Raw genomic sequence first — 111,575 nt, 5'->3', positions numbered from 1 at the left:
AACCATGCCGTGCGCGGCGGCCGCGTGCCGCGCTGGGCCGGCCCGATCGCCAATCTGCTCTGCCTGACCGCCATCGCCAAGGTCTCACCCGAAGGCCGACTGAAGGTCACCGGCGGCCTGTTCGGCAAGCGCGACATCCCGTGCCGTTACGCCGAGTACGTGGCCAAGCGCGTCGACCGCAGCAAGCGCTACCGCGTCATCATCGGCCACTGCGACGATCTGGCCGCGGGCCAGACGCTGCTCAAGGAATTCACCGCGCGCATCGAGTGCGAACAGGCCTGGTGCGTCGAGACCGGTCCGGCCGTGGGCGCCCATGCCGGCCCCGGGGCTTTGGTGATTTCGTTGCAACCGGTATTCGCGCCATGATCGCGATGTTCGCCGTGGTGCTGTCGGCGTACCTGCTCGGTTCGGTGTCGGGCAGCCTGCTGGTCGGCCGGTTCCGCGGCGTCGACATCCGCACCCAGGGCAGCGGCAACGCCGGCGGCACCAACGCCCTGCGCACGCAGGGTTGGCGTTTCGCACTCGGCGTGGTGCTGGTCGACGTCGGCAAGGGCATGCTCGCGGTCTGGTTGGCGCAGCGCCTGTTCCCGGCCGATGTCGCGGTCGCCTTCGGCGCCCTGTATGCGGCAGTGGTCGGCCACATCTGGCCGGTGTTCCACGAATTCCGCGGCGGCAAAGGCGCGGCCACCTTGGTCGGCGGCCTTATTCTGCTCTGGCCGCAGGCGCTGCTGCCGTTACTCGGCGTCTGGCTGCTGTGCCTGACGCTCACCGGCTATGTCGGCCTGTCCACCATCCTGGCCGCCATCAGTCTGGTGCTCAGCGCATGGTGGTTCGCCATGCCGCCGGTGTATTGGGCGTTCGCCGCGGTCGGTGCCGTATTATTGACCTACAGCCACCGCAGCAACCTGCAGCGCCTGCGCGCCGGTACCGAAAACCAGTTCGAGAAGGCGCGCGTGCTTGGCCGCCTGCTGACCGGACGCCGTGGATAACAGCGCCCTGGTGCAGGCCCTGCTGGACGGGCCGCAGACCGGCGTGGCCTTGGCCGAGCGCTTCGGCGTGACCCGCGCCGCGGTCTGGAAACGCATCGAGCAGCTGCGCGGCCTGGGTTTGGCGATCGAGGCGCGCGAGCAGCAGGGTTACGCCTTGACTATGCCGACGCCGTTGCTGGATGCCGCGCGCATCCGCGATTTGCTGGAACCCGCGATGCAGGCACAGATCGCCGACCTGCATGTCGTGTTCGAAACCGATTCCACCCAGCGTCCGGCCATGGCCCAGCCGGCGCCGGCCCACGGCATCGCCGTTTGGTTGGCCGAAACCCAGCGCGCCGGCCAAGGCCGCCGCGGCAAGGCCTGGGTGTCGCCGCCGTTGGCCAACATCTATTGCAGCGTCAACCGGCGTTTCGCCCTGCCGATGGCGGCGATGGCGGGCTTCCCGTTGGCCTGTGCGGTGATCCTGGCCGATGCGCTACGCGCGCAGGGCATCGACGGCCTCGGCGTGAAATGGCCGAACGACCTCTGGCTGCACGGGCGCAAATGCGCCGGTCTGCTGATCCAGCTGCGCGGCGAGGCGCAAGGCCCGTGCGAGGTCACGCTCGGTTTCGGCATCAACGTCAACATGCCGCCCGCCGCCGGCGCCGGCATCGACCAAGCGTGGACGGCGCTGGCGCAGCATCACGGCACGCTCGACCGCAACCGGCTGTTGGCGGGGCTGCTACCGGCATTGGCGGACGGCTTCGCGCGCTACGAGCGCGACGGTCTGGCCGGCTTCGCCGCGCGCTGGCAGGCGCTGGACGTATTGGCCGGCCAACCGGTGCGCATCCTGGCCGCCGAGGGCGGCATCGACGGCCGCGCGCTGGGCATCGATGCCGACGGCGCCTTGCGCGTCGCGTTGGAGGCCGGCGGCGAACGCCGTTTCCACAGCGGTGAAGTGAGCGTGCGGAGGATCGATGGCTGACATCCTGATCGACAGCGGCAACAGCCGTCTGAAATTGGCCCGGCGCGAACCGGTCGGCTGGCAACGCGTGGCCGCGCTGGATTTCGACGACGCGCACGCGCTCGAGCAGGCGCTGGCGGTGTTGGCCGCGCCGGATGTCGAGCGCGTGTTCCTGGCCTCGGTCAGCAAAGGCTGGCGCGCCGAACGCCTCGACTACCTGCTGTCCGGCTTGCGGGTGCCGGTGCATCCGATCGAAAGCATGGCCGAAATCGGCCGGCTGCGGGTGGCTTACGCGCAGCCGCGTCAGCTTGGCGTCGACCGCTTCCTGGCGCTGTTGGCGGCCAGCGACGACGCGCGCGACTGCCTGTTGCTGTCCTTCGGCTCGGCGCTGACGGTGGACGCCTTGGCCGCCGACGGCCGGCATCTGGGTGGCCTGATCGCGCCCAGTCCGGCGTTCCAATGGCAGGCGATGCGCGACCGGTTCCCCGGCCTGTTCGAGCGCCAGGGTGACGCCGGCCTGCTGGCCGACAATACCGCCGACGCGCTCGCCACCGGCATCCGGCACCAGTTGCTGGGCATGCTGCAGCGGGTGCTGGACGGCGCGTTCGGCGGCGCCGAGGTACCGGTGCTGGTCGGCGGCGGCGATGCCGGAATCTGGCTGCCGCAGTTGCCCGGCCGCGTCGAGGCCGCGCCGGATCTGGTTTTCCTCGGCATGCTGCGCTACATCGAGTTGAACGGCGCATGATCTGGCTGCGGCGTCTTTGCCTGCTGTTGCTGTTCGCCAACGTCGGCGCGTTGGTTTGGCACCTCCGGCACCGCGAACCGTCGGCCGCCGCGCTGTTGCCGGCGACCGAGCCGGGCACGCCGGGCCTGATCCTGCATCAGGAATACCTGCAGCTGGAACGTGGTCAGCGCCGTCTGCAGGCCGATGCCTGTTGGCGGCTCGGCCCGTTCCCCGACGAAGCCGCGATGCGCCGCGCCTGGCAGTCGCTGGAGTATGTCGCGCTCGATCTGCAGACGCGCCGCAGCGAGGCCGTGCGTGGCGCCGGCTACCGGCTGCGGGTGCCGCCGGCGGCCAACCGCGCCGACGCCGAACTGCTGCGCGAAAGCCTGCTCGCAGCCGGCTTCGATACGGCGCGCATCGACGCCGACCACGGCATCGATTTGGGCGTTTTCGCCGACTTGGTCTTGGCCGAGAGCCGCCAGCGCACCGCCCAGCAATTGGGCCTTGAGGTGCTGCTACGCGCCGAGCAGGCGCGCACGGCGCACTGGTGGATCGAGGCCAGCGTACGCAACGCCGCCGGATTCCGCCAGTGGCAGAGCGAGCAGACGCCGCCGGTCCCGGCCGAGCCCTGCGGTTGATCCGCTACGCAAAGCCGGAGCGCTCGCGTACAATGAGCGGACCGAGCCGGCATAGCTCAGTCGGTAGAGCAACCGCCTTGTAAGCGGTAGGTCCCCAGTTCGAATCCGGGTGCCGGCACCATCTTTAGCCAGCGGCTGAACGGCACCCCGCCGTCGGACCCCAATCTGGCGGCTTTGGCCGCAAATTCGCTACACTAGCCTTCTTCCCGTGATGGACCGAGGCATGACACTGGATAGTCCGAAAATCGCCCTGATCGGCGTGCCGACCGACATCGGCGCCGGCCACCGCGGCGCGTCCATGGGCCCCGAGGCCCTGCGCGTCGCCGGCATCGCCGACGCCCTGCGCGCGCGCGGCTTGGACGTGCGCGACTACGGCAACCTGCAGGGGCCGGTGAACCCCTGGCAGCCGCCGACCGGCGGTTACCGGCATCTGCCGGAAGTGGTCGAGTGGAACCGGCTGACCATGGATGCGGTGTACGCCAGCTTGGGCCGCGGCGAACTGCCGGTGGTGCTCGGCGGCGACCACTGCCTGGGAATCGGTTCGATCACCGCGGTGGCGCGCCATTGCCGCGAGACCGGCAAGAAGCTGCGCATCCTCTGGCTCGACGCCCACGCCGACTTCAACACCAGCGAGGTCACGCCCTCCGGCAACGTGCACGGCATGCCGGTGGCCTGCCTGTGCGGCCTGGGTCCGGAGGCGCTGACCACGCTCGGCGGCCCGGCGCCGGCCATCCTGCCGGAGCAGGTGCGGCAGATCGGCATCCGTTCGGTCGACCTCGGCGAGAAACGCCTGGTGCACCAGTACGGCCTTGACATCTACGACATGCGCTACATCGACGAAGTCGGCATGAAGCGCTCGATCGAGGAGGCGTTGGAAGGCGTCGACGCCGACACCCACGTGCACGTCAGCTTCGACGTCGACTTCCTCGACCCGGCCATCGCGCCGGGCGTGGGCACCACCGTGCCCGGCGGCCCGAATTACCGCGAGGCACAGCTGGTGATGGAGATGATCGCCGACACCGGCCTGCTGGCCTCGCTCGACATCGTCGAGCTGAACCCTGCCTTCGACGAACACAACCGCACCGGCGCGCTCGCGGTCGACCTGGTCGAGAGCCTGTTCGGCAAATCCACCCTGATGCGGGCCTGAGCGCCCATTACCCTGGAGAAAACCATGAAGAAGTTCCTGAGCATCGCGTTCCTCGCCGCCCTGGTCCTCGGCCTGTCGGCCTGCAACACCATCCGCGGCATCGGCAAGGACGTGCAGAAGGCCGGTGAAGTGGTCGAGGAAGCCGGCAAGAAGAACTGATTCCGATGGGCAAGCAGCGCGTCCTGACCGGCATCACCACGTCCGGCACCCCGCACCTCGGCAATTACGCCGGGGCCATCCGGCCGGCCATCGCCGCCAGCCGGCAGCCCGGCGTGGAAAGCTTCTATTTCCTGGCCGACTACCATGCCCTGATCAAGGTGCAGGATCCGGCGCGCGTGCAGCGTTCCACCCTGGAAATCGCCGCGGCCTGGCTGGCTTGCGGCCTGGATCCGGACACGGTGTGGTTCTACCGGCAATCCGATGTCCCGGAAATCCCCGAGCTGACCTGGCTTTTGACCTGCGTGGCCGGCAAGGGCATCCTCAACCGCGCGCATGCCTACAAGGCGGCGGTCGACAAGAACGCCGCCGAGGGCAACGACGCCGATGCCGGCGTCAGCGCCGGCCTGTTCATGTATCCGGTGCTGATGGCGGCCGACATCCTGTTGTTCGGCGCGCACACGGTGCCGGTCGGCCGCGACCAGGTGCAGCACATCGAGATGGCGCGCGATTTCGGCGCGCGCTTCAACCACATCTACGGCGGCGAGTACTTCACCCTGCCGGAGGCGGCGGTCGAGGAATCGGTGGCCACCTTGCCGGGCCTGGACGGCCGCAAGATGAGCAAGAGCTACGACAACACCATTGCGCTGTTCGCCGATGCCGCCACGCTGAAGAAGCAGATCATGGGCCTGGTCACCGATTCGCGCGCGCCCGGCGAGCCGAAGGACACCGAGGGCTCGGCCCTGTTCCAGCTCTATCAGGCATTCGCCTCGCCGGCGCAGACCGACGCCCTGCGCGCCGACTTCGCCGCCGGCATCGCCTGGGGCGAGGCCAAGCAGCGCCTGTTCGAGGTCATCGACGCCGAAATCGCGCCGATGCGCGAACGCTACAACGCCCTGATGGCCGACCCGGCGCGCATCGAAGCGGTGCTACAGGCCGGTGCCGTCAAGGCCCGCGCCATCGCCACGCCGCTGCTGCGCCAGCTGCGGCATGCCGTCGGCCTGCGCGACCTGGCCAGCGCAGCTTCATCGCCCGCATCGGCGGTTGCGGAAAAGCCGGCGTTGCCGGTGTTCAAGCAGTACCGCGAGAAGGACGGCAAGTTCTACTTCAAGCTCAGCCACGCCAACGGCGACACGCTGCTGCAGAGCCGGGGTTTCGAGAACCCGCGCGACGCCGGCGCCTTGCTGGCCAAGATCAAGGCCGAAGGCAAAGCGGCCTGGCACGCGCTGCGCGACGTGGCCGAGCTGGCCGAATTGGCGCAGGAGAGCCAGGTGCTCGAGGCGCTCGAGGCGATTTGCCGCGAAGCCGCCGAGGCCGGAGCCGCCTGATGGCCGCCAACCTCGCGCTGATCCTGTTCCTGCCCTGGTTCGCCATCCTGGCGGCCCTGTACTGGTTCTATCCGCGTCACACGCCGGTGACGCCGGCCCGGCGCCGCTACGATCTGGCGGTATTGGTGCTGGCGTTCGCGCTCAGCCTGCTGGCCGGCCGCTACGGCTTCGGCAGCGCCGAGCCCGGTCCGATCTGGAAGCAGGTGCTGGCCACGCTGTACGCCTACAAAAGCTTCCTGGCCGTGATCGCCGTCGCTTGGTGGTATCGCGGCCGCCGTTTCCCCGCGATTCCGGCCGATTCGGACTGAACAACGGAGGGGCATGATGGTTTCCGCCGAACTGCCGCCGATTTCCGATGCCGACGAACGCGCCCGCCTGGACGCGCTCGAGCGCCTGCATATCCTCGACACCATGCCCGAGCAGGCCTATGAGGATCTGGTGCTGCTGGCCAGCACCATCTGCGGCACGCCGATCGCGCTGGTGTCCCTGATCGACCGCGACCGCCAGTGGTTCAAGGCCCATCAGGGCACCGAACTGACCGAGACCGAGCGTTCCATCGCGTTCTGCGGCCATGCCATCCGCCGGCCCGACGAGGTCATGGTGGTGCCCGACGCCCACCGCGATCCGCGCTTCGCCGGCAACCCGCTGGTGGTCGGCGAACCGCATGTGCGCTTCTACGCCGGCGCGCCGCTGGTCACCCGCGACGGCATCGCGCTCGGCACCATCTGCGTGCTGGACGACAAGCCGCACCAGCTGACGCCGCAGCAGACCGCCGCGCTGTCGGCGATCGCGCGCCAGGTCATGCATCTGCTGGAGCTGCGCCAGACCAACGACGAACTCAAGCGGTTGGCCGCCGAGAACGCGCGCATGACCCGGCAGCTGCTGGGCTACCAGCGGGAACTGGAGGAGCAGAACGCGGAGTTGGCCAAGGAAGCCAAGCACGACGCGCTGACCGGCCTGCTCAACCGCAGCGGCCTGAACAAGCTGCGCGAGCTGGCGATGGCGTCGCGTTGGCACCAAGGCCGGATCTTCTCGGTCGCGGTCATCGACCTCGACCATTTCAAACGCATCAACGACACCTACGGCCATGCCGTCGGCGACCAGGTGCTGCAGGTGGTGGCCGAGGAAATCCGCCGTGCCACCCGCGGCGGCGATTACGCCGGGCGCTTCGGCGGCGAGGAGTTCGTGGTGATCATGCCCGATACGCCGACCGCCGGCGCGCGCACGGTGATGGAGCGCCTGCGCAAGGGTCTGGCATCCCGCGCCGGCGAGTTGCCGGATGCGGTCACCGTCTCGATCGGATTGGCCAGCAGCCGGCCGGGCATGGACGACCCGGACACCATCTTCCGCCACGCCGACCAGGCGCTGTATCTGGCCAAGAACAAGGGCCGCGACCGGGTGGACGTGCTGGAGGACTGAGCGCGCGCTCAGCGCGCGCGCTGCAGGTCGTCGATCATCGCCTTCAGGAAGCGCGCGGCCTCGCCGCCGGTGGCAGCACGGTGGTCGAACGTCAGCGAAATCGGCATCATCCGATGCGTCTCCATGCCGCCCAACACCGGCACCACCGCGTGGTACAGGCGGCCGGCGCCGACGATGCACACGCACGGCGGCACCACCACCGGGGTGGCGTATTTGCCGGCGAACACGCCGAAGTTGGAGAACATCAGCGTGTAGCCCGACAGGTCCTCCGGCGGCAGCGTGCGGTTGCGCACGCCGTCGCGCAGGCGGTTGAGTTCGGCGCGCAGCTGCGTGCCATCGCGCGTGTCGCAGTGCTTGAGCGAGGCCACGAACAGGCCGTCGGCGGAATCGATGGCGACGCCGATGTGCACCGCGCTGTGTCGGCGCAGGGTGCCCTCCTTGGCGTTCAGCCAAGCGTTCATCGCCGGCTCGGTCTTGGCCGCCACCGCCAGCGCGCGCAGGGTGCGCACGGTGATGTCCTCGCCCGGCGCCCAGGCGCTCAGGTCGGCGTCGTCCATCAGCGTGGTCGGCACCACTTCCGCGTGCGCGGCGCTCATCGAACGCAGCATGTTGCGGCGTACGCCGCGGATCGGTTCGTCCTTGTCGTCGCCGGCCGGCGGCGGCATGAACGCCGGCGCCGGGGCGGACGGGGCGCGTGCGACGGCCGGAGCCGGTGCCGCAGCTACGGAGACAGGCGCTTGGGCCGAGGGACTGGCAGCCGCGGCTTTAACGTCGGCCAGGGTGATCACGCCGTCGGCGCCGGTGGCGCGCACGCGGGCCAGATCGACTTTCAGCTTCTTGGCCAGCGCGCGCACGGCCGGCATGGCCTTGATGCCGCCGATGGCGACCGCTTGTTCGCTGCGCACGGCATTCGAGCTTTCCATGGCGCCGACTACGGTACCGGCGTCCTCATCGGCCGCTTCCGGTTCGACCGCGGCCGGTGGCGGCGCGGGCGCCGCAGGCGCGGCCGGGGCGCCGTGATGGTGGCCGGTGTCCTGCGCGTCGGCGCGCTGCGGCAGGTTCGGGTCGAGTTCGATCTCGACCAACACCGCGCCGGTCAACACCACGTCGCCGGCTTGGCCGGCCAGCTTCAGCACCTTGCCGGAGAACGGCGAGGGCACGTCGACCACCGCCTTGGCGGTCTCCATCGACACCAGCGGCGCGTCCAGGCGCACCACGTCGCCGACGGCGACATGCCATTCGACGATTTCGGCGTCCGGCAGGCCTTCGCCCAGGTCGGGCAGATGGAAGGATTTGATCTCACTCATGGCTCAGCTCGCGGCAAGGGTGCGTTTGGCGGCGGCGACGATCTTGTCGACGCTCGGCAGGTATTTCATTTCCAGGCGGAACAGCGGGATGTGCGTGTCGTAGCCGGTGACGCGCTCGACCGGCGCGACCAAGTCGTACATCGCCTTCTCGGCCAGCTGCGCGGCGATCTCGGCGCCGAAACCGGCGGTGCGCGGCGCCTCGTGCACGATCACGCAGCGGCCGGTCTTCTTCACCGATTCGTGGATGGTGTCGAAATCCAGCGGCTTGACCGTGGCGACGTCGATCACCTCGGCGCTGATGCCGTCCTTGGCCAGGGCGTCGGCGGCCTCCAGCGCTTCCTTCACCTGCGAGCCCCAGGTCACCAGGGTCACGTCGGAGCCGTCGCGCAGCACGAAGCAGACGTCCAGCGGCAGGGCTTCGCCGTCGTCGACCACCTCTTCCTTGTACTGCCGGTAGATGCGCTTGGGTTCGAAGAAGATCACCGGGTCGGGGTCGCGGATGGCGGCCAGCAGCAGACCGTAGGCGCGCTGCGGCGAACTCGGCATCACCACCCGCAGGCCTGGCACGTTGGTGAAGATGGCCTCGTTGGCTTCGCTGTGGTGTTCCGGCGCGCGGATGCCGCCGCCCCAGGGCACGCGCAGCACCATCGGGCAGCTCATGCGGCCGCGGGTGCGGTGGCGCAGGCGCGCGGCGTGGCAGATCACGTGGTCGACCATCGGATACATGAAGCCGTCGAACTGCGCTTCGGCGATCGGCTTCATGCCCTGCGCGGCCAGGCCGACGGTCAGGCCGGCGATGGTGGTCTCGTCCAGCGGGGTGTCGAGCACGCGGCCGGCGCCGAATTCCTGGATCAGGCCGGAGGTGGCGCGGAACACGCCGCCGTTGACGCCGACGTCTTCGCCGAGCACGACCACCGATGGGTCGCGGCGCATTTCCGAGGCCATCGCCAGGGTCAGGGCTTCAATCAGGGTGATCGCGGCCATCAGCGGTTCTCCCAGGCCAGGGCCTGCTCGCGCTGTTCGGCCACGTCGTGCGGCAGTTCGGCGTACAGGGAATCGAACATCGCCGCCACCGGCTGCACCGGCGTGGCCAGATAGGCGTCCACTTCGGCGTCGGCCCAGGCGTTGGATTCGGCGATCCAGGCCGCTTCCTCGTCTTCGCTCCACCAGCCCTGCGCCAGCAGGTAGGCCTTCAGGCGTTTGACCGGTTCGCGCTGCCAGGCGGCTTTCACCTGCTCGTCGTCGCGGTAGCGGCGGGCGTCGTCGGCGGTGGTGTGGTCGGACAGCCGGTAGGTGATCAGCTCCAGCACGCTGCCGCCGTGGCCGTGGCGCGCGCGGTTGACCGCATGCTCGACCGCGGCCTTGACCGCGATGATGTCGTTGCCGTCGACCTGCAGGCATTCCAGGCCGCCGGCCAGGCCTTTCTGGGCCAGCGTTTTCGCGCCGGTCTGCGCCTGGCGCGGCACCGAGATGGCCCACTGGTTGTTGATGATGCACAGCACGAACGGCAGGCCGTAGGCGCCGGCCGAGTTGATCGCGGCGTAGGTGTCGGTCTTCGAGGAACCGCCGTCGCCGACGCAGGCCAGCGCCACGCGGTCTTCGCCGCGCAGCTTGAACGCCAGCGCCGAACCGGCCGCGTGCAGGCATTGGGTGGCGATCGGCACGCACCAGGCGAAGTCGTGCGCCGGGCCGGAGAAGTCGTTGCCGCGTTCGTCGCCGCCCCAGTACAGCAGCACCTCGCGCGGCTTCACGCCGCGCGCGAACTGCGCGCCGTACTCGCGGTAGCTGGGCGCGAACACGTCGTCCAGGCGCAGGCTGGTGCCGATGCCGATGTGCGCGGCCTCGTGGCCGAGGCAGGAGGCGTAGGTGCCGAGCTTGCCGGTGCGCTGCAGGGCGACGGCCTTGGCGTCGAAGCAGCGGACCTTGAGCATTTCCTTGTACAGGCCGACCAGCTGCGCGCGGTCGCGCGCGAACGCCGGCAGCTCGGGATTGACCAGGCCGCCGTCGGCGTCCATGTACTGCAGGTAATCGATTTCGAAACGAACCACGGACTCCATCCGGCTCTCCCGTTGTCTGGACCAAGCATACGCCAAAACGGCACTAGTGTAGCCGATAAGTTACACTGGCGCGGTTAAGAAACCGTGAGCCGCGCCATGTCCGAAACGCCCAACCAACGCCCGCTGGAAGCCGGCATCACGGTCGATTTCCGCGACCGTCTGAGCTACGGCGGCTACCTGTGCCTGGACCGGGTGCTGGACGCGCAGAAGCCGCTGTCCGAGCCGCCGGTGCACGACGAGATGCTGTTCATCATCCAGCACCAGACCTCGGAGCTGTGGATGAAGCTGATCATCCATGAGCTGCGCGCGGCGCTGGCGCATCTGCGCGCCGACGACCTGGGGCCGTGCCAGAAGATGCTGGCGCGGGTCAAGCACATCCAGCGCCAACTGACCGAGCAGTGGTCGGTGCTGGAAACGCTGACCCCGAGCGACTACATGCGCTTCCGCAACGTGCTCGGCGCCTCGTCCGGCTTCCAGTCGCACCAGTACCGCGAGATCGAATTCCTGCTCGGCAACAAGAACGCCCACTACGTGAAGGTGTTCGATTACGATCCGGCACTGCACCGGCACCTTACCGACACCTTGAACGCGCCGAGCCTGTACGACGAATTCCTGCGCCATCTGGCGCGCCGCGGCCACGCTGTGCCGGCCGCCTGCCTGAACCGCGATTGGTCGCGGCCCTATGAGAGCCAGGAGGCGGTGACGGCGGTATTCGAACGCATCTACGAGGACACCGCCGGGCACTGGGACGCCTACCATTTCTGCGAGCAGTTGGTCGACATTGAGGTCAACTTCCAGCTTTGGCGCTTCCGCCATCTGAAGACGGTGGAGCGCATCATCGGCTACAAGCCCGGCACCGGCGGTTCGTCCGGCGTGGCCTTCCTGAAAAAGGCGCTGGAGCTCAGCTTTTTCCCGGAACTGTTCGCCGTCCGCACCCGCATCGGCTGATCCGGGTCTTTGCCATCAAGCACTTACGCCGGCCGGCCGGCCATCACCCGCAAGCGGCCGGTTTTGATTATGATTAGCGTTCGTGTATCAAAACATAACACCCAAGGGAGAGAGTCCGCATGAGCGGAGCAACCGATAACAAAGACGGCTTCCTGCCGCCGCCGGCCGGCGAGATCCTCGGCCACCCGAAAGCGCTGTGGAACCTGTTTGGCGCCGAGTTCTGGGAACGCTTCATGTACTACGGCATGCGCGCCATGCTGGCGGTGCACGTGGCGGCCGCGTTCTTCGCGCACCTCGGCGACGGCGCCCGCGCCCAGGCCAGCCTGACCTTCGGCGGCTACACCTCGATGGTGTACATGACCGGCATTGCCGGCGGCTTCGTGGCCGACCGCATCCTCGGCTACCAGCGCTCGATCATGCTCGGCGGCGCCCTGATGGCGGTCGGCATGTTCATGCTGATGGCGCCCGACCTGACCACCTTCCTGCTCGGTCTGGCGGTGATCGTGGTCGGCAACGGCCTGTTCAAGCCGAACATCTCGACCATGGTCGGCAAGCTGTACGCGCCGGGCGACGCCCGCCGCGACTCCGGCTTCACCATCTTCTACATGGGCATCAACGCCGGCGCGCTGATCGCGCCGATCATCTGCGCCTCGATCATCGGCAGCCAATACGGCTACCGCTGGGGCTTCTTCGCCGCCGGCATCGGCATGATCCTCGGCCTGATGGTGTTCCAGGGCCTGAAGCACTGGCTGGGCCACGTCGGCACCTCGCCGGAAGGCAAGCAGGGCTGGGGCCCGGTGCTGCAGGTGCTGGTCGCCGCCGCCGTGCTGGTGGTGCCGGTGTTCTTCCTGCTCAGCCAGAGCGAAGTGCTCGGCGGCCTGCTGATCGCCATGATGCTGGGCCTGGTCGCCTATTTCATCTACAGCGGCGTCACCAGCGGCGACAAGGTGCAGCTGCACCGCTACATCGCCATGCTGATCCTGTTCTGCGCCAACATCCTGTTCTGGGCCCTGTTCGAGCAGGCCGGTTCCTCGCTGAACTTCCTGGCCCAGGATTTCGTCAAGATGCCGGACGTCTCCATCTTCGGCTGGACCCCGACCTTCGAGGTGTTCCAGTCGGTCAATCCGGTGTTCATCATCGTGCTGGCGCCGCTGTTCGCCTCGCTGTGGCCCGCGCTGGACGGCAAGGCGCTGAACCCGTCGATCCCGCGCAAGTTCGCCTACGGCCTGGCAGGCGCCGCCATCGGCTTCTATGTGCTGGTGTTCGCCATCCAGAACTTCGTGGACGCCGGCGGCAAGATCAGCTGGATGTGGCTGACCCTGACCTACCTGATCCACACCATGGGCGAGCTGTGCCTGTCGCCGATCGGCCTGGCGATGGTGACCAAGCTGGCGCGTCCGCAGGAGACCGGCCTGGCCATGGGCGGCTGGTTCCTGTCGATCGCGATGGCCAACTACGTGGCCGGCCGCATCGCCGCGATCGCCTCCGGCGGCAGCGGCCATGGCGAAGCCGCCAGCTCGCTGGTGCAGTACGCCGATACCTTCAACCAGCTGTTCATCATCGGCATCGTGATCGCCGCGCTGTTCTTCCTGGCCGCGCCGCTGATCAACAAGCTCATGCACGGCGTGAAGTAAGCGCCGGCACCCGCCGCAACCCGCCACGGCCCGGATCACGGGCCGTGGTTTTTTGAGGAGTTCCCCATGGCCGACGCCAAACCCGCCACCGACTTCATCCCGCCGCCGCCCGGCGACAGCCTGGGCCATCCGCGCGCCCTCTGGCAGCTGGTGCACTCCGAGTTCTGGGAGCGCTTCTCCTATTACGGCATGCGCGCGCTGCTGGCGGTGTACGTGGCCGCGCAGTTCTTCGCGCTGCTGCCGGAGGGCGAGGCCAAGGCCCAGGCCGCGCTGACCTACGGCGCCTACACGGCGCTGATCTACGCCACCGGCATCTTCGGCGGATTCATCGCCGACCGTTACATCGGCTACCGGCGCGCCATCGTGATCGGCGGCCTGCTGATGGCAGCCGGCCTGTTCCTGCTGCTGATCAAGGACCTGCAGTGGTTCCTGCTCGGCCTGTCGCTGATCGTGGTCGGCAACGGCCTGTTCAAGCCGAACATCTCGACCATGGTCGGCCGCCTGTACGCGCCCGACGACGTGCGCCGCGATTCCGGCTTCACCATCTTCTACATGGGCATCAACGCCGGCGGCGCGCTGGCGCCGCTGGTCTGCGGCACCCTGATCGGCGCCCGTTTCGGCTACGAGTGGGGCTTCTTCACCGCCGGCATCGGCATGCTGCTGGGCCTGGCCGTGTTCCAGTGGCGCATCGCGCGCATGGGCGAGATCGGCCGACCGCCGGCCGGCGGCGAGGGCATCGCGCGCACGCTGGTGGTGGTGCTCGGCGCCTTGGTGTCGGTGCCGCTGGTGTACCTGCTGCTGAACCAGAAGGCGCTGGTCGGCTGGCTGCTGATCGGCCTGTTCCTGGCGCTGACCGTGTTCTTCATCGCCTCCGGCGTGCGCAGCCGCGACAAAGTGCAGCTGCACCGCTACATCGCCATGCTGCTGCTGTTCCTGGCCAAGATCCTGTTCTGGGGCATGTTCGAGCAGGCCGGCTCCTCGCTCAACTTCTTCGCCAAGGACCACGTCGACGCGCCGTTCGACTTCACCGTGTTCCAGTCCGCCAACCCGGTGTTCATCATCCTGCTGGCGCCGCTGTTCGCCTGGCTGTGGCCGCGGCTGGAAGCGCGCGGCGTCAATCCCTCGATTCCGCGCAAGTTCGGCATCGCGGTGATCCTGGTCGCCATCGGCTTCACCAGCCTGGTGTGGAGCATCGGCAACCTGCAGGACGGCAATGCCCGCATCCCGTGGGAGATGCTGGCGCTGGCCTACATGATCAACACCATGGGCGAGCTGTGCCTGTCGCCGATCGGGCTGTCGATGGTCAGCAAGCTGGCTTCCGCGCGCGACACCGGTCTGGCCATGGGCGCCTGGTTCCTGTGCACCGCCATCGGCAACTTCGTGGCCGGCGCGGTGGCGGCGCAGGCCTCCGGCGGCGCCCTGGGCGGCATCGCCCAGTACGCCAGCACCTACAGCCAGATCGCCATCGCCGGTTTCGCCTTCGGCGCCGCGTTCCTGCTGTTCGCGCCGCTGATCAACAAGCTGATGCACGGCGTGAAGTAAGCGCCGCGCCTTCTACAAAAAAGCGGCCTGCGGGCCGCTTTTTTGTTGCCGTACCGCCTGCGCCGGCCTAGAATCGGAAGCGAATGCGGGTGTCGTTCAATGGCAGGACCTGAGCTTCCCAAGCTCAAGACGTGGGTTCGATTCCCATCACCCGCTCCATTTCCGTGTTATGGCTCCGGATGGTCCGCTCCAGCCGAACCGCGCTCTCCGACATGCCGGCCTCGAGCTCCGCGTCGGTGAGCGTTTCCAAGTCGCGTAGCACGGCCTGGCAATCGGCCGCGGAGCGTGTGCGGAAATCCTCTTCCGCCAACGCCGACTGCATGGCCTGGAAAGCGCTGAACGCCGGCGACAGCGGTGTGGCCAGCGCCGGTTGCGCAGGCGCCATCGCATCCAGGATGCCGTTTATCCGCGCGCCGAAGCCGGCCAACGCGGCGGCGAACGCCGCATCCTGTTCCGGATGTGCTTTGCCGCAGACGGTCAACTCCGTGCGCGGATACTGCAGGGCGATGTCCATCACCAGATCACGCAGGGTCGCGCCGGACGCACTATCGGTTGGCGTGGCGGCAGTCAGCAGCAGGGCAAGCGTAGCGGATTTCATGTAGCACCTATGCGAGATGATGGCTTGAGCAGGCTAGCATGGGAGTCGCGCACGCCGTGTCAAGACGGATTAGCCGCCAACGGCCGCGCAACGCGGACACAGGCAGGCTTTGCCGGCCAGCTCCGGCGGAATCCGGGCCAGCGCCTCCGCGCTGATTCTCACCGTGCGGCACCAACACTCCAGATCGAAACGGCCGCTCTCGGCCGGCGCGCATTCATTGGCGCCGCCGCACAGCGGGCAAATGACGTTCGGCAGCGGCGTTGGCGAGTCAGTCACGCCTGACGGCCGTGGCGCTCGAGCCGGTTCTGGAATTCCGCCACCAACGCGCCGAAATCGGTTTTCAGCGCATGCGCGCTGATGACGATCGGGCTGCCGCACATGCGGGTGTTGGCGCGGCCGAGCATGCGCTTCAGCGCGCCGGCGCGGGCGAGGTATTTCTCCGGGTCGCGCACGCCCACCACCAGCATCCGCTGGCGGTTGAACTCCATCACGCCGACGCCGGTCACTTCCGCCCAAGGCACGAAGCCGGCGGCGGTGGCGCTGGCGTTGTCGGTGAAGCCGTCCGGCCCGAACACCAGCCCCGGCCGGTCGTCGCGCAGTTTTACCAGGCCGAACACCGCGGTGACCGAGAACATCAGCGCGCAAGCGATGCCCAGGCCGTGCATCACCACCGGGTTGTTGTAGCGGCGTTGGCTGGCGATGACCGCGGCGTCGAGTTGCGCCAGCCAGACGCCCAGCGCCACGAACAGTACGGAGCCGGCGACCAGCAAGGCCAGTTTGGTCTTGCTGAGCGGAATGGTTTTTTCGGAATCGGACATGACGTCTCCAAGGCATGGGCCGTGCCGCGATGCGGCGATACCGCCATGGTAGGACGAAATCCGCCGCCGATGGAAGCGTGAAGCCGGATCAGCCGGCCGGTGCGGTCAGTTCACGCTTGGCCCCGGCGAAGGCGTCGAAGATCCGGCGGTGCGCGGCATACGACCACGCGTCGTCGCGTTCGTAATAGCCCGCAACCCACGCTTGCAGATTTTCCAGCATGCTGTCCTGCTCGGCCTTGGATGCGTACTTGTGCGGCTCCCACGGCCGTTGCCGGTTATGCGCCAGGCAGGTTTCCTGTCCGGGATTGAGGAACACCAGCTCGGTGCAGCGGCCGCTGGCCGCCTCCACCAGTTCGCCGTAGCAGCCTTCGATCACCCAGCGGTCGTTGCCGTCCATGAACGCGTGCAACGAAGCCAGCACGGCCTCCGGCGCGCGCGGCACGGCGATTTGGCCCGGCTCCCAGACGATGGCGTCCAGGTCCAGATGGGCGAGGGCATGCGTCTGCGCCAGGCGTTGCGCCAAGGTGCTTTTGCCGGAGCCGGAGTTGCCGAAGAGAAGGGCACGCATTCAATATCCTGTTTGGTTGTCGCCAACCCTGTTGTTGCCGTCAGCCTGCGCTGTTGGGAATGCTTTTCTGTAAGGCATTCAAGCTGTCGGTGCAGATCGCCCGTTGCGAGGCTTCCGGCTTCGCCAGAAGCTTTTGCTTGAAATCGGCGGCCATGTTGGCGTGGTATTGGTCGAAATCCCGGTCTTTGGGTGAGCCGGCTTTGGTGAAATCCCGGCCGCGCGCGATTTCCGCGTGATGCGTTTCCAGCCATTTGGCGGCCACGCCGGCGTAATCGCCCTGGTCGGCCAGCAGCGGCGTACAGACCTCGGTGATGATCGGCAGGCTGATGCTGCGCAGGAAGGCCATCCAATCGTTCAGTTCGGCATCTGTGGGTTTTTCCGGCGAAGCCTGCGCAGCGAAAGCGGACGTCAGTAGGAGGGAGAGGGCGAGTAGACGCATCGGGTTTCCTGGTTTGATGGGTGTGCGCCTATGCGGCGGATGCCCCATTCAAGCGGAAGGCCCTACGCCCGTCAACCGGAATCATTCGGAAACGCCCAGCGCCAACTCCGCCGCTTCCAGCTTGTCGAGGATGGCCAGCAACTGGGTTTGTTCGGCCGGTTCCAATGCCGACAGGATCCGGCGTTCCAGCGCCAGCGCCAGCGGCACCACCTGGTCGAACACCGCGTAGCCCTTGGCGCTGAGCTTCAGGCTGGAGCGCCGTCGGTCGCCGGCATCAACCCGGCGCAGCAGGAACTTCTTGTCCAGCAGGGCGGACACCGCGCGGCTGACCGCGACCTTGTCCATCGCCGTGCGTTCCACCAGCCGGTTGGCGCTGACGCCGGGTTCGTGGCCCAGTACCGCCATCACCCGCCATTCGGTCACCGAGAGGTTGAATCGGGCCGAGTACAGGGCCGAAATGTCCTGGCTGATGCGGTTGGAAAGCACCGACAGACGGTAGGGTAAAAAGCGCTCCAGGCGCAGTTCGGCGTGCGGGTTGGCGGTATGGGGCATGGCGCTTGCAAATGGTTTCAACTGAAACTACTATGGGCGCTTTCCGCAATGCTGTAAAGGAGCCATCCATGAACGCCGCCCTCAACACCGGCATGACCGTGCAGACCTTCGAGAACCCGATGGGCATCAACGGCTTCGAGTTCGTCGAATTCGCCGCCCCGGCCGGCCGTGCCGGCGAGCTGGCCGACTACTTCCGCCGCATGGGCTTCATGCCGGTGCTCAAGCACAAGAGCCGGGACATCACCGTGTTCCGCCAAGGCGGCGTCAACTTCCTGCTGAATGCCGATCCCGATTCCTTCGCCGCCGACTTCGCGGCCGCGCACGGCCCCTGCGCCTGCGGTTTCGCCATCCGCTTCACCCAACCGGTGCAGGACGTGCAGGCCGCCGCCATCGCCCAAGGCGGCAAGGCCGTGGCCCACAAGGAGGCCAGCAAGGCGGTGCCGGTGCCGGTGATCTACGGCATCGGCGACTGCATGCTGTATCTGGTGCCGGACGGCCAGGACGCCTACGCCGCCGAGTTCGAGCCGGTGCCGGGCGCCGAGCCCGATCCGAAGGGCTTCGGCCTGACCTTTATCGACCACCTGACCCACAACCTGTTCCTGGGCAACATGCAGAAGTGGTCGGATTACTACGAGAAGCTGTTCAACTTCCGCGAGATCCGCTACTTCGACATCAAGGGCGTGAAGACCGGCCTGCTGTCGAAGGCCATGACCGCGCCGGACGGCATCGTGCGCATCCCGCTGAACGAGTCCTCGGACGAGAAATCGCAGATCAACGAATACCTGCGCGAATACAAGGGCGAGGGCATCCAGCACATCGCCTGCTTCACCGACGACATCTACGCCACGGTCGAGGCCATGCGCGCCGCCGGCGTCGAGTTCCTCGACACCCCGGACACCTACTTCGACGTGATCGACCTGCGCGTGCCGGATCACGGCGAGGACGTGGAGCGCCTGCGCCGCAACAAGATCCTGATCGACGCCGACGCCGAGACCAAGCAGCGCAAGCTGCTGCAAATCTTCACCCAGAATGCCGTCGGTCCGATCTTCTTCGAGATCATCCAGCGCAAGGGCAACGAGGGCTTCGGCGAAGGCAACTTCCAGGCCCTGTTCGAATCCATCGAGCGCGACCAGATGCGCCGCGGCGTGCTGTAAGGAGCGCCCATGACCCTGGCCTACCAATCCGGTTTCGGCAACGAATTCGCCAGCGAAGCGCTGCCCGGCGCGCTGCCGGTGGGGCGCAACTCGCCGCAGCGCTGCGCTTACGGCCTGTATGCCGAGCAGCTCAGCGGCACCGCGTTCACCGCGCCGCGCCACAGCAACCGGCGTAGCTGGCTGTATCGCATCCGCCCGGGCGCGATGCACGGCCCCTTCGAGCTGTTGCCGGAGACCGCGTTCCACAACCGCTTCGACGAATTGCCGGCCGATCCGAACCAGCTGCGCTGGTCGCCGTTGCCGGCGGCCAAGCCCGGCACCGACTTCCTTGACGGCCTGTTCGCGATGTGCGGCAACGCCGGCGTCGGCGTGCACCGTTACGCCGCCAACGCCGACATGGCCGGCCGCTTCTTCAGCAACAGCGACGCCGAGATGCTGATCGTGCCGCAGGCCGGCCGCCTGCGTCTGCGCACCGAGATGGGCGTGCTGGAGGTCGAGCCGCAGGAAATCGCCGTCATTCCGCGCGGCATCCGCTTCGCGGTCGATCTGCCGGACGGCAGTGCCGCCGGTTACGTGGCCGAGAACTTCGGCGCGCTGCTGCGCCTGCCGGATCTGGGGCCGATCGGTTCCAACGGCCTGGCCAATCCGCGCGATTTCCTGGCGCCGGTGGCGGCCTACGAGGACGTGGAGGGCGATTTCCGCCTGCTCAACAAGTTCCGCGGCCGCCTGTGGCAGGCCGCCATCGGCCATTCGCCGCTGGACGCGGTAGCTTGGCACGGCAATTACACGCCATACAAATACGATCTGCGCCGCTTCAACACCATCGGTTCGATCAGCTACGACCATCCGGACCCGAGCATCTTCTTGGTGCTGTATTCGCCCAGCGATACGCCGGGCACCAGCAACCTGGATTTCGTGATCTTCCCGCCGCGTTGGCTGGTGGCGCAGGACACCTTCCGTCCGCCGTGGTTCCACCGCAACATCGCCAGCGAGTTCATGGGCCTGATCCATGGCGTGTACGACGCCAAGGCCGACGGCTTCGTGCCCGGCGGCGCCTCGCTGCACAACTCGATGACCGGCCACGGCCCGGACGCGGCGACCTTCGACAAGGCCTCCCACGCCGACCTGAGCAAGCCGGACGTGATCACCGGCACCATGGCCTTCATGTTCGAGAGCCGCTCGGTGTTCACCGCCACCGCCCAGGCCTTACAATGCCCCAGCCGCCAACGCGACTACCAGGCCTGCTGGCAGGGCCTGCGCAAACACTTCAACCCGGATAACGCATGAAACTCGCTTCCCTGAAAACCGGCGGCCGCGACGGCACGCTGATCGTGGTCTCCAAAGACCTGCAACGCGCGGTGGCGGTGCCGTCCATCGCGCCGACACTGCAGCGCGCGCTGGAGGACTGGCAGGACGCCGCGCCGCGGCTGAACCGCGTGTATGAGGCCCTGAACCACGGCAATGTGCAGAGCATCGACGCCGAAGACGTGTTCCCGCTCGATATGGCCGCGCTGGCCGCGCCGCTGCCGCGCGCCTACGAGTTCGTCGACGGCTCGGCCTATCTGCCGCACGTGGCGCGGGTGCGCAAGGCCCGCGGCGCCGAGGTGCCCGAAAGCTTCTACACCGATCCGCTGATGTACCAGGCGGTGTCGGCCGGCTTCTATGGCCCGCGCGATCCGGTGCGGGTACCGAGCGAGGAGTTCGGCATCGACCTGGAAGCCGAAGTGGTGATCGTCACCGACGACGTGCCGATGGCGGTCACGCCCGAGCAGGCCGCCGGGCACATCCAGCTGATCGGCCTGGTCAACGACGTCTCGCTGCGCAACCTGATTCCGGCCGAGCTGGCCAAGGGCTTCGGCTTCCTGCAGTCCAAGCCGCGCTCGGCGCTCAGCCCGGTGTTCGTCACGCCCGACGAACTCGGCGCGGCCTGGCAGGACAACAAGGTGCACCTGCCGCTGCTGACCCACATCAACGGCGCATGGTTCGGCGCGCCGGAAGCGGGCGTCGACATGCAGTTCGATTTCGCCCAGCTGGTGGCGCACGCCGCCAAGACCCGTCCGCTGTCGGCCGGCACCCTCGTCGGTTCCGGCACCGTGGCCAACGAAGACACCGCGCTCGGCGCGTCCTGCTTCGCCGAACAGCGCACGGTCGAGACCCTGCGCGACGGCAAGCCGAGCACGCCGTTCATGAAATACGGCGACGTGGTGCGCATCGAGATGCTCGACAAGAACGGCGACAGCGTGTTCGGCGCCATCGAACAGCGCATCGCCGCGTACCCGGGAGACTGACATGGCCGACGGGCTGGTGCTGCACCACTACTGGCGTTCCAGCGCCAGTTACCGCGCGCGCATCGCGCTGAACCTGAAGGGCTTGGCGTACCGCATCGCACCGGTGCACCTGCTCGAGGACGGCGGCCAGCAGCACCACGCCGGCTATCGCGCCATGAACCCGCAGGCGCTGGTGCCGACCCTGGTGCACGCCGGTCAGGCCATCGGCCAGTCGCTGGCCATCATCGAATATCTGGACGAGGTCTTCCCCGGTCCACGCCTGCTGCCGGTCGATCCGCTGCAGCGCGCGGCCGCGCGCTCGCTGGCGCTGTACATGGCCTCCGAAGGCCAGCCGATGATGAACCTGCGCGTGCTGCAATATCTGGAAGCCAAGCACGGCTTCGGCGAAGACGACAAGGCCGGCTGGGTACGGCATTGGCTGACCGTGAACTTCGGCAACCTCGAAGCGCAGCTGGCGGCTTCGCCGTACACCGGCGAGTTCGCCGTCGGCGACGCGCCCGGCCTGGTGGAATGCTGCCTGGTGCCGCACACCTTCGCCGCCGCGCGCTTCAATCTCGACATGACGCCGTATCCCACCGTGATGCGCATCGTCGGCAATTGCCGCGAGCTGCCGGCGTTCGTGGCCGCGCATCCGTTCCGGCAACCGGATACGCCCGCCGAATTCCGGCCGGCGTAAACCGCCCATCGGTATGGCAACGTAGGGGCGGACCTGTGTGTCCGCCCTTATTCATATCCGCCATGAACGAAAAGGGCGAACACAAGGTTCGCCCGTACGGATCGATCATGGGCGGACGCGATCAATGCTGCTGGTACAGGTCGCCGTAGGGGTCGTGCTCGGCGCTGCCGCCTTCGGCCAGACGGATCTTCAGCGCCAGGCCGTCGCGCGAGTCGGCCTTGGCCAGCGCTTCGTCCAGGCTGATCTTGCCCTCCTTGTACAGCTTGAACAGCGACTTGTCGAAGGTGTGGATCTCCTCCTCCAGCGAGGTGTCCATCGCGTCCTTGACCTCGTGGATCTGACCGCGGCGGATCAGGTCGCGGATCATCGGGGTGTTGATCAGCACCTCGGTGGCCGGCATCCGGCGGCCGTCGACGCCGATCACCAGGCGCAGCGAGATGACCGCCTTCAGGTTCAGCGCCAGGTTCATCAGGATGTTCTTGTGCGCCGCTTCCGGGAAGAAGTTGAGGATGCGCTCCAGGGTCTGGTCGGCGTTGTTGGAGTGCAGGGTGGCCAGGCACAGGTGGCCGGTCTCGGCGAAGGTGATCGCCGCCTCCATGGTGGTCGCGTCCAGGATCTCGCCGATCAGGATCACGTCCGGCGCCTCGCGCATGGCGTTCTTCAGGGCATTGTGGAAGGCGTGGGTGTCGAAGCCGACTTCGCGCTGGTTGACGATCGACTTCTTGTGCCAATGCAGGAACTCGATCGGGTCCTCGATGGTCAGGATGTGGCCGGCCTGGGTCTCGTTGCGGTGGCCGATCATCGCCGCCAGCGCGGTCGATTTGCCCGAGCCGGTGGAGCCGACCACCAGCACCAGGCCGCGCGGTTCGTTGATGATCTTCTTCAGCACCTCCGGCAGGCGCAGCTCCTCGATGGTCGGGATGTCGCTTTTGATGGCGCGGATCACCATCGCCACCTCGCCGCGCTGCTTGAAGATGTTGACGCGGAAACGGCCGGCGTCCTTGATCGAGACCGCCATGTTGTATTCCAGTTCGCGCTCGAACACCGCGATCTGCTCTTCCTCCATCAGCGAGTAGGCGATCTTCTTCACCATGCCGGCCGGCAGGCCGTTGGCGCCGAGCGGATACAGCTTGCCCTCGACCTTGATGTTGACCGGCGCGCCGGTGCTGAGGAACAGGTCGGATGCGTTCTTCTCGCGCATCAGTTTCAGGAAGTAGCCGATGTCCATGGTTCCCCTTGTGCGGTGTGTGCCGCCATCGATTTTGTGTACACTGGAATCATCAGGTCGAAAAGACCCGTCTGACATGGATTATAGGATGTCCACACCGTTTTTGCGCTTCCTGCTCGCCGCTTGCCTGGCCGCCGGCACCGCCGCGGCGCAGACCCCGCCGTCACCCGTGCTGGCGCAGGCCGAACAGGCCTTGTCCGCCGCCCGTCAGGCCAACGCCGCCACCTTGGCGCCGGACGCGTTGGCGCGTGCCGAAGCGGCGTGGAGCGCCGCCGAAGCCGCCGGCGCACGCGGCAAGAACAAGGAAGCCGAACGTCAGGCCCTGCGTGCCCGGCGCTTGGCCGAAGCGGCCGCGGCCGAAGCGCGTTACCTCGCGCTGAAAGAGCGCGTGGAAGCCAAGGTCTCGGAAAACGCGGCGTTGCGCCGCGAACTGTTGGTCACCGGCGGAGAGCGGCCATGAAGCGGGCCGTGTGGGCTTTGCTGCTTTTGGCCGGTTCCGTCGCCCAGGCGCAGACGCCGGATTGGGCCACGCAGGTCGCCGAGCTGGATGCGCGTCTGGCGGCGGTCGATGCCGCCGGCAACGCCGCGGACGCCGCGCTCGAGCGTCTGGAAGCGCAACAGACCTTGGCCGCGTTGCCCAAGACCCGCGCGCGCGAACGCCTCGATGCCTATGAGGTCGCGGAGGCCCTGGTGCGCCGCGCCGAGTTCGCGCTGAAGTCGGCGGAGCTGGAAGCACAGCTGTTGGCGCTGGACCGCGAACGCGACGGCATCCTGCTGGAAGCCAGTCGCCGCGACGCCGAACTGGCCCGCAAGGAAGCCGAGCGCATGCGTCTGCTGGCCTTGGCACGCGAGGAAGAAGAGGCCTTGGCCGCCGCCGATGCCGCCATCGAAGACGCCGCGGTGCAGGAAGCGCAGGCGCGCGAATTGGCCGACGCCGAAGCCAAGGACGCGGAACTGGCGCGCTTGGAGGAGGAACTGGCGGCGCAGGCCGCGGCCAAGGGCGATGTGCTGGCCAGCCGCAGCGTCGCCGGCAAACCGGCCTACCGGCTGTCGGCCAGTGCCTTCCAACCCGGCAAGGCCGTGTTGATGCCCGAGGCCAAGCAACTGTTGCAGCAGCTGGCGCGCAAGCTGAAGGCCGGCGGCAAAGCCTGGTCGATCGAAGGCCACACCGACAACCTCGGCAACGAGGACGGCAATCTGGCGTTGTCGTTGCAGCGCGCCGAGGCAGTGCGGGCGGTGCTCCGCGCTGCCGGCATCCCGGCCGGCAAGCTGGGCGTGAAAGGCTGGGGCAGCGCCAAGCCCTTGGCCGCGAATACCGGCAAAAACGGCCGCGCACAAAACCGCCGCATCGAGATCCTGCCCAAATAAGCCGGCCGATCAAGCGCTTGCGGGCGCCGTTCACGCGCATTTAACAGCTAACTGATTGATCGATAAGGGGCGGTTGCTTGGTGTCGGCACTTTGTCGGCGCTTTTTTGGCCCAAGAAAATCAATGGCCTGCGCCGGCACTTGCACCGGCCCGGCGACCGGCGTAGGTTTTATATCCCATGCCCTGCGTTTTTTGCGCGGCATGGGTCCAAGAGGGCCAGCACCATGCGCGACGCGTCATCACCTCGTCCCGATGCAGCAGCCGGAAAGCGCTCCGCAACGCGCGTTGCCGGCCGCGCCGGTGCTGTGCCCAACCCCTGAAACCCCGGCCTCGGCCGGGGTTTTGCTTTTTCGTCAAGGAGGTCTGTGTGTTCGAAGGTCAATCCAAACAGGAAATCGAATCGATGATGGCGGCCGACAGCGCGTTCCGGCAGCTGTATTTCCACCACCAGAAGCTCGACAAGAAAGTCAACGACGCCGAACTCGGCGTGCTTCCGATCGACAGCCTGACCCTGACCCGCATGAAGCGGGAGAAGCTGCAGGCCAAGGACCGCCTGACCCGTATGTTGCGGGAGTCCAAGCACTGAATCCGCGTTGTCCTTGAAGGCGGACACGGGCCGGCCATCCTCGTCGGCCGGCCCGTGTCCGGCTCTTGGCCCAAGACGAAACTGCTAGAATGGCGGCAATCCATCCAACGCCATTTCCCATGACCATCCACGACAGCGTCCTTGAACTCATCGGGCGGACGCCCATGGTCAGGGCCCGGAACCTCGACACCGGCCTCTGCCAGCTCTATCTCAAACTCGAATGCATGAATCCCGGCGGTTCGATCAAGGACCGCATCGGCGTGTCGATGATCGAGGCCGCCGAGCGGGCCGGCCGCATCAAGCCCGGCGATACCCTGGTCGAAGGCACCGCCGGCAACACCGGTATCGGCCTGGCCTTGGTGGCCCAGCAGAAAGGCTACAAGCTGGTGCTGGTGGTGCCGGACAAGATGAGCCGCGAGAAGATCTTCAACCTGCGCGCCATGGGCGCCGAGGTGGTGCTGACCCGCTCGGACGTGGCCAAGGGCCATCCGGACTACTATCAGGACATGGCCGAGCGCATCGCGCGCGAGACCCCGGGCGCGTACTTCATCAACCAGTTCGGCAACCCGGACAACCCGCTGGCGCACGAGACCGGCACCGGCCCGGAAATCTGGGAGCAGATGGGCCACGACATGGACGCCATCGTGTTCGGCTGCGGCAGCTCCGGCACCATGACCGGCCTGTCGCGCTTCTTCGAGCAGGCCGCGCCGCACGTGGAACTGGTGCTGGCCGATCCGGTCGGTTCGATCCTGACCCAGTACATCAACGAAGGCGTGCTCAGCACCAAATCCGGCTCCTGGTTGGTGGAGGGCATCGGCGAGGATTTCCTGCCGCCGATCTCCGATTTCCACCGGGTCAAGAAGGCCTACGCCATCTCCGACAAGGAGAGCTTCCTGGCCGGCCGCGAACTGCTGATCAAGGAGGGCGTGCTCGGCGGTTCCTCGTCCGGCACCCTCCTGGCGGCGGCGCTGAAATACTGCCGTGAACAGACCATGCCCAAGAAGGTGGTGGTGTTCGTCTGCGACACCGGCAACAAATACCTGTCGAAGATGTACAACGACTACTGGATGCTGGACAACGGCTTCCTGGCGCGCGAGGCCAAGGGCGACCTGTTGGACCTGATCCTGCGCCCGTACGCCAAGCGCGACACCGTGGTGGTCGGCCCGAACGACAGCCTGACCGTGGCCTACCAGCGCATGAAGATGTACGACGTCTCGCAGCTGCCGGTGATGGACGACGAGAAGATCGTCGGCATCGTCGACGAATCCGACGTGCTGATGCACGTGCATGCCGACCAGGAGCGCTTCAAGGATCTGGTCTCGACCGCGATGACGCGCGACCTGGAAGTGCTCGATGTCGGCGCGCCGATGGAAGCGCTGCTGCCGGTGTTCGACGCCGGCCGCGTCGCCATCGTGATGGACGGCGGCCGCTTCCTCGGCCTGATCACCCGCATCGATCTGTTGAACTACCTGCGCCGCCGCGTGCAGTGACCTTGAGGAAACACCCATGAGCAACGACAACCACGGCATCGGCACCAAAGCCATCCACGCCGGCCAGGCGCCCGATCCCTCCACCGGCGCGGTGATGGTGCCGATCTACGCGACCTCGACCTACGCCCAAGCCAGCCCGGGCGAACATCAGGGCTTCGAGTATTCGCGCAGCCACAACCCGACCCGCTTCGCTTACGAGCGCTGCGTGGCGGCGCTGGAGTCCGGCACGCACGGCTACGCCTTCGCCTCCGGTCTGGCCGCGACCTCGACCGTGCTGGAGCTGCTGGACAGCGGCAGCCATGTGATCTGCATGGACGACGTGTACGGCGGCACCTATCGCTTGTTCGAGCGCGTGCGCCGGCGCAGCGCCGGCTTGGATTTCAGCTTCGTCGATTTGAACGACCTGGACGCGGTGAAGGCCGCGCTGAAACCGAACACCAAAATGATTTGGTGCGAAACCCCGACCAATCCGCTGCTGAAGCTGGTCGACATCCGCCGCCTGGCCGAATTCGCCAAGGCCCACGGCCTGCTGCTGGCGGTCGACAACACCTTCAGCTCGCCAGTGCTGCAGCGTCCGCTGGAGCTGGGTGCCGATCTGGTGATGCATTCGGCCACCAAATACCTGAACGGCCACTCCGACATCGTCGGCGGCATGGTGGTGGTGAAGGACGCGGCCCTGGCCGAGCAGATGACTTTCCTGCAGAACGCCGTCGGCGGCGTGCAGGGCCCGTTCGACAGCTTCCTGGCCCTGCGCGGCCTGAAGACCCTGCACCTGCGCATGAAAGCGCATTGCGAAAACGCGCAGTTCATCGCCGAGAAGCTGGAAGCGCATCCGGCGGTGGAGAAAGTCGCCTACCCGGGTCTGGCCTCGCATCCGCAGCACGCGCTGGCCAAGGCCCAGATGCACGGCTTCGGCGGCATGGTCAGCGTCTGGCTGAAGGGCGGCTTCCCGGAAGCCAAGCGCTTCATGGAGCGCCTGCAGCTGTTCACCTGCGCCGAATCGCTCGGCGGCGTGGAGAGTCTGGCCAACCATCCGGCGGTGATGACCCACGCCTCGATTCCGGAAGATCGCCGCAATGCCTTGGGCGTGACCGGCAACCTGGTCCGGCTCAGCGTCGGCGTCGAGGACGCCATCGACCTTTGGTCCGATATCCAACAGGCGCTGTCGGCCTGATACTTGCGCCATAGCGAGGATTCCACCATGAAGAACAAGCTCTACGCCAGCGCCAGTGATGCCCTGCGCGACATCGTCCGCGACGGCCAGACCATCGCCGTCGGCGGCTTCGGCCTGTGCGGCATTCCGGAGGCCCTGATCGCCGCGTTGCGCGATTCCGGCAAGACCGGTCTGACCGCGATCTCCAACAACGCCGGCGTCGACGGCTTCGGCCTCGGCATGCTGCTGAACACCCGGCAGATCCGCAAGATGATCTCGTCCTACGTCGGCGAGAACAAGGAGTTCGAGCGCCAGTACCTGTCCGGCGAGCTCGAGCTCGAGTTCAACCCGCAGGGCACGCTGGCCGAGCGCCTGCGCGCCGGCGGCGCCGGCATACCGGCCTTCTTCACCCGCACCGGCTACGGCACCATCGTGGCCGAGGGCAAGGAGACGCGCGAGTTCGACGGCAAGCATTACGTGCTGGAGACCGCCCTGCGCGCCGACGTGTCGCTGGTCAAGGCCTGGAAGGCCGACGCCTCCGGCAACCTGGTGTACCGCAAGACCGCGCGCAACTTCAATCCGGCAGTGGCCATGGCCGGCAAGGTCTGCGTGGTCGAGGTCGAGGAGCTGGTCGAGGTCGGCGCGCTCGATCCGGACGCCATCCATACCCCGGGCATCTACGTCGACCGCATCGTGGTCAACGCCGGCCCGGAAAAACGCATCGAACAACGCACCGTGCGCACGGCATAAGGAGAACGACATGGCTTGGACCCGTGATGACATGGCCAAACGCGCCGCCGCCGAGTTGAGCGACGGCGCCTACGTGAACCTGGGCATCGGCCTGCCGACCCTGGTCGCCAACCACATCCCCGACGGCATGGACGTCTGGCTGCAGAGCGAGAACGGCCTGCTCGGCATCGGCCCGTTCCCGACCGAGGACGAAGTGGACGCCGATTTGATCAACGCCGGCAAGCAGACCGTGACCGCGCGCGCCGGCGCCAGCTACTTCGGCAGCCACGACTCGTTCGCGATGATCCGCGGCGGCCACATCGACCTCGCCATCCTCGGCGCCATGCAGGTGACCGACAAGGGCGACCTGGCCAACTGGATGGTGCCCGGCAAGATGGTGAAGGGCATGGGCGGCGCGATGGACCTGGTGGCCGGCGTGCAGCGCGTGGTGGTGCTGATGGAGCACGCCGCCAAGGACGGCTCGCCGAAGATCCTGCCGGCCTGTACCCTGCCGCTGACCGGCCTGGGCGTGGTCGACCGCATCATCACCGAGCTCGGCGTGTTCGACGTGACCGAGGCCGGCCTGGCGCTGGTCGAGCTGGCGCCGGAGGTGTCGTTCGAGGACGTGCAGGCCAAGACCGGCGTGCCGCTGTTGCGCTGATCCGCGTCCGTCCGCGCAAGAAAAAACCCCGCCGAGGCGGGGTTTTTTCGTTCATGCACAATCGCGTCAGAACTGTTTGCGCAGACGCACCCCGAACGAGCGGGCGTCGTACACGCCGGCGGCCTGGGCCCGGTTGCTGTAGCCGGCGCTGATCTGCACTTGCCAGTCGTCGGCGAAGCGGGAAGTGAAGTCGACGCCGAGGTCGTTCGCGCTCTCCCAGCCGCTGAAGGTCTCGTCGCGCTGCAGGCCGGCGCCGGCGCGCAGGCTGAAGCCGGCGTCCTGGTTCACCGGCAGGTAGGCCGAGGCGGTCAGGGCGAAACGGCGGTAGTTGTCCGGCGCGTAGTAGCCGGTGCCCGGCGCCTCGTCGTACGACAGCCACTGCACTTCGCCGCCGATGTCCAGCCAGGCGCGCGGCGAGCGCAGCACGGCGCGGCGTACCGCCAGCTGCACTTCGCTGCGCGCGTTGCCGTCGCTGATGTCCTGGCGCGAGAACAGCGCGTCGGCGGTCCAGTGCAGGTCGGGCGTGTAGCGCACCTGCGCCAGATAGCGGTCGCGCATCAGGCCGAGCGAGACCGAACGTGGCGAAATGCCGAGCCGGTCGCGATCGGCGCCGAGGCTGAAGCGCCAGTCGTCGTTGACGCGCTGGTCGATGCGCAGCAGGCCGAGGGTGTGGCTTTCCAGGTCGGTGCGCGAGCGGCCGGCCATGGCGGTGATGACGGTGTCCTGCGCCGGCGTGTAGGCCGCGCCCAGCCACAGCTGGTCTTCGTCGATACGGGTGCCGCCGCTGACCGGCTGGTAGCCGCCGCCGATCGGCGCCCGGTAGCTGCCGGTGCTCCAGTCGGCGAGCAGGCGCCAATCCTGCGCCACGTCGATGGCGGCCGACAGGCCGACGCGGTCGGCGCGGATGTCGTCGGAGTCGTCCGACAGGCCCCAGCTCAGACTGATTTCCGACGCGGTCCGCTGGCGCGTGCCGGTGCGCAGGTCGGTGGCGTCGCGGCTGCCGGGCTTCGCGCGCTCGACCGTCTCGACATGCGGCCAGGCGGTATAGGCGCGTGCGGTTTGGCGCAAAGCGATGGCTTGGGTGTAGTTGGCCTGGAAATCGCCGGCGTCGCGCGTCAATCCGTCGGCGTTGAGCGCCAACGCGCGGTCGATGCGTCCGGCCCAGGCCGCGTTGTACGCCAGCAGCGACTTGGCCTCGGCATCGGCGTCCGCCATCGGCGACAGCAGGGCGTCGGCCTCGATGTAGGCGCCGGTCCAGATGTAATAACGCGCGAGGTCTTTCTTGGCCGCGGCGTCGTCCGGGTGCGCGGCCAGGTGTTCGCGCATGATCGAGATGGCGGCGGCGGTGTCGCCGCGGGCGGAGGCCTCGCGGGCCTCCTGGCTGCGGTCCTGGGCGGCGGCCGGCAGGGCCAGAAACGCGCCGAATGCGAGTGCGAGTGCGTTCATTTGCGCCATTTGCGGTTTCCTGTGATCCAGAGGTCGGTAGCGAAGCGGCCGATGGTGACGACGTCCCAGGCCATCAGCGCGTAGCGGATGGGGGTGACCAACAGCGCGTTGAAGAACGCGCGCAGGCGTTCGCCCGGCGACACCGCCACCAGCACCGCGGTCGACAGCGCCAGTTCGGCCAGGATGGTCACCGCCAGCGGTTCCCACATGCGCAGCAGGGTCATGATGATCAGCGCGGTCGGGAAGCCGATCTTCTCCAGCGCCGACATGAAGATGACCCAGCCGATCGGCCGGCCGTTGGCCCGGGTGTAGGCGTCGCCGAACGGCTGCCGGTAGGCTTCCTTGATCTTGCGCACGTCCTCGATGCGCTTGGCTTCGCCGCTGGCCTTGTTGCGCAGGCGGTGCCAGAGGCGCTTGGGCGCCTTGAACGGGCTGCGCATCAGGTCGTCGAAATAGAAGCAGCTCTGCAGGAACGACGAGGACCACAGGTAGGTCTGGCGCGGCAGGCGCTGCACCTGCGGCTCTTCAGAGCGCGCCAGCACATCCTGCAGCTGGATGTTGCGGTAGCCCTGGTGGTTCAGCGCGAAGCCGATGAAGATGTCCTCGGAGTTGGTCAGGTCGTCGCCGAAGATCGGCTCGTAGCGGTCGAACAGGTCCTTGATGTACTTGCGGCGGTAGGCCACCGCGCAGCCGACCGGATTGGTGATGCCGCCGAAGAAGGTCATCTGCCCGACGTACACGAAGCGCTGCAGGAACTTGTACAGGCAGTCGCGGTAGACGTTGGTGAACCACCACCACAGCTGCGCCAGGCTGCGCTTGTCGCGGAACGGGTCGTGATACGGCTTGCCGGCCAGGTAGCGGCGGAACGGCTCGCTGTCGGCCTGGGCGTCGCGGTCGCGCAGGCGCATCGGCAGGATGGTGCCGCAGGCGCTGGCGATGCCGACGCCCTGGTACAGCTCCTGCACGCAGCGTTCGATGTAGTCCGGGCTTTCCAGGAAGGTGTCGCCGTCGAGGATGAACTCGACGTCGGAGTCGAACTCGCGGGCCTGGCGCTTGATGCTGGGCGTCTTGCCGATCGGCGTGGCGCGTTCGATCACCACCAGGTTCATGCCGTTGGCGGCGGCGAAGGCCTTGGCACGCGGCACGGTTTCGTCCTTGCCGCCGTCGTCGATCAGGATGACCTGACGCGGTTTAAGGGTCTGCTGCATCAGTGAGGACAGCGCCAACGTGATGTTGTCTTGTTCCTTGAACGCGGGGATGACCACGTCGACCACGGCGGTGCGCCAGTCCTCGGCCGGCGTGGGCTCGGTCTTGTCCGGGCCGCGGGCCAAGCCGAGCAGGCTGACCAAGGTGTTCGGGCTGATGATGAACCACGGCGCGGTAGCCATAAATCTCCTCCTGGGACGATGCCGCCCGGAGGTGCGTCATGCATCGACGCGGACGCCGCCGCATGCCTTGCGGCATGGCGGTGGCGGTACGGATTCCCCCGAGAATCGTGAACTGTTCTGCACGCACACTATAGCAATTCTGTGACCCGTGTCAAAGTTTATCGGGTCACCTCGGCCGGTTGCGTCGTTCCTTTCCGCTCCGGCGTTCCGGACCGGACCAGGGGCCGCGCTTCTTGCGGCGGTCGTTGCGCTCGAACTTGTCCCAGCCTTTGCGGCCCTTGAGGAAGTCGATGCTGCCTTTCAGGCCGGCGAGCAGGATGATCGGCTTGAACAGGAAGAAATCCAGCAGGGAATAGGCGCCGAGCAGCAGGATGTCGCGCAGCCGGTAGTCGCGGTGCTGGCGGTTGTCGATCAGGATCGCCAGCAGGCTGGGTGCCGAGGTGATCAGCTCGACCGCGACCAGCAGCAACAGCAGCTGCCGGGAATCGATGGCTCCGAGCAGCGCCAACGCCGCCACCGCCACGATCGACAGCAGCTGGACCACCGGCGAAATCGCCTCGAACACCAGGTTGTAGGGCATGGCCACCAGGCCGACCGTGCCGTAGCGCGGGTTCAGCGTCATCCGGCGGTAGGCCCAGACCGTCTCCATCAGCACCCGTTGCCAGCGCGCGCGCTGCTTGACCAGCGCGCCGATGTTGTCCGGTCCTTCGGTCATCGCGATCAGCTTCGGCAACGCCGCGATCTGGTAGCGCCGCCGCAGCCGGCGGAAGTGCTCGTGCACGCGGTAGGTGAACTCGATGTCCTCGCAGGAGAAGCTCGGATCGTAGCCGCCGATCTCCGCGAACAGGTCCTTGCGCCAGATGGCGAAGGCGCCGGGATTGCACATCATCGCCCCGATTTCGCTGAACGCCAGCCGGTTGACCAGGAACGAACGCATCAGGTCGAGGTTCTGCAGCATGCTCAGCCAATGCCGGTCGACCAGCCGGTAGCCGTCGACGCCGACCGACGCTTCGGGCGTGCGGCTGATGCCGAAATAGCTGGTGACGCCGACCACCTCGGACGGGTTCTTCTGCACGATCGACATGCCGTCCAACAGCGCTTCCGGACCGTAGATGGTGTCGCCGTCGACGCAGCACAGGTAGCGGTAATGCGCGAAGTTGATGCCGCAGTTCAGCGCATCGGCCTTGGATTTGCGGTTCTGCTTGCTGACCACGGTCAGCCGCGGGTCGCGGCGGCTGCGGTACAGCGCCACCACCGGTCCGGCCGGTAACGCCGGGTTGACGCGGATGTCGAGCGGCGCCAGGTCGTAGGCCTCGCGCAACAGGGCGATGGTGCCGTCGGTCGAACCGTCGTCGACCAGGATCACCTCGAATTCGGGATAGTTCTGCGCCAACAGCGACTGTACCGCCGGCAGGATGACCTTTTCCTCGTTCAGCGCGGCCGCCACGATGCTGACCGGGATCGACAGCTTCGAGCCCATGACCGTGGCATGGCTTTCCACCGACTGCAGCGCGAAGCGCCGCAATGCGTACAGCACGGCCAGCACCAGCACGAACAGCAGGCTGGCGATGAACAGGCCCTGATAGGCGTAGATCACCGCGCCGAAGCGCATCACGGCGGACTGCACCGCGTACAGCTGGCCGGCGTCAAACATGCGGGACTCCGTCGCCGGCCGGCACGCGCGGCGCGGCGTCCTCGATCGACACCAGGGCTTTCTGCGCCGCCAGCCGCACGGCGTCGTGGCCGTCGGCCAATGCGCCGGCCAGCGCATGCACGGCATCGGCGTTGCGGAAGCCGGACAGGATCCGGATGGCCTGGGTGCGGACGTAGAACACCGGGTCGCTCAACAGGCCGGTGGCCTGCCGCTGCACGTCGGGCGCACCGATTTCCGCCAACGAGGCCAGGGCGGTCTTGCGCACCGCGGCATCCGGGTCCGACAGCAGTCCGGTCAGCACCGCATCGGCTTCCGTTCCGTAGCGGCCCTTGCCGAGCAGGTAGGCGTCCCAATAGCGGTTTCTGCCCGGCCCGCCGCGCAGGCGTGAAATGAGCAGGGCGCCGAGATCGGTCCGGAAGCGCTCGAGTTGGGCGCTGATGCGCGAGGCCGGCAGGACGCCGGCGTCCAGCGCGCGGAGAAGCGCTTCGGCCGCCTCGATGCTGTCGCACAGGCCCAGCATGTCGAGCGCGGCGTAGGCCAGCACCGGGTGGCGCTCGGCCAAGGCCGTTTCCAGCAGGGGCAGCACGTCACGGTGCATCACCCGCGTGAGCGCGTACAAGGCGACGACGCGCGGCCGTCGCCGGCCGGTGGCGGCCTGCATCAGCACCTGCTCGACGCCCTCGCGTTCGATATAGGCGTCGGCGGCCAAGCGTGCCGGCACCGGGTCGGAATCGGCGCGCGCCAGATAGGCGGCCAGATAACGCGTCTTGGCGGCCTGCATGTAGGCGCGCAACGCGACGTGGCCGTCATGGCCGGCGCCGTGCCGACGCCGCAGCGACTGCAGGCCGCTCAGGAAGTGTCCGTAGGTGCCGCGGTAGACGAAATGGTCGATCAGGGTGAACAGCAGCAGCGTGGCCCACAGGCAGAAGGCGCCGATGGCCAGCAGGCCGAGGAGCGCATCGATGTTCACGGACGGTACTGCAGCGAGACCGCCAGCGAATCCTGCCGGAAGCTGTCCGCTTCCGTGCCGCGGCCGAGCTCCACGCGCAGCGTGGTGCGCGCGTTCAGCGCATGGGCGTAGGCCAAGTTGGCGGACCAACCCGAAGAACCGCCGCCGCCGGGAAGGCCGAGGGCGTCGAACAGGTAGTCGCCGCGTGCCAGATAGACGCCGATCCGATGCCGGCCGACGGCTTTCAGCGCGCGCAGCTGGACGATGCGGATGTCATGGTCGAGCGTATCGTTGCGGCCGATCTTGTAGGCCAGGGCGAACTCGTCGTCGCCGTGGTAATACGCCAGCTGCGGCGACCAGATGCCGATGTCGCTGTGGCTGAAGTCCAGGCGGCGGTAGCCCAGGCCGGCGCGCAGATTGGACGCCACGGCACGGTCGGCCTGCACCTCGAGCGTCCGTTCGGGCAGGAAATCGGCATCCGGCGTGATCTGCGCCTGCGCCAACGCGTTCCATTGCCCGAAGCGGCGGTAGACGCCGAGCTGCAGGCTGTCGTCGGATACATCGTCGCGCTGATGCCGCTCCAGCGTGGCGAACACGGCATCGCCCGGCGCGCTAGCGCGTTCGAATGTCACGCCATGGCTGCGCCACTGCGCGTCGCGGCCGTTGATCACGACGTCGGAATGCTCGATGCGCGGCGTCACTTGCCAGTCCGCTTCGGCCATGGCCTGCAGCGGCGACAGGACGAGCGCGGCCAGCAACGCGGCCGATGCCGGCTTAGGCATGTTCGGCCGTCTGCAGCTTGGCGACCAGGTCGATCATCTCGGCCAGCGTGGTCTGCGGATCGAAGCCGATCGCCTCGCGCACGCGGCGGGTGTCCGGCGCGCGGTCGATGGTCTCTTCGAAGCCGGGTCCGTACACTTGCTCGTAGGGCACGAACACGATCTCGGATTCGCTGCCCAATTGCGCCTTGATCTTGTGCGCCAGGTCCAGCACCGAGGTTTCCTCGTTGGAGCCGATGTTGAACACGCGGCCGTAGCATTCGGGGCGCTTGATCAGGCGGCGCAGGGCCCAAGTCACGTCCTTGACGTAGCCGAAGCAGCGCCGGTGGCTGCCGTCGCCGTATACCGGAATCGGCCGGTTGGCCAGGGCGAACTTCACGAAGCGCGGGATCACCATGCCGTAGTTCGGCGACTGGCGCGGACCGACGGTGTTGAACAGACGCACCACCACGATGCGCAGCTTGCGCTCCTGGTGGTAGGCCAGCGCGTGGAATTCGTCCAGCGCCTTGCTGCAGGCGTACGACCAGCGGCCGATATGGGTGCCGCCGAACAGCAGGTCGTCGTCTTCGGAGAACGGCAGCTTCGACGATTTGCCGTAGACCTCGGAGGTCGAGGTGAACAGTACGGTGCGGTCGTACTGTTCGGCCAGGTTGAGCAGGATGTTCATGCCGCGTGCGCCGGTCTCGATGGTCTTGACCGGGCTGTCGATCACGCTCTGCACGCCGACCACCGAGGCCAGGTGGAAGATGTAGTCGCAACGCTTGACCAGGCTTTCCATCAGCGGATAGTTGGTCACCGTGTTGTGGTGGAATTCGAAATCCGGATTGTCCAGATGGTGTGCGATGTTCGCTTTCGAGCCGGTCGACAGGTCGTCGATCACGATGACGCGGTGGCCTTGCGCCAGCAGTTCGTCGCACAGGTGCGAACCGATGAAACCGGCGCCGCCGGTGACCAGATAAGTCTCTTTTTGCTGCATCCGAAATGTCCCCTGAAAAATCCTGTTCAACCGCGGAGGACCGGACGAGTCGCCCGGCGTTCCGCGTGCCGTCACCGAAAGCGTGATGGCTGTCACCAAGACGACAGTATAAAGCGCGCCTTGCTGATTGATAAGGATTGTTCGTTCGATTTCGCAAAAAAAAACGGCCCGTTCGGGCCGTTTCACTGCAGGTTCGCCGACGTTGCGACAGCCTGCGTCAGGAAGTGACGCAATGCGTCACTTCGCGTGGGCGCTTACAGTGCCTTTTCCAGTTCCGGCAGGATCTGGAACAGGTCGCCGACCAGACCGTAATCGGCCACTTCGAAGATCGGCGCTTCGGCGTCCTTGTTGATCGCCACGATGGTGCCGGCGTCCTTGATGCCGGTCAGGTGCTGGATGGCGCCCGAGATGCCGGCCGCGATGTACAGTTCCGGCGCGATGATCTTGCCGGTTTGGCCGACCTGCAGTTCGTTCGGCACATAGCCGGCGTCGACCGCCGCGCGCGAGGCGCCGACCGCGGCACCGAGCTTGTCGGCCAGGGAATACACGATGGCGAAGTTCTCGGCCGAGCCCAGGGCGCGGCCGCCGGACACCACCTTGGCGGCGCTTTGCAGATCGGGGCGGTCGGACTTGCCCTGCTGCAACGACACGAAGCGGGTGTGGGTCGGTAGCGTAGCCGACAGCGAGGCGGTTTCGACAGCGGCGTTGCCGCCGTCGGCGGCGGCCGGCCAGGACGCGGTGCGCACGGTGGCGACCACCGGCTTGTCGGTCGGGGCCTGCACGGTGATCACGGCGTTGCCGGCGTAGATCGGACGCTTGAACACATGGCTGGCTTCGACCGCCATCACGTCCGACACCTGCGCGGTGCCGAGCAGAGCGGCCACGCACGGCATCAGGTCCTTGCCGAAAGTGGTCGACGGGCCGAACACGTGGCTGTAGCCGGCGGCGGCTTCGGCCACCTGCGGCGCCAGCACCTGGGCCACGGCCTGCGCATTCGCGGCGTTATCGGCCACCACGACCTTGCCGACGCCCGCGATACGCGCGGCCTGCGCGGCCACGGCGGCGCCGTCGGCGGACAGCACCAGCACGTCGATGGTTTCCGGAGCCAAGGCGGCGGCGCAGGACACGCAGCGCGCGGTGGCGGCATTGAGTTGGCCGTTCAGGTGTTCGGCGACGATCAGTACGCGGCTCATTACACTAATCCTTTGTTCTTCAGGGCGGCGACCAGTTCGGCCACATCGGCCACCATCACGCCTTTGCTGCGTTTGGCCGGCGGGGCGTAGTGCGTGGTCTGCAGGAAATCGGCGGATTCGACGCCGAGGTCGGCGAAGGCGAGGGTTTCCAGCGGCTTGCTCTTGGCCTTCATGATGTCCGGCAGCTTGATGAAGCGCGGCTCGTTCAGGCGCAGGTCGACGGTGATCACCGCCGGCAGCTGTACCGCCAGGGTCTCCAGGCCGGCGTCCACTTCGCGGGTCACGGTGGCGGTATCGCCTTCGACCGCGACGGCGCTGGCGAAGGTGGCCTGCGGACGGCCCCACAGCGTGGCCAGCATCTGGCCGGTCTGGTTGGCGTCGTCGTCGATGGCCTGCTTGCCCATCAGCACCAGACCCGGCTGCTCCTTCTCGACCAGCTTCAGGAAGGCGCGGGCGGCGGTCAGCGGCTGGATGGCCGATTCGGTGACCACGTGGATGGCGCGGTTGGCGCCCATCGCCAGGCCGTTGCGGATGTGCGCCTGGCAATCGGCCGGGCCCATCGTGACCACCACCACTTCCGTGGCCACGCCCTTGTCGCGCAGGCGCAGCGCTTCTTCCAGCGCGATGTCATCGAACGGGTTGGCCGACAGTTTGACGCCGTCGGTGACGACGCCGGAGCCGTCCGGCTTGACTTGGATGCGCACGTTGTAATCGACCACGCGCTTGTAACCGACCAGGATCTTCATGAAAGGGCCTCGAAAAGGAGCATAAGCGGGAAAATCAGCCCTTTATTCTAGCGCAAAAGCCCTGTTTCAAACATCCGTTCGGCGTGAAGAAAGCGCGGAATCAAAGGCTTAGGCGGCGCTTCAAGGCCGCGACGAAACGCTCGCCGGCACCGTCGGCGGTGTACAGGAACAGCGAAGGTTCGGTCAGTTCCAGCTCCAGCAGGCAGGGCCTGCCGTCTTCGTCGCGCAGCAGGTCGATGCGGGCGTACAGCAACGGCGCGTCCAGTCCGAACAGGCCGGGCAGGGCGTCGACGATGTCGCGCGCCAAGGCGTGCTCGTCTTCCGAGGGCACGCGCGGGGTGATCTGCTCGGGCGCGAACAGGTGGTTGGTCGGGCCTTCGCCCCGGCGCAGCAGCGGGCCTTTGCGGATGGCGTGCGAGTACGCGCCGTCGAAGAACAGCAGCGCGGTCTCGCCGGCCTCGTCGACCCGCGCCAGATACGGCTGCAGCAGCACGCTGCGGTTCTTCAGCTGCAGGCGCTTGATGTGCATCAGCGCGGCGTCGACATCTTCGCGGCCGTAGCGCTGGGCGTCCTTCGAGCCGGCGCCGACCGCCGGCTTGACCACGAACTCGGCGTGCGCGAATTCCTCGAGGAACGCGCGCAGTCCGTCTTCGGCATGCTGTTCGGGCTCGATGAAGCGGCTCGGCACCGTACGGACGCCTTGGGCGGCCAAGCGCTGCAGGTAGTGCTTGTCGGTGTTGCTTTCGATCACTTCCAGCGGATTGACCAAGGTGCTGACCGCCGACACCCGGCGCGCCCAGTCGAGGAATTCCGGCAGCTTGTCGATGTAATCCCACGGCGAACGGATGATCGCGGCGCGGTAGTGCGACCAATCCACGAAGGCGTCGTCCCAGTACACGATGCGGTGCGCCACGCCCGCGGCGTCGAGGGCGGCCGACAGCGGCGCCAGATCTTCATCCAGGGCGTGGGCGGCGGCGACGGAGACGAGGGCGAGCATGGCGTTCCTTTACAGGTTCTGGTAGTTCGGGCCCGAGCCGCCTTCCGGCGTGACCCAGTTGATGATCTGGTACGGGTCCTTGATGTCGCAGGTCTTGCAGTGCACGCAATTGGCGGCGTTGATCTGCAGACGCTTGCCGGCGTCGTCTTGCGCGATCTCGTATACGCCGGCCGGGCAGAAGCGCGTGCATGGGTTGCCGTATTCCTCGGCGCAGCGGGTGATGCAGATGTCGGTATCGGCCACCTGCAGGTGCACCGGCTGGTCTTCGTCGTGTTCGGTGGCGGCGAAGTACACGCCGGCCAGCCGGTCGCGCGGGGCCAGCGTGCGTTCCACGTAATCCGGCGCGGCCGCCGTGATCTCCGACAGTTTCTTCAGGCTCGACCAATCCGGCGTGACCTTCAGCGTCCACGGCGACAGACCGCCGGTGGCCGTTTCCCACGCCGAGTTGAGCAGACCGAACCAGCGGCCTTTCTTGAAGCCGGGCTTGAAATTGCGCACCTTCTTCAGTTCCGCCACCACCTTCGATGCGCGCAGCGTGGCGTCCCAGCCGGCGGCGTCGTTGCCGTTGCCGGCCAGATGCTCGGCGGCCAGCATGCCGGAGCGCAGCGCCTGGTGCACACCCTTGATCTTCGGCACGTTCAGCAGGCCGGCCGAGCAGCCGATCAGCATCGCACCCGGCATCTCCACCTTCGGCAGGCTCTGGTAGCCGCCGGTGACGATGGCGCGCGCGCCGGCCGACAGGATGGTGCCGCCTTCCAGCAGCGGCTTCACCGTCGGATGGTGCTTCCATTGCTGGAAGGCCTCGTACGGCTGGAAGTTCGGATCGCGGTAGTCGAGGCCGGACACGTAACCGAGTGCGATGCGGTTGCCGTCCAGGTGGTACAGGAAGCTGCCGCCGTAGGTCGCGGCGTCGGCCGGCCAGCCCAGGCTGTGCACGATCTTGCCCGGCTGGCTGACGCCGTCGCGCACCTGCCAGAGTTCCTTGATGCCGATCGAGTAGCTCTGCGGGTCGCAGTCGGCATCGAGCTGGAAGCGCTTGATCAGCTGTTTGCTCAGGTGGCCGCGCGCGCCTTCGGCCAGCACGGTGGTCTTGGCCTTGATGTCGATGCCCTGAGTGTAGGTCGGCTTGTGCGAACCGTCCTTGGCCACACCCATGTCGCCGATGCGTACGCCGCAGACCGTGCCGGACTCGTCGTACAGCACTTCCGAGGCCGCGAAGCCCGGATAGATCTCGACGCCGGCCGCCTCGCACTGCGGCGCCAGCCAGGCGCACAACGCGCCGAGCGAGACGATGACGTTGCCGTGGTTGGCCATCTGCGGCGGGGTAATCGGCGATTTGAAGCCGCCGGTCTTGGTCAGGTACCAGAACTCGTCGTCGGTGGCCGGCACGCAGATCGGCGGCGGATTGTCGCGCCAGCCCGGCAGCAGCTCGTCCAGCGGCGCGGTTTCGATCACCGCGCCGGACAGCGAGTGCGCGCCGATGGTCGAGGCCTTCTCGATGACGCAGACGCTGAGCGCCGGATTCTTCTGCTTCAGGCGCAGGGCGAAAGCCAGGCCGGCCGGGCCGCCGCCCACGGTCAATACGTCGTATTCCATCACATCGCGTTCGGACATGGATCACCTCGTGGTTATCGGCTTATTGTCGCGGTTTCACGCGCATTGGGCAATAATCGCCGGATGTTCCGTACCGACTTCCCGAGCTCCCTGCAGGCCTTGCCCGTCGCCGGCGGCGGCCTGTATTACGCCGAGGCGTTCCTGCCGCCGGCCGAGGCCGATGACTGCTTGGCGGCGCTGCGACGCGAGGTGCCTTGGAAGCAGTCGGAAATCCGCCTGTACGGCCGAACGGTGCGCGAACCGCGACTGGGCTGCTGGATGGGCGATGCGGGCGCGGTATACCGCTATTCCGGCACCGTGTTCCGGCCGGAGCCCTGGATCGCGCCGGTGCTTGGCGTGAAGCAGGCGGTGGAGGCGGCCACCGGCCAGGTTTTCAACAGCGTATTGTTGAACCTGTACCGCGACGGCCGCGACGCCATGGGCTGGCACAGCGACGACGAGCCCGAACTCGGCCCCGCGCCGGTGATCGCGTCGGTGAGCCTCGGTGGCGTGCGCCGCTTCCTGCTGCGCGAACGGCGCGCCGGCGCGCGTTCGTCGGGCATCGCGCTGGCGCACGGCAGTCTGTTGGTGATGGCGGGCGATCTGCAACAGCGCTACCGGCATTCGGTGCCGCGCACAGCCAAGCCGGTGGCGGCGCGCGTCAACCTGACCTTCCGGCGGATTCTGGGCTGAGTTCGCGCCGGCTTATTTGGCCTTGCCGTGGCCGTTGGCCAGGCTCCAGCCGACGATTTCGCCGTTGATCCTGACCATGCCCTGCTCGAAGGCCTGTATCACGTCGGGTATGCGCTTGCTGGCGGCCGGCACGTCGGTGCTGAAGGTGCGGATGGCGATCACGCGGTTGCTCGGGTATTGCAGCAGTTTGGCGTGGATGCGGATGCTGGCGGCCGGGATGCGCGCGCCGGGCGCGTACACCGCCTCGAACTCGCGGATGTCCAGCAGCAGCGCGACCTCGGCCGGCACCCCGCTGTTCTGGCGCGATACGGTCTTGATCTTGCCGGAATTCTCGAAACCCTCGACCACTGCGGTCTGCACCAGGTCGGGCAGGGTGTCCGACCAGTTCGCGCCCTTGTACACCTGCAGCACATTCGGCTCCGGACGCACCGCGATGCGGTTGGTGTCCAAAAAGGCGCTGGTGTTGGGGCGGATCACGGTCAGCGCCCAGTCGGCGGACTTCCAGCCGTCATCGGCCACGGTTTCCGGGCGCAGGCTGTAGGTGGCGATCGGGTCGGGTTCCTTGATCAGCGACAGGCAGCCGCCCAAGGCCGCCATCATCAAGGCGGCGCAGAGCAGACGGAAACGGCGGATGGACGCGGCGCTCATGGTTTGAATTCCTCGGTGGCGTTCTTGCCGGTGATCAGGGCGTTCGGTTTCTGCTCGATTTCGGCGCTCAGCCGGCGCAGCTGCTTGAGCAGGGTGCGCAGTTCGGCGATGGCCGGCCCGACCTGGGCCAGGCCCTGCTGCGAGAAGTTGTCGATGGCGTCGCCGTTGGTCTCCATGATGCGGTTGGCGTTCTTGGCCAACGCTTCGTACTGCACCAGGGTTCGGTCGAGCTTGGCGATCAGTTCCGGCAGCTGGTCGGCCAGGCCGGCGTCGAGCTTCTTGGCGATGCTGTCGGTGCTGGCCAGGGTGCTGTCGAGCTTGGCGACCGCGGCGCGGGTGTCGCGGATGGTGGCGGCGATCTCGCCGCGTTCGGCCGCGACCGTGCCGCTGACCTTCTCCAGGTTGTCGAGCGTGCGCGAGATGTTGCGGATGTTGTCGTCGCTGAAGGTCTTGTTGAGCCGCAGCAGCAGGTTGGTGGCGGTGGTGGCGATGTCGTCGGTCGAGCTGAACAGCTTGGACAGCGCCGATTCCTTGGCCACGATGCGCGGCACCGGGTTGATCTCGGTCGGGATCATGTCCGGACTCTTGGCGTTCAGCGAGCGCAGCTGGATCTGGGTGATGCCGGTCAGCCCGACGAAGGCGAGGCGGGCATCGGTGTCGGTCTTGATCGGGGTGTCGGCCTTGATGCGCACGCGCACCAGCACCTTGTTCGGGTCGCGCGGATCGATCTCCAGCCGGCGGACTTCGCCGACGGTGATGCCGTTGAACTGCACGGTGCCGCCGATGCCCAGGCCGGTCACCGCCTCCGAGAACACCACGTCGTACTCGTGCCAGCTGCTGTCGGAGGCGAACTTGGCGGCCCAGAGCGAGAAGCCGGCCAACAGCACCGCCACCACCAGGGTGAACAGCCCGATCAGGACATGGTTGGCGCGGGTTTCCATCAACGGCTCTCCTGGGCGTCGTGCGCCGCGCGTCCGCGCGGCCCCTTGAAGTATTCCTGTATCCAGGGGTGCGCGACCCCGGCGACTTCGTCGACCGGGGCGTTGACCAGCACGGTGCGGTCGGCCAGCACGGCCACGCGGTCGCAGATAGTGTACAGGGTATCCAGATCGTGGGTGATCAGGAACACGGTCAGGCCGAGCGCCTTCTGGATCGACAGGATCAGCCGGTCGAACGCGGCGGCGCCGATCGGATCGAGGCCGGCGGTCGGCTCGTCGAGGAACAGCAGGGCCGGGTCGAGCGCCAGCGCGCGCGCGATGCCGGCGCGCTTGCGCATGCCGCCGGACAGCTCGGCCGGCAGTTTCAGCGCCGCCTCCGGCTCCAGTCCGGCCAGCCGGATCTTCATCATCGCCAGGTCGCGCATCACGCGCTCGGGCAGGGCGCTGTGCTCCTTCATCGGCACCATCACGTTCTCGAGCACGGTCAGCGAGGAGAACAGCGCCGCGTTCTGGAACAGCACGCCGGTGTTGCGTTCGATGAAGCGCCGGCTGTCGGGATCGAAGGACAGCGCATCGCGGCCGAGCACGCGGATGCGGCCGGCCTGCGGCCGCTGCAGGGCCAGGATGCTGCGCATCAGCACCGATTTTCCCGAACCGGAACCGCCGACCACGCCGATGATCTCGCCCGGCCGGACCTCGAGCGCGAGGTTCTCGTGCACGCTGTCGGCGCCGAAGCGGTTGACCAGGCCTTCGACCGAGATGATGGCGTCCGCGGCCGCGCTCACAGATCGAGCTCCATGAAGAACAGCGCGGCGAAGGCGTCGAGCAGGATTACGATCGAGATGGCCTGCACCACGCTCGAGGTGGTGTGCTCGCCGACCGATTGCGCGGTGCCGCGGACCTTGAAGCCTTCCAGGCAGCCGATCAGCCCGATGACCAGCGCGAACAGCGGCGCCTTGCTCAGGCCCAGCCAGAAGTGGCGTGGCGACAGTTCGGTGTTCAGCCGGTCGAAGAACATCTCCGGCGAGATGTGCAGGCTGAAGTGGCAGACCGCCAGGCCGCCGAGCAGGCCGGCCATGGTGGCCAGGAAGGTCAGCAGCGGCATGGTGACGAGCAGCGCCTTCAGCCGCGGCAGCACCAGCAGCTCGATCGGGTCCAGGCCCATGGTGCGGATGGCGTCCAGCTCCTCGCCGCTTTTCATCGAGCCGATCTGCGCGGTGAACGCGCTGGCGGTGCGGCCGGCCAGCAGGATGGCGGTCAGCAGCACGCCGAGCTCGCGGAAGAACGCGACGCCGACCAGTTCGACCACCCACAGTTCGGCGCCGAAATCGGCCAGCACGGTGGCGCCCAGGAACGCCACCACCGCGCCGATCATGAAGCTGAGCAGCATCACCAGCGGTACCGCGTTCAGGCCCACCGCCTGCATGTGGAACACGATCGAGGTGACCCGCCAGTGGCGCGGATTGACCAGGCTTTCCAGCAGGCTCAGCAAGGTCTGGCCGAGGAAGGCGAGGAACACCAGTACGTTGCGGTAGGCGTTGACCACCCAGCGCCCGGTCGCTTCCAATCCGCGCAACCACGCCGCCGGCGGCGCGGGCGGCGACGGCAACGGCGCCATCGACGCGGCGACCGCGTCGATCAAAGTACGGTGTTCGGGTTTGGCGGCCAGCGCCGGGTCCGGCAGGCCGAGCCGTTCGCGCAGTGCGATCAACAGGCGCGCGCCGGTGGCGTCCAGGCGGCTGATGCCGCCGGCATCCAGCGCCGCGGCGGACGGCGCCGCGGCCGACAGCGCCAGCAGGCGGACGGCCTGCTGGAACGTCCAGTCGCCCGTGGCCTGCAGACGCATCGCGTCCTGCGGGTCGGGCAGCAAGTGCGGTTCGGTGCTGGTGAGCCAGATGGCCATCGCGGCGGCGTTCCCGTGTGTGGCGTTTAGTGTATCCCACCGGCGAAAAACACGGGTGCTTGCCCTACAATGGCCGCATAGCACCCGCACAGGCCCCATATGCCGCAGCACGCCATGGATACCGACGCGTTCAAGGACCGGATCAATTTCGTCATCGAGCTGGCGCGCCATCTGCATACCGCCGGCACGTCGGTCAACCGGCTGGAGGGAGCGCTCGAGCGCGTCTCGCAGCGGCTCGGGCTGGAGGTCAGCATCTGGTCGAACCCGACCGGCATCATGATCAGCTTCCGCGACGTGGTGCATGGCGATCCCTACACGCTGACGCGCTTGCTGCGCCTGCGCCCCGGCGATACCCACCTGGGGCGCCTGGCCGACGCCGACCACATCGCCGAGCAGGTGATGGCCGGCACGCTCGACATTCCCGGCGGCCTGGCCCGCCTGCGCGCGATGGACGCTGGGGCGTCCGCCGTCCACAAGCTCGCCGTGGTCGCCTGTTGGGGCGTGGCCTCGGCACTGGTGCTCAGCCTGTTCCCGCGCACCGGCTGGGCCGACTTCGCCGCCGCCGCCATGCTCGGCATACTGGTCGGCGCCTTGGCGCTCTACGGTGAGCGCCGGCCCCGTCTGCACGATGCGGTCGAGGCGATTGCCGCGTTCCTGGCTACCCTGCTGGCCTCGTTCGTGGCCAGCCGGCTGGCGCCGCTGAGCGTGCAGCCGGTGGTCATCTCGGCGCTGATCGTGCTGATGCCCGGCATGATGCTGACCAATGCCATCAACGAGCTGGCCGACCAGCAGCTGGCGTCCGGCAGCGCGCGTTTCGCCGGTGCGATGACTGTGCTGATGAAGCTGACCTTCGGCAGCATCCTGGCTTCGCAGCTGGTGGCGTTGCTGGGTTGGGACTTCCTGCCCAACGCCGGCGCCGCGGCCCTGCCGGCGGGAATGTCCTGGTGGATGCTGTTGCCGGGCGCGTTCGCGCTGGCGGTGCTGTTCAAGGCCAACCGCCGCGACCTGCCGGTGGCGATGGCGGCGGTGCTGTTCGGTTACGGGGTGATGAAGGCCTGCGCGCTGGTGCCGGCGCTGGCCAACGGCGAGATCCCGACCGCGACCTTCCTGGCCGCGTTGGCCGTGACCGCCGTCTCGAACCTGTTCGCCCGCGTGTTCAACCGGCCCGGTGGGCTGATCCGCGTGCCGGGCATCATCCTGCTGGTGCCCGGCAGCCTGGGCTTCCGTACCATCAACATCGCGTTCGCGCAGGACGCCACGGCCAGCATCGACCTGGCGTTCTCGCTGTTCGCCGCGCTCATCGCGCTGGTGGCCGGCATCCTGTTCGGCAACCTGCTGGTGCCGTCGCGCCGCAATCTCTGAGCCGCGGCCTCAGACGCCGAGGCGCGCCAGCAGTTCGGATTCGGTGAGGTTCTCGGAGGCGTCCGCGCTGCGCTGTCGGTATTCCAGCGTGCCGGCCTGCAGGCCGCGGTCGGATACCACCACGCGGTGCGGGATGCCGATCAGCTCGATGTCGCCGAACATGGCGCCCGGGCGCAGACCGCGGTCGTCCAGGCAGACGCTCAGGCCCTTGGCGGAAAGCGCCGCGTACAGGCGTTCGGCGTAGGCGTTCACCGCCGCGTCGTCCTTCGGGTTGATCACGCACACGGCGACCTGCCAAGGCGCCATCGCCGCCGGCCAGCGGATGCCGTTGGCGTCGAAATTCTGTTCGATGGCGGCGGCCACGATGCGGCTGACGCCGATGCCGTAGCAGCCCATGAACATCACCTGCGCCTTGCCGTTGGCGTCGAGCACGGTCGCCTTCATCGCGTCGGCGTATTTCTGGCCGAGCTGGAACACGTGGCCGACCTCGATGCCGCGCGCGATCGACAGCGTGCCCTTGCCGTCCGGCGACGGATCGCCTTCGACCACGTTGCGGATGTCGGCGACCAGCGCCGGTTCCGGCAGGTCGCGACCCCAGTTGACGCCGCGCAGATGGAAGCCGTCGCGGTTGGCGCCGACCACGAAGTCGGCCATCAGTGCCACGGTACGGTCGGTGATGACATGCAGCGGCTTGCGCGTGCCGACCGGGCCGAGGAAGCCCGGTTGCGCGCCCAGGTATTCGGCGATTTCGTCTTCATTGGCCAGCCGGTAGTCGGCCAGGCCCGGCAGCTTGGCCAGCTTGATCTCGTTCACGGCATGGTCGCCGCGCACCAGCGCCAGGGTGAAGCCGTGTTCGGACATCAGCGCCACGGTCTTGACCGTGCGCTCGAGCGGCAGGCCGAGCAGTTCGGCGACGGTTTCGCAGGTGGTCTGGGTCGGCGTGGCGACTTCGGTCATCGGCTCCGCGGCCGGCGCGCGCGCCGGATACAGCGGCAAGGCCTCGGCCATCTCGATGTTGGCGGCGTAATCGGAGCCGTCGCTGAAGGCGATGGCGTCTTCGCCGGAATCGGCCAGCACGTGGAATTCATGCGAGGCGCTGCCGCCGATGGCGCCGGTGTCGGCGTTGACCGCGCGGAAGCGCAGGCCCAGGCGCGTGAACACGCGGGAGTAGGCGTCGTACATGGCCTGGTAGGTGCGCGCCAGGCAGTCCGGCGTCAGGTGGAAGGAGTAGGCGTCCTTCATCAGGAACTCGCGCGCGCGCATCACGCCGAAGCGCGGCCGGATTTCGTCGCGGAACTTGGTCTGGATCTGGTAGAAGTTGAGCGGCAGCTGCTTGTAGCTGCGCAGTTCCTGGCGCGCGAAGTCGGTGATCACCTCTTCGTGGGTCGGGCCGTACACGTAATCGGCCTGCTTGCGGTCCTTGATCTTCAGCAGCTGGCCGCCGAACTTCTCCCAACGCCCGGTTTCCTGCCAGAGCTCCTTGGGTTGGATCGACGGCATCAGCACTTCCAGCGCGCCGGCGCGGTCCATCTCCTCGCGCACCACGGTCTCGACGTTGCGCAGCACGCGCAGGCCGAGCGGCGTCCAGGTGTACAGGCCGGCGCCCAGGCGGCGGATCAGGCCGGCGCGCAGCATCAGCTGGTGGCTGACGATTTCGGCGTCGGCTGGCGTTTCTTTCGTGGTGTTGAGATGGAACTGGGACAGGCGCATGTCGGAAACCGTGGGATTTTCAAGCTTTTATTGTACGGGCTGGGCGGCCGCTTGGCACCGTCTTTTTGGACAGCGGCCGGCGAAACTGGGTAAACTGGCGCCATGGAACCGACCGCCAGCCCGAAAGTCCCGAAAAACCGGCACATCTACCTGTTGCCGAACCTGCTGACCACCTGCGGGATGTTCGCCGGCTTCTACGCCATCCTGGCCGCCGCCAGCGGCCGGTTCGAGGCCGCCGCCGTGGCCATCTTCATCGCCGGCGTGTTCGACGGCATCGACGGCCGGGTCGCCCGGCTGACCGGCACCAGCAGCGAATTCGGCGTGCAGTACGACTCCCTGGCCGACCTGGTCAGCTTCGGCATCGCGCCGTCCCTGGTGATGTACCACTGGGCGCTCGGCAGCATGAAGCTGGACGGCAACCTGCTCGGCAAGGTCGGTTGGGCCGCCGCGTTCCTCTACACCGCCTGCGCCGCGCTGCGGCTGGCGCGCTTCAACACCCAGGTCGGTTCGGTCGACAAACGCTGGTTCATCGGCTTGAACAGCCCGTCCTCGGCCGGCATGATGATGTCCTTTGTATGGGCCATGAACGAGTTCGGCTGGAAAGGCCAGGAGCTGCGCTACTTCGCGCTGGCGCTGACCGTGGCCTGCGCCCTGCTGATGGTCTCGCGCTTCCGTTACACCAGCTTCAAGGGCTCGGGCCAACCCAAGGAGCGCGAGGACAAAGTGCCGTTCGCCTCGGCGTTCGTGGTGATCGTGGTGCTGGTCGCGCTGTTCATCGATCCGCCGCGCGTGCTGCTGGCCATGGCCGGCGCGTATGCCCTGTCCGGCCCGCTGTATTGGCTATGGCTGAAGCTGAAACCCAAAGCCGCCGCGGCCTGAGCATGTTCGACGCCATCGCGCGCCAACGCCTGCAGGCCATGGGCTTCACCCTGTACGTGCCGGCCGTTGCTCCGCCCGCCGTCGTATCGCCGCCTATTGCCCCCGCGCCGATCGCAGTACCGGTCACACCGCCTGCCGCCGCTGCGCCGCCGATTCCGTTCTGGGATAGCGCGCTCGGCCGCAACATCCGCCGGCACGCCGCCGGTGTCGATCTGGCCGCTATCATGTTGCCGTCCGATCCGGTTCGCGCCAAGAAATCGTTGTGGCGCGCCATCCAGGCCCACCGCCGGCCGCGATGAGCGCGCAGGGCAAAGCTAGCGATCCGCAACTGCGGCTGATGAAGCAGGCCGACGTCGATGCGGTCATGGCCGTGGAGCTACGCGCCTATCCGTTCCCGTGGACCGCCGGCATCTTCCGCGACTGCCTGTATGCCGGCCATGAGTGCTGGCTGCTGGAAGGCCAGGGCGGATTGATCGGCTACTTCGTGCTCAGCTGCGCCGCCGGCGAAGGCCATCTGCTGAACATCTGCGTGGCGCCCGAGCATCAAGGCCATGGCCAGGGCCGACGTCTGCTGCGGCAGGTGTTCGAGGTGGCGCGCTGGCACCGTCTGCAGCGTCTGTTTTTGGAAGTGCGGCCCAGCAATCCACATGCCATCGCGCTCTATGAAAGCGAGGGCTTCAACGAAATCGGCCGTCGCCCGAATTATTATCCCGCGCCCAAGGGCCGGGAAGAGGGCATCGTGATGGCCATCGAATTGCAGGATTTCGATTTTTCGCAATAACGCAGGGCGAACACGCGGTTCGCCTCAATATGCATTCCTGCGGATGAAACAGGGCGAACACCAGGTTCGCCCCCACGTCATGCCAATTTCTGCAGTTGCGCGGCCAGCGCGGCCTGCTGCGCCTGCCAGTCGGCCAGGCGTTGGCGTTCCTGTTCCACCACCGCCGCTGGGGCGTTGGCCACGAAGGTGTCACTGGCCAGTTTGCCTCGGCATTTGCCGATTTCGGTTTCGATGCGCTTGAGTTCCTTGGCCAGGCGCGCCTTCTCGGCGTCCAGGTCGATCAGGCCGGCCAGCGGGATGAACACCTGCAGTTCGCCGACCAAGGCCGTGGCCGACGCCGGCGCCTCGCCCTCGAGCCTGTCGATCGAATCCAGGCGCGCCAGGAAGCGCAGGCTGGCGTCGAGCGCGGCCAGGCGCGCGCGGTCCTCGGCGCCGGACGAGCGCCACAGCAGCGGCACCGCCTTGCCGGGCGCGATGCCCATCTGGCTGCGGATCGAACGCAGCGCGGTCACCACCGCTTTCAGCCATTCGATGTTGGCGCAGGCGGCCGCGTCCGGCGTGCCGAAATCGGCGGCCTGCGGATAGGCCTGCAGGCTGATCGAGCCGCCGGACAATCCGAGCTTGGGCGCGACCGCGTGCCAGATCTCTTCGGTGATGAACGGCGTGATCGGGTGCAGAAGGCGCAGCAACGCCTCCAACGCCTGCAGCAGCGTATGACGCATGCTGTCGGCGGCGGCGCGGTCGTCGCCGGCCAGCACCGGCTTGGCGAATTCCACGAACCAGTCGCAGTAGGTGTTCCAGGCGAACTCGTAGAGCGCGGCCGAGGCCAGGTCGAAGCGGTAGTCGGCGAACTGTCGCTCGACTTCGGCGCAGGTGCTCGCCAGTTCCGCCAGCAGCCAGCGCTCGGCTTCCGAGCGCGCCGGGCTGGCGCCCTGCGCCTGGAAGTCCTCGCAGTGCATCAGCACGAAGCGCGCCGCGTTCCACAGCTTGTTGCAGAAGTTCTTGTAGCCTTCGCAGCGGTTCAGGTCGAACTTGATGTCGCGGCCGTGGGTGGCCAGCGAGGCGAAGGTGAAGCGCAGCGCGTCGGTGCCGAAGGCCGGGATGCCGTCGGCGAATTCCTTCTGCGTGGCCTTGCGGATCTTCTCGGCCATCTGCGGCTGCATCAGGCCCTGCGTGCGCTTCTCGGTCAGCGCCTCCAGCGAGATGCCGTCGATGATGTCGATTGGATCGAGGATGTTGCCCTTCGACTTGGACATCTTTTGGCCGTCCTTGTCGCGCACCAGGCCGGTGATGTATACGTCCTTGAACGGTACGCGTTTGGCGTCCGGCCATTCTTTTGGCATGAAGTGGTCGGTCATCATGATCATCCGGGCGACCCAGAAGAAGATGATGTCGAAGCCGGTCACCAGCACCGAGGTCGGCAGACGCTTCTCGAATCCGCGCTCGGCCATGTCTTTCTCGTTCGGCCAGCCGAGCGTGGAGTGCGACCACAGCGCCGAGCTGAACCAGGTTTCCAGCACGTCGCTGTCGCGGGTCAGCGCCACGTCCGCCGCCAGACCGTGCGCTGCGCGCACGGCGGCTTCGCTGCGGCCGACGAAGATGTTGCCGGCGTCGTCGTACCAGGCCGGGATCCGGTGCCCCCACCATAGCTGGCGCGAGATGCACCAGTCCTGGATGTTCTCCATCCAATGCCGGTAGGTGTTGATCCAGTTTTCCGGCACGAAGCGCACTGAACCGTTTTCCACGAGTTCCAGGCCGCGCTTGGCCAGCGTGTCCATCTTCACGAACCACTGGTTGGTCAGGTAGGGTTCGATCACCTGGCCGGTGCGGTCGCCGCGCGGCACCTGCAGCTTGTGCGGCTTCTCTTCGACCAGCAAACCGCCTTCGGTCAGGTCGGCCAGTACCGCCTTGCGCGCCGTCTTCACATCGAGGCCGCGGTATTTCTCCGGCACCGCCTCGTTCAGGCGCGCGTCCGGGGTCAGGATGTTGATCAGCGGCAGATTGTGGCGCTGGCCCACCGCGTAGTCGTTGAAGTCGTGCGCCGGGGTCACCTTCACCACGCCGGTGCCGAATTCGCGGTCCACGTAGTCGTCGGCGATGATCGGGATTTCGCGGCCGGTCAGCGGCAGTTTCACCGTCTTGCCGACCAGATGCGCGTAGCGCTCGTCGTCCGGATGCACCATCACCGCGGTGTCGCCCAGCAGGGTTTCGGGACGGGTGGTGGCCACGGTCAACGCGCCGCTGCCGTCGCCGAGCGGATAGGCGATCGACCACAGGAAGCCGTTCTCCTCTTCGCTCACCACTTCCAGGTCGGAGATCGCGGTCTGCAGCACCGGGTCCCAGTTCACCAGGCGCTGGCCGCGGTAGATCAGGCCTTCGGCATGCAGACGCACGAAGGTCTCGATCACCGCCTCGGACATGCCCTCGTCCATGGTGAAGCGCTGTTGCGTCCAGTCGCCGGAGGTGCCCATGCGCCGCATCTGGCGGGTGATGGTGTCGCCGGACTGCTGTTTCCATTCCCAGACTTTTTCGATGAACTTCTCGCGGCCCAGCGAATCGCGCGACTCGCCCTGGCCGGCCAGCGCCAGGTTGCGGTTGACCACCATCTCGGTGGCGATGCCGGCATGGTCGGTGCCCATCTGCCAGTGCGTGTCGTAGCCGTTCATGCGGTGGTAGCGGATCAGCGCGTCCTGCAGGGTGTGCTGGAAGGCGTGGCCCATGTGCAGGGTACCGGTCACGTTCGGCGGCGGCAGCATGATGGTGTACGCCGGGCCTTTACCCGAGGGCGTGAAGCAGCCGGACTGCTCCCAGTGCGCGTACCATTTGCCTTCGAACTGGCTGGGGTCGAAACTCTTATCCATGACGGGCGGCAAGCAAATGCTTGTTTTTAGTGAGAAATGAGCCTGTTAGGGTAGCAAATCCGCGGGCTTTCCGGAAGCCGGCGCGCCGGCGGCACCGGCAATCAAGCGCTTGCGGGCCGTTCACCCACCGACTGCTATAGTGCCAAGCCTGACCGAACCCCGGATTGCGCATGCCGCTGCGTTTCGACAACCGTTTCATCCGCGCCCTGCCGGGCGATGCCGGCACCGGCCGCGACAGCCGCCAGATCGCCGGCGCGTTGTACGCCCGCGTGCGGCCCGAGCCGCTGGAGGCGCCGTATCCGTTGCTGTGGTCGGCGGAAACCGCAGGCCTGCTGGGCTTGCCGGCCGAGCCCGATCCGGCCTGGTGGCCGGTGCTGGCCGGCAACGCCACCGGCGAGGGTTCCGAGCCGTACGCCACGGTGTACGGCGGGCATCAGTTCGGGCATTGGGCCGGGCAACTCGGCGATGGCCGCGCCATCAACCTAGGCGAAGTCGCCGGTCGCACCCTGCAGCTGAAAGGTGCCGGACGCACGCCGTTCTCGCGCCACGCCGATGGCCGCGCGGTGTTGCGCTCGTCGATCCGCGAGTTCCTGTGCAGCGAGGCCATGCACCACCTCGGCATCCCGACCACGCGCGCCTTGAGCCTGGCCGGTTCGCGTTCCACGGTAATCCGCGACATGTTCTACGACGGCCATCCCGAGCAGGAGCCGTGTGCGGTGGTCTGCCGGGTGTCGGAAAGCTTCCTGCGTTTCGGGCATTTCGAGCTGCCGGCCGCACGCGACGACATCGCTTTGCTCAGGCAACTCACCGACTATGCGCTGACCGCGCATTTCCCGCACATCGATGCCGGCGCGCCGAATGCCGTGGCGCGGCTGTTCGACGCCGTCTGCCAAGGCAGCGCGGCGCTGGTGGCGCGCTGGATGGCGGTCGGCTTCGTGCACGGCGTGCTGAACACCGACAACCTGTCGCTGCTGTCGGAGACCATCGATTACGGCCCGTATGGCTGGCTCGAGGCCTACGACCTGCAATGGACGCCGAACACCACTGACGCCGAAGGTCGCCGCTATTGCTACGGCAACCAGCCGGCCATCGTGCAGTGGAACCTGGCGCGCCTGGCCAACGCCCTGCAGCCGCTGGTCGGCGACGTGACGCCGTTGCAGGACAGCCTGACCGGCTACAACCGTGAATTCCATGCGCACTGGCACCGGCTGTTGGCGGCCAAGCTCGGTTTGCGCGACACGGTGTTGGCCGGCAATCCGCTGTGCTACCGGCAGCTGGTGCATGTGCTGAGCGCGCTGGCGATGGATTTCAGCCTGTTCTTCGACGGCTTGACCCGCATCGCCGCGGCCGGTGGCGATTACGCATCCGCTGCGGCCTGCGATGCCTTGCTGGCCTGCAGCTATCGGGACATGCCGGATGCGGCACCGCTGCGCGATTGGCTGGCTTTGTATCAGGGCCTGGTCGACGAATCGGACTGGCCGGAACGCGCCGTCGCGATGCGCGCCGCCAATCCGGTCTTCGTGCTGCGCAACCATCTGGTGCAGGACGTGATCGAGGCGGTGCAGGCCGGCGACCTGAAGCCCTTGCAGGATATTTTCGCGCGCCTGAAGACGCCGTACGCCGACGCGCCGGATGATACGCGCTGGGTCAGGAAATGCCCGCCGGAATCGATGCGGCGGGCCGGCTGTTCGATGCTGAGTTGCAGTTCCTGATCAGAGCGCGGCGAACGCGTCGCGGCTCAGGTTCTCCGGCTCGCCGTCGGTGCAGTGCACCTCGTCCTCGATGCGCACGCCGCCGTACGGCAGCAGCCGCTCGACCGTGTCCCAATCCACGGCCTTGGCTTCCGGGCGCTGCTTGAGCTTGGCCAGCAGGGTCGGGATGAAATAGATGCCGGGTTCGATGGTGACCACCATGCCCGGTTCCAGCGTGCGCGTCATGCGCAGGAACGGGTGTCCGGCCGGGCGCGGGATGAGCGCGCCGTCCTCGTCGCTGAAGCCGGCCACGTCGTGCACCTGCAGGCCGATCGGGTGGCCCAGGCCGTGCGGGAAGAACACCGAGCTCAGGCCGGTGTCCAGCATCGAGACCGGTTCCATGTCGACGATGCCGAGCGTGCGCAGTACGCCGCCCAGGCGCAGATGGCATTCCAGGTGCAGTTCGCGGTAATCCACACCGGCCTTGACCCGCGCGCATAGCGCGCGCTGCTCGGCGTCGACCGCCGCGATCAGTTCCTCGAACGGTTCGAAGCCGTCGCCGTGGGTACGGGTGATGTCGGCGGCGTAGCCGTTGTGTTCGGCGCCGGCGTCGATCAGCAGCGAGCGGTGCCTGGCCGGGGCGTCGAAGGCCTTGTACTGGTAGTGCAGGGTGGCGCCGTTCTCGTTCAGGGCCACGATGTTGTTGTAGGGCAGATCGAAATCGGTATGGCCGGCGGCGGCCAGATAGGCCGCGTGGATCTGCGCTTCCGAGGCGCCGGCGCGGAACGCGCGTTCGGCGGCGGCGTGGCCGCGCACGGCCTTGACTTGCGCCTGCCGCATCTGCGCCAGTTCGTAACCCGATTTCCAGCCGCGGTGGTAATGCAGATAGGCCAGCAGGGCGGCAGGATTGTTCGGCGCGTAAACACCCAGCGCGGCATCGGCGTCGCCCAAGATGGCGGCGCGCGCCGGCGGCGGCAGGTGGGCGGCCGCCTCGGCCGGATCGTTGATCACGCGGATGTCGAAATGCGCGGTCCATTCGCCTTCCGGCGCGCTCGGCGGCACATGCCAGTAGTCGTCGGGCTGATAGTAGACCAGCACCGGGCGGCTGCCGGGGGTGTAGGCGATCCAGCAATGCGGATGCCGGGTCAGCGGCAGCCACTGCTTGAACAGCGGGTTCGGCTTGAACGGATATGGCATGTCGTCGAGGAACTGCATCTTCTCGATGCCGGACGCGATGATCAGATGCTCGTGGCCGGACTTGGCCAGGGCCCGGTCGACGGTGGCCGTCAGGCGGGAAAGGTGTTCGGAATAGGCGTTCATGGGTCGTGCTCGGATGCGGTTGCAGAGGAGGCGGGCGTCGGCAGCGCGGAATCAGACGTATTCGCTGCCCGGTTCGGCGACCCAGCGGCGCAGGCGCAGCTTGTCGTCGTTGCCGATGTCGATGATACGGAAGCCGATCAGCACCCGGCCGCTGCCGGGCTCGGGACGGCTCCAGAGTTCGTGCAGGCCGGTGTTGAGGATGCCGTCCACGCCGCTTCCGGACGGGAAGTGCAGCTCGCACTGGAACAGCGCGTCGGCGCACAGGGCCGCCGGCGCCACGATCATCAGACCGGACTCGGACAGATCGACGACCGTGCCGAGCGGCTCGCGGGTCATGGTGTCGATCACCGTGATCGGATAGGCGGCCTTGCGCCGCCGCAGGCGCCGATGGTCCTTGTTCATTCGTCTTTGTCTCCGCCGGGCATGAAGGTGCGCAGCGACGCCAGCATGTTCTCGAACGCGCGTTCGAAGATGCTGCGTTTCTGGCCGGGCTGGATGCGGGCGCGTCCTTCGGAAATCGCGATGGCGAGTTCCTCCAGCAGCATCTCGGAGTGCTTCATGCCGCGCTGGGTGACGAACAGGCAATTGTGCGTGATCTTGCTGAGCCAGGTCAGTTTGGCGCGCGTCGGCGTGCTGGAGCCGGGCGTCAGGAATTCGAACCAGGTGCCGACCGGCACGTCCTTCAGCTCTTCGACCAGCGCCATCTGCTGTTCGTCGAGCTGGAACGCCTCCAGGTCGGCGGCCTTGGCGCTGTCGCCGAAGCGGGCCTTGTCGGTGCCGGTGTGCTCCGGTTCGAACGCCTCGTGCGGACCGCGGCGCACCAGGCGCTCGGCGATGCGTGCGGCCTCGTCCTCGTGGTAGCCGACCATGGCCAGGGATTCGCGGATGCGTTGCATCAGTTCCTCGGCGCGGGCCTCGGCCACGCCGCCGGCATCCGGTTCGTTGGCGGCGATGATGTGTTCGGCGATCCGGCGCTGTTCCTGCCAGTTGCTGGAATCCGGACCGTTGCGCAGCTCCGTGAGCGCCATCACGTCGGCCCAGGCTTCGTTCAGCATGGCCTTGGTGTACACCGGAATCTCGTGCGTGGCCATCAGGTCGGCCATGGTGGATTCGGCCCGGGTCCGGGCGACGCGCAGCTTCTCCTTGGCCTTGGCCACCTCGATCTGGCGGCGCTCGACCGCTTCGGCCTTCTTGATCAGGCTCTGCAGCAGGCGGTTGGTCTCTTCGTAGGCCGCCAGCAGCTTCTGGTTGTCGCCGTCGAAGTCCTTGACCGTATTGCTGACGATGCCGGTCAGGTTGCCGTGCAGCGGGTCGTCCTTGTCGGAGCCGTCCAGCCAGTTGATGCCGGCCTCGGCCAGGATGTTGAGCATCTGCCGCGCCGGATGCACGTGATTGCTGAAGAACGATTTGTCGCGCAGCACCACGCGGATCAGCGGCGTCTGCATCATGCCGATCAGCTGCGCGGTCGGCGAGTTCGGGCTGATCTCCTTCATCGCGTCGTCCATCAGCAGGCCGACCAGGTCGATGGCGTCGCTGTCTTCCGGTCCGAGGGTCAGCTCCCGATCGGGCGTCGACTGGTTGCGCAGCTGCGCCAGCAGGTCGCGCTTCAGGTGGCGGATGTCGGCGTGCGCGTTCGGGTGCGCCAAGGCCTGGCGCTGGAATTCGTCGAGGATGCCGCGCAGCTGGTCGGAGTCGGCCGGCACCGTGCGTCCGGCCGCGCCGCTGGCGTCGTTGATGTAGGTGTTGGAGAACGAACTGAGTTTGTTCAACAGCTGCTTGCGCCGCGCCAGCAGATGCTGCAGCTTGCTGAAGCTTTCCTCGACCTCGGCCGGGGCGGCGGCGCCCTGCGCCTTGGCCGGCGCGCCTTCCGGAAACAGCGGATAGACCTTGGCGCTGGCGGCGGTCGGCTCCTTGCCCTCGCCCAGGGCGATCGGCGTCTTCTTGAAGCGCAGCTCGGGATTGCGGAACGGCACGTAGCTCAGGTTCGGCAGCACGCCGTGTTCCGACAGATGCCGGTTGCAGACCTTCATCAACTCGGCGAAATGGCCGAACACGTGGCGGTCGAACAGGTGGTAGATCTGCCGGCTGTCGTTCGGGCCGAGGTCCAGGCATTCGATCGCCTGTTGCAGGCAGCGGCAGAGCGCCTTCGGCCCCAGCGGCATCTGCTCGTTGCCGAACGCCGGCTTGCCGGCCAGCACGCCGATGCGCTGGGCCAACAGGAAGATGTCGAAGCTGTTCTGGGATTCGCAGCGGGCGGAGATGCTCTGCTGGATCTGGTCGATGTCGAAGCTGTCGTCGTCCAGCAGGCGCAGTTCGGCACCGGCGGGCAGGATCTTCGCGGGCGCCGCGCCGTTGCCGGGTCCGGTCTGGCGGATGCCGGCCAATTGGCTTTCCACCGCCGCCAGGAAACGCGGGATGAAGTCGTGCCGGGTGCGTTTGAGGTTGCGCAGCGCCGAGAAGCTGTCGCCGTCGTCGGCGCCGGGGCGGCCGTGCTCGGCGTTCTTGAACAGGATGTCTTCGAGGTCCTTGAGCAGGAACTGCAGCTGGCGTTCGAAGAAATCGGCGCCGACCTTGAGCAGGCCGTCGCACAGCGCGTACACGCGCACCGGCAATCCGGATTGGTTCAAGGTATGCGATGGGGGATGGGGTGCGCTGATGTCCATGCCTGTTCCGGGCGGATTACCCGCTTAGCATAACCCAGGCGTCCCGCAAAACAAGGGGCCGCCGAGGCGGCCCCGTGCCGGTCATGGACTTTGGTGGCGCAGACGGAGCAGGATGCTGCGGCCTGGGGTGTTGTAGCCGTCGAGCAGTTCGTAGTCGCGGTCGAACAGGTTCTCGAGCCGGGCCTCGAGGCGCCACGCCGGCGACAGCGGCCACGCGCCGGTCAGGTCGAGCCGGGCGAAGCCCGGCAGTTGCGTGCCGATGTCCGCGCGCTTGCCGTAGCCGCTCAGTTCCAGGCCGAGATCGCCGCCGCCGGCGAACCGGTAGCCGGCCGCCAGCAGGCCTTTGAGCTTCGGCCGGCGCAACAGCGGCTCGCCGCTGACGCCGTCCACGGCACGTGTCCAAGTGCCCTGCGCGCGCCATTGCCAGACGCCTGCGGCGCCGGCCAGCTCCGCTTCGGTGCCGTTGATGCGCGCCTGCGCGATGTTGATGGCTTGGCTGTCGGTGCCGGCGAAGCTGATCAGATCGCTCACCCGGCTCCGGTAAGCCGACAGCCGCAGCTGGCTGTTGCCGCCGAGCGGGCTTTCGTAACCGATCTCGGTGGTCTGCGCGCGTTCCGGTTGCAGGTCCGGGTTGCCGGCGTACAGGCCGAAGAAGCCGGGGTAATACAGCTCGTTGAAGTTCGGCGCGCGGAACCCCTGGCCCCAGCTGGCGCGCAGGCGGCGTCCGCCGTCCCATTGCCGGGCCCAACCGGCGCTGGCGGTGCGGTGCAGGCCGAATTGCGAGTTGTCGTCCCAGCGCGTGGCCAGCTCGAATTGCTGGCTCTGCCATTGTCCGTTCCAGACCGCGAAGACGCCGCTGTTGCGGCGGCTTTCGCGGAATTCCGGCCCGTCCCAGCCCAGCGAGTAGGCCTGCTCGCGCGCGGCGTTGACACCGAACGCCACCGCGCCGGCGGCGCCGGTGCGTACGGTGTGCGCCCAATCCAGGCTCTCGCGCCGCGAGCCGATGACGTTGCCGTAGGCCGGGGTGTCGAGCTTTTCGTAGCTGCGGCCGATGCGCAGTTCGTGCGTCCAGCGCCCGCCCAACGGGCCGGTCAGGCCGGCGCTTCCGCTGTGGTTGTCGGCCCGGGTGCGGCCTTGGTCGAACTCGGTTTCGCCGCGGGTGGCGATGCCGCTGAACGACAGCGTCTGCTCGCCGAGCAGGGTTTTGCCCTGCAGCGCCACATGCCGGTTGCGGTAGCCGTCGCGGTCCGGGTCATAGCTCCAGACATTGCCCGGATTGGTGGCCGAGAACCCGTCCAAGCGGTCGTAACCGGCGCTGAGGCCGAAGCCGCCGCCCTCGGTGCCGAAGCCGGCGTCGAAGCCGGCGCGGCCGTAGCTGCCGGCGCGGATTTCGCCGTGCGCGCCGTCCGGCGCGCGGGTGAAGATGTGGATCACGCCGGCGATGGCGTCCGAGCCCCAGACCGCCGCGCGCGGTCCGCGCACGATCTCGATGCGCTCGATGGCGGCCAGCGGCAGGTGCGCGAGGTCGAAGATGCCCTGGCTGGCGGAGTTGACGCGCACGCCGTCGACCAGCACCAAGGTGTGGTTGGCGTTGCCGCCGCGCAGGAACAGGGAGTTCTGCGAGCCGCTGCCGCCGGTGCGCACCAGGTCGACGCCGGCCTGCTGCGCCAGCAGGTCGCTGACGTCGGCGGCGCGGCTGGCTTCGATGTCCGCGCGGGTGAGCACGCTGACCGATTGCAGGGCGCGTTCGACCGGCTGTTCGATGCGGCTGCCGGTGACCTGCACGCGGTCCAGCCAGGACGGCGCGTCCTCGGCGGACGCGTGCAAAGAGACGGCCGCCAGGACGGCGGCGGAAAGCAGGGTAATACGGGGTGATGATGACATGTCGGTTTCCAGTGTTGTTGCGCGCACCCGCGCGTGCACCCGGAAAGCAAACGACGAAACCATTGGACGGCCGCGCGCGGCCGACAATAATTTGGCCGCGTCGCCCTCCGCAACGTGCAAAATGACGGCGCCGAGGCGCCGCCGCATACTCCAAGCCGGTCTCCGGACTCGTCAGTGCCGCTGCCGTCCGCCTTCCCAGTTTCCCAGTGGCTATGTGGACGACTTACCTGACTTACCGTTGCGGGGGCAGTGTTGGATTCGCACCAACTTCCCGAACACTCGAAGCATTCACAGTGTATCAAGCCGGCGTGAATCTGGCGAACTTTTTTTCAGGCGAGGAACAATCCCATCACATCATTGGCGAAGCGCATGCCCAGCTCGGTGGGCTTGGCCCAATCGCCCGAGATCTCCAGCCAGCCGCGTTGCACGGCCTCATCCAGTTGCGGTTTGATCGTTTCACGGCCCAGGCCGGTGCGCACTTCGAAATCGGCCAGCGAGAAGCCGTCCACCAGCCGCAACGCATTCAGCATGTAATCGAACGGCCGGTTCTCCGCCGCAACGTACTCGTCGCCGCCGATGCCGGCCGCCGTTCCGGCGGACGCCATGTAGGCCTCCGGATGCTTCGGTTTCCAGCGCCGCAGGATGCGGCCGTCGTGGCCGCTGCTGATCTTGCCGTGCGCGCCGGCGCCGATGCCCAGGTAGTCGCCGTAGGTCCAGTAGTTCAGGTTGTGCCGGCAACGCCGGCCGTCGCGGGCGTAGGCCGACACTTCGTATTGCGCGAAGCCGGCCTCCGCCATGCGCGCGATGCAGGCCTCCTGCATGTCCCAGGCCGAGTCCATGTCCGGAATGCCGGTCGGCGGTTTGGCCGCGAACAGCGTGTTCGGCTCCAGCGTCAGCTGGTAATGCGAAAGGTGCTGCGGTTGCAGCGCGATGGCCTGTTCCACATCGAATAGCGCCATCGCCAGACTCTGGCCGGGCAGGGCGTACATCAGGTCGAGATTGATGTTGTCGAAACCGGCATCCTGCGCGTCTTTTACCGCGCTGCGGGCTTTTTCGGCGTTATGGATGCGGCCCAGGCGCTCGAGGCAGCCGTCGTCGAAGCTCTGCACGCCGAAGCTGAGCCGGTTGACGCCGGCGGCGCGGTAGCTGGCGAAGCGGTCGTGCTCGGCGGTACCGGGATTGCATTCCAAGGTGATTTCGCAATCCGGCGCGAAGCGCAGGCGCGCGTTGGCCATGGCCAGGATCTCGCCGATGGCGGTGCCGGGAAACAGGCTGGGCGTGCCGCCGCCGAAGAACACGCTGGTCACGCTGCGGCCCCAGACCAAGGGCAGGTCCTGCTCCAGGTCGCGGGTCAGCGCGGCCAGATACTCGGCCACCGGCAGTTCGTTCTTTTTGCCGTGCGAGTTGAAGTCGCAGTACGGGCATTTCTTCACGCACCACGGAATATGGATATACAGCGCCAGCGGCGGCGGCATCAGCTCAGGCATGCGTTGCCAGTTTTTCGCGCAGTTGGGCCAGCGCGCGGCCGCGGTGGCTGATGCGGCTTTTGAGTTCGGTCGGCAGCTGCGCGGCGCTGCAGCCGTGTTCGGGGTCGAAGAAGATCGGGTCGTAGCCGAAGCCGCCGTCGCCCTGCGGCGCGGGCAGAATCTCGCCATGCCAGATGCCTTCGGCGATGATCGGCTGCGGATCTTCGGCGTGCTTGAGCAGCACGATGCAGGAATAGAAGCGGGCCGTGCGTACCGGATTTTCCAGGGCCGCCATCTCGGCCAATACTTTCGCGATGTTGCCGGCGGCGTCGCCGTGCACACCGGCGTAATGCGCCGAAATCAGGCCGGGCGCCCCGTCCAGCGCGTCGATGATCAGGCCGGAGTCGTCGGCCAGCGCGGGCAGGCCGGTGTGCCGGCAAGCATTGCGCGCCTTCAGCAACGCGTTTTCCACGAAGGTATGGCCGGTCTCCTCGGCGTCGGCGAAGCCGAATTCGGACTGCGGCACGGCGTCGAAGCCGGTCTCGGCCAGGATCGGCCGCATCTCGGCCAATTTGCCTTTGTTCGAGGTGGCCAGGACCAGACGCACGGAATCAGCCGCCGCGGGCGGCCCGCTGCAGCACCAACAGTTCGCCGATGCCTTTGCCGGCCAGATCCAGCAGGCCGTCCAGATGCGCGCGCGAGAACGGCGCGCCTTCGGCGGTGCCCTGTACCTCGATGAAGCCGCCGTTGCCGTCCATCACCACGTTCATGTCGGTCTCGCATTGCGAGTCCTCGGCGTAGTCCAGATCCAGCACTTCCACGCCTTGGTACACGCCGACCGAGACCGCGGCCACCGCGCCGGTGATTGGGTTTTCCGCCAGCAGGCCCTTGGCCAGGCAGGCGTCGATGGCGTCGCACAGCGCCACATAGGCGCCGGTGATGGCGGCGGTGCGGGTGCCGCCGTCGGCTTGCAGCACGTCGCAGTCCAGGGTGATGGTGCGTTCGCCGAGCTTCCTGCGGTCGACGCAGGTGCGCAGCGCGCGGCCGATCAGGCGCTGAATCTCCAGCGTGCGGCCGCCCTGCTTGCCGCTGCTGGCTTCGCGGTTCATGCGGTCGTGGGTGGAGCGCGGCAGCATGCCGTATTCGGCGGTGATCCAGCCCTCGCCCTTGCCGCGCAGGAAGCCCGGCACCCGGTTCTCCACGCTGGCGGTGCACAGCACTTTGGTGTCGCCGAAGGCGATCAGCACCGACCCTTCGGCGTGCTTGGTGTAGCCGCGTTGGATGCTGATCGGGCGGAGTTGGTCGGCGGCGCGTGCGCTGGGGCGTGTCATGAGGTGCTCGATTTCGCATCAAAAGGCCAAATAGATTACCATTTCCCCATTCTTCCGGCCCCGGACGCACGCATGATCAGCAGCATGACCGCCTATGCCAACGCCGAACGCGCGAGCGCGCTCGGTACGCTCAGCTGCGAGCTGCGCTCGGTCAACCACCGTTATCTCGAGGTCGGCCTGCGCCTGCCCGAGGAATTGCGTGCGTTGGAACCGGCGCTGCGCGAGCAGATCGCCCGCAAGGTGGCGCGCGGCAAGCTCGATCTGGGCTTCCGTTTCCGCCCGGCCGATCAAGGCGCGGCCGGCCTCCGCATCGACGAGGACGCGTTGGCCCGTTACGCGGCGCTGGCCGGCCGCTTCAGTGGCCTGTTCCCGGGCATGACCAGCGATTTCGCCGACATCCTGAAACTGCCGGGCGTGCTGCGCGAGGACGACGCCGGCGACGACGCGTTGCAGGCCGAGGCCAAGCAGCTGTTGGAGACCGTGCTGGCCGAATTCCTGGCCGCGCGCGGCCGCGAAGGCGCCAACCTGGCGCAGGCCATCCGAGAGCGCCTGGACGGTATCGAGGCCATCGTCGCGCAACTGCGCGTCTGGCTGCCGGAGATCCGCACCGTGCTGAAGGCCCGCCTGCAGGCCAAGCTGGCCGATCTGCCGGTGCCGGTCGATCCGGGCCGTCTGGAGCAGGAGTTGGTGCTCAACCTGCAGAAGATCGACGTCGACGAGGAACTCGACCGCTTGGCCAGCCATATCGCCGAGGCGCGCCGCATCCTGGCGCTGCCGGAAGCGGTCGGCCGCCGCCTCGACTTCCTGCTGCAGGAGTTCAACCGCGAAGCCAACACGCTCGGCTCCAAGTCGGTCGATCCCAAGACCAGCCAGGCCTCGGTCGAGCTCAAGGTGCTGATTGAACAGATCCGCGAACAGGTGCAGAATCTCGAATGATGCCCGGCACCCTCTACATCGTCGCGGCGCCGTCCGGCGCCGGCAAGTCCAGCATCGTCAACGCGGTGCTCAAGCGCCTGCCCGACGTGGCGCTGTCGATTTCCTACACCTCGCGCGCGCCGCGCCCGGGCGAACGCCACGCCCAGCATTACCACTTCATCGGCAAGGACGAGTTCGAACGCATGATCGCCGCCGGCGACTTCTTCGAGCATGCCCTGGTGCACGGCGACTACAAGGGCACCGCCCGGCAGTCGGTGCTGCCGCAGCTGGAGCGCGGGCTGGACGTACTGCTGGAGATCGACTGGCAGGGCGCCCGTCAGGTGCGCGCCCAGATTCCCGAGGCCAAGAGCATCTTCATTTTACCGCCGTCCAAGCAGGCGCTCGAAACCCGCATGCGTAACCGCGGCCAGGATAGCGAGGCGGTCATCGCCCAGCGTCTGGCGGCGGCGCGCGAGGAAATGAGCCATTACCACGAGTTCGATTATGTGGTGGTCAACGAGCATTTCGAGCTGGCGGTGCAGGAAGTGGCGGCCATCTTCACCGCCCAACGCCTGGTCGTCGGCCAGCAGCGGATCCGCCATAAGGCCTTGATTGAACAGCTGCTGACGGACTGAACCGGCCGCCATTTGGCTTCCCGCCGGCTTTCCGCTATAATGCCCAGTTCATCTAACGCATTGATTGCCGGAGGTTTCATCACCGGCGAACGGAGACAGCATGGCCCGCATTACCGTTGAAGATTGCCTGGAAGTGGTCGATAACCGTTTCGAACTGGTGCTGATGGCCTCCAAGCGCGCCCGTCAGCTGGCCAAGGGCGAGCCGAGCACCCTGGAAAACGCGCATCTGGAAGCCGAGAAGCCGACCGTGCTGGCCCTGCGCGAAATCGCCGACCGTTCGGTCAACGACGAGATCATCAACGCCGTCGAGCGCGCCCAGCGCGAACGCCGCGAACGCGAAGCCCTGGAATGGGCCGCCGCCGAAGTGGTCGACGACGACCTGGCCAAAGCCGGCGACGAGTGATCCGCCGCTGACCCAGCTTCCCGAAAACGCCGGCCCGCAAGCCGGCGTTTTTTCATGCCGCGCCGCCGCCGGCGCGCTTGTCCGGCCGGCCGGAGTTGCGTAGCATGGAGGCATGAACTCCCCGCTATCGCCGCCGCTCGACCTGGACATGCCTTGCCCGGACCCCTGTCCGGAGCAGGTCGCGGGATTGCTGGCGAAGGCGGGCGCCTACCTGCCGCCCGAAGCGTCGGCCAAGATCCGCCGCGCCTATGAGCTGGGCGCGCTGGCGCACCAGGGCCAGACCCGGAAATCCGGCGAGCCCTACATCACCCATCCGTTGGCGGTGGCCGAGATCCTGGCCGAGCAGCGCATGGACGGTGAGACCCTGTGCGCCGCCATCCTGCACGACGCGCTGGAAGACACCGCATTGCCGCGCGCTTTCATCGCCGACACCTTCGGCGAAAGCGTGGCCGAGATGGTCGAGGGCGTCACCAAACTCGACAAGATCCAGTTCAGCAACCGGCAGGAGGCCGACGCCGAAAGCTTCCGAAAGATGATGCTGGCGATGTCGCGCGACATCCGGGTCATCCTGATCAAGCTCGCCGACCGCCTGCACAACATGCGCACGCTGGATTCCAAGAGCCCGGAATCGCGCCGCCGCATCGCGCGCGAGACGCTCGAGATCTACGCCCCAATCGCCCAGCGCCTGGGCATCAACGTGATCAAGGCCGAGCTGCAGAACCTCGGCTTCAAGGCCCTGTATCCGCTGCGCTACAAGGTCATCGCCAAGCAGTTGGCCAACCAGCCGGTGCTGCGGCGCGAGGCCATGGCCACCATCGAAGCCCGCCTGGCGCAGCGCATCGCGGCCGAGAACATCCCGTTCCGGCTGGTGTCGCGGGTCAAGGGCCCGTGGAGCGTGTACACCAAGATGCGCGACGAGCGCAAACGCTTCAACGAGGTGATGGACGTGTTCGGCTTCCGCATCGTGGTCGGCCGGGTGATGGAGTGCTACCAGGCGCTCGGCGCCGTGCATTCGATGATGAAGCCGCTGGACGGCCGTTTCCGCGACTTCATCGCCATCCCCAAGGCCAACGGCTACCAGAGCCTGCACACCCTGCTGTTCAGCCCGCTCGGTTCGCCGGTCGAGGTGCAGATCCGCACCGAGGACATGGACGTGGTGGCCGAACGCGGCATCGCCGCGCACTGGGTCTACAAGAACCGCGGTTCGGTCGGCAACAACGCGCAGGCGCGGGCCCAGAGCTGGGTCAACGGCCTGATCAACAGCGACGAGTTCGCGCTGCCGTCGGTCGAGTTCCTGGAGAACGTCAAGATCGACCTGTTCCCGGACGAGGTCTACATCTTCACTCCGAAAGGCGAGATCCTGGCGTTGCCGAAGAACGCCACGCCGCTGGATTTCGCCTACGCGGTGCACACCGACGTCGGCAACCACACCGTGGCCGCGCGCGTCGACCGCAAGCTGGTGCCGATCCGCAGCAAACTGCTCAGCGGCCAGACCGTCGAGATCATCACCGCGCCGTCCGCCAACCCCAGCCCGCAGTGGCTGGAGTTCGTGGTCACCTCCAAGGCGCGCACCGCCATCCGCCATTTCCTCAAGCGCATCGAGCACGAGGACGCGGTCAACCTCGGCCACCGCATGCTGGACCGCGCGCTGGAGCTGCTGGAGACCTCGCTCGACAACGTGCCGGCCGACGTGCTGCAGCAGTTCCTGGCCGACAACCGCTACCCGCGCCTGGAGGTGCTGCTGGCCGACATCGCGCTCGGCAACCGCATGCCGGACCAGGTCGCGCGCGCGCTGCTGCCGAACCAGAGCTCGCTGCTCGGCAGCGAGCCGTCGCCGTCGCCGGTGCACCGCGAGCAGATCCGCATCAACGGCAGCGAACGCGGCGTGCTGACCTTCTCGACCTGCTGCTATCCGATTCCGGGCGACGAGATCATGGGCTACCTGACCGCCGGCAAGGGCGTGGTGGTGCACCGCATGGACTGCCCGAACATCGCCGACTACAGCAAGCGCCCGGAGCGTTGGGTGCCGATCGCCTGGGACCGTCGGGTCGAAGGCGACTTCCGGGTCGAGCTGCGCTTCGAAACCGAGAACAAGCCGGGCGCGCTGGCCAAGGTCGCCGCCGCCGTCGCCGAATGCGATTCCAACATCGACTCGGTGAATTACAAGGAGCGCGATGACCGCATTTCGGTCATGGTGTTCTGCATCGAGGTCAAGGACCGCAAGCACCTCGCCGAAATCATCCGCCGCACCCGCCGCCTGGGCGTGGTGCATTCGGTGGAACGCCAATGACCACACAGGAACCCGCCATGTCCCGCACCATCATCCAGACCGACAAAGCCCCGGCCGCCATCGGCCCGTACTCGCAGGCCGTGCGCGTCGGCCAGACCGTCTACCTGTCCGGCCAGATTCCGCTGCTGCCGGATCTGGGCGTGCTGCTGGAAGGCGGCATCGAAGCCCAGACCCATCAGGTGTTCCGCAACCTGACCGCGGTCTGCCAGGCCGCCGGCGGCTCGCTGTCCGACATCGTCCGCATCGGCATCTTCCTGACCGACCTCGGCGATTTCGCCGCGGTCAACGCGGTCATGGCCGAGTACATGCAGCCGCCGTATCCGGCGCGCTCCACCGTGCAGGTCTCGGCTCTGCCGCGCGGTGCGCAGGTCGAGATCGACGCGGTGATGGTGCTGGGCTGACCGCCGGCGGTGAAGCCTGAATTCGGCGAGTCGGCGCGCAAGCCGCTCGACGTCTTGCGCGGCGTCGGCCCGGCCACTGCGGCCAAGCTGCGCGAACGCGGCATCGAAAGCCTGCAGGATCTCTGGCTGCAGCTGCCGACCGGCTTCGAGGACCGCACCCGCATTGCCCGCTTGGACGACCTGCAGCTCGGCCAGAGCGCGCAGGTCGAAGTGCGGGTGGCGGCGGTCGAGCGCGGTTTCCGCTTCCGGCCGATGCTCAAGGTGCTGGTCGAGGACGATTCCCTGCGCCAGCTGTCGTTGCGCTTCTTCCATTACTCCGCCAGTCAGGCCGCGCAGTTCCTGCCCGGCCGCCTGTTGCGCGCCTACGGCCAGGTCCGGCTCGGCGGCACCGGCTACGAGATGGTGCATCCGAGTTACCGTTTCATCGCCGAAGAGAAGGCCGGTATTTGCCGCGACCGGCTGGATCCGGTCTATCCCAACATCGACGGCGTCGGTACCGCCACGCTCGGCAAGCTGGTGCGGCAGGCCTTGCAGCTGTTGCCGCCGGAATCCGAACTCGAGTTGATCCCCGAGGCCTTGTTGGCCGACCTGGACTTGCCCCGGTTCGGCGCGGCGCTGCAGGCCATCCATGCGCCGGATCCCGGTACCACGCTGGCGCAGCTGCAATCCGGCCGGCATCCGGCCATGCGCCGGCTGGCGTTGGAGGAACTGCTGGCGCATCACCTGAGCCTGCGCAAGAAGCGTCTGGCGTTGAAGTCCAAGCCGGCGCGGCCGGTCGATGTGCCGGATTCGGCCTTCGCGCCGTTCCTGGCGCGGCTGCCGTTCGCGCTCACCGGCGCCCAGCGTCGGGTGGTCGAAGACATCCGCGCCGACCTGCGCACCGGCCATCCGATGCTACGCCTGGTGCAGGGCGACGTCGGCAGCGGCAAGACCGCGGTGGCGGCGCTGGCGGCGCTGGCGGTGATCGCCGGCGGCGGCCAGGCGGCGCTGATGGCGCCGACCGAGCTGCTGGCCGAACAGCACGCGCGCACCTTCCGTGACTGGTTCGAGCCGCTCGGCATCGAGGTCGTGTTCCTGGCCGGCAAGCTGACCGCGGCGCAGCGCCGCGAACCGCTCAAGCGCATCGCGGCCGGCGCGCCGATGGTGGTAGGCACGCATGCCTTGATGCAGGACACGGTGGCGTTCAGCAACCTCGAGCTGGTGATGGTGGACGAACAGCACCGCTTCGGCGTCGGCCAGCGCCTGAGCCTGCGCGACAAAGGCGAATCGGAGGAAAGCTCGCCGCACCAGCTGATTTTGACCGCGACGCCGATTCCGCGCACGCTGGCGATGTCGGCCTACGCCGACCTGGACGTGTCGGTGATCGACGAACTGCCGCCCGGACGCACGCCGGTGCAGACCGTGGCCTTGGCCAACAGCCGGCGCGATGAAGTCATCGCCCGCATCCGCGATTACTGCCGGCAGGGGCATCAGGTGTATTGGGTCTGCACCCTCATCGAAGAGTCCGACGAGATCCAGGCGCAGTCGGCGCAGGCCGCATTCGAAACCGTGGCCGCCGGCCTGCCGGGCGTTTCCGTCGCGCTGCTGCACGGCAAGGTGGCGCCGGCCGAGAAAAGCCGCATCATGCGCGCGTTCAAGGACAACGTCGTGCAGGTGCTGGTCGCCACCACGGTGATCGAAGTCGGCGTCGACGTGCCCAACGCCAGCGTGATGGTGATCGAGAACGCCGAACGCCTGGGTCTGGCGCAGCTGCATCAATTGCGCGGCCGGGTCGGGCGGGGCGCCACCGCCTCGCATTGTCTGCTGCTATACCAAGCGCCGCTGTCGGCCATGGCGCGCGAACGCATCGAGGTGATGCGGCAGACCGACGACGGTTTCCTGATCGCCGAAAAGGATCTGGCGCTGCGCGGCCCGGGCGAACTGCTCGGCACCCGGCAGACCGGCGACGTCGGCTACCGCATCGCCGATCTCGGCCGCGACGCCGCACTGCTGCCGGAGGTGCTGCACGTGGCCAACCGCCTGTTGGCGGAGTATCCTGAACGCGCCGATGCCGTCGTCGCCCGTTGGGTCGGCGCCGCCGCCCGTTACGCCCATGCCTGAGAATCCCATGACCGACCGTATTCCCCTGCTCATCGACACCGATCCCGGCGTGGACGACGCCCTGGCGTTGCTGATGGCGTTCCGCAGTCCGAATCACCGCCTGCTCGGCCTGTGCGTCACCGCCGGCAACGTCGGCTTGACGCACACCGTGGCCAACGCCCTGAAACTGTGCGAAGTCGCCGGCATCGAGGTGCCGGTGTATCCGGGTTGCGATCGGCCGCTGGTGTTCCCGGCCGAGGACGCCTCCTATGTGCACGGCCGCGACGGCTTCGGCGATGTCGGTTACCAGCCGGCACGGCGCGCGGCCGAGGCCGAACATGCGGCACTGGCCATCGTGCGCGAGGCCGATGCCCATGCCGGCAATCTGCTGCTGGTGACCCTCGGGCCGCTGACCAACCTAGCCTTGGCCCTGCGCCTGGATCCCGAACTGCCGCGCAAGGTCGGCCGGCTGGTGGTGATGGGCGGCGCGGTCACCGGCAAGGGCAACACCTCGATCGCCGCCGAATTCAACGTCGCCTTCGATCCCGAGGCTGCCGCCGTGGTGTTCGACGGCTTTCCCGACATCGAGGTGGTGGATTGGGAGGCGGTGCTCGGTCACGGCTTCCGCCATGCCGACGTCAACCGCTGGTTGGCGGCTGATACGCCCGAGGCGCGGTTCTATGACGCCATTTCGCGTAAGACCCGGGCGTGGTCGGAGGGCAAGCGCGGCGAATACTGGCACAGCGCCGACGCCTTGGCCATGCTGGCGGCCCTCCATCCCGAGCATGTGCTTGAAAAGGAACGGCATTTCCTGCATGTGGAGACCCAGGGCGTGCATACCCGGGGCGCCACCGTAGTCGATTGGCAGGACCGGACCGGCCGGCCGGCGCAGGCCGATATCCTGCTTCGGGCCGATCAGGCCGCGTTCGAGGCCCGGATCCGGCAGGCCTTGGGCCTGCCGGACTGAACCGGGCGCAACGGGGCTTGCCCCCGCCCGCGGTTACGGGCTATAATTGCCGTCTTTCTTCACGATAATCCAGTGGGTTACACCATGAAAGCCGATATCCATCCGCAATACCGCGACGTCGTGTTCCAGGACGTCACCGCCAATTTCGCCTTCCTGACCCGCTCGACCCTGTCCAGCAAGGAAACCATCAAGTGGGAAGACGGCAACGAATACCCGTTGCTGAAGGTCGAAATCTCGTCCGCTTCGCACCCGTTCTACACCGGCAAGCAGAAGCTGGTCGACACCAGCGGCCGCGTCGACAAGTTCCGCAAGCGCTACGCCAAGTAATCCGGAAAAAACCACCTTCGGGTGGTTTTTTTTCGCCTGCGTTCCGCACGTCCGGGCCATTACGCGGCCTGCGCGCCTGTGCGATAATGAGTGCCGTGATTTTTTCCATTTGCCCCGGCGCATCCGCCATGCCGGGCCCAGAACGAGGAGTCAGCCGTGTCCAATAAATCCTTCACGCTCAACGCCAACGGCAAGTCCGTCGAACTGCCCGTGCTCGCCGGCAGCACCGGCCCGGAATGCCTCGACATCGGCAAGCTGTACAAGGAGACCGGCAGCTTCACCTACGATCCGGGCTTCATGTCGACCGCCAGCTGCCGCAGCGCCATCACCTACATCGACGGCGACGCCGGCGTGCTGCAGTACCGCGGCTACCCGATCGAACAGCTGGCCCAGCATTCCAACTTCACCGAAGTCAGCTACCTGCTGATGAACGGCAATCTGCCGACTCCGGCCGAACTGGCCAAGTTCGAGCACGAAGTGACCCACCACAGCATGATGCACGAGGCGTTCCGCACCTTCCTGTACGGCTTCCGCCACGACGCCCATCCGATGGCGATGATGACCGGCATGCTCGGCTCGCTGGCCGCGTTCTACCACAGCGACCTGAACCTGGACGATCCGGAAGAGCGCCGCATGGCCGCCATCCGCCTGCTGGCCAAGGTGCCGACCATCGCCGCCGCCTGCTACCGCTATTCGATCGGCTGGCCGATCCGTTACCCGAAGAACAACCTCGAATACGTCGAGCGCTTCCTGCACATGATGTTCGAAGTGCCGAGCGAGCCGCTGGCGCTCAAGCCGGTCGCCGCCAAGGCGCTCGACCTGCTGTTCATCCTGCACGCCGACCACGAGCAGAACGCCTCGACCTCGACCGTGCGCCTGGTCGGTTCCACCGGCGCCAACCCCTACGCCTGCGTGGCCGCCGGCGTGGCCGCGCTCTGGGGTCCGGCGCACGGCGGCGCCAACGAAGCCGTGCTGCAGATGCTGGAGGAGATCGGCCGTCCGGAGAACGTCGGCAGCGCCGTGGCCAAGGCCAAGGACAAGGAATCCGGCTTCCGCCTGATGGGCTTCGGCCACCGCGTGTACAAGAACTTCGATCCGCGCGCCAAGATCATCCGCGAGATGTGCCACCAGGTGCTGAACGAGCTGGGCGTCAACGACCCGCTGCTGGAAGTGGCGATGAAGCTGGAAGAGGCCGCGCTGAAGGACGAGTACTTCATCCAGCGTAAGCTGTACCCGAACGTCGACTTCTACTCGGGCATCATCTACAAGGCCCTGGGCATCCCGACCGAGATGTTCACCGTGATGTTCGCCATCGCGCGCACCGCCGGTTGGGTCTCGCACTGGCTGGAACAGCAGAACGACCCGGAAAACAAGATCGGCCGTCCGCGCCAGATCTACACCGGCGCCGTCGACCGCCAGTACGTGCCGGCCGACAAGCGCTGATCGCCTGTCGCCTGCTAAAAGAAAACGCCCCGCAAGGGGCGTTTTCGTTTTCGGGAAAATCCCTGCTCAGAAGATGTCGAAGGCCTGCTCGGGCAGTTCCTCGCCGGTGTTCTCCGGTACCTGCAGCATTTCCAGATCATACTGTTCCTGCTTGAAGTAATCGCCGTCCGGCGATTTGACGATGCCTTCCGGCGGCGTCATGACCTTCAGCGGTACGCCGTCCAGCGCCGTGCGCATGTATTCGATCCAGATCGGCAACGCGGCGCGGCCGCCGTACTCGCCGTAACCCAGGCCCTTGAAGTCGTCCTTGCCGACCCAGACGGTGGTCACCAGGTCGCCGCCGAAGCCGGAGAACCAGGCATCGCGGTGCTCGTTGGTCGAGCCGGTCTTGCCGCCGACGTCGGCGCGGCCGAGCGATCTGGCCTGCACCGCCGTGCCGCGCTTGACCACGTCCAGCATCATGTCGCTGATCAGGAAGGCGTTGCGCGGGTCGATGGTCTGCGGCGCCAGGGCCTGCGCCGGCGGGCCGACGAAGCCCGGGTCGAACGCCGCCTTGCCGGCCGGCGCGCGGGCGCCGCTGCCGTCGTTGCTGAGGTCGAAACCGTCGACCACCACCGCCTTGCTGACGTCGCCGGCCAGCCGCTCCGGGCAGGCGGCGCAGGCGAGTTTGGGATGGGTGTAGGCGATGACGGTGCCGCTGGCGTCGCTGACGCTGCGGATGAAGTGGGGTTCGACCAGATAGCCGCCGTTGGCGAACACGCTGTAGCCGCGCGCGACCGACATCGGCGTCAGCGAGGCGGTGCCGAGCGACATCGACAGGTTCGGCGGCAGGCTGTCCTTGCTGAAGCCGAAGCGGGTGATGTAGTCGCGGGCGAACGCCACCCCGATGCCGTCCAGCAGGCGGACCGAAACCAGGTTGCGCGACTGCACCAGCGCCTCGCGCAGGCGCATCGGGCCCATGAAGCCGCCGCGGTCGTTCTGCGGGCGCCAGACGTTGCCCTTGCGGTCGTTGAACACCACCGGCGCGTCCAGCACCACGCTCGACGGCGAATAGCCGCGCTCGAACGAAGCCGCGTACACGAACGGCTTGAAGCTCGAGCCCGGTTGGCGTTTGGCCGAGGTGGCGCGGTTGAAGTTGGAGGTCGTGTACGAGAAGCCGCCGACCACCGCGCGCAGGGCGCCGTCCTCCGGCTGCATCGACACCAGCGCGGCCTGGGCCCGCGGAATCTGCGCCAGGCGCAGGCCGTCCTTGGATTCCTGCAGGCGCACCACATCGCCGGCGCGGACGGCCGCGGCCAGACGCTTGCCGGTGCCGTCGGCGACGGATGCTCCGCCCTGGATGCGGCGGCCGTCGGCCAACAGGAATTCGGCCCGGCTGTCGGACACCGACAGCGCCAGGGCCGCCGGCAGGCCGTCGATCTGCGGTCGTGCGCGCAACGCGCGGCGCCAAGCCGCCTCGTCGCCGCCGGCCAGTTCGATCCGGCTTTCCGCGCCGCGCCAGCCGTGGCGGCGGTCGTACTGCATCAGGCCGTCGCGCACCGCCCGTTCCGCGGCCAGCTGGTCTTTGCTGTGCACGGTGGTCACCACCTTGTAGCCGCCGTCGATGGCGCGTTGGCCGTAGCGGCGGACCATCTCGATGCGCACCATCTCGGCCAGATACGGGGCGTACAGCTCGGTGGTCTGCCCGTGCGGCGTGGCGGTGTTCGGCTGCGCCTGCGCTTCGCGCATCTGCTCCGGGGTGATGAAGCCTTCCTCCTGCATGCGCTGCAGGATGTAGTTCCGGCGGATCATCGCGCGCGCCGGGTTGCTGATCGGGTTGCCGGTGGAGGGGAATTTCGGGATACCGGCCAGCGCGGCCGATTCGGCCAGGGTCAGCTGGTCCAGCTTCTTGCCGTAGTAGTAGTCGGCCGCCGCCACGATGCCGTAGGACCGGTTGCCGAAGAAGATCTTGTTCAGGTACAGCTCGAGGATCTCGTCCTTGCTGAGCTCGCGTTCCATCTTCAGCGCCAGCAGCATCTCCTTGAACTTGCGGAAATAGCTGTATTCGTTGCTGAGGAAGAAGTTGCGCGCGACCTGCTGGGTGATGGTGCTGCCGCCCGGCACCCGTTCGTCGCGGGTGGTCGCGGTCAGCCAGACCGCGCGCGCGATGCCGCGCCAGTCCAGGCCGATGTGCTTGTAGAAGTGGGCGTCCTCGATGGCGATGACCGCGTTGCGGGTCTGGGCCGGGACGTCTTCGATGCGGACCGGGTAGCGCCGGTTCTCGCCGAACTCGGCGATGAACTTGCCATCGCTGCTGTACACGGTCATCGGCACCTGCCACTCGATGCGTTTGAGCTCGGATACGTCCGGCAGGGTCGGCAGCACGCTGAAGTAGGCCACGGCCACGGCCAGCACCAATCCGGCCGTGCCCAGCACCGCCAAACCGACCAGCCACTTGATTAATCTGAACATCGGATACCGCATCGTCGTTGCCCGCAGGGACCTCATTGTACCTTTTCCGGTGCAGCCGACAGGTTGGCGGCGGCCCCGGACTTTTTCGGGGGTAGGCCAAAAAAACTTGCTAATTGACGGAAAATCGTTATTTAATGTAACGGCATAAGAATGGCCTTTAAGTGCCTAATTGGGGGATACAGTGCAATTATTCGGTGAACAATCAGTGCCGTTGCTCGGGATTGACATCAGTTCCGCCGCCATCAAGGTGCTGCAACTCAGCAAAAGCGCGGGCCGTTACCGCGTCGAGCACTATGCGGTCGAACCGCTGCCGCCGAACGTCGCCAACGACAAAAGCCCCGCCCAGGTCGAGGCCGTGGGCGCCGCCATCAAGCGCGCGGTCGCCCGTTCCGGCAGCAAGAGCAAGTACGCCGCGGTCGCGATCTCCGGCTCGTCGGTGATCACCAAGGTCATCACCGTGCCGGCCACCGATGACGAGCTGGCGATGGAAGAGCAGGTCTACGACGAGGCCTCCAACCACATTCCCTATCAGATGGACGAAGTCAGCCTGGACTTCGAGGTCATCGGACCGGTGCCGAACAGCGATTCGGTGCAGGTGATGATCGCCGCAGCACGCACCGAGAACGTCGAGGCCCGGCAGGCCGAGCTCGAGTTCGCCGGGCTGGAAGCCAAGGTCGTCGACGTCGAGGTGTTCGCGCTCGAGAACGCGTTCAAGCTGATCTTCAACCAACTCGACATCCCCGCCGGCGGCCTGACCGCCGTGGTCGACATCGGCGCCAACCTGACCACCCTGAACGTGATCAAGGACGGCCGCAGCATCTACTCGCGCGAACAGGTGTTCGGCGGCAAGCAGCTGTCCGAGGAGATCATGCGCCGTTACGGGCTGAGCTTCGCCGAAGCCGGCGCCGCCAAGAAGCTCGGCGGCCTGCCGGAAAGCTACGAGTCCGAGGTGCTCGAGCCGTTCAAGGAAGGCGTGGCGCAGCAGATCAGCCGCCTGCTGCAGTTCTTCTACTCCGGCAGCGACTATTCCCGCGTCGACCAGATCGTGCTGGCCGGCGGCACCGCCGCCATCGAGGGCCTCGACACCGTGGTCGAGCAGCATCTGGGCGTCAATACCCTGACCGCCAACCCGATCGCCGCGATGACCGTCAGCCCGAAGGTGCAGGCGCACGCGTTGGCCACCGACGCGCAGTCCCTGCTGATCGCCTGCGGCCTGGCTTTGAGGAGTTTCGACTGATGGCCAAGATCAACCTCCTGCCCTGGCGCGAAGAGCGCCGCAAGGCGCAACAGCGCCAATTCAACGGTCTACTCGGTCTGGCCGCGGTCGCCGGCCTGGCCCTGAGCGCGCTGATCTACCTGTATTACTCCGGTCAGGTCACCGGCCAGAACCAGCGTAACGAGCTGCTGCGCCAGGAAATCGCCGTGGTGGAGACCAAGATCAAGGAGATCGAGGAGCTCGACAAGCGCAAACAGAGCCTGTTGGCCCGCAAGCAGATCATCGAGGAGCTGCAGGGCAAACGCTACGAGATGGTGCACGTGTTCACCGAACTGGCCAAGACCATCGCCGACGGCGCCCAGATCTCCACCATCCGCCAGAGCGGTGCCGACCTGGTGATCCAGGGCCGCGCCCAGTCCAACGCGCGGGTCAGCAGCTACATGCGCAACATCATGGCCTCGCCGGTGATCTCCGATCCCGACCTGACCGTGATCGAGGCCCGCGGCGGCGACCGCGCCCTGCCGTATGAATTCATCCTCAACGCCAAGGTCAAGCAGCCGGCCGCCGAACCCGGACAGGCCGATGCCGGACAAGGAGGCGCACAATGAAGAACATCGACCTGCGCGACATCGACTTCAAGACCGCCGGCTCCTGGCCGATGCAGCTGAAGTACGCGGTCTGCGCCTTCGTCATCGTCATCATCCTGCTGGTCGCCTGGTTCCTGATGATCAAGGACAAGCGCGACGAGATGCTGCGCCTGGAGGGCGAGGAAACCGTCCTGCGCGCCGATTTCGAGAACAAGCAGGCGCGCGCCGCCAATCTGGAACCGCTCAAGCAGCAGCTGGCCCAGATGGAGCTGATCCTGCAGCAGATGCTGCGCCAGCTGCCGAGCAAGAACGAGATGCCGGACCTGATCGTGGACGTGTCGCAGCAGGCCCTGGCCAGCGGCATCACCAACGAACTGTTCCAGCCCGGCCCGGAAACGCCGCGCGAGTTCTACGCCGAGAAGCCGATTTCGATCCGCATGGTGGGCAATTACCACCAGTTCGGCGCCTTCATGAGCGGCGTGGCTTCGCTGCCGCGCGTGGTGATCATGACCATGCACGACATCTCGCTGAAACCGCGCGGCGCCAACAACGAGCTGCTGGAAATGGCCGGCACCATCAAGACCTACCGCTACCTCGATCCGGATGAACAGACGCCGCCCGCGGATGCCCCGGCAGGAGGCCAGCCATGAGCCTGCTGAAACCGCGCCTGTTGATCCTGGCCTCGGCCGTGTTGCTGTCGGCCTGCACCAAAGGCGACTCCGACCTGCGCCAGTGGCTGAACGAGGTCAAGAACCGGCCCGCGCCGGCGCTCGAGCCGCTGCCGTTGGTCCAAGACCCGCCTTTGGTGGTTTACAACCCGGACGGTCTGCGCGATCCGTTCGGCAAGCCGCCGCTGAACCGCATGTCCAACACCGGCGGTCCCAGCCCGGATCTCAACCGTCCGCGGCAACCGCTCGAATCCTTCACCTTGGACACGCTGCGGATGGTCGGCAGCATCGGCAGCGGCCCGAACCTGACCGCCTTGGTGCTGGCGCCGGACAAGGTCACCCATCGCATCAGGCCGGGGGCTTACATGGGCCAAAGCGACGGACGTGTGGTGTCGGTTTCGGCCACCGGCATCGAGCTGATCGAGCTGGTGCCCGACGGCGCGGGCGGATGGCTGGAGCGTCAGGCTTTCATTGCGTTGAACGAATCGAACAGTGGGGAAAAGAAATGAAAAACATTTTCATCGGAAAAATGAAAGGCGCGCGCATGACGGCCAGTCTGTTCGGCGCGGCGCTTTGCCTACTGCTCGCGCAACAGGCCGCGGCCGCCAACGTGCTGAAGGACGTCAAGGCCAGCGCCCAGGCCGACGGCCGCACCGCGATTACGCTGCAGTTCGAGCAGCCGGTCGGTGAGATCAAGGCGTTCAGCACCGGCAATCCGCCGCGCATCGCCATCGACCTGCCGGACACCGCCAACGCCTTCGCCCAACGCCGTCTCGCGGTCGACTCGGCTCTGGCCAAGTCGGTCAACACCGTCGAAGCCGACGGCCGCACCCGGGTTGTGGTCGAACTGGCCAAGGACGCCGGCTACCGCACGCAGGCCATGGGCAACGCGCTGGTGCTGACCATCGAAGCCAAGGCGTCCGCGGCCCAGGCCGTCTCGGTCGCCGGCATCGACTTCAAGCGCGCCGACAACGGCTCCGGCCGCCTGGTGGTGCGTTTCGACGGCGCCGGCGCGGCCGCCGACGTCAAGGAGTCCGGCTCCGAAGTGGTGGTCGACATCGGCAACGCCAGTCTGCCCGCCGACCTGCAGCGCAAGATGGACGTGGCCGGCTACGCCACGCCGGTGCTGAACGTCGACGCCCGCAACGTGGGCGGCAAGACCCGCCTGGTGCTCAACACCAAAGGCAAGGCCGACCTGATGGCCTACCAGACCGGCAACGAATATGTGATCGAGATCAGCCCGAAAGCCATGGCCGCCGCTCCCGGCGGCGATGCCGCCCGCATCGGCGCGACCGGCAACGGCCGCAAGACCACGGCCTATACCGGCCGCCCAGTCACCTTCAACTTCCAGGACGTGCCGGTGCGCACCGTGCTGCAGCTGATCGCCGAGGAATCCAACCTCAATGTGGTCGCGGCCGATTCGGTCGGCGGCAACGTGACCCTGCGTCTGGTCAACGTGCCCTGGGACCAGGCGCTGGAAATCGTGCTGCGCGCCAAAGGCCTCGACAAACGCCGTGACGGCAACGTGATCTGGGTCGGCCCGCAGGCCGAACTCGCCCAGTACGAGCAGGCCAAGGAAGACGCCCGCATCGCCATCGAGAACCGCGAAGAGACGGTGACCGAATACATCCCGATCAACTACGGCAACGCCGAAGCCATCGCCAAGCTGCTGACCGAAGACAGCAAGTCCGGCACCGGCGGTGGCGGCACCACAGGCCAGCAGCAACGCGGCTTCCTGTCGCCGCGCGGCAGTGTCAGCTTCGACGCCCGCACCAACACCCTGCTGGTGATCGACATCCCGAAGAAAGTGGCGGAAGTGAAGCAGCTGCTGGCCACGCTCGACCGCGCGGTCGACCAAGTCATGATCGAAGCCCGTATCGTGGTCGCGCAGGATTCCTTCGGTCGCGAGCTGGGCGCGCGCTTCGGCATCAACGACCGCTACCCGGTCGATGGCACGAACCCCGGCGTCAGCCGCGATTCCGGCTTCAACAGCAGCCTGGGTCTGACCAATCCGGCCGGCATCCTGAACTTCAGCATCCTCGGCCGCAACACCTCGTTGGACATCGAACTGCAGGCCATGGAGACCAAGGGCCGCGGCGAAGTGATCTCCAACCCGCGCGTGATCACCTCGAACCAGAAAGCGGCGGTCATCCGCCAGGGCGACGAGGTCGGCTACGTGACCACGCAGGCCACCGGCACCACTACCGTGCCGCAGGCCACCGTGCAGTTCAAGGAAGTGCTGCTGGAGCTGAAGGTCACCCCGACCATCACCCAGGACGGCCGCGTGTTCCTGGACATGGGCGTCAAGAAGGACGAGATCAAGGATTTCCTGTCGACCCCGACCGGCGACATCCCGCAGATCCAGAAGCGCGAAGTCAGCACCGCGGTGCTGGTCGACGATGGCCAGACCGTGGTCATCGGCGGCGTGTACGAGTTCAAGAACCGCGACGACGTCAGCAAGGTGCCGTTCTTGGGCGACATCCCGTTCTTGGGCGCGCTGTTCAAGAAGTCCGACCGCAGCCAGGAGAAGGCCGAGCTGCTGATTTTCGTGACCCCGCGCATCATCAAGCCGGCGCCGCGCACCGTGGCCCCGGCCTATGTGCCGAGCGCGCCGGCGGTGCCGATGATCGAACGCGCCGACCGCAACTGAGTCCCAACGGCGCTTGAACCGTGGAAAAGGCCGCGCAAGCGGCCTTTTCCGTTTCCGTGGGAGGCTGGCGGCTTTCGGGTAAAATAGCGCAACCCCGCCGACCGAGACCGTGTCCATGAGCGCTTCCCGCACCGAACTGGCCAATGCCATCCGTTTCCTCGCCGTCGACGCCGTGGAAGCCGCCAAGTCCGGTCATCCGGGCATGCCGATGGGCATGGCCGACATCGCCGAAGTGCTCTGGAACGACCACTACACGCACAATCCGGGCAATCCGCGCTGGTTCAACCGCGACCGTTTCGTGCTGTCCAACGGCCATGGCTCGATGCTGCATTACGCGCTATTGCACCTGTCCGGCTACGATCTGCCGATCGAGGAGCTGAAGCGTTTCCGCCAGCTGCATTCGCGCACTGCCGGCCATCCGGAGGCCGCCGAAACCCCCGGCGTGGAAACCACCACCGGCCCGCTCGGCCAGGGCTTGGCCAACGCGGTCGGCATGGCCCTGGCCGAAAAGCTGCTGGCGCAGCGCTTCAACCGGCCCGAGTTCGACATCGTCGACCACATGACCTGGGTGTTCCTGGGCGACGGCTGCCTGATGGAAGGCGTTTCGCACGAAGCGGCCTCGTTGGCCGGTACCTGGGGCCTGGGCAAGCTGGTCTGCTTCTGGGACGACAACCGCATCTCGATCGACGGCAACACCGATGGCTGGTTCACCGACGACACCGCCGCGCGCTTCGAGGCTTACGGTTGGCAGGTCATCCGCCACGTCAACGGCCATGATCCGGTCGAGATCGACCAGGCCATCCGCACCGCCAAGGCCGAAACCGCACGGCCGACCCTGATCTGCTGCCGCACCACCATCGGGTTCGGTTCGCCCAACAAACAGGGCAAGGAAAGCGTGCATGGCGCGCCATTGGGCAAAGACGAGGTCGCCTTGACCCGCGAGCGCCTGAACTGGCCGCATGCGCCGTTCGATATTCCCGCCGCCGTGTACGACGGATGGCGCGCCAATAACACCGGTACGGTGCGCGAGGACGCCTGGAACCGGCTGTTCGACCGCTACGCTGAACTGTACCCGCAACTGGCCGACGAACTGGTGCGCCGCAGCAAGGGCCGCTTGCCGGCGGATTTCGATGCCGTCGCCGAAGCCTACATCGCCAAACTGCAGGCCGAAGGACCGGTAGTCGCCTCGCGCAAGGCCTCGCAGATGGCCATCGAAGCGTTCGCGCCGCATCTGCCGGAACTGATCGGCGGTTCGGCCGACCTGGCGCACTCCAACCTGACGCTGTGGAAGGGTTCGAAGTCGGCCACCAGCGGCGACGCCGACGCCAACTACGTGTATTACGGCGTGCGCGAATTCGGCATGAGCGCGATCGCCAACGGCCTGGCCCTGCACGGCGGCTTCCTGCCGTACGACGCGACCTTCCTGGTGTTCTCTGATTACTCGCGCAACGCCTTGCGCATGTCGGCGCTGATTCCGGCCAACGCCATCCACGTGTTCACCCACGACTCCATAGGGCTCGGCGAAGACGGCCCGACGCACCAGCCGGTCGAGCATCTGGCCTCGCTGCGTTACATCCCGAACAACGAGGTCTGGCGTCCCTGCGACGCGGTCGAATCGGCGGTGGCCTGGTCCGAGGCGCTGAAACGCCGCGGCGGCCCGAGCTGCCTGGTGTTCAGTCGACAGAACTTGGCGCACCAGCCGCGCGGCGCGCAACAGCTCGCCGACATCGCGCGCGGCGGCTATGTGCTGTTCGAAGCCAAGCCGGGCGTCTGCGACGCCGTGCTGATCGCCACCGGCTCGGAAGTGGAGTTGGCCGTGCAGGCCGCCAAGCGCCTCGCGGAACACGGCGTGTCCGCGCGCGTGGTGTCGATGCCGAGCACGACCGTCTTCGACCGTCAGGACGCCGCCTACCGCGACGCGGTGCTGCCGCCGGCCTGCCGCCGGCGCGTGGCGGTGGAAGCCGGCACCCGCGACTTCTGGTACAAGTACGTCGGCCTCGACGGCGCGGTGATCGGCATGGATTCCTTCGGCGCGTCGGCACCGGCCGAAGACCTGTATAGGCATTTCGGCATCACCGTCGATGCGGTGGTGGCGGCGGCAAGCCGCCAGCGCTGAGGACCGCAGTCACGCCGGACGGCATTCCGCGGCGCGGCTCAGGGCCACCAATAGCCGAGCTTGGCGCGCTCCTTCAGGTTCCTGAGCAGATTGAACGGTTTCGGCCGGAGCGCGGGCGGCACGGCGCGGAACGCCTCCACGGCGTCGATCACGCGCGCCGCCGAGCGGCCGTCGCGATAGGGGTGGGTCTTCGCAAGCCAGGCGTCGATGTTCCGCATGAGCCCAGCGGGACGCGTCAGCGCCGTCTCGACGGCGGACTCCAGCGCCGACGGATCCCGCACGTCCAGCAGATGCGCGCGTTCTCCCGCGCTGTTGTTCCGGAACGTCACCACCGGACGGTTCTGGGCCATGAACATGTACATCACCGAGGACGTATCGCAGACCATTGCATCCGCCCGCCGCAGATAGGGGATGATGTCGTCGGTATCGACGTACTCCAGATGATCGCCCTGCAACGCCCGATAGGCTTCGCATATCCGTCTGTCCATCTTCGGATGGAACTGTACCGTCCAATGCCAGCGGCCGGTGCGGCTCAGGCGCCGGACCGTATCCAACAGGCGTGGCGCGCAGCTCAGGGATTTGGTGAACGTGGAGCAAAGCATGATGCGCGGGCGGTCGTCCGGCCGCGCCGGCGGCGATCCGCTGAACAGCGGGTCCAGCGTGGCCCATCCGGTCTCGACCACCTCGAAATGGCCGCGTTCCGCGGCTAGCCGACGGAAAGGCTCCGTGGTGTTGGGCCCTTGCGTGCAATACAGATCGAAGCAGTCCCGGATATTGAAATGTCCGCGCGCCTGTCCTCGCGTGCTTTTTGCCACATTGAAGCCGTGAAAGACGCCGACCTTGATACCCGGCAGGAACGCCGGAGCCATGTTGCCGGGTACCAACACGGCGTCAGGCTTCCATTCAACGGCCCGGGCGGCGCCATCGAGCAGGATTTCCCCGTCCCGGATGTGCCGCGCCGAAACTGAGTTTCCGGCAAGTAACCAGGCCGCCTCGCCGCCGCGCGCCAGGATTTCGCTTTGCAGCGGGCGCAGGATCTGGAACGCATAGTTTTGGTCGGCGTAAAGGAGATAGCGCATCTGGACAATGTAGGGAATGCCTAGCCGAAAAGCAATTTCGCCGAGGCGATCAGCAGCACCACGGCCAGACTCTTGCGCAAGCGGTGCACCGGCCAGCGGTGGATGCCGAGTTGCGTGCCGAGCACGGCGCCCAATGCCGCCGCGGCCAACCAGATCGGCAAGGCGTCCGGGAACGACTGGCTACTGCGCAGCAGGCCGAATACCGCCGCCAGCGAGTTCAGCCAGACGAAAGCCACCGACAGCCCCGAGGCTTCGCGCGTATGCGCCCACGCCATGGCCAACAACAGCGGGGTCAGGAAAATCGCGCCGCCGGTGCCGGTGATGCCGGACAGGCCGCCGATCAGGGCGCCGGCCAGCAGCGCGGCCGGCCAAGGCACCGGCCGACTGACGGGGATTTCGCCGACTTCGGCAAGACGCTCGCCGCTGCGCCAAGCCGCCAGCGCCGCCGCGGCGAGCAGGCCGCCCAAGAGCATGCCGTAGGTCTCTCTCGGCACCTGCCATTGCGCCGCCAGATACGCCATCGGCACCGAAGCGCTGACGAACGGCAACACCTTGCGCCAAGGCACCAGTCCGGCGCGGTGGAAGCGCACCAATCCGATGCCGCCGACCAGGATATTGAGCGTCAAGGCGGTCGGGCGCATCTGCTCCGGCGCGAAGCCGAGCAGGGCCATGGCCGCCAGATAGCCGCTGGCGCCGGCGTGGCCGACCGAGGAATACAGCACCGCCACGGCAAAGAACAGGGCGGCGAGGGCGGTCATCTGCGGATCCATGAATGCGGCGTCAAGGGTTTCCGCTATGTTAAGCCAAAGCGGCCGGCTTTGGCCCGGAACCCCGGGCGATTTGGTAAAATGGCGTTTTAACCGACCACCGGGAGTGAGTATGACCATCAAAGTCGCCATCAATGGCTATGGCCGCATCGGCCGCAATGTGCTCCGTGCGCTCTACGAATCCGGCCGCACCGATGAAATCCAGGTGGTCGCCATCAACGACCTCGGCGATGCCGAGACCAACGCGCACCTGACCCAGTACGACACCGCGCACGGCAAGTTCCCGGGCACCGTCACCGCCGAAGGCGGCGACCTGGTGGTCAACGGCGACCGCATCAAGGTCTACTCGGTGCGCAATCCCGCCGACATCCCTTGGGGCAGCCACGACGTCGACGTGGTGCTGGAATGCACCGGTCTGTTCGCCTCCAAGGCCAAGGCCTCGGCGCACCTCGCCGGCGGCGCCAAGAAGGTGATCATCTCGGCGCCGGGCGACAAGGACGTGGACGGCACCTTCGTGTACGGCGTCAACCACCACTTGCTGAAAGCTGAGCACACCGTCATCTCCAACGCCTCCTGCACCACCAACTGCCTGGCGCCGCTGGCCATGGCGCTGCACGAGAAGATCGGCATCGTGCACGGCCTGATGACTACCATCCACGCCTACACCAACGACCAGGTGCTGACCGACGTCTACCACTCCGACCTGCGCCGCGCCCGTAGCGCCACCATGAGCCAGATTCCGACCAAGACCGGCGCCGCCGCCGCAGTCGGCTTGGTGCTGCCGGAATTGAACGGCAAGCTGACCGGCTTCTCCATGCGCGTGCCGACCATCAACGTCTCGGTCGTCGACCTGTCGTTCGTGGCCGCCCGCGAGACCAGCAAGGAAGAGATCGATGCGGTGCTGAAGGCCGCCTCCGAAGGCCCGTTGAAGGGCGTGCTGGGCTACAACACCAAGCCGCTGGTGTCGATCGACTTCAACCACAACTCGAACAGCTCGGTGTACGACAGCACCCTGACCCAGGTCATGGGCGGCACGCTGGTGAAGGTCTGCTCTTGGTACGACAACGAGTGGGGCTTCTCGAACCGCATGCTCGACATGACCGTCGCGCTGATGAACGCCAAGTAACGGCTTCCGGCGTTCGCCTGAGGGGAGCCCGCCGCCGGCGGGCTTCTCCGCATCCGCCGGCCGGTCAGGCAAGATCCGACCAGGAGTTTTTGTATGAAAATCGCCTTCATCGAGAAATACAAGAACAAAATCGGGCTTCGGTTCAATTCCCCGCTGCGCAAGGGGCCGGTCCGCGACTACGTGTTCATCCACATCAACAAGACCGCCGGCACGAGCATCGTCCACATCATCGGCAAGCCGTTCCGCAAGCATCTCACCGCCAAGGAGGTCATCGCCGCCATCGGCCGCGGGAAATGGGATTCTGCGTACAAGTTCACGGTCGTGCGCAATCCCTGGGACAAGATGGTTTCCCACTACAAGCACCGGATAAAGACCCAGCCGGAGAGCATGCGCCTGCCGCGCTCGCAGGACTTCATCGCGTTCGGGGATTGGCTGCGTTGCACGCTCGCCGAGCCCAGGGACCCGAGGTATTACAACCGGCCTCAGCATTTCCTGCCGCAGGTCGAGTGGCTGAAGGACGACCGCGGCGAGTTGCGCATGGACGCGATCATCCGTTTCGAGTCCCTGGCCGAAGGATTCCGCAAGGTCGCCGAAGACCTCGGTCTCGATGCGGAGTTGCCGCATCTGAACAATACCGCGCCGACCAGCTACCGCGACTTCTACGACGACGGTCTCCGCGACCTGGTCGCGGCGCATTTCCGCGCCGACATCGATTTGTTCGGATACAGCTTCTAGCCGCCTGAGCCGGTCACGGCCCGGCGCAGACGGTCGTTGATCGCTAGCCACTCCGCGTCTTGCGGCGGCCGTTCGACCACGATTTCCGAAACGTCCATCGCGTCCAAGGCGCGCAGTGCGGCATACAGGCCGTGGGCGTAGGCCTGCGGATCGTCCGGCAGGGCAAGGCCGCGTCCGCCGGCCGGCAAGGCGCCCAAAACCAGCAGGCCGGCGCCGCTTCCCGATGCGGCTTCGATGCCGACCCAGTCCGCCAGCCGCATCGGCGTACGCGGCGCGTAATGCGCCTCCAGGTTGCCGGAGACGCGCGGGCTGCCGGAATCGACGCCGGATTGCAGGTCGGGCAGGAACGGCAACAATTGTTCGCGGCTGATGTGGCCGTGACGTAGGATGCGCGCCGGGCTCCGGCTCAGGTCGACGATGGTGCTTTCGATGCCGACTTGGCAGGGGCCGCCGTCGAGCACCAAGGGGGTGGCGTCACCGAACTCTTCGTGCACGTGCGCTGCGTCGGTCGGTGAGATGCGGCCGAAGCGGTTGGCCGAGGGCGCCGCCAAGCCGCCGCCGAACTCGCGCAAGAGCGCAAGCGTCAGGGCATTGTCCGGGCAACGCAGGCCGACGGTGTCCTGACCGCCGGTGACCGCATCCGGCACGTCCGCGCGCTTTTTCAGGATCAGGGTCAACGGGCCGGGCCAGAAGCGTTCCGCCAGTTCCCGCGCCGCCTGCGGTACCTCGACCGCCCAATCGTCGATCCGCTCGGCGCCGCCGATGTGCACGATCAACGGGTGGTCCGCCGGGCGGCCTTTCAGCGCGAACACCGCGCGCACGGCGTCCGGGTTGCAGGCATCGGCCGCCAGTCCGTACACGGTTTCGGTCGGAATCGCGACCAGACGCCCGGCCTTGAGCGCGGCGACGGCATCGGATATCGGGGCGGCGGGAATGGGCGGCATGCGGTCGGCTTCACGCGGAAAACGCGATATTTTCGCACAGCGCCGGGGCTTTAGCGAATCACAGCACCTTCGACAGCGGAATCTGCTGCACCGGCTTTTTCGGTAGATAGGCGTCGAAGCGGGCGGCAATCACCCGCAACAGCAGACGGCCGCGCGGCAACACCCGCAGGCCACGGTCTTCGAGCGCCAGCAGGCCGTCCTCGGCCAGGGCGGGCAGGCCGTCCAGTTCGGCGGCGAAATAGTCGCGGAACACGATGCCGAAGCGTTGTTCGAATTCGGCGAAATCGACCCGCCCCTGGCACATGATGGCTTGGATCACTTCGGCCCGTATGCGGTCGTCGGCATGGGTGCGCAGGCCCTTCACCGTCGCCGGCCGCCCGGACTCGATATGCGCCGTCCAGGTCGGCAGGTCCTTGGCGTTCTGGGCGTAGCAGTCGGCGATCTGGCTGATGGCGCTGACGCCGAAGCCGACCAGGTCGGTCTGTTTGCGCGTGGTGTAGCCCATGAAGTTGCGGTGCAGGTCGCCGCTGTCCTGGGCGCGGCTGAGCTCGTCGCTGGGCAGGGCGAAATGGTCCATGCCGATGTAGACGTAGCCCTCGCCGATCAGGCGTTCCACCGCCAGCTGGAACAGCGCCAGCTTGCGTTCCGGGTCCGGCAGGGTGACCACGTTGATCTTGTTCTGGGCCTTGAACAGCTCGGGCATGTGCGCGTAGCTGTACAGCGCGATGCGGTCCGGGCGCATGCCGGCGACGGTGTCCAGGGTCGCGGCGAAGGTTTCGGTGTTCTGCATCGGCAGGCCGTAGATCAGGTCGAAGTTGACCGATTGGAAACCGTGCCGCCGGCAGGCGTCGAGGATGGTGCGGATGCGGTCGGTGTCCTGCAGCCGGTTGATGGCCTGCTGCACCTGCGGGTCGAAATCCTGGATGCCGAGGCTGACGCGGTTGAAGCCGATCTCGCGCAGGGTGCCGATGTCGGCGGCGTCGACCGTGCGCGGATCGATTTCGATCGAGAAGTCGCGTTCGCGCTCCGGCGCGAAATGGAAGTTGCGGCGGAACTCGGCCATCAGCTCGGATAGCTGGGCGCCGGTCAGCGAGTTCGGCGTGCCGCCGCCCAGGTGCAGCTGCACCACCTCGCGGTCGCGGTCGAACAGCGGCGCCAGCAGGCGGATCTCCTTGAGCAGGGTCTCCAGATAGGCCTGCTTCTTGTCGGCGTCGCGGGTGATGATGCGGTTGCAGCCGCAGTAGAAGCAGGGGCTGAAGCAGAACGGGATGTGCGCGTACAGCGACAGCGAGCGCGGGATCGGGTCTTCGTTGCTTTCCTTGATGGCCTTGACCAGTTCCGGCGCGCCGAAACGGTTGTTGAAATGCGGCGCCGTCGGGTACGAGGTGTACCGCGGACCGACGCCGTCGTAACGGCGGATCAATTCGGGATCGAAGACGGTGCTCAGGCTCATGGGGGAAATCCTAAACGGCCCCGCCCGGGGCGGCCTTGATTCAAGTCAAACGATTGAGAAAACCGGCCGGAAACGCGACAATAGCCGCATTTACCGACAGGAGTCACGCCATGGCCGTCATCCGGATGTCCGACCTCGATCTGCGCGGCAAGCGCGTCCTGATCCGTGAGGATCTCAACGTGCCGGTCAAGGACGGCCGCATCACTTCCGAGCAGCGCATCAAGGCGGCCCTGCCGACCCTGCGTCTGGCGTTGGAGAAGGGCGCGGCGGTGATGGTCACCTCGCATCTGGGCCGGCCGAAGGAAGGCGTCTGGAGCGAGGCCGATTCGCTGGCGCCGGTGGCCGCGCGGCTATCCGAGCTGCTAGGCGTTCCGGTGCCGTTGAAACGCGACTGGCTGGACGGCGTGGCCGTGCAGCCGGGCGAGCTGGTTCTGCTGGAGAACTGCCGGATGAACGTCGGCGAAGCCGCGGACGACGAGGCCCTCTCGCGCCGGATGGCCGATTTGTGCGATGTGTACGTGATGGACGCCTTCGGCACCGCGCACCGTGCCCAGGCCAGCACCCACGGCGCCATCCGCGCCGCCAAGGTGGCCTGCGGCGGTCCGTTGCTGATGGCCGAGCTGGACGCCTTGGCCAAGGCGCTGCAAGCGCCGCAGCGGCCGCTGACGGCGATCGTGGCTGGTTCCAAGGTCTCCACCAAGCTCGAGCTGCTGTCGAACCTGGTCGGCAAGGTCGATCAGCTGATCGTCGGCGGCGGCATCGCCAACACCTTCATGGCCGCGGTCGGCCTGCCGGTCGGCAAGTCCCTGTACGAACCCGATCTGATCGATACCGCCAAGGCCATCCTGGCCGACGCCAAGGCCCGCGGTGCCGACATTCCGGTGCCGTCCGACGTGGTGGTGGCGAAAGCGTTCGCCGCCGACGCCGAGGCGACGGTGAAAGCCGCCGCCGAGGTGGCCGACGACGACCTGATCCTCGACATCGGCCCGCAGACCGCCGCCCGTTATGCGACGATGGTCGAACAGGCCGGCACCGTGGTCTGGAACGGCCCGGTCGGCGTGTTCGAATTCGACGCCTTTGCCAAAGGCACCGAGGCGTTGGCCAAGGCCATCGCGCGCTCCACGGCGTTCTCCATCGCCGGCGGCGGCGATACCCTGGCGGCGGTCGACAAGTTCGGCATCGAAGCCGAGGTCGGCTACATCTCCACCGGCGGCGGCGCGTTCCTCGAGTTCCTGGAGGGGAAAGAGCTGCCGGCGGTCGCGGCCTTGGCGGCGCGCGGCGCTTAATCGGCGCCGAATCGATAGCCCTGCGTGCTCAGATAGGCCAGCCACTCCGGCTTCAGCAGGCCGAACACCAGGGAGTCCTGGATGCCGTCCGGATGGTGGAAGCGTTGCCGCAGAAGTCCTTCGCGCCGGAATCCCAGTTTATCGAGCACCGCGTTCGAGCGCCGGTTGTTCGGCTCGGTATCGGCTTCGATGCGGTGCAGGCCGAGCTCGAGAAACCCGTAGCTGATCGCCAGCGTGGCCGCTTCGCCCGCTAGGCCGTTGCCCCAGTGGTCCGGCATCAGCGCATAGCCGAGCCCCGCGCGGGCGTGCGCCGGATTGATTTCGTACAGGGTGCAGGTGCCGAGCATCGCGTCCGTCGCCGGGTCGGCGACGATCCAATTCAACACCGTGCGCTGCGCGAATCCGTCGAGGATGCGCTTCGCGTAGTCGACCGCTTCGGCATGTTCCGTCATCGGGCCGCGGCTCCAATAACGCATCACCCGCGGGTCCGAGAACAGCCGGTACAGGCCGGCGACGTCGTCCTCGCGCAGTCCGCGCAAGCGTATGCGCCCGCTTTCCAGCACCGGGAACTCCGGTAGTGCGGCAAGCCTGTCCCTGATATGCTGTGCCGAAGGGAAGTCGGGCATGATTTCCGGCGCATCCGAACGTAAAATCAGAGCCGAGTATACGCACAATGAGTCCGAATTTCCGCCGCACCAAGATCCTCGCCACCCTCGGTCCGACCACCGACGCGCCCGGGGTGCTGGCGCAGATCATCGAGGCCGGCGTCAACGTGGTGCGGCTGAATTTCTCGCACGGCACGCCCGAGCAGCATGCCGAGCGCGTGGCCCGGGTGCGCGAGATCGCCGCCGGTCTGGGCCGCGAGGTCGGTGTACTGGCCGATCTGCAGGGCCCGAAGATCCGCATCGAGAAATTCGCCGACGGCAAGGTGCAGCTCGCCACCGGCAGCGAATTCCGGCTGATCTGCCGGGCCGACGCACCGCTCGGCGATGAAACGCAGATCGGCGTCAGCTATCTGGGACTGGTCAACGACGTCCGTCCGGGTGACACCCTGTTGCTCGACGACGGCCTGGTCGCGCTGACGGTCAAGGCCATCGAAGGCGACGCCATCGTCACCGAGGTGCAGGCCGGCGGCGCGCTGTCCAACCGCAAGGGCCTGAACCGCCTCGGCGGCGGCCTGTCGCTGGACGCCCTGTCCGAGCAGGACAAGGCGCACATCGCCATCGCCGCGCAGCTCGACGTCGACTTCCTCGCCGTCTCGTTCTGCCGCAGCGCCGCCGACATCGAGCTCGCGCGCGCCATCGCGCGCAGCCACGGCTCCTACGCGCACATCGTGGCCAAGATCGAGCGCGCCGAAGCCATCGAGCGTCTGGTGGAGATCACCCAGGCCAGCGATGTGGTGATGGTGGCGCGCGGCGACCTGGGCGTGGAGATCGGCGACGCCGAGCTGCCGGGCCTACAGAAACGCATCATCCGCACCGCGCTGGAATGCAACAAGGTGGTGATCACCGCCACGCAAATGCTGCAGTCGATGGTCGACAATCCGATTCCGACCCGCGCCGAGGTGCTGGACGTGGCTAACTCGGTGATCGACGGCACCGACGCGGTCATGCTCTCGGCCGAAACCGCATCCGGGGCCTATCCGGTCAAGGCGGTCGAGGCCATGGCGCGCATCTGCCTGGGCGCCGAGCGCCAGTTCAAGCACGATACCGATTTCGAGGCCGCCCCGCGCGACCTGGAACGCGTCGACCAGGCCATCGCGATGTCGGCGATGTTCATCGCCGAGCATACCCGTCTGCGCGGCATCATCGCGCTGACCGAATCCGGCGGTACCGCCCGCTACCTGTCGCGCTACCGCGCCAACGTGCCGCTGTTCGGCCTGTCGCGTTTCGGCTACGCGCGCCGGCGCATGGCGCTGATGCGCGACGTGGTGCCGGTCGATTTCGACAGCGACGGCCAATCGATGCGCGTGGCCGCGCGCAAGGCCATCAAACAGCTGTTCATGCAGGGCCACCTGGCCGCCGGCGACCGCGTGCTGATCACCAGCGGCGACCACATGGAGCAACACGGCGCCACCAACACCCTGCGTCTGCTGGCGGTGGGTGAGGGCGGCAACACCGAGGGGCTGGGCGAACTGTAGGCCGCTTCGGCTCAGCCGCCGGGATTGCCCCGGTAATACAGGTTGTTGTCGTTGTCGGTCGAGGGCGTGCTGGCGTAGTCCTGCAGCGGCACCAGTTTGCCGTCCTCCAGCACGTATTCCCAGGTCCGGTAGCCGGTCTGCTTGAGCGCGGCGTCCATCACCGGACCTTCCACCGTCAGCAAACGGCTGTCCAGGCGCAGGCCCTGCACCCAAGGGCCGTAGCCGCCGCCGAAGCGGGTTTCCAGCACCTTGCCGCTGCGCTTGCTGACGAACGCCTGTTCGACGCAGGCGGTGCCGCAGCCCCACTGCACCAGGATGTATTCGCCGGCGAACACCGGCTCGCCGGCCAAGGCCTCGCTGAACCGGCTTCGGTATTCGCGCGCCAAGGCAGTGCGCGGCGATAGCGCGGCGGCCGGGCCGGTATAGGGGGCATCGGCCGGATAGGCCGCGAAATCGGCCGCCGGGGCCGGCTCCGTGCGTGCGTCCGGTGGCGAAGCGGGCGCTTCGGCCGGTGCGGGCGGTGTCGGGGCGCTGCAGGCGCCCAGCATCAGGCAAAGCGTAAAGGCGGTACGGCGCATGCGGTTCGGTCTCCCGGGACGCGGATTTCGGACGATTCTAGCAAGCCGGCGCGTCCGGCGCGACGCCGGTCCGGGGCAGGCTATCGGGTATAATACCGCCACCTCAACCGACCAGGACCGTCCCCATGAGCATCGACCAACTCCCCGAAATCGCCTTGGCCATGGTGGCCCGCGGCAAAGGCATCATCGCCATCGACGAATCCAACGCCACCATCAAGAAGCGTTTCGACAGCGTCGGCGTGGAGTGCACCGAGGAGAACCGCCGTGCCTACCGCGAGATGCTGCTGACCACCCCGGGTCTGGGCGACTACATCTCCGGCGCCATCCTGTTCGACGAGACCCTGCGCCAGAAGACCAAGGACGGCAAGCCGTTCACCCAGCTGATGATGGAAAACGGCATCCTGCCGGGCATCAAGGTCGACAAGGGCACTGTGCCGCTGGCCGGCTTCCCGGGCGAAGTGGTCACCGAAGGCCTGGACGGCCTGCGCGACCGCCTGAAGGAATATGCCGCCCTCGGCGCCAAGTTCGCCAAATGGCGCGCGGTCATCAACATCGGCGAAGACATGCCGTCCAAGACCTGCATCGACGCCAACATGCACGCGCTGGCCCGCTACGCCGCGCTGTGCCAGGAAGCCGGCATCGTGCCGATGGTCGAGCCGGAAATCATCATGGACGGCGACCATGACATCGACACCTGCTATGACGTGACCGAAGCGACCCTGCGCGAGCTGTTCCAGCAGCTGTTCGAGCAGAACGTGCTGATCGAAGGCGTGATCCTGAAGGCCAGCATGGTGCTGTCGGGCAAGGACTGCGAAGAGCAGGCCGACGTCGAGGAAGTGGCGGCCCAGACCGTGCATTGCCTGAAGGCCACCGTGCCGGCCAACCTGCCGGGCATCGTGTTCCTGTCCGGCGGCCAATCCGATGAGCTGGCCACCGAGCACCTGAACGAGATGAACACCTTCGAGAACAACCCGTGGCCGCTGAGCTTCAGCTACGGCCGCGCCATGCAGTCGGCGGCCCTGAAGATCTGGGCCAAGGACATCGTCAACAACGTCGCCGAAGCGCAGAAGACGGTCTATGCCCGCGCCAAGGACAACGGCCTAGCCGCGATGGGCGAGTGGAAATAAGCCTGCGCCCCGTTTCGCGCCCCAAAAACGCCGGCTTGCCGGCGTTTTTCTTTACCCGGCCTTAACCGCCCGTACACAAGCCCCGTTTATAATCGAGGTCTTGTTTTGAAAGGACACGCCATGCGCCTCGCCCCGATTGCCCTGTTGTTGCTGTTGACCGCCTGCGGCGGAGAAGATGCCGGCCGCAAGAAGGACGCCGGTCCCCCGGCCACGGTTACCGTCGTCACCTTGGCGTCGGAGCCTTGGCGCGACAGCATCGACGCGGTCGGCACGGTCAAGGCGCGCAATTCGGTGGTGATCGCCGCCAAGCAATCCGAGCGCATCGCCGCGGTCCGCTTCGAAAGCGGCCAACGGGTGGCCAAGGGCCAGGTGCTGGTCGAGCTCGACGCCGGCACGGTCAAGGCCGAACTCGCCGAAGCCCGCGCCGCCTTGGTCGACCTGGAGGCCCAGGTGGTCCGCCTGCGCGACCTGCAAAGCCGCCAGTTGGTGGCGCGCAGCCAACTGGACACCGCGGTGGCCGCCCGCAACGCCGCCGCCGCCCGCGTGCAGGCGGCACAGGTGCGCCTCGACGAGCGCGTCATCCGAGCGCCGTTCGGCGGCGTGCTCGGTCTGCGCCTGGTCAGCGAGGGCCAATTCGTCAATGCCGGCGCCGCGATGGTCAATCTGGACGACCTGGAGCGCATGTGGGTCGACTTCCCCGTGCCGGAAAACCGCATCGCCGAACTCGAAACCGGCATGACGCTGGAACTCGCCGCCGACGCCTATCCGCAGCGCACGTTCCGCGCGCGCCTGGCCGGCATCGACTCGCGCGTCGACATCGATACCCGCGCCGTCATGGCGCGCGCCGAAATCGCCGATTCCGAAGGCCTGGTACGCCCCGGCATGCTGGTGCGGGTGTCGCTGCAGCGTGAGGCCGCCGACGCCTTGGTGGTTCCGGAGTTGGCTTTGCAGCAGGTCGGCAACCGCACGTTCGTGTACCTCGCCGCCGCCGATGGCACCGCCGTCAGCCGTGACGTCACCGTCGGCGGCCGCCGCGACGGCAAGGCGTTGGTGCTCAACGGCCTGAAAGCCGGTGAGCGGGTGGTGCTTGACGGCACGTCGAAACTGCGTGACGGCCAGAAGATCGCCGTCGCTCCGGCTGCGGCGAAAGTCGCGCCATGATCCTGTCCGACGTCTCCATCAAGCGGCCGGTGTTCGCCGCCGTGATCAGCCTGATGCTGGTCACCATCGGCCTGATCGCCTTCACCCGCCTGCCGCTGCGCGAACTGCCCAACATCGATCCGCCGGTGGTGTCGATCGACGTCAGCTACCCCGGCGCCGCCGCCGGCGTGGTCGAGACGCGGGTGACCCAGGTGATCGAGGACGCCGTGGCCGGCATCGAGGGCGTCGACCTGGTCACCAGCTCCTCGCGCAACGGCCGTGCCTCGGTCAACCTGGAGTTCACCCTCGAGCGCGACATCGAATCGGCCGCCAACGACGTCCGCGACGCGGTCAGCCGCGTCGCCGACCGCCTGCCGGAAGAGGCCGATCCGCCGCAGGTGGCGAAGGTCGAGGCCGACGCCGAAGTGATCATCTGGGTACGCGTGGTGCAGAAGGGTGCCGACGCGCTCGCGCTCACCGACTACGCCGACCGCTACATCGTCGACCGCTTCTCCAGCATTCCCGGCGTGGCGCAGGTCCGGCTCAACGGGGGGCAACGCTACGCCATGCGCATCTGGCTCGACGACGACGCGCTGACCGCGCGCGGGCTGACCGTCGGTGACGTCGAGAACGCCCTGCGCCGCGAGAACCTGGAGCTGCCGGCCGGCCGCCTGGAGTCGAAGGACCGCGATTTCCTGCTGCGCGTCAACCGCAGCTTCGATTCACCCGAGGCGTTCGGCAAGCTGGTGCTGAAGACCCTGCCGGACGGCCAGACCGTGCTGCTGTCCGACGTCGCCCGCGTGGCGCGCGAGTCGGCCGAACGCCGCGCCTGGTTCCGCGGCAACGGCGAGCCGCAGCTGGCGCTCGGCATCGTCAAGACCTCGACCGCCAACTCGCTGCAGGTCTCGCGCGACGTGCGCGCCGAAATCGACCGCATCAATCCCGGTCTGCCCGAAGGCATGAACATGGGCATCAACTTCGACACCACGGTGTTCATCGACGCCGCGGTGGAAAAGGTCTACAGCACCCTGTTCGAGGCCATCGTGCTGGTGTTGCTGGTGATCTGGCTGTTCCTCGGCAGCGTGCGCGCCTCGCTGATCCCGGCGGTCACCGTGCCGGTCTGCCTGATGGCGGCCTTCATCGCGCTCTGGCTGTTCGGCTACTCCATCAACCTGCTGACCCTGCTGGCGCTGGTGCTGTGCATCGGCCTGGTGGTCGACGACGCCATCGTGGTGCTGGAGAACGCGCAACGCCGCATCGACGCCGGCGAACCGCCGATGCTGGGCGCGTTCCGCGGCACCCGCCAGGTCGCGTTCGCGGTGATCGCGACCACGGCCGTGCTGGTCGCGGTGTTCCTGCCGATGGCCTTCATCGAAGGCAACAACGGCCGCCTGTTCCGCGAGCTGGCGGTGACCATGGCCAGCGCCATCGCCATCTCGGCGCTGATCGCGCTGACCTTGACTCCGATGATGTGCTCGCTGATCCTGAAATCGCACGACAAGAGCCGCGTCAACGGCTTCGAGGCCCGCGTCAACGCGTTCCTGGATTCGGTCAGCCGCCGCTACGCGCACAGCCTGGAGTCGCTGCTGTCCCGGCGCGGCGCGACCGTCGGCGCCATGCTGGCGGTGGTGGCGCTCAGCGCCGGCCTGTATGTGCTGGTGCCCAAGGAACTGGCCCCGGCCGAAGACCGCGGCGTGTTCTTCGTCTCGGTCAACGGCCCTGAAGGCGCCGGCTTCGATTACACCGTGAAGCAGATGGAACAGGTGCAGTCCGAGCTGATGGCGTTGATGGCCGAGGACGGCGCCATCGACCGCATCAACGCCACGGTACCGGGCGGCTTCGGGCCGAGCGAGGAGATGCATACCGGCCGTGCCACCGTGCTGCTCAAGCCCTGGGCCGAGCGCGGCCTCGACACCTCCACGGTGGTCGAGGACGCGCGCAAGCGCCTGTCCGCGATCGCCGGCGTGCAGGCCCGTCCGCAGCAGCCGACCGGCCTGGTGCGCGGCGGCGGCCAACCGGTGCAGCTGGTGCTGCAGGGCTCCGACTACAACGAACTGGTGCAGTGGCGCGACCGTCTGCTCAAGCGCATGGAAGAGAACCCCGACCTGACCGGTCCGGATTCCGACTACAAAGAAACCCGACCGCAGCTGCGGCTGGACATCAACCGCGAACGCGCCGCCGCGCTCGGCGTATCCAATCAGGAAATCGGGCGCACGCTGGAGAGCCTGCTCGGCTCGCGCCGGGTCGGCACCTACATCCAAGGCGGCGAAGAATACGACGTGATCGTGCAGGCCGCGGCCGAGGGCCGGCGCACGCCGTCCGATCTGCTGTCGATCAACGTGCGCACCGCCAGCGGCGCCTTGGTGCCGCTCGCCTCGGTGGTGCAGGTCCGCGAGCTGGCCGAGCCCGGCAGCTTCAACCGCTTCAACCGCCTGCGCGCCATCACCGTGTCCGCCGGCCTGAAGCCCGAGGCCAACCTCGGCGAAGCCATCGCCTGGCTGCAGCGGACCGCGGCCGAGGAGCTGCCGTCCACGGTCCAGGTCGATTACAAAGGCCAGTCGCGCGAATACCTGAAGTCCGGCCAAGCCGTGATGTTCACCTTCGCGCTGGCGCTGTTGGTGGTGTATCTGGTGTTGGCGGCGCAGTTCGAAAGCCTGATCCATCCGTTGGTGATTCTGCTGACCGTGCCGATGGCGGTGTTCGGCGCCTTGCTCGGCCTGTGGCTGATGGGCGGCAGCCTGAATCTGTTCAGTCAGGTCGGTATCATCATGCTGATCGGCCTGGCGGCCAAGAACGGCATCCTGATCGTGGAGTTCGCCAACCAGCGCCGCGACGCCGGGCTCGGCGTGCGCGAGGCGATCCTCGAGGCCTCGGCGGTTCGCCTGCGGCCGATCCTGATGACCTCGATCGCCACCGCTGCCGGCGCCTTGCCCCTGATGCTCGGCAGCGGTCCGGGCTCGGGTTCGCGCCAAGCCATCGGCATCGTGGTGGTGTTCGGCGTGTTGGCCGCCACTGCGCTGACCCTGTATATCGTGCCGGTGGTGTACCGCTGGCTGGCGCCGTACACCGGTTCGCCCGAGCAACGCGCGCGCGAGCTCGAGCGGCAGGCCGTGGCCGTGCCGGACCGCGAAGCGGGCCAAGGCGCCTGAGGCCCAGGTCCGCCGTTTGATACAATGCCGGCCTATCCAATGCGAGGGCCGGCGGCATGTCCGATTCCAACGACGATCATCCGCTGTACCGCGGCCCATCCCGCGCCAAACCCGGCACCGCGCGCGCACCGCGACCGCCGCGCGGCGAAGACGGCCCGCGCATGCCGAGGGCGCCACGCCGCTTCGAACAGGATGCCGCGCGTCCGCCGCGTTCCCGGCAGGACGAACCGCCGTTGCGCGACGAATCGGCCGCGGCGCGGCCGGCCAAACCCAAGGAACTGCGCATCTACGGCCTGAACGCCTGTCTGGCGGCGTTCCGCGAGCGCCCGCAGGACATCCGTAAACTCTGGCTGCTGGAATCGCGCATCCCCAAGCTGCAGGAGCTGTTGGCGTTCTGCGTCAAGCACCGCATCGGCTACAACGTGGTGGAGGCCGAAGATCTGGACAAGCTGACCGCCAGCGCCCACCACGAAGGCGTCTGCCTGGCGCTGACGCCGGCCGCGGAAATCCCGCTGTCGACCTGGCTGATGGACCTGCCGGCCGGTCCGGCGCTGGCGATATGGCTGGACGGCGTCGGCAATCCGCACAACCTCGGCGCGATCCTGCGTTCGGCCGCGCATTTCGGCGCGCAGGCGGTGCTGTTGCCGAAGGACTCGCAGCTCGCCGTTTCCGGCGCGGCGGCGCGCGTGGCCGAGGGCGGCGCCGAACATGTGCCGATGGTGCGTCTGGGTCGCGACGAAAACGCCGTCGCGCAGCTGCAATCGGCCGGTTTCGTGCTGGTCACCACCGTGGTGCGCGGCGGCCGCGACCTGTTCGAGGCCGAATTGCCGGCCCGTTGCGTACTGGTGATGGGCGCGGAACAGACCGGCGTCGGCGCGCCGCTGCTGGCGGCCAGCGGCCTGAAAGTGGAGATTCCCGGCACCGGCCGGGTGGAGAGCCTGAACGTGGCCGCCGCCACCGCCGTGCTGTTGGCGGAGTGGCGCCGGCAGAACCGCTGAGCCGGTTCAGGGCGCGCGTTCGATCCGGTACACTGCGTAGCGGCGCGCCGTGCCGAGCCGGTGCGGCTTCAGTTCGGGGCGCTCGCCGATGACGGCAAGGAAGGCGGCCTGCTGCTTCTCCGGCACCAGGAAGTAGCGCCGCGGCTCGGCTTCGTACAATTCCGAACGCAGCCCTTGGTCGTATTCGGCATCCGACAGCGGTTGCGGTCCGCGCAGGTCTTCCAGGCTGAGTTTCTCGATTTCGGCGCCGAGGTAGAAATTCAGCCCGTAAGACGCTTTGGCGCCCACGAACGCGAGCTCGTTCGGCTGCGCCGGGAGCATCGGCCGCAGCTCGGCGGCGAACGCGCGCGCGTCATCCTTGTAGGGCCAATAGGCCAACGCGCCTTTCAGCGACAGCAGACAAACCAGCCAGAAGGCCAACAACGCCGCATGCCGCGTGCCGAACGCGATGTCGGCAAGCGCCTTGGACGCCAGCAGTGCCAAAGGCACGAACAGCGGCAGGATATAGAACGGCAGACGCGAACGCGACAGCATGAACACCAGCAACGGCAGCAGCGTCCAGAGCAGCAGGAAGCGCATTTGGGCGTCCCGGGCGACGCCCACCCGGCGGCGGCCGGCGAGCAAAGCCAGCAGCCAGGGCAGGGCACCGACCAGCAAGGTCGGCAGGTAGACGCTGAAGCCGCCGTACCACTGGCTGTTGCGGTCATGCGTGGCGCTGGCCACGCGGTCGACCACTTCATGGCGCAGGAAGTAATCCAACAGCTCCGGCCGTTGCTGGGTGATGAACGCGAACCAGCCCAAACCGGCCACCACGAACAACGCCAGCCCGATGGGCCGCAACAGGCCGCGCAGGGCCGTCAGGCCGCCGCTGCGCCACTCGAAGAGGACGATCGCCGCCAACGGCAACAGCCCCGGCGGACCCTTGATCATGAACGCCAGGCCGAACAGGAGCCACATCAGGTCCAGATGCCGGGGCCGTCCAGCACCGAAGCGCCGCAGCGCATAGGCCAGTACCGCCGCGGTTTCCGCGAATGCCAGCAAGGTGTCGGTGGTGATGGCGTTCGCGGCCAGGAACGGCACCGGGCTGATGGCGTACAGCAACGCCGGAAGCCATGGCCGCGCCGGAGTGAACAGCCGGCCGAGGCGGTACACCAGGAATACCGTCAGCAGATAGGCCAAGGCCATGGGCAGACGCGCCGCCCATTCGTTATGCCCGAACGCGCCGAAGCTGCCGGCCAGCGCCCAATAGGTCACCGGCGGTTTGGTGACATGCAGCGTGCCGTGATGCCGGTGCGGCATCAGGTAGTCGCCGCTGGACATCATCTGCAGCGCGACGTTGGTATAGCGGCCTTCGTCCGGTTCCCACAGCCCGCGGCTGCCCTGGAAGGCGAACGCCAACAGGCCCGCCAACAGCATCAGCCAGAGCAGCGGACGCGCGGCCGCGGATTTCAACATGCCGGGTTACTTCTGCGCGGCCGGTGCCGCCGGTGCGATATCGACCGCGGTTTCCGCCGCCAGATAGGCCAGTGCGGCGTAGGCCGCGACCTGTTGGTCGAGTGCGGCCGGTTCGATCTTGTCGAGCGTGTCGTTGGCGGTATGGTGGTAGTCGAAGTAATCGCTGCCGTCCTGCTGCAGTTCCGCCCACGGCAGGCCGTAGGGCACGCTCGGGCTGATGTCCGGACCCGGACCGCCGCCCTCGGCCCAGGTGATGCCCAGCGGCGCCAGCACCTGCGCGATGCGTTCGATCACCGGTTTCGATTCCGGCGATACGCCGGCATGCAGGGCATAGATGCGGCCGGCGCCGAAATCGCTTTCCGCAGCCAGTTGGTGCGTGCCCATCGCGTCCTTCATCGCCTCGGCATAGGCCTTGCCGCCCAGCAGGCCCTGTTCCTCGTTGGCGAAGGCGATCACGCGGATGGTGCGTTTCGGCGCTTTCTTCAGGTCGCCGATCAGCGCGCCGGCGGCCATGGTGATGGCCACGCCGGCGCCGTCGTCGATGGCGCCGGTGCCCAGGTCCCAGGAGTCCAGGTGGCCGCCGATGACCACCACCTCATCGGGTTTGCCGCGGCCGGTGATCTCGCCGATGACGTTGTATTCGGTCTTGCTGCCGGTGACGCCGGCTTGGATGTCGAGCGCCACGGTGACCGGCTTGCCGCGCTTGAGCATGTTGGCCAGCAGCTCGGCGTCGGGTACCGATAGCGCCGCCGCCGGGATCTTCGCCACGCCGTCCTCGTAACGCATCATGCCGGTGTGCGCCAGCCGGTCGGAGTCGGTGCCGACCGACCGGATCAGCAGCGCCACCGCGCCTTTGCGCGCCGCTTCCGATGCGCCGCTGCGGCGCACGTTGCTGACCGGGCCGTAACCGCTGCCGTCCTTCGCGCGCCGCATCTTCAGGTTGACGAAGGCGATCTTGCCGGCCAGCGAGCCGTCCGGCGCGGCCTTCAGGCTTTCCAGCGAATCGAACTCGACCACCTGCGCGCGCAGCTCGCCATCGGTGCTTTCGCTGCCGCCGAGCGCGGTCAGCACCAGATGCTGCGGGAACGGCGACACGATCCGGCCGCGTTCGGCGCGGCGCTCCCAGACCGGGAAGGTGACCGGCTGCAGCCAGATTTTGTCGTAGCCCAACGACTTGAATTTGGCTTGGGCCCAGGCGGTGGCGCGGTCGTAGGCTTCGGTGCCGGCCATGCGCGGGCCGATTTCGGTGGTCAGCGATTCGACGATGGCATACGCCTGCGAACCGCGCATCGCGGTGTCGCGCAGGCCTTCGGCGGTGGCCACGGCCTTGGCGTCGAGGCCGTCGCCGTCGGCCAGCGCCGGTCCGCACAGGATGGCCGCGATGAAGGGAAGGACGAGACGCGATGTGTTCATGGGCACTCCGTGATTTGCCTTTCGAATCCAGATATTACGTTATGTTAACCGCAATTTAGCGTTAAGTTGATGCCACGGCACGTAACGTGGATGGCTCCCGCAGCGATCCCCGGACAGCAATGGAATTTCCCTACCGATTCGGCATAGAAGAGGAGTTCTTCCTCACCGACCGCGCCACCCGGCGCATCATCAGCAAGGCGCCCGGCGGCTTTTTCCGCGATTGCCGCGGCCGCTTCGGCGACGGCGTCTCGCACGAACTCCTGCAGAGCCAGGTCGAGCTGGTGTCACCGGTGTTGGACAGTCAGCAGGACGGCCGCGAGCATCTGCGCCGGTCGCGCGCGACATTGGCGGATGTCGCCGCCCGCCACGGCATGGCGGTGTTGGCCGCCGGCACGCACCCGATGGCGTCCTGGCGCGCCCAACGGGCAACCGGAAAACCCCGGTATCTCGACCTGATGGACGATTTCCAGATCGTCGCACAGCGCAACCTGCTGTGCGGCCTGCACGTGCACGTCGGCCTGCCGGAGGGCATCGACCGCATCGATGTGATGAACCGCCTGATGCATTGGCTTCCGCTGCTGTTGGCGCTCAGTGCATCGTCGCCGTTCTGGGCGCGCCAGGCCTCGGGCCTGATGAGTTACCGGCAGGCGGCCTACGACGAATGGCCGCGGACGGGTATTCCCGATTATTTCCCGAACGAGCGCAGCTATCGGGCCTTCGTCGATTTCTTCGTGCAGAGCGGGGCCTTCAAGAGCGAGGCCTCGATCTGGTGGGCGATCCGTCCGTCAGGTCGGTATCCGACGCTGGAATTGCGCATCGCCGACGCCTGCCCGGACATCGAGACGGTGTTGTGCGTCGCCGGGCTGTTCCGCGCGATGGTGCGGCATGTCGCCGAGAACGACGCCCACGGTCTGAAGCGCAACGAGATGACGCGTCTGGTCAACGAGGAGAACCGCTGGCGCGCCAAACGCTACGGTACCGAGGCCACCTTGATCGACCAGGAAGGGCGCCGGGTGATGACCGTCGCCGAATCGCTCGATGCGTTGGAGCGGCTGGTGGCGCCGTCAGCCGATGCCTTGGGTTGCCTGCCGGCCTTTGACCGCGCGCGCGCCATCGTCCGTGACGGCGGCTCCGCTTTGCAGCAGATGCGCCTGTACGCGGATCGGCTGGCGTCCGGCGACACCCGCCATGGCGCCCTGGTGGCGGTGACCGACATGTTGTTGGCGCAGACCGCCGGCTGAGGCGGTTCCCGTCCGCCGTCAGCGCTTGGACAGCAGGTCGCGGATTTCGGCCAACAGCTTCGCTTCCGCGCTCGGCTCGGCCGGTGCGGGCGCCGGCGGCGCGGCCTGCTCCTGACGGCGCAGGCGGTTGATGGCCTTGACCGCGAAGAAGATGACCAATGCGATCAGGGTGAAGTCGATCACCGACTGGATGAAGCTGCCGTAGTTGAGCAGCAACGCCGGCACGGTTTCCTTGCCTTCGGCGTCGAGCACCGCGGTCCGCAGCGTGACCGACAGGCTCTTGAAGTCGGCGCTGCCGGTGAACAGCGAGATCACCGGCGTGATCAGGTCGTTGACCAGCGAGCTGACGATCTTGCCGAACGCGCCGCCGATGACCACGCCGACCGCCAGGTCGACGACGTTGCCGCGCAATGCGAATTCCTTGAACTCCGATATCATGCCCATGTGACGCTCCTCGGTGACGGTTGCTTAGATGATGCGGCCGGTGTAGGCGGTGATGCCGTCCAGTTCGGCCTCGATGCGGTCGCCGCGCCGCAGCGCGGCCACGCCGGATGGCGTGCCCATGAAAATCAGGTCGCCCGGCCGCAGGCGGTACAGACCGGACAGCGCGACCAGGATGTCGGTGACCGAAAAGATCATGTCGCCCAGCGGCGCCTGTTGGCGTAGCTCGCCGTTGACGTGCAGACGCAGCACGGTAGCGGCATCCGGCGCGATTTCGTCGGCGGGCACCAATTCGCCGAGCGGCGCCGAGGCGTCGAAGCCCTTGGCGGTGTCCCACGGCAGACGCTTGTCCTTGGCCTCGGCCTGCAGGTCGCGGCGGGTCAGGTCCAACCCGACGGCATAGGCGAAGATGGCGCGTCCGGCGTTATCGGCGGTGAGCGTATCCGGCACGTCGGGACCGATCGCGACCACCAGTTCGACTTCGTGGTGCAGGTCGGCGGTCGCGCCCGGATAGGGAATGTCGGCCGATTGCAGCGCGGCGTCGGCCGGCTTCATGAAGAACACCGGCTTGCCCTTCGGGGCCTCGGCGCCCATCTCCTTGGCGTGCTCGGCGAAGTTGCGGCCTACGCAATAGATGCGGTGCACCGGAAAGCGCTCGGCGCGGCCGCGGATGGCGAGCGTGGTCTGTGGCTGGGGCGGAAAGGCGAAAGCGGTCATGGCGTCGTGTTCGGTAAAACGCCAGTGTAACGGCAGCGCCGCGAAATTTCGAGGTTAGCGCAGCAGTCCGGCCGGGGACTTGTCGACCACGGCGTACTCGGCGTCGATCACGTCGCCGGCGGCGGCCGGACGGGCGGTCTTGCGGCCGATCAGCCGCAGCAACGCGCCGGCAATCAGCATGGCCACGCCCACCACGATGGCGAATACGCACACGCCGAACAGCAGGAACAGGCCGAGTACCGAGAACGCCATCTTCAGCAGCGGGTTCTTGGGTTTTTGCGGACGGGCCGACAGCAGGCGGTGGAATAGGATGCGCATGGGTGTGCTATAAAGCGACGGAGAGACAGTATGCCGAGGCCGATGGTGGAAAGTGTAAATTGTTCGTTAATAGCGCCGGAGGCGCTTGTCGAGCGACAGCCGATCAGCATCAAGTTGTTGATTGACAATGAAGAAGTCGCCGTCATCGCGGTGAAGACGGAGGGTGCGGTGCATGTCTACCGCAACCAGTGCCCGCATCAGGGCCGGTTGCTGGATTTCGCGCCCGGCCGCGTGCTGGCCAAGGACGATGCGTTGGTCTGTGCGGCGCACGGCGCGGTATTCGCGATGGCCGATGGCCGCTGCCTGCAGGGGCCGTGCCGCGGCGAATCCTTGGCCGAATACGCGCTCGAGCCGCAGGCCGACGGACGCCTGTCGATCGCGGGACTCAAAACATCAGGTTGACCGACAGTACCGAGACCAGCAGATACAGCAGGGTGATCGGCAGGCCGTTGCGCCAGAGTTCGCCGGCGCGGTAACCGGCCGGGCCGGTGATCATCGAGATCACCGGATTGGAGTGGCTGATGAAGTTGTTGGAGGCGCACAACGCGGCCAGGAACGCGTAGGCCATCGGGCTGCCGTCGGCGGCCAGCGCGATGTTGACCGCCATCGGCACCATCACCACGGTGGCGCCGACGTTGCCGATGACCAGCGCCAGGCAGGTGGTGAACAGCGCCAAGCAGGTCTGGATCAGCCAGTCCGGCACGCCGTCGCCCAGCCGTTCGATGGTCTGCTGCGCCAGCCAGTTGGCGGCGCCGGTCGAATCCATGGCGATGCCGAGCGGAATCAGGCAGGCCATGGTGAACACCGTCTTCCAGCTGACCGAGGCGTAAGCCTCGTCCATGTTCAGCACGCCGGTGACCACCATCGCCACCGCGCCGGCCATCAGCGCCACCGGCAACGGCACCAGCGTGGACAGCGCCAGCAGCATGCTGATGGCGAAGATTCCGAGCGCCACGCGCAGCTTGTGTGGCCGCTGCTCGTCCTTCGGGAAGTCGGTGATGACCACGAAATCGCGGTTGCCGCCGGCCTGGCTCAGGTCGGTCCAGTTCGAATGGAACACCAGGATGTCGCCGGAGCGGATCGGCAGGTTGCGGATGTTGCGGCGCAGGATCTGCTTGTCGCGGTTGATCGCCAGCAGGCTGATGCCGAAACGCTTGCGCAGGCGCAGTTCGGCCTGGGTGCGGCCGACGAACGGCGAGTTGGTCGGGATCACCGCCTCGGAAATGCCGGAGTGCGCCGGATTGAACAGGTCGCCCAGCACGCGCAGGCGCTGCGAGAATTTCAGCTGCTTGGCGCGCGCGTAGGCCTGAACGAACTCCTGGCTGCCCATCACGCCGATCACGCTACCGACCCACAGGCGCTCGTCGGCGGGCGGCGCCATGCGCGATTCGTTGCCGGCGAACAGCGCCAGGAACAGCGGCGCGCCGACCTCGGCCTCGGCGTCGCCCACGCTCATGCCGACCAGCGGGCTGCCGGCGGTCACGGTCAGCTCGAACACGTCGCCGTCGATGCCGTAGGCGTCGGCGAAATAGCGTTCCGGCGTGGCCGGACTGACGTTGCTGCCGGCGGTTTCGGAAAACCACAGGTACTTGCGGAAGCGGAAGTACAGCAGGCCGATGCCGAGCAGCAGCAGGCCGATCGGCAGCGGCTGGAACATCGGCAGTTTTTCCAGCGTGGCCACGCCCGAGGGCAGGTTGCTGTTGGCCGACTGCAGCAGGTCGTTCAAGAGCATCAGCGGCGAGTTGCCGATCATGGTCAGCTGGCCGCCGAGCACGATGGCGGCCGCGATCGGGAACAGCAGTTGGCCCAGGCCCAGGCCGGTGCGGCTGGACAGGCGCGAGGCCACCGGCAGGAACAGCGAGGTCACCGCCGGATTCTGCATGAAGCCGGACATGCCGCCGGCGAAGGCCGAGGTCAGCAGCAGCAGGCGCTGCTCGACGCCCTTGGCGCGCCGCAGCAGCCAGCCGGCCAGTCGGTTCAGCGCGCCGGTGCGGTCCAAGCTGGTGCTCAGGATCATCGAGGCGATCACGCTGATCACCGCGTCGCCGGCGAAGCCCTTGAACAGCTCCTGTTCGGACACGATGCCGGTGAAGCCGAGCATCACCAGCACCACCAGCGAGGCGGCGTCGGCGCGGATGCGCTCGAACATCAGCATCGCGATGATGAAGCCGGTCAGGCCCAACACGATCATCATGTCTTGTGTCAGGACCAACGGGCTGTGCATGCGGCGGTCAGGCTCCTAGGTGCGGATGTACAGCAGGTCCCAGACGCCGTGGCCGAGTTTCAGGCCGCGGCTTTCGAAGTGCGTCTGCCGGCGCCAGGGCGGACGGGCGCGGAAACCGCCCGGGCCGTCGGCGTTCGACAGCATCGGTTCATTGTCACAGACTTCCCACATATGCTCAACATAGCCGCGCCAGTCGGTGGCCAGGTGCAGCAGGCCGCCGGGCCTGAGCTTGCGGCAGAGCAGGGCGACGAACTCGGGCTGCACCAGACGGCGCTTGTGGTGACGCTTCTTGTGCCAGGGGTCGGGGAAGTAGATCCGTACTTCCGACAGCGAGCCGTCCGGGATTTCCTCGCGCAGCACTTCGACGGCGTCATGCCGGTACACGCGCACGTTGCCGAAGCCGGCCTGGGCGATGCCGTTCAGCGCACGGCCGACGCCCGGCGAATGCACTTCGATGCCGATGAAGTTGCGCTGCGGTTCGTGTGCGGCCGCGTACAGCAGCTGCTCGCCGTTGCCGAAGCCGATTTCCACCACCAAGTCGCCGGCATGCGGGAACAGCGCGGCCGGGTCGATTGGCTTGCCGGTGTAGTCGACGCCGTACACCGGCCAGTGCAGTTCGAACGCGCGCTTCTGCGATTCGGTGGCGCGGCCCTGGCGCAACACGAAGCTGCGGATGCTCCGGTCGCGCGCGGGTCCTGGCGTGCTGTCGTCCTGGGTCATCAGAAGAACAGGCCGTCGAGCGGCGAGGAGGCGTTGGCGTAGCGGCGCTTGGGCATGCGGCCGGCCAGGAACGCCTCGCGGCCGGCTTCGACCGCCTTGCGCATGGCCGAGGCCATCAGAATCGGATCCTTCGCGGCGGCGATGGCGGTGTTCATCAACACGCCGTCGCAGCCCAGCTCCATGGCGATGGCGGCATCCGACGCGGTGCCCACGCCGGCATCGACCAGCACCGGCACCTTGGCGTTCTCGATGATCTCCAACAGGCTCCATTTGTTCTGGATACCCAAGCCCGAGCCGATCGGCGCCGCCAGCGGCATCACCGCCACGCAGCCGATCTCCTCCAGGCGTTTGGCCACGATCGGGTCGTCCGAGGTGTACACCATCACGTCGAAGCCGTCGGCGACCAGACGCTCGGCCGCGATCAGGGTTTCGGTCACATGCGGATACAGCGTCTTCGGGTCGCCCAACACCTCGAGCTTCACCAGCCGGTGGCCGTCCAGCAGCTCGCGCGCCAACTGGCAGGTGCGCACGGCGTCGTCGGCGGTGTAGCAGCCGGCGGTGTTCGGCAGCAGGGTGAACTCGTCCGGCGGCAGGTACTCGAGCAGGTTCGGTTCGCCTTTGTTCTGGCCGAGGTTGGTGCGGCGCAGGGCCACGGTCACGATTTCGGCGCCGGCGGCGAGGGTGGCCTCGCGGGTCTGGGCGAAATCGGCGAATTTGCCGGTGCCGGTGAGCAGGCGGGAACGGTAGGTCCTGCCGGCGATGACCAGCGGGTCGTGCGGAGTCGGAATCGTCATGGCGGTATTATCGCCGGAAACGCGCGGCCGCGTCAGCCCTCAGCCGCCGCCCATGGCCTGGATGATTTCGACACGGTCGCCGGCCTGCAGGCGGTGCTCCGCATGCCGGCTCTTCGGCACGATGCTGCGGTTCACTTCCACCGCCAAGCGCTGTTGCGACAGGCCGAGGGCATCGACCAGCGCGGCCACGCTCAGTCCGTCGTCGACTTGGCGGATTTCGCCATTGAGATACAATTCCATGCCGCTCATTTTAACGCCATTGCGCCTTGCGCGCGGATACCGAATGCCGTGAAGCTTGCCGTCCTGTCGCGCCAGCCGGCGCTGTATGCCAACCGCCGTCTGCAACAGGCCGCGGCGGCGCGTGGCGCGGCGTTGGTAATCGCCGATCCATTGCACGCCGATGCCGATGATGCCTGCTTCGAAGGCGTCGATGCGGTCATTCCGCGCTTCACGCCCCGCTGGCAGGCGGCCGGCGGCCGCTTGCTGGCCGGGTTGGCGGCGCGCGGTCTGGTGTCCGTGAACGGCGCGCCGGCGCTTGCCTTGGCGCGTGACCGCGTCCGCAGCACGGCCCGCTTCTTGGGCGCCGGATTGCCCATCCCTGAAACACGGCGTCCGGACGGCATGCCGGATGCCGCCTGGCTGGCCGCCTTGCCGTTCGGTTTTCCGATGGTGTTGAAGCGCGATGACAGCGCGCAGGGCGACGGCGTCCTGTTGTTGCCGGATGCCGCGACGGCACTGGCGCGGATGGCCGAACTGGCCTGCAAGGGTGTGGGATTCCAGCTGCAGGAATACATCGCCGAAGCCGCCGGCAGCGATCTGCGGCTGTTCGTGCTCGGCGGCGAGGTTATCGCCGCGATGCGCCGGATCGCGGCGCCGGGTGAGTTCCGCGCCAATGTCCATCTCGGTGCCCGCGCCGAGGCCTACGCGCCGTCCAAGGATGAAACGACCTTGGCGATCAAGGCGGTCGCGGCCTTGGGCTTGGATTTGGGCGGAGTCGACATTCTGCGCACCGGCCACGGCCCGTTGCTGTTGGAGGTGAATGCCTGCCCCGGATTCGAGGCCTTGGAGGCGGCTACCGGCTGCGATATCGCCGGTAAGCTGTTGGATTTTCTGGCCTCTCGAATTTTGCCCCAAAATGGTGCTTCGGATAACCAAAACATCAGGGGAAATTAACGAAATGTTAATGTATCCGGCGCTAGCCTTACCCGACCATTTCTTCGGTTTGCGCGCCTCGTCAGCAACCAACCGGTTATGGTAATCGGAGCTTCAAGCCCTGGCCCGGCAAGCGTGCGAACGCTTGCCGGGTTTTTTGATTTCCACCGTGACCGAGAACGGTGTTAAGCTCGTCGGACGGGAAAAATATTTATGGAAAAATTTATGATCATGAAGATTAGCCAATCCATCGCCTTCTCCTTGGTTCTGTTCGCATCGAATGCGGCATTCGCCGGATCCGACCTGGACAAGCAGGCTTATCAAATTTCCGCCTTCGGCCAACCGATCGCCAGCCAAGTCGATATCGTCAAGCAGAAAATCGCTCAAATCGAATATGTCGAGCTGTCCAATCAGGATCGGGTCAAGCTCAATGATGATTTGGACAGCCTTGTCGACGGAGGACTTTCGGAGGCGGAACGGAACGAGGTTATCGGCCGTGTGAATGCCATGCTCTCGAAATCCTTCGCCGACAGCAAGTTGGTTTGCACCTTCGAAAAGCCGATGGGCTCGAATCAGCGCGTCCGCGCGTGCATGACCCAAGCTGCCAAACGTCGCGCATACGACAAGACCCAGCTTGATATGGTCAATCGCCGCAACTCCGATTTGCAGCGCATCAACTGACCGGGCCGGGGGACTATGCGCCTTCTGGTCATCGAAGACAACCGCGACATCGCCGCCAACCTCGGGGATTACCTCGAGGACCGCGGCCACACCGTCGATTACGCCGCCGACGGCGTGACCGGCCTGCATCTGGCGGTGGTCAACGACTTCGACGCCATCGTGCTCGACCTGAACCTGCCCGGCATCGACGGCATCGAGGTCTGCCGCAAGCTGCGCCAGGAAGGCCGCAAGCAGACGCCGGTGCTGATGCTGACCGCGCGCGATTCGCTGGACAGCAAGCTGGCCGGTTTCGAATCCGGCGCCGACGACTATCTGGTCAAGCCGTTCGCCCTGCAGGAGGTGGAAGCCCGCCTGCAGGTGCTGGCCCGCCGCACCAAGGCCAACGTGCCGCGCACGCTGGCCATCGCCGACCTCGAGTTCAACCTCGACACCCTCGAGGTGCGCCGTGCCGGCGAGTCGATCCAACTCAATCCGACCGCGCTGAAGATCCTGCAGGCGCTGATGGAGGCCTCGCCCTCGGTGGTGACCCGCAACGAGCTGGAAACCCGCGTTTGGGGCGAGGAGCTGCCGGATTCCGACAGCCTGCGCGTGCACATCCACGGCCTGCGCGCCGCCATCGACAAGCCCTTCGGCAAGGCCCTGATCCAGACCCGACACGGCATCGGCTACCGGATCGTCGATACCGATGCAGTACCGGCGTAGACTCCGAACCCGGATCATCTTCTCGTTCTTCCTGCTCGGTTTCGGGCTGACGGCGCTGTTCGCCGCGTCTTCCATCTACCTGCGCTCGAAGCTCGAAGGGCAATTGATCGAAAGCACCCTGCAACGCGAAGTCGACAACTTCGTGCAGCAGGTGCGCGACAACCCGCAGGGCACCGCCACCTTCTCGATGCTCTCGGCCAAGATCTGGAGCACGCGCAACGCCTACAAGATGCCGCTGGCGTTGCAGAACCTGAAGACCGGGGTGTACGACATCGAGGAGGTCGACAGCAACGGCCGCCTGCACCGCTACAAATACGCCATCCGGCGCGACGCCGACCTGGTCAGCTATGTGCGCTATGACGTCACCAGTGCCAGCCTGAGCGAGCAGCGCATGCTGCTGCTGGTGGCGGGCGCGATCGCGGTGTTCTCCCTGTTGGCCTGGTTGATCGGCATCTGGTCGTCCTCGCGGGTGATCTCGCCGGTTCTGGAATTAGCCCGCCGGCTACGCCAGATGGTGGGCAAGGAGAACACCCAGCAGTTGGCGCCGCTGTTCCCCAACGACGAGGTCGGCCAGCTGGCGGCCGCGCTCGACGACTACGCCGCGCGCATGACCCAGATCGTACGCCGCGACCGCGAGTTCAACGCCGACGTCAGCCACGAGCTGCGCACGCCGTTGGCGGTCATCCGCGGCGCCACCGAGCTGCTGCTGGCCAATCCCGACATCACCGACAAGATGCGCCAGCGCCTGCTGCGCATCGACCGCGCCGCGCTGCAGTGCACCGACCTGACCACGGCGCTGTTGATGCTGTCGCGCAACGAGCGCGGCATGGGCAGCTGCGACATCAGCCGGCTGGTGCGGCAGTTGGCCGAGGCCAACCGCGCGCATCTGGCCAGGAAGCCGGTCGAGATCTTCGTCGAGGGCCTGGACGGCGTCGTCATCGAAGCGCCCGAGGCGGTGCTGTCGGTCGCCATCGGCAACCTGCTCGGCAACGCCTGCAAGTACACGGTCGAGGGCGAGGTGCGTTGCCGCGTCGAAACCGACCGGGTGCTGATCGAG

At 67.1% G+C, this 111,575-nt stretch carries 108 protein-coding genes, 2 tRNA genes and 1 riboswitch (2 of these 111 running past the window's edge); of the genes, 61 read left to right on the top strand and 49 right to left on the bottom strand.

All coding sequences use genetic code 11. From position 1 onward, the window contains the following. The 11 genes from IEV56_RS03690 to IEV56_RS03640 all read left to right on the top strand — a co-directional run. On the top strand, positions 1–366 hold the 3' end of the coding sequence (locus IEV56_RS03690; protein ID WP_188447838.1) for a DegV family protein. 1,455 nt of this gene lie to the left of the window's left edge; 366 of the gene's 1,821 nt are visible here — the last part of the coding sequence; its start codon lies off the left edge, out of view; its stop codon occupies positions 364–366. Beyond that, positions 363–989, top strand: coding sequence for a glycerol-3-phosphate 1-O-acyltransferase PlsY (plsY, locus tag IEV56_RS03685; RefSeq protein ID WP_188447836.1), 627 nt, complete (start codon positions 363–365; stop codon positions 987–989). The genes IEV56_RS03690 and plsY overlap by 4 nt, the downstream gene beginning before the upstream one ends. Next, on the top strand, positions 982–1,953 hold the full coding sequence (locus tag IEV56_RS03680) for a biotin--[acetyl-CoA-carboxylase] ligase (RefSeq protein ID WP_188447834.1): 972 nt from the start codon (positions 982–984) through the stop codon (positions 1,951–1,953). The genes plsY and IEV56_RS03680 overlap by 8 nt, the downstream gene beginning before the upstream one ends. After that, positions 1,946–2,677, top strand: coding sequence for a type III pantothenate kinase (locus IEV56_RS03675; RefSeq protein ID WP_188447832.1), 732 nt, complete (start codon positions 1,946–1,948; stop codon positions 2,675–2,677). Before IEV56_RS03680 ends, IEV56_RS03675 begins: the two co-directional genes overlap by 8 nt. Further along, positions 2,674–3,294, top strand: coding sequence for a hypothetical protein (locus IEV56_RS03670; protein WP_188447830.1), 621 nt, complete (start codon positions 2,674–2,676; stop codon positions 3,292–3,294). The genes IEV56_RS03675 and IEV56_RS03670 overlap by 4 nt, the downstream gene beginning before the upstream one ends. A gap of 45 nt (positions 3,295–3,339) precedes the next feature. Further along, positions 3,340–3,415, top strand: a tRNA-Thr gene (locus tag IEV56_RS03665). Between the two features lie 102 nt (positions 3,416–3,517). Beyond that, positions 3,518–4,441 carry an arginase gene (gene rocF, locus IEV56_RS03660; RefSeq protein WP_188447828.1) on the top strand — a complete coding sequence of 308 codons (924 nt, stop codon included), beginning with the start codon at positions 3,518–3,520 and terminating at the stop codon, positions 4,439–4,441. A gap of 24 nt (positions 4,442–4,465) precedes the next feature. Continuing rightward, positions 4,466–4,600, top strand: coding sequence for an entericidin A/B family lipoprotein (locus IEV56_RS03655; RefSeq protein ID WP_188447826.1), 135 nt, complete (start codon positions 4,466–4,468; stop codon positions 4,598–4,600). A gap of 5 nt (positions 4,601–4,605) precedes the next feature. Continuing rightward, positions 4,606–5,925, top strand: a complete 1,320-nt coding sequence (locus IEV56_RS03650; RefSeq protein ID WP_188447824.1) for a tryptophan--tRNA ligase — start codon at positions 4,606–4,608, stop codon at positions 5,923–5,925. Then, positions 5,925–6,233 (top strand): hypothetical protein, encoded by a 309-nt coding sequence (locus IEV56_RS03645; protein ID WP_188447822.1) that lies wholly within the window; start codon positions 5,925–5,927, stop codon positions 6,231–6,233. The genes IEV56_RS03650 and IEV56_RS03645 overlap by 1 nt, the downstream gene beginning before the upstream one ends. A 16-nt stretch (positions 6,234–6,249) precedes the next feature. Beyond that, positions 6,250–7,344: a GGDEF domain-containing protein gene (locus tag IEV56_RS03640; RefSeq protein WP_188447820.1), complete on the top strand. Its 1,095-nt coding sequence runs from the start codon at positions 6,250–6,252 to the stop codon at positions 7,342–7,344. A gap of 8 nt (positions 7,345–7,352) precedes the next feature. Here the strand turns inward: IEV56_RS03640 and IEV56_RS03635 are convergent, their stop codons facing one another. The 3 genes from IEV56_RS03635 to pdhA are packed head-to-tail and all read right to left on the bottom strand — an operon-like array spanning position 7,353 to position 10,708. Continuing rightward, entirely contained in the window at positions 7,353–8,651 is a 1,299-nt protein-coding gene (locus tag IEV56_RS03635) for a dihydrolipoamide acetyltransferase family protein (RefSeq protein ID WP_188447817.1), read from the bottom strand. 3 nt (positions 8,652–8,654) lie between these two features. Then, complete coding sequence (locus IEV56_RS03630; protein ID WP_188447815.1) at positions 8,655–9,635, bottom strand: alpha-ketoacid dehydrogenase subunit beta; 981 nt, start codon at positions 9,633–9,635, stop codon at positions 8,655–8,657. Further along, the gene (gene pdhA, locus IEV56_RS03625) at positions 9,635–10,708 is read right to left on the bottom strand and encodes a pyruvate dehydrogenase (acetyl-transferring) E1 component subunit alpha (protein ID WP_188447813.1); all 1,074 of its coding nucleotides are present in this window, start codon (positions 10,706–10,708) and stop codon (positions 9,635–9,637) included. Before pdhA ends, IEV56_RS03630 begins: the two co-directional genes overlap by 1 nt. A gap of 96 nt (positions 10,709–10,804) precedes the next feature. Between pdhA and kynA the strand changes: the two genes are divergently transcribed. From kynA to IEV56_RS03605, 4 genes are all read left to right on the top strand, one after another. Then, the gene (gene kynA, locus IEV56_RS03620; RefSeq protein WP_188447811.1) at positions 10,805–11,656 is read left to right on the top strand and encodes a tryptophan 2,3-dioxygenase; all 852 of its coding nucleotides are present in this window, start codon (positions 10,805–10,807) and stop codon (positions 11,654–11,656) included. Between the two features lie 119 nt (positions 11,657–11,775). Beyond that, positions 11,776–13,290: a peptide MFS transporter gene (locus IEV56_RS03615; protein WP_188447809.1), complete on the top strand. Its 1,515-nt coding sequence runs from the start codon at positions 11,776–11,778 to the stop codon at positions 13,288–13,290. A 66-nt stretch (positions 13,291–13,356) separates the two neighbouring features. Next, positions 13,357–14,832 carry a peptide MFS transporter gene (locus IEV56_RS03610; RefSeq protein WP_188447807.1) on the top strand — a complete coding sequence of 492 codons (1,476 nt, stop codon included), beginning with the start codon at positions 13,357–13,359 and terminating at the stop codon, positions 14,830–14,832. A gap of 85 nt (positions 14,833–14,917) precedes the next feature. Further along, a tRNA-Gly gene (locus IEV56_RS03605) sits at positions 14,918–14,991 on the top strand. Here IEV56_RS03605 and IEV56_RS03600 read toward each other — a convergent pair. From IEV56_RS03600 to IEV56_RS03580, 6 genes are all read right to left on the bottom strand, one after another. After that, a complete protein-coding gene (locus IEV56_RS03600; protein ID WP_188447805.1) occupies positions 14,957–15,430 on the bottom strand; it encodes a hypothetical protein in 474 nt (157 codons plus the stop codon). The genes IEV56_RS03605 and IEV56_RS03600 overlap by 35 nt on opposite strands. Before the next feature lie 69 nt (positions 15,431–15,499). Continuing rightward, positions 15,500–15,706 carry a cysteine-rich CWC family protein gene (locus IEV56_RS10575; RefSeq protein WP_229730153.1) on the bottom strand — a complete coding sequence of 69 codons (207 nt, stop codon included), beginning with the start codon at positions 15,704–15,706 and terminating at the stop codon, positions 15,500–15,502. Beyond that, positions 15,703–16,248, bottom strand: coding sequence for an STM3941 family protein (locus IEV56_RS03595; protein WP_229730152.1), 546 nt, complete (start codon positions 16,246–16,248; stop codon positions 15,703–15,705). The genes IEV56_RS10575 and IEV56_RS03595 overlap by 4 nt, the downstream gene beginning before the upstream one ends. Positions 16,249–16,336: 88 nt before the next feature. Continuing rightward, positions 16,337–16,816, bottom strand: coding sequence for a P-loop NTPase family protein (locus IEV56_RS03590; RefSeq protein WP_188447804.1), 480 nt, complete (start codon positions 16,814–16,816; stop codon positions 16,337–16,339). A 40-nt stretch (positions 16,817–16,856) separates the two neighbouring features. After that, complete coding sequence (locus IEV56_RS03585; protein WP_188447801.1) at positions 16,857–17,255, bottom strand: hypothetical protein; 399 nt, start codon at positions 17,253–17,255, stop codon at positions 16,857–16,859. An 81-nt stretch (positions 17,256–17,336) separates the two neighbouring features. Beyond that, positions 17,337–17,807, bottom strand: coding sequence for a MarR family winged helix-turn-helix transcriptional regulator (locus IEV56_RS03580; protein WP_188447799.1), 471 nt, complete (start codon positions 17,805–17,807; stop codon positions 17,337–17,339). A gap of 92 nt (positions 17,808–17,899) precedes the next feature. Here IEV56_RS03580 and hppD point away from each other — a divergent pair, with 92 nt between their 5' ends. From hppD to maiA, 4 genes are read left to right on the top strand one after another with little or no spacing between them, the layout of a single operon-like run. Then, positions 17,900–18,961, top strand: coding sequence for a 4-hydroxyphenylpyruvate dioxygenase (hppD, locus tag IEV56_RS03575; protein ID WP_188448001.1), 1,062 nt, complete (start codon positions 17,900–17,902; stop codon positions 18,959–18,961). A gap of 9 nt (positions 18,962–18,970) precedes the next feature. After that, a complete protein-coding gene (gene hmgA, locus IEV56_RS03570; protein WP_188447797.1) occupies positions 18,971–20,248 on the top strand; it encodes a homogentisate 1,2-dioxygenase in 1,278 nt (425 codons plus the stop codon). Continuing rightward, positions 20,245–21,249, top strand: coding sequence for a fumarylacetoacetate hydrolase family protein (locus IEV56_RS03565; protein WP_188447795.1), 1,005 nt, complete (start codon positions 20,245–20,247; stop codon positions 21,247–21,249). Before hmgA ends, IEV56_RS03565 begins: the two co-directional genes overlap by 4 nt. 1 nt (position 21,250) lies before the next feature. Then, positions 21,251–21,925: a maleylacetoacetate isomerase gene (maiA, locus tag IEV56_RS03560; RefSeq protein WP_188447793.1), complete on the top strand. Its 675-nt coding sequence runs from the start codon at positions 21,251–21,253 to the stop codon at positions 21,923–21,925. Positions 21,926–22,046: 121 nt separating this feature from the next. Here the strand turns inward: maiA and IEV56_RS03555 are convergent, their stop codons facing one another. Further along, positions 22,047–23,153, bottom strand: coding sequence for a PilT/PilU family type 4a pilus ATPase (locus tag IEV56_RS03555; RefSeq protein WP_188447791.1), 1,107 nt, complete (start codon positions 23,151–23,153; stop codon positions 22,047–22,049). Positions 23,154–23,241: 88 nt separating this feature from the next. Between IEV56_RS03555 and IEV56_RS03550 the strand changes: the two genes are divergently transcribed. From IEV56_RS03550 to IEV56_RS03520, 7 genes are all read left to right on the top strand, one after another. Continuing rightward, positions 23,242–23,613 (top strand): DUF4398 domain-containing protein, encoded by a 372-nt coding sequence (locus tag IEV56_RS03550; RefSeq protein WP_188447789.1) that lies wholly within the window; start codon positions 23,242–23,244, stop codon positions 23,611–23,613. After that, on the top strand, positions 23,610–24,521 hold the full coding sequence (locus IEV56_RS03545; RefSeq protein WP_188447787.1) for an OmpA family protein: 912 nt from the start codon (positions 23,610–23,612) through the stop codon (positions 24,519–24,521). The genes IEV56_RS03550 and IEV56_RS03545 overlap by 4 nt, the downstream gene beginning before the upstream one ends. Before the next feature lie 366 nt (positions 24,522–24,887). Then, positions 24,888–25,106, top strand: coding sequence for an HP1242/YdcH family protein (locus IEV56_RS03540; protein ID WP_188447785.1), 219 nt, complete (start codon positions 24,888–24,890; stop codon positions 25,104–25,106). Between the two features lie 119 nt (positions 25,107–25,225). Next, positions 25,226–26,596: a pyridoxal-phosphate dependent enzyme gene (locus tag IEV56_RS03535; protein ID WP_188447783.1), complete on the top strand. Its 1,371-nt coding sequence runs from the start codon at positions 25,226–25,228 to the stop codon at positions 26,594–26,596. 16 nt (positions 26,597–26,612) lie between these two features. Beyond that, entirely contained in the window at positions 26,613–27,770 is a 1,158-nt protein-coding gene (locus tag IEV56_RS03530) for a cystathionine gamma-synthase (protein WP_188447781.1), read from the top strand. A 27-nt stretch (positions 27,771–27,797) separates the two neighbouring features. Further along, entirely contained in the window at positions 27,798–28,499 is a 702-nt protein-coding gene (locus tag IEV56_RS03525; protein ID WP_188447779.1) for a CoA transferase subunit A, read from the top strand. 10 nt (positions 28,500–28,509) lie between these two features. Continuing rightward, positions 28,510–29,139, top strand: coding sequence for a CoA transferase subunit B (locus IEV56_RS03520; protein WP_188447777.1), 630 nt, complete (start codon positions 28,510–28,512; stop codon positions 29,137–29,139). 66 nt (positions 29,140–29,205) lie between these two features. Here IEV56_RS03520 and IEV56_RS03515 read toward each other — a convergent pair whose 3' ends face one another. The 10 genes from IEV56_RS03515 to IEV56_RS03470 form a co-directional block, all read right to left on the bottom strand. Then, positions 29,206–30,585, bottom strand: a complete 1,380-nt coding sequence (locus tag IEV56_RS03515) for a tetratricopeptide repeat protein (protein ID WP_188447775.1) — start codon at positions 30,583–30,585, stop codon at positions 29,206–29,208. Next, positions 30,582–31,973: a glycosyltransferase gene (locus IEV56_RS03510; protein WP_188447773.1), complete on the bottom strand. Its 1,392-nt coding sequence runs from the start codon at positions 31,971–31,973 to the stop codon at positions 30,582–30,584. The genes IEV56_RS03515 and IEV56_RS03510 overlap by 4 nt, the downstream gene beginning before the upstream one ends. 166 nt (positions 31,974–32,139) lie before the next feature. After that, the gene (locus tag IEV56_RS03505; RefSeq protein ID WP_188447771.1) at positions 32,140–33,627 is read right to left on the bottom strand and encodes a glycosyltransferase family 2 protein; all 1,488 of its coding nucleotides are present in this window, start codon (positions 33,625–33,627) and stop codon (positions 32,140–32,142) included. Beyond that, positions 33,620–34,597, bottom strand: coding sequence for a HEAT repeat domain-containing protein (locus tag IEV56_RS03500; RefSeq protein ID WP_188447769.1), 978 nt, complete (start codon positions 34,595–34,597; stop codon positions 33,620–33,622). The genes IEV56_RS03505 and IEV56_RS03500 overlap by 8 nt, the downstream gene beginning before the upstream one ends. Continuing rightward, positions 34,594–35,358 carry a YaiO family outer membrane beta-barrel protein gene (locus tag IEV56_RS03495; RefSeq protein ID WP_188447767.1) on the bottom strand — a complete coding sequence of 255 codons (765 nt, stop codon included), beginning with the start codon at positions 35,356–35,358 and terminating at the stop codon, positions 34,594–34,596. Before IEV56_RS03495 ends, IEV56_RS03500 begins: the two co-directional genes overlap by 4 nt. After that, a complete protein-coding gene (locus tag IEV56_RS03490; RefSeq protein ID WP_188447764.1) occupies positions 35,351–36,331 on the bottom strand; it encodes an NAD-dependent epimerase/dehydratase family protein in 981 nt (326 codons plus the stop codon). Before IEV56_RS03490 ends, IEV56_RS03495 begins: the two co-directional genes overlap by 8 nt. A gap of 254 nt (positions 36,332–36,585) precedes the next feature. Beyond that, positions 36,586–37,524, bottom strand: coding sequence for an electron transfer flavoprotein subunit alpha/FixB family protein (locus IEV56_RS03485; protein WP_188447762.1), 939 nt, complete (start codon positions 37,522–37,524; stop codon positions 36,586–36,588). Beyond that, complete coding sequence (locus tag IEV56_RS03480; protein WP_188447760.1) at positions 37,524–38,270, bottom strand: electron transfer flavoprotein subunit beta/FixA family protein; 747 nt, start codon at positions 38,268–38,270, stop codon at positions 37,524–37,526. Before IEV56_RS03480 ends, IEV56_RS03485 begins: the two co-directional genes overlap by 1 nt. 100 nt (positions 38,271–38,370) lie before the next feature. Beyond that, positions 38,371–39,267 carry an ATP-grasp domain-containing protein gene (locus IEV56_RS03475; RefSeq protein WP_188447758.1) on the bottom strand — a complete coding sequence of 299 codons (897 nt, stop codon included), beginning with the start codon at positions 39,265–39,267 and terminating at the stop codon, positions 38,371–38,373. Between the two features lie 9 nt (positions 39,268–39,276). Continuing rightward, positions 39,277–40,881 (bottom strand): electron transfer flavoprotein-ubiquinone oxidoreductase, encoded by a 1,605-nt coding sequence (locus tag IEV56_RS03470; RefSeq protein ID WP_188447756.1) that lies wholly within the window; start codon positions 40,879–40,881, stop codon positions 39,277–39,279. A gap of 63 nt (positions 40,882–40,944) precedes the next feature. Between IEV56_RS03470 and IEV56_RS03465 the strand changes: the two genes are divergently transcribed. Next, positions 40,945–41,553 carry an alpha-ketoglutarate-dependent dioxygenase AlkB family protein gene (locus tag IEV56_RS03465; RefSeq protein ID WP_188447754.1) on the top strand — a complete coding sequence of 203 codons (609 nt, stop codon included), beginning with the start codon at positions 40,945–40,947 and terminating at the stop codon, positions 41,551–41,553. Between the two features lie 12 nt (positions 41,554–41,565). Here the strand turns inward: IEV56_RS03465 and IEV56_RS03460 are convergent, their stop codons facing one another. The 4 genes from IEV56_RS03460 to IEV56_RS03445 are packed head-to-tail and all read right to left on the bottom strand — an operon-like array spanning position 41,566 to position 45,042. Then, positions 41,566–42,201 carry an ABC-type transport auxiliary lipoprotein family protein gene (locus IEV56_RS03460; RefSeq protein ID WP_188447751.1) on the bottom strand — a complete coding sequence of 212 codons (636 nt, stop codon included), beginning with the start codon at positions 42,199–42,201 and terminating at the stop codon, positions 41,566–41,568. Continuing rightward, positions 42,198–43,142, bottom strand: a complete 945-nt coding sequence (locus tag IEV56_RS03455) for an MlaD family protein (protein WP_188447749.1) — start codon at positions 43,140–43,142, stop codon at positions 42,198–42,200. The genes IEV56_RS03460 and IEV56_RS03455 overlap by 4 nt, the downstream gene beginning before the upstream one ends. Then, positions 43,142–43,924 (bottom strand): ABC transporter ATP-binding protein, encoded by a 783-nt coding sequence (locus IEV56_RS03450; RefSeq protein ID WP_188447747.1) that lies wholly within the window; start codon positions 43,922–43,924, stop codon positions 43,142–43,144. Before IEV56_RS03450 ends, IEV56_RS03455 begins: the two co-directional genes overlap by 1 nt. Continuing rightward, positions 43,921–45,042, bottom strand: coding sequence for an MlaE family ABC transporter permease (locus IEV56_RS03445; protein WP_188447745.1), 1,122 nt, complete (start codon positions 45,040–45,042; stop codon positions 43,921–43,923). The genes IEV56_RS03450 and IEV56_RS03445 overlap by 4 nt, the downstream gene beginning before the upstream one ends. A gap of 114 nt (positions 45,043–45,156) precedes the next feature. On the opposite strand from IEV56_RS03445, the gene IEV56_RS03440 reads away from it, so the two are divergent. Beyond that, positions 45,157–46,404 carry a threonine/serine exporter family protein gene (locus tag IEV56_RS03440; RefSeq protein WP_188447743.1) on the top strand — a complete coding sequence of 416 codons (1,248 nt, stop codon included), beginning with the start codon at positions 45,157–45,159 and terminating at the stop codon, positions 46,402–46,404. Between the two features lie 9 nt (positions 46,405–46,413). Here IEV56_RS03440 and IEV56_RS03435 read toward each other — a convergent pair whose 3' ends face one another. After that, complete coding sequence (locus IEV56_RS03435; RefSeq protein ID WP_188447741.1) at positions 46,414–48,114, bottom strand: proline--tRNA ligase; 1,701 nt, start codon at positions 48,112–48,114, stop codon at positions 46,414–46,416. Between the two features lie 102 nt (positions 48,115–48,216). On the opposite strand from IEV56_RS03435, the gene pssA reads away from it, so the two are divergent. From pssA to rimI, 3 genes are read left to right on the top strand one after another with little or no spacing between them, the layout of a single operon-like run. Next, positions 48,217–48,993: a CDP-diacylglycerol--serine O-phosphatidyltransferase gene (gene pssA / locus IEV56_RS03430; protein WP_188447739.1), complete on the top strand. Its 777-nt coding sequence runs from the start codon at positions 48,217–48,219 to the stop codon at positions 48,991–48,993. Continuing rightward, positions 48,957–49,292 (top strand): hypothetical protein, encoded by a 336-nt coding sequence (locus tag IEV56_RS03425; RefSeq protein WP_188447737.1) that lies wholly within the window; start codon positions 48,957–48,959, stop codon positions 49,290–49,292. The genes pssA and IEV56_RS03425 overlap by 37 nt, the downstream gene beginning before the upstream one ends. Further along, positions 49,289–49,774: a ribosomal protein S18-alanine N-acetyltransferase gene (gene rimI, locus IEV56_RS03420; RefSeq protein WP_188447735.1), complete on the top strand. Its 486-nt coding sequence runs from the start codon at positions 49,289–49,291 to the stop codon at positions 49,772–49,774. The genes IEV56_RS03425 and rimI overlap by 4 nt, the downstream gene beginning before the upstream one ends. 77 nt (positions 49,775–49,851) lie before the next feature. Here rimI and IEV56_RS03415 read toward each other — a convergent pair whose 3' ends face one another. Beyond that, complete coding sequence (locus tag IEV56_RS03415) at positions 49,852–52,635, bottom strand: valine--tRNA ligase (protein ID WP_188447732.1); 2,784 nt, start codon at positions 52,633–52,635, stop codon at positions 49,852–49,854. Positions 52,636–52,805: 170 nt separating this feature from the next. Here IEV56_RS03415 and IEV56_RS03410 point away from each other — a divergent pair, with 170 nt between their 5' ends. Further along, a complete protein-coding gene (locus tag IEV56_RS03410) occupies positions 52,806–54,347 on the top strand; it encodes a protein adenylyltransferase SelO (protein WP_188447730.1) in 1,542 nt (513 codons plus the stop codon). On the opposite strand, the gene pepQ is transcribed toward IEV56_RS03410, so the two are convergent. The 7 genes from pepQ to rph all read right to left on the bottom strand — a co-directional run bounded on the left by pepQ (position 54,348) and on the right by rph (position 62,990). Then, positions 54,348–55,646 (bottom strand): Xaa-Pro dipeptidase, encoded by a 1,299-nt coding sequence (pepQ, locus tag IEV56_RS03405; protein ID WP_188447728.1) that lies wholly within the window; start codon positions 55,644–55,646, stop codon positions 54,348–54,350. It abuts the gene before it with no gap. Between the two features lie 51 nt (positions 55,647–55,697). Further along, positions 55,698–56,048 carry a PilZ domain-containing protein gene (locus IEV56_RS03400; RefSeq protein ID WP_188447726.1) on the bottom strand — a complete coding sequence of 117 codons (351 nt, stop codon included), beginning with the start codon at positions 56,046–56,048 and terminating at the stop codon, positions 55,698–55,700. Next, a complete protein-coding gene (locus tag IEV56_RS03395; RefSeq protein ID WP_188447724.1) occupies positions 56,045–58,309 on the bottom strand; it encodes a DUF1631 family protein in 2,265 nt (754 codons plus the stop codon). Before IEV56_RS03395 ends, IEV56_RS03400 begins: the two co-directional genes overlap by 4 nt. An 81-nt stretch (positions 58,310–58,390) precedes the next feature. Next, positions 58,391–60,193, bottom strand: a complete 1,803-nt coding sequence (locus IEV56_RS03390) for a TonB-dependent receptor domain-containing protein (RefSeq protein WP_188447722.1) — start codon at positions 60,191–60,193, stop codon at positions 58,391–58,393. A 136-nt stretch (positions 60,194–60,329) separates the two neighbouring features. Next, a riboswitch (cobalamin riboswitch) is annotated at positions 60,330–60,491 on the bottom strand. Positions 60,492–60,522: 31 nt separating this feature from the next. Continuing rightward, complete coding sequence (gene hemW / locus IEV56_RS03385; protein WP_188447720.1) at positions 60,523–61,680, bottom strand: radical SAM family heme chaperone HemW; 1,158 nt, start codon at positions 61,678–61,680, stop codon at positions 60,523–60,525. Next, a complete protein-coding gene (gene rdgB, locus IEV56_RS03380; protein ID WP_188447718.1) occupies positions 61,673–62,266 on the bottom strand; it encodes an RdgB/HAM1 family non-canonical purine NTP pyrophosphatase in 594 nt (197 codons plus the stop codon). Before rdgB ends, hemW begins: the two co-directional genes overlap by 8 nt. A 4-nt stretch (positions 62,267–62,270) precedes the next feature. Then, complete coding sequence (gene rph / locus IEV56_RS03375) at positions 62,271–62,990, bottom strand: ribonuclease PH (protein WP_188447715.1); 720 nt, start codon at positions 62,988–62,990, stop codon at positions 62,271–62,273. Between the two features lie 72 nt (positions 62,991–63,062). Here rph and IEV56_RS03370 point away from each other — a divergent pair, with 72 nt between their 5' ends. From IEV56_RS03370 to IEV56_RS03330, 9 genes are all read left to right on the top strand, one after another. Then, the gene (locus tag IEV56_RS03370; RefSeq protein WP_188447713.1) at positions 63,063–63,926 is read left to right on the top strand and encodes a YicC/YloC family endoribonuclease; all 864 of its coding nucleotides are present in this window, start codon (positions 63,063–63,065) and stop codon (positions 63,924–63,926) included. Beyond that, positions 63,926–64,540 carry a guanylate kinase gene (gene gmk, locus IEV56_RS03365; RefSeq protein WP_188447711.1) on the top strand — a complete coding sequence of 205 codons (615 nt, stop codon included), beginning with the start codon at positions 63,926–63,928 and terminating at the stop codon, positions 64,538–64,540. Before IEV56_RS03370 ends, gmk begins: the two co-directional genes overlap by 1 nt. Before the next feature lie 100 nt (positions 64,541–64,640). Beyond that, positions 64,641–64,943, top strand: coding sequence for a DNA-directed RNA polymerase subunit omega (gene rpoZ / locus IEV56_RS03360; RefSeq protein WP_188447709.1), 303 nt, complete (start codon positions 64,641–64,643; stop codon positions 64,941–64,943). Positions 64,944–65,091: 148 nt separating this feature from the next. Next, entirely contained in the window at positions 65,092–67,233 is a 2,142-nt protein-coding gene (locus IEV56_RS03355; RefSeq protein WP_229730167.1) for a RelA/SpoT family protein, read from the top strand. Between the two features lie 17 nt (positions 67,234–67,250). Continuing rightward, positions 67,251–67,634, top strand: a complete 384-nt coding sequence (locus IEV56_RS03350; protein WP_188447706.1) for a RidA family protein — start codon at positions 67,251–67,253, stop codon at positions 67,632–67,634. A gap of 9 nt (positions 67,635–67,643) precedes the next feature. Beyond that, positions 67,644–69,734: an ATP-dependent DNA helicase RecG gene (recG, locus tag IEV56_RS03345; protein ID WP_188447704.1), complete on the top strand. Its 2,091-nt coding sequence runs from the start codon at positions 67,644–67,646 to the stop codon at positions 69,732–69,734. A gap of 7 nt (positions 69,735–69,741) precedes the next feature. Further along, positions 69,742–70,680: a nucleoside hydrolase gene (locus IEV56_RS03340; protein ID WP_188447702.1), complete on the top strand. Its 939-nt coding sequence runs from the start codon at positions 69,742–69,744 to the stop codon at positions 70,678–70,680. 84 nt (positions 70,681–70,764) lie between these two features. Next, positions 70,765–71,007 carry a type B 50S ribosomal protein L31 gene (locus IEV56_RS03335; protein WP_188447700.1) on the top strand — a complete coding sequence of 81 codons (243 nt, stop codon included), beginning with the start codon at positions 70,765–70,767 and terminating at the stop codon, positions 71,005–71,007. Positions 71,008–71,163: 156 nt separating this feature from the next. Beyond that, positions 71,164–72,450, top strand: coding sequence for a citrate synthase (locus IEV56_RS03330; RefSeq protein ID WP_188447698.1), 1,287 nt, complete (start codon positions 71,164–71,166; stop codon positions 72,448–72,450). A 66-nt stretch (positions 72,451–72,516) separates the two neighbouring features. Here IEV56_RS03330 and IEV56_RS03325 read toward each other — a convergent pair whose 3' ends face one another. Further along, positions 72,517–74,901, bottom strand: a complete 2,385-nt coding sequence (locus tag IEV56_RS03325; RefSeq protein ID WP_188447696.1) for a penicillin-binding protein 1A — start codon at positions 74,899–74,901, stop codon at positions 72,517–72,519. 181 nt (positions 74,902–75,082) lie between these two features. On the opposite strand from IEV56_RS03325, the gene IEV56_RS03320 reads away from it, so the two are divergent. From IEV56_RS03320 to tkt, 6 genes are all read left to right on the top strand, one after another. Beyond that, the gene (locus IEV56_RS03320) at positions 75,083–76,138 is read left to right on the top strand and encodes a pilus assembly protein PilM (RefSeq protein WP_188447694.1); all 1,056 of its coding nucleotides are present in this window, start codon (positions 75,083–75,085) and stop codon (positions 76,136–76,138) included. Further along, positions 76,138–76,725 carry a PilN domain-containing protein gene (locus IEV56_RS03315; RefSeq protein ID WP_188447692.1) on the top strand — a complete coding sequence of 196 codons (588 nt, stop codon included), beginning with the start codon at positions 76,138–76,140 and terminating at the stop codon, positions 76,723–76,725. The genes IEV56_RS03320 and IEV56_RS03315 overlap by 1 nt, the downstream gene beginning before the upstream one ends. Then, the gene (locus tag IEV56_RS03310) at positions 76,722–77,354 is read left to right on the top strand and encodes a type IV pilus inner membrane component PilO (protein WP_188447690.1); all 633 of its coding nucleotides are present in this window, start codon (positions 76,722–76,724) and stop codon (positions 77,352–77,354) included. The genes IEV56_RS03315 and IEV56_RS03310 overlap by 4 nt, the downstream gene beginning before the upstream one ends. Continuing rightward, positions 77,351–77,881: a pilus assembly protein PilP gene (locus tag IEV56_RS03305; RefSeq protein WP_188447688.1), complete on the top strand. Its 531-nt coding sequence runs from the start codon at positions 77,351–77,353 to the stop codon at positions 77,879–77,881. The genes IEV56_RS03310 and IEV56_RS03305 overlap by 4 nt, the downstream gene beginning before the upstream one ends. A 35-nt stretch (positions 77,882–77,916) precedes the next feature. Further along, a complete protein-coding gene (locus tag IEV56_RS03300) occupies positions 77,917–80,022 on the top strand; it encodes a type IV pilus secretin PilQ (RefSeq protein WP_188447686.1) in 2,106 nt (701 codons plus the stop codon). 115 nt (positions 80,023–80,137) lie between these two features. Beyond that, a complete protein-coding gene (tkt, locus tag IEV56_RS03295; RefSeq protein WP_188447684.1) occupies positions 80,138–82,138 on the top strand; it encodes a transketolase in 2,001 nt (666 codons plus the stop codon). 38 nt (positions 82,139–82,176) lie between these two features. Here tkt and IEV56_RS03290 read toward each other — a convergent pair whose 3' ends face one another. Together IEV56_RS03290 and IEV56_RS03285 are read right to left on the bottom strand one after the other, a co-directional pair. Further along, a complete protein-coding gene (locus tag IEV56_RS03290) occupies positions 82,177–83,217 on the bottom strand; it encodes a CDP-glycerol glycerophosphotransferase family protein (protein ID WP_188447682.1) in 1,041 nt (346 codons plus the stop codon). A 20-nt stretch (positions 83,218–83,237) separates the two neighbouring features. Continuing rightward, entirely contained in the window at positions 83,238–83,975 is a 738-nt protein-coding gene (locus IEV56_RS03285) for a sulfite exporter TauE/SafE family protein (protein ID WP_188447680.1), read from the bottom strand. Positions 83,976–84,096: 121 nt separating this feature from the next. On the opposite strand from IEV56_RS03285, the gene gap reads away from it, so the two are divergent. Then, positions 84,097–85,110, top strand: coding sequence for a type I glyceraldehyde-3-phosphate dehydrogenase (gene gap / locus IEV56_RS03280; protein WP_188447677.1), 1,014 nt, complete (start codon positions 84,097–84,099; stop codon positions 85,108–85,110). A 93-nt stretch (positions 85,111–85,203) separates the two neighbouring features. After that, positions 85,204–85,845 carry a sulfotransferase family 2 domain-containing protein gene (locus IEV56_RS03275; protein WP_188447675.1) on the top strand — a complete coding sequence of 214 codons (642 nt, stop codon included), beginning with the start codon at positions 85,204–85,206 and terminating at the stop codon, positions 85,843–85,845. Here IEV56_RS03275 and IEV56_RS03270 read toward each other — a convergent pair. Continuing rightward, positions 85,842–86,789 (bottom strand): L-threonylcarbamoyladenylate synthase, encoded by a 948-nt coding sequence (locus IEV56_RS03270; RefSeq protein ID WP_188447673.1) that lies wholly within the window; start codon positions 86,787–86,789, stop codon positions 85,842–85,844. The two genes, IEV56_RS03275 and IEV56_RS03270, sit on opposite strands and share 4 nt — an antisense overlap. A gap of 58 nt (positions 86,790–86,847) precedes the next feature. Beyond that, positions 86,848–88,242 carry an oxygen-independent coproporphyrinogen III oxidase gene (hemN, locus tag IEV56_RS03265; RefSeq protein WP_188447671.1) on the bottom strand — a complete coding sequence of 465 codons (1,395 nt, stop codon included), beginning with the start codon at positions 88,240–88,242 and terminating at the stop codon, positions 86,848–86,850. Positions 88,243–88,352: 110 nt separating this feature from the next. On the opposite strand from hemN, the gene IEV56_RS03260 reads away from it, so the two are divergent. Next, on the top strand, positions 88,353–89,528 hold the full coding sequence (locus IEV56_RS03260) for a phosphoglycerate kinase (RefSeq protein WP_188447670.1): 1,176 nt from the start codon (positions 88,353–88,355) through the stop codon (positions 89,526–89,528). Here IEV56_RS03260 and IEV56_RS03255 read toward each other — a convergent pair. Then, the gene (locus tag IEV56_RS03255; RefSeq protein ID WP_188447668.1) at positions 89,525–90,067 is read right to left on the bottom strand and encodes a GNAT family N-acetyltransferase; all 543 of its coding nucleotides are present in this window, start codon (positions 90,065–90,067) and stop codon (positions 89,525–89,527) included. The genes IEV56_RS03260 and IEV56_RS03255 overlap by 4 nt on opposite strands. A 134-nt stretch (positions 90,068–90,201) precedes the next feature. On the opposite strand from IEV56_RS03255, the gene pyk reads away from it, so the two are divergent. Next, the gene (gene pyk / locus IEV56_RS03250; protein ID WP_188447666.1) at positions 90,202–91,668 is read left to right on the top strand and encodes a pyruvate kinase; all 1,467 of its coding nucleotides are present in this window, start codon (positions 90,202–90,204) and stop codon (positions 91,666–91,668) included. Positions 91,669–91,679: 11 nt separating this feature from the next. Here pyk and IEV56_RS03245 read toward each other — a convergent pair whose 3' ends face one another. After that, the gene (locus IEV56_RS03245) at positions 91,680–92,246 is read right to left on the bottom strand and encodes a hypothetical protein (protein WP_188447664.1); all 567 of its coding nucleotides are present in this window, start codon (positions 92,244–92,246) and stop codon (positions 91,680–91,682) included. 125 nt (positions 92,247–92,371) lie between these two features. Between IEV56_RS03245 and IEV56_RS03240 the strand changes: the two genes are divergently transcribed. The 4 genes from IEV56_RS03240 (at position 92,372) to IEV56_RS03225 (ending at position 98,660) form a co-directional block, all read left to right on the top strand. Continuing rightward, positions 92,372–93,373: a class I fructose-bisphosphate aldolase gene (locus tag IEV56_RS03240; RefSeq protein ID WP_188447662.1), complete on the top strand. Its 1,002-nt coding sequence runs from the start codon at positions 92,372–92,374 to the stop codon at positions 93,371–93,373. Positions 93,374–93,493: 120 nt separating this feature from the next. Continuing rightward, entirely contained in the window at positions 93,494–94,534 is a 1,041-nt protein-coding gene (locus tag IEV56_RS03235) for an efflux RND transporter periplasmic adaptor subunit (protein ID WP_188447660.1), read from the top strand. After that, positions 94,531–97,662 carry an efflux RND transporter permease subunit gene (locus IEV56_RS03230; protein WP_188447658.1) on the top strand — a complete coding sequence of 1,044 codons (3,132 nt, stop codon included), beginning with the start codon at positions 94,531–94,533 and terminating at the stop codon, positions 97,660–97,662. Before IEV56_RS03235 ends, IEV56_RS03230 begins: the two co-directional genes overlap by 4 nt. A 161-nt stretch (positions 97,663–97,823) precedes the next feature. Continuing rightward, positions 97,824–98,660 carry a TrmH family RNA methyltransferase gene (locus IEV56_RS03225; protein WP_188447999.1) on the top strand — a complete coding sequence of 279 codons (837 nt, stop codon included), beginning with the start codon at positions 97,824–97,826 and terminating at the stop codon, positions 98,658–98,660. Between the two features lie 6 nt (positions 98,661–98,666). Here the strand turns inward: IEV56_RS03225 and IEV56_RS03220 are convergent, their stop codons facing one another. Both IEV56_RS03220 and IEV56_RS03215 read right to left on the bottom strand, forming a co-directional pair. Continuing rightward, positions 98,667–100,115 (bottom strand): ArnT family glycosyltransferase, encoded by a 1,449-nt coding sequence (locus IEV56_RS03220; protein ID WP_188447656.1) that lies wholly within the window; start codon positions 100,113–100,115, stop codon positions 98,667–98,669. A 6-nt stretch (positions 100,116–100,121) separates the two neighbouring features. Next, positions 100,122–101,528 (bottom strand): M20/M25/M40 family metallo-hydrolase, encoded by a 1,407-nt coding sequence (locus IEV56_RS03215; protein WP_188447654.1) that lies wholly within the window; start codon positions 101,526–101,528, stop codon positions 100,122–100,124. Between the two features lie 119 nt (positions 101,529–101,647). Between IEV56_RS03215 and IEV56_RS03210 the strand changes: the two genes are divergently transcribed. Beyond that, the gene (locus IEV56_RS03210) at positions 101,648–102,769 is read left to right on the top strand and encodes a carboxylate-amine ligase (RefSeq protein ID WP_188447652.1); all 1,122 of its coding nucleotides are present in this window, start codon (positions 101,648–101,650) and stop codon (positions 102,767–102,769) included. A gap of 18 nt (positions 102,770–102,787) precedes the next feature. Here IEV56_RS03210 and mscL read toward each other — a convergent pair whose 3' ends face one another. From mscL to IEV56_RS03195, 3 genes are read right to left on the bottom strand one after another with little or no spacing between them, the layout of a single operon-like run. Beyond that, positions 102,788–103,213 carry a large-conductance mechanosensitive channel protein MscL gene (gene mscL, locus IEV56_RS03205; protein WP_229730150.1) on the bottom strand — a complete coding sequence of 142 codons (426 nt, stop codon included), beginning with the start codon at positions 103,211–103,213 and terminating at the stop codon, positions 102,788–102,790. 24 nt (positions 103,214–103,237) lie between these two features. Continuing rightward, entirely contained in the window at positions 103,238–103,927 is a 690-nt protein-coding gene (locus IEV56_RS03200; protein WP_188447650.1) for a fumarylacetoacetate hydrolase family protein, read from the bottom strand. 54 nt (positions 103,928–103,981) lie between these two features. Beyond that, positions 103,982–104,245 (bottom strand): hypothetical protein, encoded by a 264-nt coding sequence (locus IEV56_RS03195; RefSeq protein ID WP_188447648.1) that lies wholly within the window; start codon positions 104,243–104,245, stop codon positions 103,982–103,984. Positions 104,246–104,275: 30 nt separating this feature from the next. Between IEV56_RS03195 and IEV56_RS03190 the strand changes: the two genes are divergently transcribed. Further along, the gene (locus tag IEV56_RS03190) at positions 104,276–104,647 is read left to right on the top strand and encodes a Rieske (2Fe-2S) protein (RefSeq protein ID WP_188447646.1); all 372 of its coding nucleotides are present in this window, start codon (positions 104,276–104,278) and stop codon (positions 104,645–104,647) included. On the opposite strand, the gene IEV56_RS03185 is transcribed toward IEV56_RS03190, so the two are convergent. Genes IEV56_RS03185 through thiS form a run of 4 tightly spaced genes read right to left on the bottom strand, consistent with a single transcriptional unit; the run spans position 104,631 to position 108,223 of the window. Next, on the bottom strand, positions 104,631–106,469 hold the full coding sequence (locus tag IEV56_RS03185) for an SLC13 family permease (RefSeq protein WP_188447644.1): 1,839 nt from the start codon (positions 106,467–106,469) through the stop codon (positions 104,631–104,633). The two genes, IEV56_RS03190 and IEV56_RS03185, sit on opposite strands and share 17 nt — an antisense overlap. Positions 106,470–106,484: 15 nt before the next feature. Then, complete coding sequence (gene trmB / locus IEV56_RS03180) at positions 106,485–107,189, bottom strand: tRNA (guanosine(46)-N7)-methyltransferase TrmB (RefSeq protein ID WP_188447642.1); 705 nt, start codon at positions 107,187–107,189, stop codon at positions 106,485–106,487. After that, positions 107,189–107,983 (bottom strand): thiazole synthase, encoded by a 795-nt coding sequence (locus tag IEV56_RS03175; RefSeq protein WP_188447640.1) that lies wholly within the window; start codon positions 107,981–107,983, stop codon positions 107,189–107,191. Before IEV56_RS03175 ends, trmB begins: the two co-directional genes overlap by 1 nt. Positions 107,984–108,022: 39 nt before the next feature. Further along, positions 108,023–108,223 carry a sulfur carrier protein ThiS gene (thiS, locus tag IEV56_RS03170; RefSeq protein WP_188447638.1) on the bottom strand — a complete coding sequence of 67 codons (201 nt, stop codon included), beginning with the start codon at positions 108,221–108,223 and terminating at the stop codon, positions 108,023–108,025. On the opposite strand from thiS, the gene IEV56_RS03165 reads away from it, so the two are divergent. From IEV56_RS03165 to IEV56_RS03150, 4 genes are all read left to right on the top strand, one after another. After that, positions 108,191–109,156, top strand: a complete 966-nt coding sequence (locus tag IEV56_RS03165) for an ATP-grasp domain-containing protein (protein ID WP_188447636.1) — start codon at positions 108,191–108,193, stop codon at positions 109,154–109,156. The genes thiS and IEV56_RS03165 overlap by 33 nt on opposite strands. A 204-nt stretch (positions 109,157–109,360) precedes the next feature. Next, positions 109,361–109,816 carry a hypothetical protein gene (locus tag IEV56_RS03160; protein ID WP_188447634.1) on the top strand — a complete coding sequence of 152 codons (456 nt, stop codon included), beginning with the start codon at positions 109,361–109,363 and terminating at the stop codon, positions 109,814–109,816. 15 nt (positions 109,817–109,831) lie between these two features. After that, a complete protein-coding gene (locus tag IEV56_RS03155) occupies positions 109,832–110,518 on the top strand; it encodes a response regulator transcription factor (protein ID WP_188447632.1) in 687 nt (228 codons plus the stop codon). Next, positions 110,502–111,575, top strand: the 5' portion of a protein-coding gene (locus IEV56_RS03150; RefSeq protein WP_188447630.1) for a sensor histidine kinase. 198 nt of this gene lie beyond the right edge of the window; 1,074 of the gene's 1,272 nt are visible here — the first part of the coding sequence; the start codon lies at positions 110,502–110,504; the stop codon falls past the right edge of the window. Before IEV56_RS03155 ends, IEV56_RS03150 begins: the two co-directional genes overlap by 17 nt.

It is taken from the genome of Arenimonas maotaiensis (assembly GCF_014638745.1).
Classification (GTDB): domain Bacteria; phylum Pseudomonadota; class Gammaproteobacteria; order Xanthomonadales; family Xanthomonadaceae; genus Arenimonas; species Arenimonas maotaiensis.
The sequence above is the reverse complement of the archived record's forward strand: the minus strand, read 5'-3'. Positions and strand labels throughout refer to the sequence as shown.

Coding starts and splice junctions, on each gene's coding strand:
- IEV56_RS03245 (WP_188447664.1), bottom strand. CDS start 92,246: ATGCGCCGTACCGCCTTTACGCTTTGCCTGATGCTGGGCGCCTGCAGC.
- rph (WP_188447715.1), bottom strand. CDS start 62,990: ATGACACGCCCCAGCGCACGCGCCGCCGACCAACTCCGCCCGATCAGC.
- IEV56_RS03310 (WP_188447690.1), top strand. CDS start 76,722: ATGAAGAACATCGACCTGCGCGACATCGACTTCAAGACCGCCGGCTCC.
- rocF (WP_188447828.1), top strand. CDS start 3,518: ATGACACTGGATAGTCCGAAAATCGCCCTGATCGGCGTGCCGACCGAC.
- IEV56_RS03530 (WP_188447781.1), top strand. CDS start 26,613: ATGAGCAACGACAACCACGGCATCGGCACCAAAGCCATCCACGCCGGC.
- IEV56_RS03600 (WP_188447805.1), bottom strand. CDS start 15,430: ATGAAATCCGCTACGCTTGCCCTGCTGCTGACTGCCGCCACGCCAACC.
- IEV56_RS03235 (WP_188447660.1), top strand. CDS start 93,494: ATGCGCCTCGCCCCGATTGCCCTGTTGTTGCTGTTGACCGCCTGCGGC.
- IEV56_RS03550 (WP_188447789.1), top strand. CDS start 23,242: ATGTCCACACCGTTTTTGCGCTTCCTGCTCGCCGCTTGCCTGGCCGCC.
- pyk (WP_188447666.1), top strand. CDS start 90,202: ATGAGTCCGAATTTCCGCCGCACCAAGATCCTCGCCACCCTCGGTCCG.
- IEV56_RS03225 (WP_188447999.1), top strand. CDS start 97,824: ATGCCGAGGGCGCCACGCCGCTTCGAACAGGATGCCGCGCGTCCGCCG.
- IEV56_RS03465 (WP_188447754.1), top strand. CDS start 40,945: ATGTTCCGTACCGACTTCCCGAGCTCCCTGCAGGCCTTGCCCGTCGCC.
- IEV56_RS03155 (WP_188447632.1), top strand. CDS start 109,832: ATGCGCCTTCTGGTCATCGAAGACAACCGCGACATCGCCGCCAACCTC.
- IEV56_RS03240 (WP_188447662.1), top strand. CDS start 92,372: ATGAGCATCGACCAACTCCCCGAAATCGCCTTGGCCATGGTGGCCCGC.
- plsY (WP_188447836.1), top strand. CDS start 363: ATGATCGCGATGTTCGCCGTGGTGCTGTCGGCGTACCTGCTCGGTTCG.
- IEV56_RS03190 (WP_188447646.1), top strand. CDS start 104,276: ATGCCGAGGCCGATGGTGGAAAGTGTAAATTGTTCGTTAATAGCGCCG.
- rimI (WP_188447735.1), top strand. CDS start 49,289: ATGAGCGCGCAGGGCAAAGCTAGCGATCCGCAACTGCGGCTGATGAAG.
- IEV56_RS03220 (WP_188447656.1), bottom strand. CDS start 100,115: ATGTTGAAATCCGCGGCCGCGCGTCCGCTGCTCTGGCTGATGCTGTTG.
- IEV56_RS03510 (WP_188447773.1), bottom strand. CDS start 31,973: ATGGCTACCGCGCCGTGGTTCATCATCAGCCCGAACACCTTGGTCAGC.
- IEV56_RS03290 (WP_188447682.1), bottom strand. CDS start 83,217: ATGCGCTATCTCCTTTACGCCGACCAAAACTATGCGTTCCAGATCCTG.
- IEV56_RS03495 (WP_188447767.1), bottom strand. CDS start 35,358: ATGCCTAAGCCGGCATCGGCCGCGTTGCTGGCCGCGCTCGTCCTGTCG.
- IEV56_RS03435 (WP_188447741.1), bottom strand. CDS start 48,114: ATGCGCCTGTCCCAGTTCCATCTCAACACCACGAAAGAAACGCCAGCC.
- IEV56_RS03425 (WP_188447737.1), top strand. CDS start 48,957: ATGGCTGAAGCTGAAACCCAAAGCCGCCGCGGCCTGAGCATGTTCGAC.
- IEV56_RS03315 (WP_188447692.1), top strand. CDS start 76,138: ATGGCCAAGATCAACCTCCTGCCCTGGCGCGAAGAGCGCCGCAAGGCG.
- thiS (WP_188447638.1), bottom strand. CDS start 108,223: ATGGAATTGTATCTCAATGGCGAAATCCGCCAAGTCGACGACGGACTG.
- IEV56_RS03585 (WP_188447801.1), bottom strand. CDS start 17,255: ATGCGTCTACTCGCCCTCTCCCTCCTACTGACGTCCGCTTTCGCTGCG.
- IEV56_RS03200 (WP_188447650.1), bottom strand. CDS start 103,927: ATGACCGCTTTCGCCTTTCCGCCCCAGCCACAGACCACGCTCGCCATC.
- IEV56_RS03515 (WP_188447775.1), bottom strand. CDS start 30,585: ATGAACGCACTCGCACTCGCATTCGGCGCGTTTCTGGCCCTGCCGGCC.
- IEV56_RS03440 (WP_188447743.1), top strand. CDS start 45,157: ATGGATACCGACGCGTTCAAGGACCGGATCAATTTCGTCATCGAGCTG.
- IEV56_RS03525 (WP_188447779.1), top strand. CDS start 27,798: ATGAAGAACAAGCTCTACGCCAGCGCCAGTGATGCCCTGCGCGACATC.
- IEV56_RS03260 (WP_188447670.1), top strand. CDS start 88,353: ATGGCCGTCATCCGGATGTCCGACCTCGATCTGCGCGGCAAGCGCGTC.
- IEV56_RS03475 (WP_188447758.1), bottom strand. CDS start 39,267: ATGCTCGCCCTCGTCTCCGTCGCCGCCGCCCACGCCCTGGATGAAGAT.
- IEV56_RS03610 (WP_188447807.1), top strand. CDS start 13,357: ATGGCCGACGCCAAACCCGCCACCGACTTCATCCCGCCGCCGCCCGGC.
- IEV56_RS03520 (WP_188447777.1), top strand. CDS start 28,510: ATGGCTTGGACCCGTGATGACATGGCCAAACGCGCCGCCGCCGAGTTG.
- IEV56_RS03325 (WP_188447696.1), bottom strand. CDS start 74,901: ATGTTCAGATTAATCAAGTGGCTGGTCGGTTTGGCGGTGCTGGGCACG.
- IEV56_RS03340 (WP_188447702.1), top strand. CDS start 69,742: ATGACCGACCGTATTCCCCTGCTCATCGACACCGATCCCGGCGTGGAC.
- hmgA (WP_188447797.1), top strand. CDS start 18,971: ATGACCCTGGCCTACCAATCCGGTTTCGGCAACGAATTCGCCAGCGAA.
- IEV56_RS03630 (WP_188447815.1), bottom strand. CDS start 9,635: ATGGCCGCGATCACCCTGATTGAAGCCCTGACCCTGGCGATGGCCTCG.
- IEV56_RS03175 (WP_188447640.1), bottom strand. CDS start 107,983: ATGACGATTCCGACTCCGCACGACCCGCTGGTCATCGCCGGCAGGACC.
- pssA (WP_188447739.1), top strand. CDS start 48,217: ATGGAACCGACCGCCAGCCCGAAAGTCCCGAAAAACCGGCACATCTAC.
- IEV56_RS03210 (WP_188447652.1), top strand. CDS start 101,648: ATGGAATTTCCCTACCGATTCGGCATAGAAGAGGAGTTCTTCCTCACC.
- IEV56_RS03355 (WP_229730167.1), top strand. CDS start 65,092: ATGCCTTGCCCGGACCCCTGTCCGGAGCAGGTCGCGGGATTGCTGGCG.
- IEV56_RS03410 (WP_188447730.1), top strand. CDS start 52,806: ATGCCGCTGCGTTTCGACAACCGTTTCATCCGCGCCCTGCCGGGCGAT.
- IEV56_RS03615 (WP_188447809.1), top strand. CDS start 11,776: ATGAGCGGAGCAACCGATAACAAAGACGGCTTCCTGCCGCCGCCGGCC.
- IEV56_RS03460 (WP_188447751.1), bottom strand. CDS start 42,201: ATGAGCGCCGCGTCCATCCGCCGTTTCCGTCTGCTCTGCGCCGCCTTG.
- IEV56_RS03545 (WP_188447787.1), top strand. CDS start 23,610: ATGAAGCGGGCCGTGTGGGCTTTGCTGCTTTTGGCCGGTTCCGTCGCC.
- gap (WP_188447677.1), top strand. CDS start 84,097: ATGACCATCAAAGTCGCCATCAATGGCTATGGCCGCATCGGCCGCAAT.
- pepQ (WP_188447728.1), bottom strand. CDS start 55,646: ATGAACGCCTATTCCGAACACCTTTCCCGCCTGACGGCCACCGTCGAC.
- hemN (WP_188447671.1), bottom strand. CDS start 88,242: ATGAGCCTGAGCACCGTCTTCGATCCCGAATTGATCCGCCGTTACGAC.
- IEV56_RS03650 (WP_188447824.1), top strand. CDS start 4,606: ATGGGCAAGCAGCGCGTCCTGACCGGCATCACCACGTCCGGCACCCCG.
- IEV56_RS03485 (WP_188447762.1), bottom strand. CDS start 37,524: ATGAGCCGCGTACTGATCGTCGCCGAACACCTGAACGGCCAACTCAAT.
- IEV56_RS03505 (WP_188447771.1), bottom strand. CDS start 33,627: ATGTTTGACGCCGGCCAGCTGTACGCGGTGCAGTCCGCCGTGATGCGC.
- IEV56_RS03675 (WP_188447832.1), top strand. CDS start 1,946: ATGGCTGACATCCTGATCGACAGCGGCAACAGCCGTCTGAAATTGGCC.
- IEV56_RS03185 (WP_188447644.1), bottom strand. CDS start 106,469: ATGCACAGCCCGTTGGTCCTGACACAAGACATGATGATCGTGTTGGGC.
- IEV56_RS03300 (WP_188447686.1), top strand. CDS start 77,917: ATGACGGCCAGTCTGTTCGGCGCGGCGCTTTGCCTACTGCTCGCGCAA.
- IEV56_RS03305 (WP_188447688.1), top strand. CDS start 77,351: ATGAGCCTGCTGAAACCGCGCCTGTTGATCCTGGCCTCGGCCGTGTTG.
- IEV56_RS03670 (WP_188447830.1), top strand. CDS start 2,674: ATGATCTGGCTGCGGCGTCTTTGCCTGCTGTTGCTGTTCGCCAACGTC.
- IEV56_RS03590 (WP_188447804.1), bottom strand. CDS start 16,816: ATGCGTGCCCTTCTCTTCGGCAACTCCGGCTCCGGCAAAAGCACCTTG.
- IEV56_RS03230 (WP_188447658.1), top strand. CDS start 94,531: ATGATCCTGTCCGACGTCTCCATCAAGCGGCCGGTGTTCGCCGCCGTG.
- IEV56_RS03470 (WP_188447756.1), bottom strand. CDS start 40,881: ATGTCCGAACGCGATGTGATGGAATACGACGTATTGACCGTGGGCGGC.
- IEV56_RS03490 (WP_188447764.1), bottom strand. CDS start 36,331: ATGCAGCAAAAAGAGACTTATCTGGTCACCGGCGGCGCCGGTTTCATC.
- IEV56_RS03555 (WP_188447791.1), bottom strand. CDS start 23,153: ATGGACATCGGCTACTTCCTGAAACTGATGCGCGAGAAGAACGCATCC.
- IEV56_RS03580 (WP_188447799.1), bottom strand. CDS start 17,807: ATGCCCCATACCGCCAACCCGCACGCCGAACTGCGCCTGGAGCGCTTT.
- IEV56_RS03285 (WP_188447680.1), bottom strand. CDS start 83,975: ATGACCGCCCTCGCCGCCCTGTTCTTTGCCGTGGCGGTGCTGTATTCC.
- IEV56_RS03595 (WP_229730152.1), bottom strand. CDS start 16,248: ATGTCCGATTCCGAAAAAACCATTCCGCTCAGCAAGACCAAACTGGCC.
- IEV56_RS03535 (WP_188447783.1), top strand. CDS start 25,226: ATGACCATCCACGACAGCGTCCTTGAACTCATCGGGCGGACGCCCATG.
- IEV56_RS03335 (WP_188447700.1), top strand. CDS start 70,765: ATGAAAGCCGATATCCATCCGCAATACCGCGACGTCGTGTTCCAGGAC.
- IEV56_RS03635 (WP_188447817.1), bottom strand. CDS start 8,651: ATGAGTGAGATCAAATCCTTCCATCTGCCCGACCTGGGCGAAGGCCTG.
- IEV56_RS03415 (WP_188447732.1), bottom strand. CDS start 52,635: ATGGATAAGAGTTTCGACCCCAGCCAGTTCGAAGGCAAATGGTACGCG.
- hppD (WP_188448001.1), top strand. CDS start 17,900: ATGACCGTGCAGACCTTCGAGAACCCGATGGGCATCAACGGCTTCGAG.
- IEV56_RS03455 (WP_188447749.1), bottom strand. CDS start 43,142: ATGGAAACCCGCGCCAACCATGTCCTGATCGGGCTGTTCACCCTGGTG.
- IEV56_RS03655 (WP_188447826.1), top strand. CDS start 4,466: ATGAAGAAGTTCCTGAGCATCGCGTTCCTCGCCGCCCTGGTCCTCGGC.
- tkt (WP_188447684.1), top strand. CDS start 80,138: ATGAGCGCTTCCCGCACCGAACTGGCCAATGCCATCCGTTTCCTCGCC.
- IEV56_RS03160 (WP_188447634.1), top strand. CDS start 109,361: ATGATCATGAAGATTAGCCAATCCATCGCCTTCTCCTTGGTTCTGTTC.
- mscL (WP_229730150.1), bottom strand. CDS start 103,213: ATGGGCATGATATCGGAGTTCAAGGAATTCGCATTGCGCGGCAACGTC.
- IEV56_RS03400 (WP_188447726.1), bottom strand. CDS start 56,048: ATGAACAAGGACCATCGGCGCCTGCGGCGGCGCAAGGCCGCCTATCCG.
- IEV56_RS03390 (WP_188447722.1), bottom strand. CDS start 60,193: ATGTCATCATCACCCCGTATTACCCTGCTTTCCGCCGCCGTCCTGGCG.
- kynA (WP_188447811.1), top strand. CDS start 10,805: ATGTCCGAAACGCCCAACCAACGCCCGCTGGAAGCCGGCATCACGGTC.
- IEV56_RS03195 (WP_188447648.1), bottom strand. CDS start 104,245: ATGCGCATCCTATTCCACCGCCTGCTGTCGGCCCGTCCGCAAAAACCC.
- IEV56_RS03480 (WP_188447760.1), bottom strand. CDS start 38,270: ATGAAGATCCTGGTCGGTTACAAGCGCGTGGTCGATTACAACGTGCGC.
- rpoZ (WP_188447709.1), top strand. CDS start 64,641: ATGGCCCGCATTACCGTTGAAGATTGCCTGGAAGTGGTCGATAACCGT.
- gmk (WP_188447711.1), top strand. CDS start 63,926: ATGCCCGGCACCCTCTACATCGTCGCGGCGCCGTCCGGCGCCGGCAAG.
- IEV56_RS03395 (WP_188447724.1), bottom strand. CDS start 58,309: ATGGACATCAGCGCACCCCATCCCCCATCGCATACCTTGAACCAATCC.
- IEV56_RS03270 (WP_188447673.1), bottom strand. CDS start 86,789: ATGCCGCCCATTCCCGCCGCCCCGATATCCGATGCCGTCGCCGCGCTC.
- trmB (WP_188447642.1), bottom strand. CDS start 107,189: ATGACCCAGGACGACAGCACGCCAGGACCCGCGCGCGACCGGAGCATC.
- IEV56_RS03565 (WP_188447795.1), top strand. CDS start 20,245: ATGAAACTCGCTTCCCTGAAAACCGGCGGCCGCGACGGCACGCTGATC.
- hemW (WP_188447720.1), bottom strand. CDS start 61,680: ATGCCTGAGCTGATGCCGCCGCCGCTGGCGCTGTATATCCATATTCCG.
- IEV56_RS03370 (WP_188447713.1), top strand. CDS start 63,063: ATGATCAGCAGCATGACCGCCTATGCCAACGCCGAACGCGCGAGCGCG.
- IEV56_RS03445 (WP_188447745.1), bottom strand. CDS start 45,042: ATGGCCATCTGGCTCACCAGCACCGAACCGCACTTGCTGCCCGACCCG.
- IEV56_RS03640 (WP_188447820.1), top strand. CDS start 6,250: ATGGTTTCCGCCGAACTGCCGCCGATTTCCGATGCCGACGAACGCGCC.
- IEV56_RS03215 (WP_188447654.1), bottom strand. CDS start 101,528: ATGAACACATCGCGTCTCGTCCTTCCCTTCATCGCGGCCATCCTGTGC.
- IEV56_RS03645 (WP_188447822.1), top strand. CDS start 5,925: ATGGCCGCCAACCTCGCGCTGATCCTGTTCCTGCCCTGGTTCGCCATC.
- IEV56_RS03275 (WP_188447675.1), top strand. CDS start 85,204: ATGAAAATCGCCTTCATCGAGAAATACAAGAACAAAATCGGGCTTCGG.
- pdhA (WP_188447813.1), bottom strand. CDS start 10,708: ATGGAGTCCGTGGTTCGTTTCGAAATCGATTACCTGCAGTACATGGAC.
- maiA (WP_188447793.1), top strand. CDS start 21,251: ATGGCCGACGGGCTGGTGCTGCACCACTACTGGCGTTCCAGCGCCAGT.
- IEV56_RS03350 (WP_188447706.1), top strand. CDS start 67,251: ATGTCCCGCACCATCATCCAGACCGACAAAGCCCCGGCCGCCATCGGC.